This is a genomic window from Luteibacter rhizovicinus, assembly GCF_004342265.1.
GTDB lineage: Bacteria > Pseudomonadota > Gammaproteobacteria > Xanthomonadales > Rhodanobacteraceae > Luteibacter > Luteibacter rhizovicinus_B.
Genome location: NZ_SMCS01000004.1, coordinates 288,358 through 400,720, shown reverse-complemented (window position 1 = coordinate 400,720; position 112,363 = coordinate 288,358). Strand labels below are relative to the sequence as shown.

Here is a 112,363-nt window from a genome sequence, read left to right as displayed (position 1 = left end):
CGACCGCGGCCTGGCGACGAATCGCCTGGCGCAGATACTCGTCGTGCGGGACCATACCCATGAAATCCAACGAAACGTCGAGGAAACGGCCGGTAACGCGCGACAACTTCTCGAATAGCTGCCTTCCTTCCTGGGCGTGGCGGACCATGTTGGCCACGACCCGGAAGCGGCCCACGCCGAACTCGCGGCTCAGGACCTTGATCAAGGCGTAAGCATCGGTAAGCGACGCCGGCTCGTCGCAGACGACCACCACCACCTCATCGGAGGCCGCGGCGAACATCGACACGCTGTCGGAGATGCCCGCGGCGGTATCGACGATCAGGAACTCGGGGGGAACGGCATATTCGTCGAACGCGCGGATGACCGCCGCGTGTTCGATGTTCGGCAGCTGCGCCATGCGTCGCGCGCCGGACGTGGCGGGAATGACCTTCAGACCGTGCGGCGCCTGGAGTACCAGTTCCTCGATCGTGCACGCGCCATCGAGCATATGCCCGAGGTGGCGGGTCGGCTGCAGGCCAAGCAATACGTCGATATTGGCCATGCCGAGGTCGGCATCGAGCAATACGACATCGCGACCGCCCATGGACAGGGCCATCGCCAGATTGACGGCGACGGTTGTCTTGCCCACGCCACCCTTGCCACCCGCGACGGCAATGCTGCGGCACGGTTTGCGCTCGGCGAGCCAGTTGATACCGGCTGCCTGGCTAGTGTTCACGGGTGTGGTCATGAAAGGGCTCGCTACCGCCATTAGGGATTCGAGTCCAGATGCCTGGTTCACTTCGATGGACTCCGGGGTCAGACCGTCGCCGCCGGAACCGGAAAGCCAAAACGATCGGCTAGCACGGCGGCGTCGGGTTCGTCGTTACGATTCTTGAGGAGTTGCGCCGCGTGGCAGACCAGCTTGCGCGAGTCGGCTACGGCGATGTCCTCGGGTACGCGCTGACCATCCGTGGTGTAGTCAAGCGACAGACCATGCCGGATCAGCGCCGACAATGCACCACCTAATAGCGGGGCTTCGTCGAGCTTGGTCAGGATGGCAGTCTGTGGAGCAATGGGTGCATAGGCGCGAATGGCGCTGTCCAGCGACTGGGACTGGGCGTTCGCCGCCAGCACCAGACACACGCGCACGTCGGACGACGCGCGCAGCGTTTCGAACTGTTGCTGCAGTTTCGGGTCCGTCCCCGCCATTCCAGCGGTGTCGACCAGAACGGTGTGACGTCCGCGCAACTGGATGAGCACGTTGCGCAGGCTGGTAGCGTCGTGGGCATTGAACACGCGAACGCCGAGGAGGCGCCCGTAATGTTCGAGCTGCGCGCCGGCACCGATGCGGTACTGGTCCGCGCTGATCAGAGCGACGTTGGCCGCACCGTGGCGCAGGACGGCGCGTGCGGCGAGCTTCGCGATCGTGGTCGTCTTGCCGACGCCGGTCGTACCGACCAGCGCGGTAATGCCGCCGCCGACCGTATTCAGTTCGCGTCCGGTCGTGCGGATGCTGCGGCTCAGTACGCCCAGCGGCAGATAACGCGCCTGTTCGGGCGTCATGTCGTCCGGCAGCTCGGCGCACAGCGTGCGCGCCACGTCGCCGTCGATGCCCAGGCGGGTCATTTCGCGCAGCACGCGCGCGCGCAGCGGCTGTTCGCGCTCGGTCTGGTTCCAGCGCAGCGCGGACAGCTGCACTTCCAGCATCTCGCGCATATTGTTCAGTTCGGCGCGCATGGTGTTCATGGCTACATCGCTTGCCGGCGCCGCAACGGAAACGCGGAAAGCGTCGGCGACATCAGCGGCAAGCGCGGCGCTGGAATGAGCCTTCGGCGCATTGGGATTGGCGGTACGGGCAGCAGCGTTCGAATCGCGACGGACTCGCGGCGGATTGGCCAGTTCGGCGGCGAAGATCGCCTCGCGCTCGGTCTGCTGCTGCGGCAGCGTATCGGGACCCTTCCCGGCCGCTTCGCGTACCAGCGCTTCGTCGTAATCCAGCGCGGCGATGATCTCGATGCCCTCGTCCAGGCGACGCGTCGAGAGAATGACGGCGTCCGGACCCTGCTCATCGCGAACCTGGCGCATGGCCTGACGCATATCGGCGGCAACGAAACGTTTGATTTTCATGCGTGGAACCCTTCCGTTGCGTTGATCTGATCGCGGGAAAATGCGCAGGTGCCGACCGGTGCCATGGCGACGATCCGAAGAAATCCTGTCTTGCGCTTGTCCATCCTTAAGTCCTGTTCGTGTCTGGTCTTACCTTCCGAGCGCTGCCACCAATTTGACGCGGCGGTTGTCCGGAACCTCGTTGTAGGCGAGTACATGCAGGTTTTGGGCCACATGTCTGGTGAAGCGTGCCAGCCAAGGCCGAAGAGTCGGTGCGACAAGGAGTACAGCCGGCTCGCCGGCCGCTTCCTGACGCCTCGCCGCATCCGCGACGCTCTGCTGGAGACGATCGGCCAGACCCGGTTCGACGGCCGCACCCGCAACGCCCCCGCCCTGTAGCGACTGGAGCAAGATCTGTTCCAACTCGGGTGCCAGCGTAATGACGGGGATTTCCGATCCAAGGCCGGCGATTTCCTGCACGATCTGACGGCCCAGGGTGACGCGGACCGCAGCGGCGAGCACGCCGGGATCCTGACTCTGGCCGGCATGCTCCGCCAAAGATTCGACGATGCTGCGGATGTTCCGGATAGGCACGCGCTCGGCGAGCAGGTTCTGCAGCACCTTGACCACCACGCCCAGCGACAGGCGTTTCGGAATGAGGTCTTCGACCAGCTTCGGCGCCTGCGTGGTGAGGCGATCGAGCAACTGCTGCACGTCCTGATGACCCAGCAGTTCGTGGGCATGACTCTGCAGGATATGCGACAGGTGGGTGGCGATAACCGTTGCCGGATCGACCACCGTATAACCAAGCGTCTGCGCGTGTTCGCGCATCCCCGGCTCGATCCACACCGCATCGAGGCCGAACGCGGGATCGCGCGTCGCGATGCCGCTCACCGTACCGTGCACGCGGCCCGGATCGATCGCCAGCAAGCGTTCGGTATGGATCTCGGCCTCGCCCATCGGAACGCCCATAAGAGCGATGCGATATCCGTGCGGCGCCAGGTCGAGGTTGTCGCGGATGTGTACCGACGGAACCAGGAAGCCCAGTTCCTGCGATAGCTTCCGGCGTACGGACTTGATCCGCGCCATCAGCTCGCCACCCTGGTTGCGATCCACCAGCGGAATCAGGCGGTAACCGACTTCCAGACCCACCGTATCCACGGTCGCCACGTCTTCCCAGCTCAATTCCAGACGCTCAGGCGGCGTGGCCGTTTCGGTGTTGGTCACGGCCTTGGGCAGCTTGCCTTCGGCAATGTCGACCGAACGCTTGTGCAACATATACGCGCCACCGCCGCAGATCCCCGCGAGCAGCAGGAACGCGATGTTCGGCATGCCGGGAATCAATCCCATCACGGCGAGGACGACCGCGGCGACGCCCAGCGCTTTCGGCTGACCGAACAACTGCCCCATCACGTGCGAGCCCATGTTCTCGGACTTGGACACGCGGGTGACGATCACGGCGGCCGCGATCGACAGCATCAGCGCCGGAACCTGCGCGACCAGACCGTCGCCGATGGTCAGCAGCGTATAGGTGCGCGCGGCCTCCGAGGCGGACAGGCCGTGCTGCATCATGCCGATGAAGAAACCGCCGATGACATTGATGCCGAGAATCAGGATGCCGGCCGTGGCATCGCCACGGACGAATTTGCTCGCGCCGTCCATGGAGCCATAGAAATCGGCTTCTTCACGCACTTCCTGACGACGTTCGCGCGCCTGCTCCTGGGTCAGCAGACCGGCATTGAGGTCGGCATCGATCGCCATCTGTTTGCCGGGCATGGCATCGAGGGTGAATCGCGCCGTCACTTCGGATACGCGCGTGGCGCCCTTCGTCACGACGACGAAGTTGATGATGGTGAGGATCGCGAACACCACGAAACCGACGGCGAAGTTGCCGCCCACGACGAACTCGCCGAAGGCCTCGATGACCTTGCCCGCCGCGCCCGGCCCCATATGACCGTGCAGCAGCACCACGCGGGTGGAGGCGATATTCAACGCAAGACGCAACAGGGTCGCGAACAGCACCACCGTCGGAAAGGAGGCGAATTCCAGCGGCCTCATCACGTACATCACGGCCAGCAGGATCACCAGCGACAGCGCGATATTGAACGTGAACAACAGGTCCAGCATGAAAGGCGGCAGCGGCAGCATCATCATGCCGAGCATCAGCAGCATGGCGATAGGCGCACCGATACCGCGGCGGCCGACCCGCTTGAGCGTGCTCAGAAATGTCATCGGAACAGCCATCGTCAGGTATCCATACGGTAAGGGCCGAGCAGATCCGGATCGATCTCAGGCGTCGGTGGATCGGGCGGAAGGTCGCCGGTGGCGACCGCCTGCTGCAGGCGGTAGACGTAAGCAAGGATCTGGGCCACCGCGATATACAGCGCCGCCGGGATTTCCTTGCCTACCTGAGTTGTGTTGTAAAGCGCGCGCGCCAGCGGCGCGGCTTCGACAAGAGGTACCTTGTTCGCGCCGGCGACGTCGCGGATCTGCTGCGCGATCACATCGACGCCCTTGGCCACCACGCGAGGCGCACGCATCGCGCCGTCGTCGTAACGCAACGCCACGGCGAAATGGGTCGGGTTCACGACGATCACGTCGGCCGTGGGCACGTCCTGCATCATGCGGCGGCGGGAAACCTGAAGCTGCAGCCCACGAATGCGGGACTTGAGTTCGGGGTTGCCGTCGCTTTCCTTGTGTTCGTCTTTCTGTTCCTGCTTCGTCATCCGCATTTTCTTGGCGAAGGAGAACTTCTGCCACGGCGCATCGACCATCGCGATCACGCCGAGCATGGAGCCGAACAGAAGCGATGCGTGACCGAGCATGCTGAACGCATGCGCGATACCGTTGTTCACCGAGCCCGCGCCCACGGCGTACAGCTCATGCGTCGTACTGCGCAGGTACATCGCCAGCACGCCACCGATCAGAATGACCTTGAGCAGCGACTTCACCAGTTCGACCAGCCCGTTCATCGAGAACAGGCGACCGAAGCCCTTGATAGGGTCCAGGCGATTGAACTTGGGAACCAGCGCTTCGCCACTGAAATTGAGACCGCCAAGCAATGCCGGCGCCGCGACGGCCGCGACCAGCGTGGCCGTGAACACGGGACCCAGCAGCTTCAACGCCTCGAGGCCGGCGGTGCTCAGCGCGCGCGATGCGCCGTCGGCGGAAAAAAGATCGTCGCGGGAATAACGTAGCCCGACATGCATGATGTTGCTCGCATGCAGCGCAATCTGGTCGCGCGATGCGATCAGCGTCGATACGGCGGCCAGCACCACAATTGCGGCACTCAGATCGCGCGAACGCGGCAGATCGCCCTTTTCGCGCGCTTCGCGAAGGCGTTTCTCACTGGCCGGTTCGTTGCGTTCCTGGTCGTCCTGTTCGCTCATCGGCTTAACCTCCGATCAGCCGGCGCATGATGTCCCACGCGTCGGTTTGCAGCGAATCGAATGCGCTGGGCAAACCGCGCAATGCGAGCCATACGGCGATCATGCCGAGGCAGATGGTGATCGGGAAACCGACCGCGAAGAGATTCATCGACGGTGCCGCGCGGCTGATCGCGCCGAAACCGAGATTGACCACCAGCACGGCCGTCAGCGCGGGAAGCGCTACGCGCACCGCACCGCCGAACAGATGGGTGGCGAAAGAAAGAATGGCCCAGATACCGTTCGTGCCAAGACCGTCGATACCGATCGGCAAACTGTTGAAACTGCCCGCGAGGAGGCTGATGAGCTGGAGATGGCCATTCAACGTCAGGAACAGCAACGTCACCAGGATTGTATAGAACTGACTCAGCACCGGCACCGAACCGCCGGACTGGGGATTGACCACTTCGGCGAAGCCCAGGCTCATCGACTGCGCCACGAACTGGCCGCCGAAGGACACCGCCTCGAACACCAGCTTCATCACGAAACCCAGCCCCGCGCCCACCAGCATCTGCTGCGCCATCGTCGCGACGCCGGCCGCGCTCAGCGGACGGATGTCGACGGGCGCCAGGGGCGCCAGCACATAGGTCAGCATCACGCAGATACCCAGACGGATACGCATCGGGATCACCGGCGCGCCAAGGACGGGCGCTACCAGCATCAGTCCCGACACGCGGGCAAGCGCCCAGACGGCCCCACCGACCCAGCCTTCGATCTGGCTAAGGTCGAAGACCATCAGCGCACCGCCATCGGCAGGCTTTCGATCAGCTGCCGGGTGAACTGCACGAGGGTACGCAGCATCCACGGACCGGTCACGATCATGACGAGCGCCATGGCGATCAGCTTCGGGATGAAGCTCAGGGTGGTTTCGTTGATCTGTGTCGCCGCCTGAATCATGCCGACCAGCAGACCGACCGCCAGCGCCGTGAGCAGCAACGGCGCGCCGACCAGCATCGCGATATGCAATGCCTGCTGGCCGAAGGCGATGACCGACTCGGGCGTCATGTGTAGAAGCTCCCGGCCAGCGTACCGAGCAGCAGCGTCCACCCGTCGACCAATACGAAAAGCATGATCTTGAAGGGCAACGAGATGATCATCGGCGAGAGCATCATCATGCCCATCGACATCAGTACGCTGGCCACGACCAGATCGATGATTAGGAAGGGAATGAACAGCAGGAAGCCCATCTGGAACGCGGTTTTCAGCTCACTGGTCACGAATGCCGGCAGCGCGACGCGATAAGGAACCGCGTCCTTGCTTGCATACGGCTGCTCGTTTGCCAGTTTGGTGAACAGCTGCAGATCGGCTTCGCGCGTCTGGTCGAGCATGAAACGACGGAACGGTGCGGCAGCGGCGGGAATCGCCTGATCCACCGTCATCGCGCCATCCATATACGGTTTGATGCCATCGTCGTACGCGCGGTTGATCACCGGCGACATCACGAACAACGTCAGGAACAGCGACAGCCCGAGGATGACCTGGTTGGGCGGCGTGCTATTGGTGCCCAGTGCCTGGCGAAGAAAGCCGAGCACGATGACGATACGCGTGAACGACGTCATCATCAGCAGGATGGCCGGCAGCACGGTCAGCGCGGTCATCAGCGCCAGCATCTGGATCGACAGCGACCAGTTCTGGCCACCGCCCGGCGCGGTCTGCACGTTCACCAACGGAATACCCGGCGGCTCGATGGCGAAAGCCACGGCCGGCAGGAACATCAGGACGATCAGGGCAATCCAGCTCCAGCGCTTCATGGCGTACGCTTCCACTGGGCCAGCACGTCGCGGAAGCCGCGCAGCGAAGGCGTGGCCTGCGGTGTCTGGGTATCTTCCGCCACCGGAGTGGCAAGCACATGCAGGGTGCGTAAGCCGTTGGGCGACGCACCGACGAGCAACTGCGTGCCGCCCACTTCCAGCAACATCACTTTTTCCTTGATGCCTACGGGCATCGTTTCGATCACACGGATTTTCCGGCCGCCGGGACGGACGCGACCCTGTGCGCGACGGCTCAGCCATCCGACGATCAGGATCAGGGCGATAACGCCGGCAAGACTCAGCACGACACGAGCGAGCTCGGCGCCGGAATCGACAGCCGGCACCGGTGCCGGGGCCGCCGCGAAGACGCAGGAAACGAAGCCACCCGTGAGAGCGGCGGCAATGCGCACGGCATTTTTCATCGCAGTTTGCGGACCCGCTCGGCCGGGCTGATCACGTCGGTCAGCCGGATACCGAACTTTTCGTTGATGACGACGACTTCGCCATGGGCGACCAGCGTGCCGTTCACGAAGACGTCGAGCGGCTCGCCCGCGGCGCGGTCGAGTTCGACGACCGAGCCCTGGTTGAGCTGCAACAGGTTGCGAATGCTGATCTTGGTTCGCCCCACTTCCATGGCCATCGTCACCGGCACATCGAGGATGGTGTCGAGGTTGACCTCGCTGCCGAGCCCCGTGGTGGGGCCCATCGCCGACACGGCGGCTTCGGGGTTTTCGACAACATCGGGGTTCGAAAATGCGTCGTTGTTATTCATGCCGATTCACTGCGCGTAACGAGGGATAACCTCGTTGATGCAAACCGCATGCCATGGGTCGGACGGGATGTATCGGCGAAAGACGACTACCCGGATCAATGACTTAGAGAGGCCCAAGGAGCCCTCGTCGTACTATCCAGCGAAATGTGACGCTTCAAGAGCAAATAATTGACGCTCGACGGCAGTAAGTCACCGCGACGGTCAGTTGACGGTACCCCACAAGAGAACGGCCCACCTTCTGTGGGAGCGCGCCTGCGCGCTCCCACAGAAGGTGGGCCCCGAACGGGTACACGACACCAGGATGACTAGGCCAGCTCGGTCAACGGCTCTGGTGGCCGCTGCTCCCTGCGGCGGAGCAGGCTCTCGAACTGAACGGCCTTGTTGCCGCTCATGTTCGCCATCTTCCCCCGGAATACCGGCACGTCTTCGGCGAATACCGTCGCGAATTCCGGCAGATTGATAGGAATCACGTCGCCGCGGCGCAGGTGCAGGAAGTCGCCGATGCTCAACTGGGCTTCGGCGAGCAGCGAGGTCAATTCCACCTGCGCATCGAGGATTTCCTCGTGCAGGCTCTGTATCCAGCGATCGTCTCGCTCGGCCCGATCGCTTTGCACGCCCGCGTCCAGCAGCTCGCGAATCGGCTCGACCATCGAGTAAGGCAGCGTCAGGTGAACTTCGCCGCCACCGCCATCGAGCTCCACATGGAAGCGCGAAACGACCACGGTTTCGGTCGGACTGACGATGTTCGCGAACTGCGGATTGATCTCGGAATTCAGGAACTCGAACTTCATCTTCAGCACCGGCGCCCAGGCTTCGGCCATGGAGGTAAATGCCTCCTGCAGCACGATCTGGATCACGCGGTTCTCGGTCGGCGTGAAATCGCGACCTTCGATGCGCGCGTGATAACGCCCGTCGCCACCGAAGAAGTTGTCGATGACCGTGAATACCAGGCGCGGCTCGAACACCATCAGCGCCGTACCGCGCAGCGGTTTGATACGGATCAGGTTGAGATTGCTGGGTACCGCGAGCGAGTGCACGTACTCGTTGAACTTCGTCATCTTGACGCCGAGCACGGACACTTCGCACGACTTGCGCAGCACGTTGAACAGGTTCTGCCGGAAATAACGCGCGAAACGGTCGTTGACCATTTCCAGCGTCGGCAGGCGACCGCGAACGATGCGGTCCTGCTGCGTGAAATCGTAATCCTGGATGCCGCCGGGCGGTGGGAGCTCGATCTCGGTCTCGACATCGCCACCTTCCACACCGGCCAGCAGTGCGTCGATTTCTTCCTGGGTAAGGATGTCGCTCATGGGCCGGTTCGCTCTGTCACTGCATGATGAAACTGGTGAAAAACACGGCGTCGATACCCGGCCGGCCGATCTTGTCCTTCAGTACGCGTTGGATTTCGGCCAACGCGGCTGCCTGCAATTTCTGCTTGCCCTTCACATCCGACAACGACTTGAAGTCCTGTGCGGAGAACAGCATCAACAGCGCATTGCGGATTTCAGGATCGGCCTCTTTCGTGGCCTTGATCGCTTCGGCATCGTGCGACATGACATTGACGCCGACCTGAAGGAAACGCAGCGCGTTCTCGTCCTGGAAATTGACGACGAACGCGGGATCGAGCTGGAGATAGACCGCCGGAACATTCGACTTCGCCGCCGAGGCCTGACCGCCCGCGGCGCTGTGCTTCATCATCATCCAGCCGCCAATGCCACCGATAGCCAGCACGACAAGCGCACCCACGACGATGAACATGCCTTTGCCCTTCCTGGGCGGGGTGGTCGGATCCGGTGCTGCTGCCATGGTGAAGCCTCTTCTACTAAACGAAAACGGTGGGGATACGCGTCGTGGCGTTCGCTAAACCCCTAAAAGCAAGTCGTGTGCCACGACGGGGAGCCCTCATTATTGACGATGTGCGCTCAAGGAAAAGCGTGAGGCGGCGCACAGTTACAACATTCGGGACTCATCCGGCGGCAAATCGGCGCAATCTCATGACCGGCGCTTTTCTGACTCTCGTCAGTTTTACGTCACACCGGATACCCGCCATCACGCCACTTCGTCGACCAGACCGCGACTCACGCGCGTCGTGGACACAACGGTCGCCTCATCGCTACCGGCATCGCCCGATGCCGCGCCTGACGACCGAGCGGACGAACCGTCACCTTGCCCGGCATTTTGCTGGCTGACTTCGGTATTGCCCAGCGAAAGGCCGTGATGCGCAAGCATCGTGTCCAGTTGGGAAAGCGTCTGCTGCACGGCGATGACCGCTGCGGGATGCTCGGTCGCGAAAGCGACGTTGACCTTGCCATGCTCCACGCTGACTTTCACATCCATGGAACCGAGCTCTTCCGGATGCAGGCGGATACGCGCTTGATTGATATTCGAGTTGCCCATCCAGGCAATCTGCTCGCCCAGCTCCTGCGCAAACTGCGGCGAGGTCGCCGGCTGCGTCGACTGAAGCTGTACGTTCTGCGGGTCCTGCGTCGCCGCGTGCAGGTGCATCGCAGGCAATGCCAGAGACGTCGTCGCATCCGGCGCCGCCGTGTCTTCCTTCGGCGCGGTCGCGCCAATGGCGGTCAGAAGTCCTGCCTTATCGGCGGCCACGCTCGGCAGTCCGGCTGGCGTCGCCGCGGCAACGGCCGCTGCCGCGGCGGCAACCTGCGCCTGTGCCTGCTGAGCCAGCGCGGCGGCGGCCGCATCGCCGGCCTGTCCGGTAGCCGTAATTGCCGGGTCGCCCTTACCCGCGAGCGCGTCGGTCGCCGCGCCCAGCGCCTTGCCGGCCACCGTCGCGACCTTCGGCGGTACGCCGATCAACGCAAGGACGGCCGCGACGGCGGACGTATCGGTCGTGTCGGTCTGATCGTCTTTCTTGTCCGATGCTTTCGACTCGTCGGCGCCCTGGCTCTTCGTGCCGGCGGCTTTCGAGGGAGTCGAGGCAGCCGGGCTCGTGGATGTCTGCGTATTCGAGCTGGAATCGTTCGAATCCTTGCCCTTCGACTGCTTGTTCGCCGCGTCCAGCGCCGCATCGAAACGATGCGCCGACGACGAAGCGTCCGTCGCCGGCGTGGACGACGTGGCGGGAGCCGGAGGAGCGACATTGGCGATGGCTGGAGAAATCATACGGCGAGCTCTCTGATGACGTGGCGGGTGCGATGCATCGAAAGACACATTCCTATCCCCTGGGTGTGCGACGGTGCTGGGAACGTTCGTCGGCTTGCTCTTGTTCGCGCCGGGCTTCCTGCTTGCGCTCCTGCTCCCGATATTTCGTGGTGACAGCATCGAGCGCTTTAGCCCTGCCGCGTGCGTCGGCCCAGTCGTTCTGCGCACGCGTAAGCGCTATTTCGCGCCGCTGGACTTCGCCCATCTGCTGCACGATCGCGCTGTCGATACGAAGCAGGAACTGCTGACGATTCAGCAATGCGGCGACACCCAGGCCATCGGGCATCGTCGCGTATTCATTGCGGTAGCGACGCAGTTCCACGAGTTGCGCTTCCGCCGCCGCGACCTGTCGCTGATGCTCGGCAAGCGAACGCGTGGCTTCGTCCGCTTTGTCGGCGGCCAGGTCGACCACGGGCTGCAGACGATCGGCACGGGAACTCATGCGGCACCGCTACGCGCGACGTCGACAAGCCCTTCGGCTGCCTGTTCCAGCGACACCGGCTCGTCGGTTTCCTGCTGAAGGAAGGCCGACAGATGCGGATAGAGCGCGATGGCTTCGTCGGTGCGCGGATCGCTACCCTTCTGATAGGCGCCGACGCTGATGAGGTCGCGCTGCTGCCTGTAAGCCGAATAGACCTGACGAAAACGCTGCGCGGCCTTCATGTGATCCTTCGACACCACGGCCGGCATCACGCGACTGATGGACGCCTCGATATCTATCGCGGGGTAATGCCCGGCCTCGGCCAGGTCGCGTGAAAGAACGATATGGCCGTCGAGAATCGCTCGCGCCGAATCGGCGATCGGATCGTGACGGTAGTCGTCGCCTTCGGTAAGTACGGTATAGAACGCGGTGATCGACCCGCGCCCATCCTTATCGTTGCCGGCGCGCTCGACCAGCGCGGGCAACATGGCGAATACGGAAGGTGGATAACCCTTCGTGGCGGGAGGCTCGCCGATCGCCAGCGCGATTTCGCGCTGAGCCTGCGCGTAGCGGGTCAGCGAATCCATAAGCAGCAGTACGCGCTTACCCTGATCGCGAAAGTGCTCGGCGACCGCGGTAGCCAGCTGCGCGCCACGCAAGCGACTGAGCGGTGGCGCATCGGCCGGTGCGGCAACGACCACTGCCCGGCGGCGCCCTTCGACGCCCAGGGTGTGATCGACGAATTCCTTTACCTCGCGTCCGCGCTCGCCGATCAGACCGACGACCACGACGTCGGCATCGGTGAAGCGGGTCATCATGCCCAGCAGTGTCGACTTACCGACACCGGAGCCGGCGAACAGGCCGATGCGCTGGCCACGTCCGACCGTCAACAGCGAGTTGATGGCGCGCACACCGACATCCAGCGGCGTATCGATAGGCTGCCGCGCCATGGGATTGATCGGATCGCGGCGCAGCGGAACGCGCTCGCGCGCCAGCAAGGGCCCCTGCCCGTCCAGCGGCGCGCCATCGGAACCGATGACCCGTCCGAGCAAGGCATCGCCCACCGGTACGCCGGATACACCCGCGCAGGGTGTCACGCGCGCGTTGGGCAATACACCATGCATTTCGCCCGTAGGCATCAATAGCAGGCGGCCATCGGAGAAACCGACGACTTCGGTTTCCAGCTGGGCACCGTCCGCACCGGCGACCATGCAGCGTGCGCCAACAGGCGCCTCGCAGCCGACCGCTTCCAGCGTGAGACCGACCACACGCCGCAGCTTTCCTTCCGCCTGCAACGGCCGCACCTTCGCCGCGTTGGCGCTTTGCGCCGCCAGCGCATCGCGCCAGTGGGCATTACGTTCGGCAATGTGCGTTTCGGCGTTCATTCGGTATCCGCATGACCTTCGAGCACGGCATCGATAACGGCTGCCAGCCGCTTACGCACGGTTGCGTCGAGCCGCGAGGATTCGCTTTCGAGTCGGCAGTCGCCGCGCTCGAGGACATCGTCGTCGGCCACGACCCATCCGTGATCCGCCGCGATGCGGTGATCGCGAACGATCGCCGCGTCCGCGGGATGAAGATAAATTTTCAGATGACGCGACCCTACGGGCAGCGTGTCGACAGCCTGGCGAACGATATCGACGATACGCTCCGGCGCGATCGCGATCTCATAGCCAAGCACGCGCTCGGCAATGACCGTCGCGAGCTGCGCGATGTCCATGGCCACTTCGGCATCCAGGTTAGCCAGCGGCTGAGCAGCCGCGGCGAACAAAGCATCGAGCCGCGCGGTTTGCGCTACGAGTTCGCGTTGAGCCGTCGCGCGACCTTCCGCAAGCCCCGCATTGAAGCCTTCCTCGCGAGCCTGACGCTCGATCGCCTCGATCTCGGCGACGGTCGGACGGTGCGGGCCTTCGTCGGCTTCGGCCTTCGGATCGTTCGCCGGCACGGCACCGGGACCGTTCACGAGGGGAAGCTCCCAGCGCTGAAACTGGGGAATACCTTCGCGTGCGAGGATGGAGGTCAGGGTCATCAGACGAATTCTTCCCCGCCACCGGCGAGATTGATCTGACCTGCGTCAGCGAGCCGACGTGCCGTGGCCAGTACTTCTTTCTGAGCGGCGTCGACTTCGGAAAGCCGGACCGGACCCTTGATTTCGAGGTCGTCGCGCAACATGTCGGCCGCGCGCTTGGACATGTTGGCGAATATCTTTTCGCGAATCGCCGGCTCCGCACCCTTCAGCGCGGTAATCAGGCGAGCCGACGGCACTTCGCGCAGCAACGTCTGCATGCTGCGATCGTCCAGTTCGGCCAGGTCGTCGAAGACGAACATAAGCTCTTCGATCTTCTCGCCGAGCGTATTGTCCATGCCGCGGATCGAAGCCATCAGCTCCGCTTCGCGCGCCGTCTCCATCGCATTCAGGATATCGGCGGCGGCTTTCAGGCCACCGACGCTTGCCGATTTCAGCTTGTTGGAATTGCCGGAGAACTGACGCTCCATGATTTCGTCCAGCTCATTCAGCGCATGCGGCTGCACGCCATCGAGCGTCGCGATACGCATGACCACGTCGCTGCGCACGCGCGGCGCGAGGTAGCCGATGACTTCCGCCGCCTGATCGGATTCCAGGTGAGCCATCACCAGCGCGATGATCTGCGGATGCTCCTGCCCGATCATCTCGGCGATGGCCCGGCTTTCCATCCACTTCAGCGACTCCAGGCCCTTGCTGCTACGGCCGAGAAGGATACGGTCGATAAGGCCGCCCGCCTTGTTCTCGCCAAGCGCATTAACCAGGATCTTGCGGATGTATTCCTCGGTACCCACACCGATCGCGGTGTGCTGGCCGATGTCTTCTTGCAGGCGACTGAGAACGAAATCGACCTGCTCCCTGGACACGTTTTTAAGCGCGGCCATGGCGGTACCCACCGCCTGCACGTCCCGCGCGCCGAGGTGCTTGAGGACTGTCGCCGCATCTTCCTCACCCAGCGTGAGAAGAAGGATCGCCGCCCGCTGTGCGCCCGTCAGGGTCGCATTCTGTTCAACCGCCATCGTCGGACACCCAGCTCTTCACGACTTGCGCCACCTGTTTGGGATTTTCATTGGCCATGCGCTTGGCAAGACCGATTTTCTGTTCGTACGCGAGCATCGTCGGCGAGCCCAGCTTAGCGGCATGCGACGCTCTTACGTCGTCGGTAGCCAGGTCATCGTCGTCCACCATGACCGAAACGGTCGGGAGAGGACCTTCCAGCGCGACGCTATGCTGCGCATGCTGCGGCTTCAGCAAGCCACGCATCATCGGACGCAGGACGAAGAAGCCGACGATCAGCGCGACCATGACGCCGAGGGCCTGCTTGATCAGATCGAGCATGCCCGGCTTTTCCCAGAACGGCACGCTGACCGGCGCATCGTCCGTCGCCAGTGTACGGAACGGTTCGTTGATCACGCTGACGCTGTCGCCACGATCGGCACTGAAGCCAACCGCGTTCTTGGTAAGCGTGGTCAGACGCTCGAGTTCTTCCGGAGTAAACGGCACGCTCTTGAATTTGCCGTCCTTGTCGGGAACCTGCTTGTTGTCGACGATCACCGCGACGCTAAGGCGCGCGACTTTGCCTGCCGGATCGGTGACGTGGCTGACGGTGCGATCGAGTTCGTAGTTGCGCGTGGCGCTGCTGGACTGCTGCGACGGCGGCGCGGTCTGCGTGCTGGCCGTCTGGCCCGCCTTGCCGCCGGCGTTCGGCTTGGCCGCAGTCGGCTGGGCAACGGTATTCGGCGGCTGATTGCTGAGCGCGCCCGGCACGCCGCCTTCGGAGGCGTTGTCATGACGCGTGTCGCTATTGGTCTGTTCGCTGCGCAGCGCGGGATTGTCGTGATTGAAAACCTCGCTGGCCTTCTCCGTTTTGGCGAAGTCCAGATCCGCGAATACCTGGGCGCGCACCTTGCCCGCGCCGACCAGTGGCGTCAGCAGGTCTTCGACGCGCTGTGTGTATGTAGCTTCGATTCGGCTGGACAGACGCAGGCGGTTGTCGCCGATCGCGGCGGCGCTTTCCGGATCGCTGACCGTGAGCAGGTTGCCCTGCTGATCGATGACGGATACCTGCCGCGTATCGAGGTCGGGCACGCTGGCGGCGACAAGATGGACGATCGCCGCTACCTGTCCCTGATCGAGCTGGCGGCCGGGATACAGCGTAATGACGACCGATGCGCTGGCCGGCTTGTTGTCGCGAATGAAGGCCGAGGGCTTGGGCAAGGCCAGATGCACGCGTGCGGCGCGCACCGACTGCAGCCCGGCGATCGTGTTGGAAAGATCGGTTTCGAGCAGTTGCTGGTAGCGCGTGCGTTCGGCCATGTCGCTCATGCCGAAGGGCGAATCGGCCTGCGGCATGGAGTTCGCCGCACTGCCCTGCGGCAGGCCCTGTCCCGCGAGTTTCAGGCGGATGCCCGCGACATCGGCCGCCGGCACGAAGATCGAGCTGCCGTCGCTGCTGAGCTGATACGGGGTATTGCCCGTTTGCAGTGCCTGGGTCACGGCAGCGGCATCTTTCTGCTCGAGACCGCCATATAGCAGCCCGTAGTTCGGGGCGCGCGACCAGAGCACGGCGGCAATGCCGATCGCCACGGCGGCAGCGATGCCGGCGAGCAAGAAAATCTGCCGGGCCGCCGGCGTCTGCGCCAGCGACTTCAGCGAGCCCATGCGCGATGCGTCGTTCGATTGGGTTGTGGCGACGCCGTTATCTGCCATGGTTCAACTCGTGATCTCTTCCGGGAGTCAGTCGCGTCAGAGCGACATGTTCATGATTTCTTTGTACGCATCGACCATCTTGTTGCGCACTTCGGTCATCGCACGAAACGAAAGGTCGGCTTTCTGACCCTGGATCATTACCTGTGCAAGATCGACTCCCGGATCGCCCCGCTCGAAAGCGGTAGCAAGCTGGCCTGCCTTTTCCTGCGTCTTCGCTACCCCGTCGATGGACTGCCGGAGCAGACTGCCGAAGGAATCCTTCGAGGCGGGACTGATCTCGCCGATGCCACCCGGTGCCGGAAGATCGGCCTGGGAGCTGATGCGGCGCATCTGGGAAAGCAGGCTGCTTACATCGATCGTGGTCATGACGGAATTCCAACGCGTATCAGGTCTGATGACGCTTGAAGCACGACGCGTGCCAACTGAATGAAAGACTGCATGATCTCTGTGGGAGCGCGCCTGCGCGCGAAAACCAACAAGGGGAGGAAGCCTGATACTCACATCCGCGAGCCCGATCTTCTGGCTGCGGATGCCACCTACCGCATCGACGCTCCGTCGGCTATCGCACCGTCATTGATCTTTTGCTTTGCACAAGCGCGCAGGCGCGCTCCTACAGGTACGGCGCAACCCCCGATCAGCCTGCCTGCACCGTCTCGCTCAGCCCGTACTTGCGTAGCTTTTCGACCAGCGTCGTGCGCTGAACGCGCAGCAGCTTGGCCGCGTGGGCCACGACACCATTGGCGGAATTCAGGGCCTGGCGAATCAGACCGATTTCGATACCGGCCAGGTGATCCTTCAGATCGAGGCCTTCCAGCGGCAGGACCGACGGATCGCCCTCGCCGTACGCGAAGCTGTCCGCGATCATCGGCTGCTCTTCCATCATCGCGATAAGCGCGGCACCGGTGACTTCCTCGATCGGCAGCGCGCCGCGGTATTTCTCGGGCAGATCCATGCCGCGTACTTCGCCGTGCGGCATCAGGATGGCCATGCGCTCGACCAGGTTCGACAGTTCGCGGACATTGCCCGGCCAGCCGTGCTGGCGCAGCGCGTTCATCGCGCTGGGCGCGAAACGCACGCGGGACAGACCACGCTGGACCAGGCGCTGATTGAACTCGCCGATCAGAGCCGGCAGATCTTCCAGACGCTGGCGCAGCGACGGCATTTCCAGCGGGAACACGCTCAGGCGATAGAACAGGTCTTCGCGGAACGAGCCACGCTCGATGAATTCTTCCAGATTGCGATGCGTCGCGGCAATGATGCGCACGTCGCAGCGCTGCGCACGGTTACCACCGACGCGCTCGAATACGCGCTCCTGCAATACACGCAGCAGCTTGACCTGCATCGGCAGGCTCATGTCGCCGATTTCGTCCAGGAACAGCGTGCCGCCCTCGGCCATTTCGAAACGGCCCTTGCGAGTGCTGATCGCGCCCGTGAACGCGCCCTTCTCGTGTCCGAACAGCTCGCTTTCCAGAAGCTCGGCGGGGATGGCTCCGCAGTTGATCGCCACGAACGGCTTGTCGCGGCGCGGCGAACAGTCGTGAATGGTGCGCGCGACCAGTTCCTTGCCGCTACCGGATTCGCCAAGCACCAGGACACTGGAATCGAACGGCGCGACCTGCCGGATCAGCGCGTTTACACGCTGCATGGGACCGGACTGGCCGACAAAACGGCGGCTGGCGGCAATCGGCTCGACTCGCGTCTGCAAGCTGCGCATCGCCTCGGCCAGACGCTCGTAGCGCAGCGGCAGGTCGATCAGCTCGATCAACTGGCTGCGCGCATCGTCGGCGATGAGCGAAGTGGCAACCGGTGAGTCGGCGGCCACCAGCATCGGCAGGTTGCGCGCGTTACGACCCAGGCTGGCGAGGAACTGCTCGAGCTGGGCCTCGTCTTCCACGGTGCCGACGAAGGCGCCGCGCCATTGCTCACCCGTTTCGTCGGCATCGACACGATCCGCCAGTACCGGGCGATAACCGAGGAACGACAGCGCCGAAACGATAGCCTGAGCCCGTGAGGCGTCCGATTCGATCACGAGAAAGTTGGAAGACTTCACCTTAATACCCCACTGCAATGCGTTGGTCGAAGGATCCGGACAGCCGCTGCGCGACTTGTCAGGCTTCATTGCAAGGTATCAATCAAGTTCCATGCCAGCGGCGGAAAACCGGCGCCACACGGCGGAGTTTTACGTCATACGGCGGCGTTCCGACGCGTGAGTATTTCCTTTCCAACGCATGAGCACCGATGACAGCGGACGCCGGGTGTCAAATCTGACGACACGCGTCGCAAATGTGACGCTCATTGCCAGAGACGACAATTCGTCAGGTGACGCGATGGGTCACTTCGTGTCTCAGCCGCCTTCCATCGGGCGCCCGGCAAGGCGCGCCTCGGCGACCTGACGGCGATGGTGACGGAAGACCAGACGCTCGATGGCGTCACGCACATGCTCGCTAAGCCCTTGAAATCCAATGAACCCACGACCATCGGACGGACCCGCAAGACGCTGTCCGGGAAGCTCCAGCGGCAACGCGCGGCAAACATCGAAATGGATGCGCAATAGTACGGGCTGCCCGACAGCCGGTAGGCCATCCCAGGGAAGGACAGCGCCGGAGGCATTGAAACGCAAAGCGATCCGCGGCGGCAGGTCGGCCTGCGGCAGCAACAACCGGTTGACGATTTCCATCAGGACGTTGAGCTTCGCATCCAGTCGCGATAGCTCGTTCGTGACCGTCGTATCGTCCTCGGGTGTCTCGGCGCGCTTCTCGACCAGTGCAGCCACCGCCGTGAGCACGCTGACATTACGATCGTTCAGAAGCGCGAGCGCCGCACTATCCGGCAGGGGCGCGAATTCGCACGTGGCGTGGAATCGACCGTCATAAGTGACGCGCTCGGAAAACGAGCTCCAGATATCTTCGTTCATTGCCTCTGCCCCCAGTCAGCGGAACGCGTCAGACCTGACTATACGCGGCAACGGCGCGCTGCATGCGGCGAGACTCGTCCCAGAGAACAGCCACTTCGTCGCGGGCAGCAGACACAAGTTCGCGAATCAGGGAGTCGATCAGCATGATCGACTTCAGGGTTTCCAGGGTCTCGCTCGTCGAGCGCATGGTTCCGGCATGCAATACCGGGTCGCGCTCGGCTTCCAGCGTGGCCAGCTCGTCCCAGCGCGACTCGGTGGCCGCGGCGTGCATCGCTTCGGTAAGGCTCATGACCTTATCCAGGTCGCAGCACACCATGTCGTTCACGAGGTAGCCTCGGCAAGCTGGCGCGCATCGGCGGGAATCGCGACCCAGCTTTCGCGCAGTTGCCGAAGCAAACCGGCCACCTCGTCGAGGATGGCGACGTCATTTTTCACGTTCGCCAGCAGCAAACGGCGACTCATATAGTCGTATAGCGAATCCAGCTGACCGACCAGCGCCGTTTTCACGTCGTGATTCAGGCTTGCCTGCAGCGTGCCGACGATTTCGATCGCCCTGGAAATAGCCTCGCCTTTGCCGGCGATATTGCCGGTGGCGATGCAACCGGTAGCGAAACGAATGCGCTCCAGCCCTCCGTCCATCAGCATCGTAATAAGACCGTGCGCGTCCGCGGCTTCCACGCCACCGTGCGTCCGAACCTGCTGGTAAGCGCCAGCGCCGTTTGCATATCCGAGTGCCATATCTATGCTCCTGTGCCGATGCGGCGCTTAGTTCGACGACTTCGTCAGCGAGTTGAACTGCTGCGTGAGGAAGTCGGTGGTGCCAGCCAGCTTCGTCATCATCGCGTCGAGGGCGCTGTACTGTTTCGTCAGACGCGTCGCATAAGCGCTCATCTGCGAATCGAGATCCGTGGTCTGCTTGGTCAGATCCTTGAGCTTGGCATTCAGGTTCAGCGTACGCGTGGCGAAAATGCCCGATGAGCCGGTCCAGCTGGTAATGGACTTGTCGATCTTCGTCGCAATACCGTTATCGCCGGTAAACAGGTTCTGTACCTGGCGCGGATTCTTGTCGAGAGCCGTTTGCAGCTTGCTGCTGTCAAGCTTGAGGGTGCCGTCCACCTGCAGGGAAATACCCAGATCGCTGAGCGAACCGATACCGTCGACGGCCTGCGCCCCGGTGAGCGTGGTGCCCAGTATCCCGGACAGCTGCGACTTGACCGTGGTGATCGTGGCGTCGCCGAGCAGCGCGCCAGCCTGATTGTTTACCTGGTCGTACTTCGTCAGCGTTTTGTACATACCGATGAAGCTGTTGTACGAGGTGACGAGGTTATTGATCGCGGTCTTCGCGGCCGACAGATCCGTCGACACGGTGACGGTAACCGGCGAAGCGGCATCGGTCACCTTCGAAAGCGTCAACGAAATGCCGTCGATGGCGGAGGAAACCGTATTGGTGGGGCTGGTCGCCGCCAGGCCGTCGATCGCGAATTTCGCGTCCTGTGCCTTTGTGGTGGGGTTGCCGGTGGCCGGATCGAAGTTCAGGGCCGCCAGGCCACCGTCGCCGCCGCTGGAGGTAACCGAGAATTTGTTGGCGTCGCCCGTCAACGCCGAGGTCAGGACCAGGTGGGCGCCATCGGAACCCGTGACGATGGTCGCCGTGACACCGGGATTGGTAGATGATTTATTGATCGCGTCGCGAACGTTCTGGAGCGTATTGTTCGTCGAATCCAGCGTCAGATTCATCGACTTGTTGCCGACGGAGATCGTCAGCGAGCCGGTTCCCACGGCGGCCGTGCCGCTGGCGTAGGCGGCCGAGGTGGTTTTTTGCGCCGTGGCGAGCTGCGTGACAGCGATGCTGTACGAGCCGGAAACGGAAGTGGTGCTCGCGGTGGCCGACAGATACTTGTCGCCGTCGGTGCTGAGGCTGGTCGTCTGGGTCTTGAATGCGGTGCCGTCGGTAAGCGACTTGATCGCGCTCTGCAAAGCAGTGAGCTGCGAGGTGAAGTTACCGAGGGCGGAAACCTGGGTGTTGGTCGTCTGCGTGTCCGCAGCGATCTTCTTGTCCTGCGCCGCGCGCTTATTGTTGACAAGATTGGTGACGATCGAATTGACGTCGATGGAACTGGAACCGATCGTGGTAGCCATGAAGCTCTCCTTGAGGGCGCCTCTGGAACCGAGCGCCATTTTGTCGACAGCTGGCACCCATGACGGGTGCCAGCTGTGACATTCAAGCAATTACCCTGCCAACCCCGATGACGCTCGGGGCTGTCGAGGTCACCCCATCCGTTACTGGAGGAGCTTCAGGACGCTCTGCTGGCTGGAGTTCGCCTGGGCGAGCACCGAGACACCGGCCTGCTGCAGGATCTGCGCGCTGGACATGTTCGCCGTTTCCTGGGCGAAGTCGGCGTCCTGGATGGCGCTGCGCGACGACGACAGGTTCTGCGAGATGTTCTGCAGGTTCGAGATCGTCGACTCGAAACGGTTCTGCACGGCGCCGAGGTCCGAGCGGACATTGCTGACCGACTGCAGGGCGGCATCGATACGGTTGATGGTGTCGTTGGCGCCGTCGACCGTCTTCACGCTGGAGTCCGCAAGGGTCTTGGCGGTGTTGACGGCACTCGTGCCGACCGTGAAGCCATCGGCAGCTGCCTTGGTGCCACCCACGGTGATGTCCTGCGCCGAGGAGTACTTCAGCGAACCGTCCTGACCGACGTAAGCCTTGATGCCCTCGCCCGACTTTGCATTGATCGCGTCGGCGACGTCCTGCGTGCTCTTGAAGGTGCCAGTGATGCTGAATGAAGCGCCGCTACCTACCTTGAACGTCAGGTCGCCACCAGCCACTACCAGCTGCGACGGAACGGCATCGGTACCGGCGGTTGCGGTCTGTGCACCGAACAGTGCGGCACCGTCCGTGCCGCCAACCGTCGGGCTGCCCACGCCAGCGGCGTCGTTCGTGAAGGTGAAGGTGCCGCCCGTCTGGCTCGCCGTGACGCCCGAACCCGACAGCTGGCCGTTGATCGCCGTGGCGAGGCCGGCGGCATCGGTGTAGTTCTGGTTGAGGTTGACCGTCTTGCCGCCAACCGTGAAGGACTTCGACGCAGCGGAGAAATCGAAAGCGGCGACGGCGGTAGCACCGACCGTCTTGCCCTGGGTACCCGGTACGGCAGCTGCGAAGGCCGGCGTGGCCGAACCGTTGGCAAGCTCACCGACCTGGTTGGCCTTCATGCCCTGGCTCAGGCCGACCGTGATCACTTCGCCGACGTTCGCGCCGACCTGGAAGCTCAGGTTGTTGGAGCTGCCGTCGAGAACCTTCATGCCGTTGAAGTTGGTCTGCGTAGCGATACGCGTGACTTCCGCCAGGCGTTGCTGGACTTCGGCGTCGAGGGCGGCACGGTCGCTGGAGGAGTTCGACGCGTTGGTCGACTGCACGGCCAGCTCACGGATGCGCTGAAGGTTGTTGGTGACTTCGTCGAGGGCCGACTCGGTCGTCTGCGACAGCGAGATACCGTCGTTGGCGTTCTGCACGGCGCGGTTCAGGCCGTTGACCTGCGTGGTCATACGAGTGGCGATCGCCATGCCGGCGGCGTCGTCCTTGGCGCTGTTGATGCGCATACCGGAGGACAGACGCTCGATGGCCGAACTCAGCTTGGACTGGGACTTGCCCAGGTTGCGCTGGGCGTTCAGCGAGTTGATATTGGTGTTGATGGTCATTGCCATGATCTTGAATCCTTTGTAAGCGGAACCGAATGCCGACCTAGTGCGGCGAATTCCGGCGGGGTTCCAGATGGAAGCCTTCCGCCTCAAAGAGGTTTTCGGCGCGCCCCGGGGAAACTTGAGAGGAAATTCCACATGTCAAGCAACTTCGTTGACTTAAGGCTGTAAGCCATGCGGATCAGCCGTCGTCAGGGAATAGCTATCGGCCGCTATCGGCAGGAATTTAGCCTCGGATGACGTTTCTTCTCCCGGCACAACGAAGGAAGCGCCGGATGTTGGGTCCGGCGCTTCCAGTATTTCGCAAACGTGGTTGCGAGGAACGCGATTACTCGAGCAGCTTGAGTACCATCTGCTGACTCGCATTCGCCTGCGAGAGAATGGCGATGCCGGCCTGCTGAAGAACCATCGCATTCGTCTTATTGAACGACTCCTCGCCGAAGTCGGCATCGCGAATCGCGCCGCGCGAATCGGCCAGGTTCTGCGAGATGGTCTGGAGATTGCCGATGGTTGACTGGAAGCGCGCCTGTATGGCACCGAGATCGGAGCGCAATGCGCTCACCGCCTCCAGTGCGGCATTTACGCGGCTGATGGTTTCATTCGCGCCATCGCGGGTAAGCACGGAAGCATCGGCGAGCGTATCGGACGCGTTGACCGCATACGCTGCATTGAAGCCCAGTGCCGTCGCCTGCGCGCCTCCGACGGTTATATCCTGCCCCGACGAAATTCGCAGTTCCCCATTTGTACCGACGTACGCGGAGATACCGGACTGCGATTTGCTGTTGATCGCATCGGCGACATCCTGCGTGGACTTGAACGTACCAACGATGTCGAACGACGTGCCACCACCCACCGCGACGGACAAGTCGCCAGCGGCAAGAGCAATCTTCGCCGAGTTGCCAGCGGGCCGCCGGATGTCCAAGGTAGTGGTGTCAGCAGCATTGACCGATACCTGATAACCATTACCCAGTTTTCCCTGGAGAAAAATCTTCGCATCGTCGGCGGTCGCTCCTGTATACGTCGTCCAGTCGACATCCACGCCATCATATGTCTGCGTACCAAGACCCGCACCATTCGCAGCAGTCCAGTCGGTGGACACTGCCTGCGAGCCATTGAAGGCAGGCCGTGCGCCGAACACGGTGGAGAGATCCACCGCGCCCGTCGCAAGGGCGCCGACCTGATTGGCGCGCATACCCTGATTAATGCCTACGGTAATCACTTCACCTACGTTCGCACCAATCTGAAACGAAAGATTCTGTGCGCTTCCGTCGAGGACCTTCATGCCATTGAAGTTGGTCTGAGTTGCGATCCGGGTCACTTCCGCGAGCCGTTGTTTTACTTCTTCGTTGAGCGTCCTCCTGTCCGTATCGGAATAGTTTCCGTTACTTGCCTGCACAGCCAGCTCACGAATGCGCTGCAGGTTATTGGTCACCTCATCGAGCGCGGACTCGGCGGTCTGCGCGAGCGAGATGCCGTCATTCGCGTTACGCGTCGCTTGCGACAGACCCATGATCTGCGTCGTAAAACGCGTGGAAATGGCGAGGCCGGCCGCATCGTCCTTTGCGCTATTGATGCGAAAACCGGAGGTGAGGCGCGCGCTCGCCATATTGAGCTTACTCAGTGTCGAGTTGAGATTACGCTGCGCGTTGAGCGAGTTCACGTTGGTGTGGATGGTCAGTGCCATGCTTCAAGTCCTTTTCGTTCCGAGTCCGATACCGGTCGCTGCGGCGACGTCCGGCGGGCTCCAGGAGAATTCGTCTGCCGCCTAAGGGTTTCGGCGGAGGAACGAGGGAGCACGGTCGGTGGAAGCTGGAATTGACTAAAGCTGTCGATGATTTCTGCGTAGGCGTGACCGGACACCGCGTCAATGCTCCGTTGGCTTTCGCGCGCAGGCGCGCTCCCACAAAGAGCAGTACCGGTCGGGTGCTTTCTGTGGGAGCGCGTCTGCGTGCGAAAGCCAACGGAGCGACGACGCGGAGACCCATAACGAAAAACGGCGGCCCGGATATCCGGGCCGCCGCTAAGGCAACGCACTGCGAAACGGTTACTTCAGGTAATTGAACAGCGACAGGCTCTGCATTTTCACGAAAGTCTGCTGAGCTGCATTCAGCGCGGTTTGCTGCTGAGAATACTTGCTGATCGCACTCGCCATATCGACGTCCTGCAAGTCGGAAATACTGCTGGCGTACTGCAGCGCCACATCGTCTCCAACACTGGTCTGTTGATCGATGGTGTTCATGCGCGCACCGATCTTCGTGCGCGTATTGACGACGCTCCCCATGGCCTGGTCCAGATTCTGCAGTTGGGCATTGACGATATTGTTCATCGGTGCGCCCCCGCCGGGTTTTTCGATGGCGCTGATCATATTGCCGATCGTCGAGAACATGTCCTGCGACGACGAAGGTGCGACAGCGAAGGAGTCGCCCACCGCAGGCGTACCGGTAACCGGAATCTGCACGCCCTTGAACCCGATGCTGCCATTGTCGCCGGTGTAGGTACCGCTCGAAACGAGCGTGCCGTCCGTTGCCCTTACCTCGTAGTCTGTGCCGACGCCGCTCGCATTCGCCTGGGTAAAATTGATCTTGTAGCTTCCGCCGTCCCACTGCGACATGTCGGTAACCGACGTGGCGCCAACCACACCGGTACCGGTATTGGTCGTGGCGGCCGTCGTCGTAAACGTGCCATTTCCGCCGCGAATCGCCATGAAGACGTCGTCGCCGGAGTCGCCGGTGGCAATCTGAAGTCCCGCAGCGGCGGCAATCATTCGCTGGGACTGATCGCCGACGTAGCTGATCTTGCCAGCATTCGTCACGAAGGGTTGGGTCAACGTCTTACTGCCCGCGAAGATGTATTCGCCCTGCCCGTCTTTCGTATTGGCCAGAGCGACCAGCTGGTTGAGATTTTGCTGCATTTCCTTCGCGATCGAAGCACGCGACTCGTCGGTCTGCGTCCCGTTATTGGCCTGCAGGGCAAGCGTGCGGATGCGATCGAGAATATCCGCCGAAGACGACAACGTGCTCTCTTCAACGGAGAGCCGAGACGTGGCCGACTGCATGTTCACCTTGTACTGATCGTTCTGCGCACTGGCGTGCGACAGGTCGAGTACGCGTGCGGCGCCCGCGGGATTGTCCGCCGGCGTGAGAATAGCCTTGCCGGTGGTGATGGAAAGCTGCGTCTGCGACAACTGGTATTGATGGTCGAGCATCGAGTTGACGGACTGCTGCTGGCCCCAGGAGGTGGAAATACGCATGATCAGCCTCGCACCGCGGTAAGAAGGGCATTGAAAATCGTATTGGCCGCATTGATGACCTGCGCCGACGCCGAATAGGCCTGCTGGAAGCGGATCAGGTTCGCCGCCTCCTCGTCCAGATTCACGCCTGAAACGCTCTGCTGCGCGGAAGCTGCCTGGTTGTAGATGCTGGTCTGCGTATCCAGCGCGGTATTGGCGCGCTGACCCGCCGTGCCGGCCGCGGCGGTCAACTGGCTATAGGCCTTACCCACGGTGGTGATGCCGCCATCGAGGACGCCCTTGTTCGCTATGTCCGCCAGCGCGAGCGCATTGCCGTTGTCGCCGCTGCCGCTACCGGCCGGATTGACCGAGAAGCTGTCGTTCGCCGCAGGCGTGCCGTTCAGCGTCAGCGACCAGCCGTTATAAGTAATGGGCGTACCGCTGGCATAAGCCTGCGGTGCACCGCCGTTGATCGTATAGGTGTTGGCCGAAGTGAACACGATGGTCGCGGGCGTCTTGAGCCCCGGATTGGCGACATCGCTGATGGTCAGGCCACCGAGCTTCGCAGCCCCCGTATTCCCCGAGGTCGCCGTGGAGGTAAGCGGACCCGACGCAGCGATCTTGTTCGTATCGCTGATCAATACGGACATGCTCGCGGCGGCATTGCGCGTCGGCATGACCTCGAAACTGTCTCCGGCAGCGGCCGCACCGCCCACCGTGATCGAAAGACCGTCCGCCTTGAAGGGATCGGCTGCCGTACCCGTACCCGTCATAGGAACGGAACGGCCATCCGTGGTCGTCAACGCCCAGTTGGTACCGTCGTAACGCATGGTGTAGTCGGATGCGGTGAGCTTGGAAACGTCGCTCACCGTCGCACCCGCAGTGCCGGTGCCCGTATTTTTCGAGCTCGGCAGGACGGTGGGACCGCTCACCGAAAAGAAGTCGCCACCCGCGGCGCCATTCAGATCGATGCCCTGCGCACTCTGCGCATTGAATGCACTGGTCAGCGCGATAGCCGCGCGACCGAGCTGGTTACGCGCCGGGTCGAGCACGTTGGTACGGAAGTCGACCAGCGCGCCCAGCGTACCGTCGCCTATCTGGTTCGTCAGGTTGCCGCCACCAGGACCCAGAATTTCCAGGCGCGACGAGTCGTACTGGTTTTGCGCCGTGGAGAGTTTGAACGCGGAAGAACCGTTGACCAGTGTCTGGCCGCTGCCGATCGATACGTTGACCGTGTGATCGGACTGCTGGATGACACTGACGCCCGCATACCCGGATAGCTGCTCGATGGCGTTGTCGCGCGCGTCGAGCAGATCGTTGGGTACCGCACCGCCGTAGGATGCCTTCTGGATCTGCTGGTTCAGATCGGCAATGGACTGGGCCAGGCCATTGACGGCTTCCACCGAACTTTTGATCTGGTCGTTGACCGAGGTATTGAGCGAATTGAACTGCGTTGCCAGCGACTTATACGAAGACACCAGGGATGTCGCCTTGCCCAGCAGCGCCTGCCGGCTGGCGGTATCCGTCGGCGCATTGGCCACGCTGCTGACCGAGCTGAAGAAGCCATCGAGGGCGGTCTGCAGATTCGAGGAGCCACTGAGCTGGTTGTTGAGACTGCCGGTGAGCTGGGAGAACGTGGTGGCCCGGCTCTGCCCGGCCGTCGCATTCCATACCGAGGTCGTCAGATACTGGCTGTAAGAACGCTGGACGCTGACCGCATCCACGCCCTGGCCCACGTAGTACCTCCCCTCGTATGAGGAGTTCCGGGCGTTGAACGTCGTCGTCTGCCGGGTATAACCGACCGTGTTCTGGTTACTGATGTTGTGACCGATCGTGCTCAGGCCTACCTGAGAGGCGAGCAGTCCGGACACACCAGTTGAGAGCAGATCGGCCATGATCGGTTTCCTTATCTATTGCTGTTACGGAAGATTTGCCAGATTCTTTAGCGCGGCCAGCGCCTGCTTCATCACAGGGCCATTGGCGATATCGGCGACTTTCTGCGCGTAGCTGGGGTCGGTGGCATAACCGCCTTCGCTCAGCGCCTTTGCAAAACCTTTGACATCGTCGCCGCGTCCGACCGCCTTGGCGTAGCGGGGGCTGCTGGCGACCAGGTCGGCATAATCCTTGAAGGAGTCGGAGGGCGACCCATAGGCACGGAAGCTGTCCTTCTTACGGACCGCCACGCCATTTTCGTATTCCAGCGTCGGCACATTGACGCGCTTACCGTCCCAGCTGCTACCCGCCTTGATGCCGAACAGGTTGAAGCTGGTCGACCCGCCCTGCGCGGGCATGTGTTTGCCCCAGCCGGTTTCGAGCGCGGCCTGGGCGAGCAGTGCGCGAACGGACACACCGAGCTTCTTCGCCGCTTCGATGGCATGCGGCGCCAGTGCCTGGACGAATTCCTCGGGACTGGACGGAGCAAAACGGGTCACGGCCCCGGCCACGGACTGCGCACCGTCGGACGCGGCCTTCGCCGTTTTGCCGAGCAACCGCTGCAGGTCGCTCATCAGGCCGCTTTCCGCATCCGACGGCGACGAAATACCGCCGCTCTGGTCCGTCGATCCGGCGACGCCCGCCGAAGCAAGTACGCCAAGAGGATTGTCGCTGGATGTACCGTCCGTGGAAGTGGTCGAAGCGTTGCCGCCCAACTGCCGGATGAGCATATCGGCGATGCCCATGCCCTTGCCTTGCGACAGGGTGACGGACAACTGATGGTCGAACATATCGCGATAGGTATTGCTGGCCTGGCTGTCGAGCATGCCGTCGCCGAAACTGGCGTCGCGCATGGACTTCAGCATCATCTGGGTAAAGATCGACTCGAACTGTTTGGCGACAGCCGGCAACGCGGATTGCCGGTCCTTTTGCGCGGCCGAACGCAGGCCGGCGAACCCGGACATGTCCGTGTACGTGCCAAGTTTCTGCGAGTCGAGCATCGTCGCCATCAGATGACTACCAGCTCCGCGTGCAGCGCGCCCGATTCCTTCAGGGCCTGCAGAATGGAAACCAGATCGCTCGGCGATGCGCCCACCTGATTCACGGCGCGTACGATGGCATCGAGGCTGGCGCCGGGGCCGAACTTGAACATATGACCGCCGTCTTCGCTGACCGAAACATTGCTGCTCGGCACGATGGCCGTCTGACCGCCGCGACTGAATGCGCCCGGCTGACTCACCAGCGGCTGTTCGCTGATCGTGACCTGGATGGAACCGTGCGCCACCGCGGCAGCGCCGACCTTCACGTCCGAACCGATCACAACGGTACCCGTGCGCGAATTGACGACGACGCGCGCCGGCGCATCGCCGGGATTCACCTCAAGGCCCTGGATCGTCGACAGCCACGATACGCGCTGCGCCGGATCCATCGGTGCGCGCACGGCGACCGAACCCGAATCGATGGCATTGGCGGTGCCCGCGCCAAAGCTGCGGTTCACGGCTTCGGCGACGCGTGCCGCTGTCGTGAAGTCGGCGGTATTGAGATTGAGCATGAGATCGCCGCCTTTATCGAAAGACGTCGCGACACTGCGTTCGATACTTGCACCACCCGGAATACGGCCGCTGGCGGAAATATTCACTTGTACGCTGGAGCCGCTTTTGCCTTGTGCGCTCACGCCGCCGACGACGACGCTGCCCTGGGCGATGGCGTAGACATTGCCATCCGCTCCCTTCAGCGGCGAAAGCAGAAGTTCGCCACCACGAATGCTCTTGGCGTTGCCGATAGAGGCGACCGTGACATCGATACGCTGGCCCGGCTTGGCGAATGGCGGAATCTCCGCCGTGATGGTCACGGCGGCGGCGTTCTTCAACTGCGGTCGCACATTCGCGGGAACGGTGACGCCGAACTGCTGGAGCATGTTCTCCAGGCTCTGCGTGGTGAACGGCGCCTGGCTGGTCTGGTCGCCGCTGCCATCGAGGCCAACGACCAGTCCGTAACCGATCAACTGGTTGCTGCGGACGCCGCCCACCTGCGCGAGATCGCGGATGCGGTCGGCGTGCGCCGGAGCGAAAGCCCCGAGGGCGAACACAACGACCAGCGCCCGCAAGAACATAGCAAACCGCGCTTGCAGGATCGCGCTCAAGCGCGCTCCTGCAGAAAACGGCGAAACGTTATGGGGCATGTTCATCAGAAGGGCATCCACTTGGAATCGAAGAAACGCGAAAGCCAACCGCGCGTATTCGCGTCGGCGAGCGTGCCCTTGCCCATATAGTCGATACGCGCGTCGGCGACTCGCGTCGACGGTACGATGTTGTCGGAGGAAATATCCTGCGGGCGAACGATGCCGGAGATGCGAACCAGTTCCTGCCCCTGATTGATGGTCAGCCACTTCTCGCCCTGCACGACGAGCGCGCCGTTGGAAAGGCGCCGCGCGACCGTCACGGTGATCTGACCGGTCAGCTGATTGCTCTGGCTGCTGGAACCGTCGCCCGCGAACGAGTTATTGCTGGCCAGCGAGCTGTTGGCCGCCTTGCCGCCGAATTTCAGCGACTGGCCGAGGACCGTCGGCGACGTGATGTTGTTGCCGTTCTTCTTATTGGTACTGGTCGCGGCCTTCTTGCTTGCCTGCGTGCTTTCGACAAGCGTAATCGTGAGGATGTCGCCGACGCGGCGAGCGCGTGGATCGGCAAACAACTCCATGGAATTGGAATCGGCGTAGATCGAACCGGTCGCCTGCGCGGGTGCCACGGCATCGACCGGCATGGTCGGCGCATACATCGGCATCGGCGTCGGCGGAACCACGGCACAGCCGGCGAGCATCCCGAACGGGAGCGCGACTGCCAGGGCACGGAGGATAGTGCGGTTCATGACGTGTCTCAGGTCTTGTTGGTGATGGTCTGGAGCATCGCGTCGGACGCGGAAATCGCCTTCGAGTTCATTTCGTACGCGCGCTGCGTTTCGATCATGTTGACCATTTCCTCGACGACGTTGACGTTCGATGCTTCGAGGGTGTTCTGGTTGATCGTGCCCAGACCGTTCAGGCCTGCTGTGCCCGTTTGCGGCGCGCCGCTCGCGGCCGTTTCCAGGTAAAGGTTCTCGCCGCGCGGCTGAAGACCCGCGGGGTTGACGAAATCGGCGAGCTGGATCGTGCCGACCTGCTGGCTACCGGTCGTACCTGCCGCAACCACGCTGACCGTGCCGTCCGTTCCGATCGTGACGCTGGATGCATTGGTCGGAATGGTGACGGCCGGTTCCAGCGGATAGCCGTCCGACGTAACCAGCTGACCGTCCTGATCGCGCTTCAGCGAACCGTCGCGGGTATAACCGACGGTGCCGTCCGGCATCGTGACCTGCAGGAAGCCCCGGCCCTCAATGCGAACGTCCAGCGGATTGTCCGTCTGGGTGACGCCGCCCTGATTGAACATCTTCTGTGTACCGACGACACGCACACCGGTACCGAGCATGAGGCCGGTGGGCGAGAGATTCTGTTCGGTGGTCTGACCGCCGGCCTGCCCACGATTCTGGTAAGCCAGATCCTCGAACTCCGCGCGGGCGCGCTTGAAACCCGTGGTATTGGTATTGGCCAGGTTGTTCGAGACGACGTCCATGCGCGTCTGCTGCGCATCGAGGCCAGTCTTGGCGATCCAGAGTGACGTAAACATGGTTGGGTCTCCTGCGCTCTCGCGCGTCATATCTTTGGCGGTGTGGCGTCTTTTCCGCCGCTTACCCGATCTGTAGCAATTTGGATGCCGACTGAGCGTTTTCGTCGGCTGCCTTGATCGATCGCACCTGCATTTCGAATTCGCGCGACAGAGAAATCATTTTCACGAGCACATCGGAAGGATTGACGTTGCTCGACTCCAGCGTGCCCTGGACCACTCGCACGTCCGGATCGGCCTGCGCCTGGCTGCCGTCTTTCAGGTGCATAAGACCGTCGCCGCCCAACTGGAGCTGGTCGTTGCCGGGGTTGACCAGCTTGAGCCGGTCTATCGTCGTGACGGTATTCGGACCCTGCCCCTGCGGTACGACCGAAATCGTGCCGTCCGATCCGATCCTGACGTTGGCCGCCTGGGGAATCGTGATCGGTCCACCGCCGCCGAGAACGGTATTGCCGCGCGAGTCCGTCAACAATCCGTCGGCATCCATGCGCAGATTGCCTGCACGCGTATAACCTTCGGTGCCATCGGCGGACTGCACCGCGATCCAGCCCTGGCCCTGAACCGAAACATCCAGATCGTTGCCCGTGGTCTGCTGCTGGCCCGCGCTCATGTCCCAGCCGTTGCCATTGGCGACGCTGTTGATACGGGTCTGCGCGCCCTCGCCCTGGATCGGTATGCTCTTGAACGCCGAAAGCTCCGCCTTGAAACCGGTGGTGCTGGCATTGGCGAGATTGTGTGCCACTTCCGACTGCGCACGCATGATCTGCGTGGCGCCGGTCATCGCGACATATACGGAACGGTCCATGGCGATCTTCCTCGGGCTTGCGATGCGCGCGGGAAACGGCGAAGCCGTCACCCGCGCATGCGCCGACCTTAGTTACGGATATTGATGATGGTCTGGGTCAGCTTGTCGTCGGTCGAGATGACCTGGGCGTTTGCCTGGTAATTGCGCTGCGCCTTGATCATGTTCACCAGCTGGGCCGTGAGATCGGCCGTATTCGACGCTTCCAGCTGACCGGACTGCACGGCACCGACGTCGCCGCTGTTACCCACGCCACGAATCGGCTGACCGGAATCGGAGGACTCCGCCCAATCGGTGTTGTTGAGCTGACGCAGACCCTGATTGTTGGCGAACGTCGCCAACGCAATCTGACCGACAACCGTCGACTGGCCATTGTTGTACTGCGCCGACACGATGCCGTCCTTGCTCACATCGAACTGCGAGAACTTGCCGGCGGCATAGCCGTCGTTGGTGGTCGCCGACGTAGAGAACGTGCTGCCGTACTGCGTCATCTTCGTTACGTCGATCGAGATGTTCAGCGGATTCGCACCGGGATTGGGCGAGACCGCGCCAAAGTTCAGCTTGCCGTTGGCTGGCGTCGTCAGTGCGCCGCCCGTGGTGAAGGCCATCTGCTGGGGCGTGCCCGCTTCTGTGCCGTCGATCACCATGTGGGCATTCCACACGTTGCTGGCAGCGTCCTTGACGTAATAGACCATGCCGCTGTGCGTGGCGCCGAGCGAATCGTACGCAGTGAACGGCGTCGCGTTGTTGTAACTGTTCGCGTCGTCCTTGCTGAACGGAGTAACCGTCGGAACCTTGGCATCGCCCGGCAGATTAGCCAGCAGGCCGACGCTGGTCGTCGCCTTCGCCGGGCTCTGACCCGTCTGCAGCTTGAGATCGGTCAGCGTACTCATATCGAATGTGCCATTGGCCGCCGGTGGGTAGGCCTGAAGGCGCTGTCCCATCGCATTGACGATGTAGCCGTTGTCGTCCTGCTGAAATGCACCGGCACGCGTGTAGGTATAGCCGGCGCCGTCCTTCATCGTGAAGAAGCCGTTGCCCGCGATGCCGAAGTCGAGATTGTTACCCGTCTGATTGAGGTTGCCCGCGGTGAACTGCTGGGCGACATTGGTCAGGCGCACGCCGTTACCGATCGAGTTGGCCGACAGGTTCTGACCTGCGCTCGAATACACCTGCGAAAACTCGGCACGCGAGCCCTTGAAGCCGGTGGTATTGACGTTGGCGATGTTGTTGGCGGTGACTTCCAGATCGGAAGATGCCGCGCTGATGCCACTGAGTGCGATATTGAAAGGCATAGAAATTCCTCGGACGGATTACTGGACCATGGCGATCTGACTGAGCAGCGTGCCGCCGAAGCCCGCCACCTGTACGTACGTTCCGTCGGTGCCAGAAGCGCCGACGCCTTCGATCTTCCCGCGCACGAATGTGTCGATCGCCGTGCCGTTGGAAGTTGCCCCGAGCGTGTACACCCCGTCGGGAAGGGCTTTTCCGGAGTCGTCCTTACCGTCCCACGTGAATTGCTGCAGGCCAGCGTCGGGCTGATTGAGACTGATGGTGCGGACGACGTTCCCGTCCTTATCCTTGATCTGTACGTTGACGAAGGTGCCCGCCGTTCCGACGTTGACCGCGCCATCGAGCTTGCCATCCTTCAGCGTGCCGACCTTCGAAGGAACGATCGCTTCCTTGCCAACCATCGCCGACGCCCGGACGAACTGATCGCCCGTGAGGTTCTTGGACAGCGAATCGAACGAAGTCTGCAACTGCTGGGTTGCCGCCACTTGGCTGAACTGCGCCATCTGGGACACCATCTGCGTGGAGTCCATCGGCTTGGTCGGGTCCTGATTGGTCATCTGGGTGACCATCAGCTTCAGGAAATCGGACTGACTCAACGACTGATCGGAAACCGCGTTGCCGCCCGCCTGGTTGTTCGTCGAATTGTTATTGGAAACACCATTGACTGCCATGGGAGCGGTTCCTTACTTGCCGAGGTCGAGCGTCTTCTGCATGAGTTGCTTTGCGCTGTTCATGACTTCGACGTTGTTTTGGTAGGAACGCGACGCGGAGATCATGTTGACCAGTTCGTCGACGGGATTGACGTTGCTCGAGTACACATAGCCATTCGTATCGGCCATCGGATTGGCGGGCTCGTAATGCGATTCCACCGGCGCCTGGCTTTCGGAGATACCGAGCATCCGCACGCCACCGGGCGAACTGTCGCCACCTGCCGTGACCTGCTGCTGTACCGCCGAAAAAAGCGGCTGCTTCGCGCGATAAGCGGTCGCTTCGCTGCTGGCGAGGCTGTCGGCGTTGGCCATGTTGCTGGCCGTGGTGTTCAGACGCGCGGACTGTGCCGCCATGCCGGAACCGGCGACATCGAAGATCTTCAAGAGGCTCATGAGCTGCTTCCGGTGATGGCGATACGCATCGCGTGGATCTGCCCCGTGATGAAACTCAGGCTTGCCTGGTAGTGCACGGCATTGCCCGCGAATGCGGCCTGTTCGACCTGGGTATCGACGGTGTTGCCGTCCATCGACGGCTGTGTGGGAATGCGATATGCGAGTGCATCGCTGCCTCCCGGACCGGGGGCGTTGTTGCCCCCGATATGACCGGAGCTGGTCGCGGCCATAGGCAGCTGGCTTCCGTCCATCGCGTCGGTAGCGGCTGAAAGCGCCTTGCGGAAATCGACATCGCGCGCGAGGAAATCGGGCGTGTCCGCATTCGCGAGATTCGAGGACAATACTTCGGCACGCTTCTGCCACAGGGCCAGTGCCTGGGTATGCATGCCGAATAGCGGGTCGGGTTTATCGATCACGGGCTCGTGCCCTCTCGTTGCCTTAGCGAGAGGATTTGAGCAAGGAGCGTGCCACGAGGGGAAATGCGCCGGAAACGGCGCGGCTACGCGGTTTCCCGCAGCCGGCATCCGGGCGGGTGACGGAAAACCGACACCCGGCGACACTTACGAACGTCGAAGTACCGGCGTCAACGGCTGTCGCAGGAGCGCTCAGCCCGGCAGCAGTTCCAGTACGGCATTGGCCAGTACGTCGGGCTGGAATTTGGCGATGAAGCGGTCTGCGGAAACTCCTGCCACCATGGCCTCGTTGAAGACACCGCTGAGCGAGCTGTGCAGCAATACGCGCAGATGACGCAGGCTCGCGTCTTCACGAATGGCGCGGGTCAGCGCGTACCCGTCCATGCGTGGCATTTCGATATCGGAGATCACCAGATCCACGCGTTCGTCGACCGGGCCCTCGGCGAGAGCCCTCAGGCGATCCAGCCCTTCCTGACCATCGTGAGCCACGATGCATTCCAGGTCCATTTGCCGGAAAAGGTCGACCAACTGCTTGCGGGCCACCAGCGAGTCGTCCACCACCAGAAGACGGCGATGGCGATTAGGGCGCCCCTGAGCGGCCTGCTGAACGCGCTCGGACAAGGCCACGTTCTGCGGCTCGATGCTGGCCAGCACCTGCTCGACATCGACGATGGCCAGGAGGTCGCCGTCCAGCCGCGTGACCGCATTGACGCGTGGGCCATAGCCCAGTGCCCCCGGTGGCGCGGCCATATTGACGCCATCGACGTGGACGATCCGGTCTACCGTCGACACGAGGAAGCCCTGCACGGAACGACTGAATTCCGTCACGATCAGATGGGCTTCGGCGTCGGACGCCAGCGGCGGATAGCCCATCGCGGCGGCAAGATCGATGACGGGAATGGTCATACCCCGGTAGTCGAAGCTGCCGGCAACCAGCTGATGCATGCTGGGCATGCGCTCCAGCTTCGGCCGGCGCAACACCTCGCGCACCTTGAAGACATTGATACCGAAGGCCTGACCGTCGCCCAGGCGAAACAGCAGCATCGCCACGCGATTGTGGCCGGCGAGGCGGGTGAAGGTTTCCACGGTATCGAGAAGCGGGCGGGCCATGGGCGACACTGCACTTATAGAGGGATCGATGGCGTATCGGCTCAGCCCCCGTATTCTTGATAGCTCGTTGTGCAGGAGCGCGCTCCTGCACAACGGAAACCGGATGTCTCGTCGAGGATGGCATACGTCTTGCTTCGCTCAAGTCCTGAAGCCTCTGGACGATGTAGAGGCGTCCTTTATGAGCGATCGCCGAATCATGAGCCTTTTGTGGAGCCAGCACGTCCGCCTTCTCGCCGACGCCATCGCGTCCGGCGACGCCTCGCGCGTGCGAGCCATTTCGACCCGCTACCCCTCTGCCGCACTGGCGCTGGCGCCATTGCTGAAGCCTGTCGAGCCGCGTATCGCACCCGCCACGACGATCCAGGCCATCGAGCAGCAGGGCATGGTGCTTACCAATGCCCAGGCCCTCGGCGGCACATTGCAGGAGCTGACGGGTTCGGTGGAAAGCGCACGCGACACCGTCGGTAGATTGACGGATGCCGGCGCCAGGATTTCGACGGCGCTGGATCAAGCCCAGGCTGGCATCTCCGGCGTTGCGGAAAGTGGCAGTCAGGGTTCGGCATCCGCTGGCGATCTCGACGGACAGTTGCGCCTGCTTCGTAGTGCCCTGTCCGGCATGACCCGCAATCACGCCCAGTTTTCCGACTACTTCACGGAAATCCGCAAGCTCACCGCCGCGGTGCAGGACATTGCGCACCAGACCAACCTCGTCGCATTGAACGCGGCCATCGAAGCAGCGCGCGCCGGTGAAGCCGGACGCGGATTCGCGGTCGTCGCCGACGAGGTCAAACAGCTTGCCGAGAAGACCACGCAGGCTACCGCCGGGATCGACTCGGTGACGCAGGCCGTGGGCGAGTTCTCCGGCCAGCTCGACGACGCCGTCCAGAACAGCCTGCGCCGCCTCGAGCAGACGCAATCGGGCATTGCGGGTATGCAGACATCGCTCGGCAAGGTCGACGATGCCGTGCGCAACGCGCGCGGTAGCATCGATACCGCACGCGAAGGCATGGGCGCATTGCACGCGCGTATTGCCGCCATCCAGGCCACGCAGGCCGCGCTCGGCCGCATGACGAACGAGGCACGCCGCCAGGCGGACGCCACCTCGCGCGCCGCCGTGCTTGCCCACCGCCTGGGCATGTCCCGCCTCGAAACCGAAGGCGGCATGGATCCGGCCAGTCTCACCCAGATGATTCGCGAGGCCAGCCAGGGCATGCGTTACGCCCTCGACCTGGCCATTCGCGATCCGGCGGGCCTCGATCGCCGCTGGCTCGACACCACGCCGTTGATGCGCTGCATCGATCAATTGCGCCAGCGTCGTGGCGACGTCGTAGGCCACGCCCTCGTCGAAGCAGGCGAACGTTTCTCGGCTCAGAGCAGTCAGTTCGTCATGTTGCTCGCCGACGGAAAACACGCCGACGCCACACAGGCCGTGCCCGCGATGCATCGCGAACTCGACGCCATCGTGCAGAACCTGTCCGGTGCGCTGAGCGAAGCGGCCGCATGATCGTTTCCCGCCGCCTGCTCGCCCTGCCCTGCGCCGCGCTTCTCGCGCTGCCGGCGGCCGTGCGCGCCGAGCAGTCGGTGGATGGGGTCCGCGATGCCGCCGTGCAGTGGCTGCAGCAGAACCGGACCTTGCCCGGTGCCCGCATGGTCGCCGAGGCGGGCACGCTCGACAGCCGCCTGAAACTTGCGGACTGCCCCGCGCGCCCGGTCATCAACGTACCCGGCAACCGTACGCTCGGCGCGCGCGTCAGCGTCGTCGTCCAGTGCCCCGGCAGCTGGACGGTCCGCGTTCCGGTTCGCGTTCAGATGTTCACCCAGGTTCTCGTCACGACACGGCCGCTGGCTCGTGGCGACGGCGTGGGCCCGGACGATGTCCATTCCGAAGATCGCGATGTCGCGTCGATGGGCTACGGCTACGTCGACAAGCTCGACCAGATCGAGGGGCGCTCACTGGCGCGCGCCATCCGCGCCGGCACCGTGCTGACCCCCGGCATGCTGGCCGGCCGCCAGGCTGTTCGCATCGGCGATACCGTCAGCATGGTCGCCCGTATCGACGGCGTAGTCGTCCATGCCCAGGGCGTGGCGATGGGCGCCGGCGACACGGGAACGCGACTACGTGTACGCAATGCCGCCTCCGGCAAGGTGCTCGACGCCGTCGTCAGTGGCGAGGGCGTCGTGGCGGTACTTCCATGAACGAATTCCCAAACCGATCACACTTTAAGGCCTAGGGCCAGTTAAAGTTTCCCGACGGATGGTCGATAAATCACCTGAAGGGAACGAACCCTCAAGGGACAACCCATGAATACGACAATCAAACCCGGCCTTCAGCCACAGCAGCAGCCGGTACAGGTGCGTTCCAAGGATAGCGGCGCCTCCGGCGCGGCTTCCGTGCAGAACACCTCCCCGGTGCTGCCCAGCGACGACAGCGTCCAGCTGACCGATTCGGCCAAGGCACTGAGCGCCGCCAGCGTTGGCGACAGCATCGATACCAATCGTGTCGATCAGATCCGTGCGCGCGTCACCGACGGCACGTACAAACCCGACTCGCAGGCCATCGCAAGCAAGCTGCTGGCGATGGAGGGACAGATCGGCGGCCACGCATGAGCGATTCCCTGCAGCCTGAATTCCACGCGGCGCTCGGCGCCGTAATGGGCGATCTGGCGCGCGAGACGGATGCTCTGCACGAAAACCTGATCGAAGAACGCATGGCGCTCGACGCCGGCGATGCAACGGCGCTCGAAGCCGTTGGCAAAACCAAGGGCGCGTTACTCGACCGGATCGACAAACTCGACATCGAGCGTCGCCAGCTTTCCGACGCAGCGGGCATCGACGCCCTGGCCGACGAACGCTGGACGGCGACGATTGCTTCTCTCAACGAATGCCGACACCTCAACGAGGTGAACGGACGCATCGTCGCGCAGCGCATCGTGCATGTGCGCGACGCCCTTGCGTTGCTTACGGGCGGCAAAACGGGCGACGTCACCTACGGCCCCACGGGGCTCACCCGCAGCAGTCTTCGTTCGGCGCCGCTGGCGCAGGCCTGACCGGTACCCGCGCTTCCCCACACGACCACCCAACGGCGTCCGAAAGAAATGCCAGCCATACCCCTGCCGACCGCGGTGAATGACGACGGAATCCTGCCGATCGTCCGTGTTCCCATTCTCGACAAGAAGCAGTCGCTGTTCGCGTACGAGCTGCTGTTTCCGCGCCCGGCCGGCACGGATATCGAAGCGGCGTCGCTCGCGCATACGCAGGCCACGCTCAGCGCGATCGCCGATGGCAGCCTCAAGCGCCTGGTCCGCGACAATCGTGCATTCCTGCACATGTCGCGGGACCTGTTGCTCGAGCACACCGACATTCTTCGTCACAATGCGCGCCTGGGTGCCAGTGTCGGCGCGGAAGTGGGCATGGACGAGCAGTTGCTCGCCAAGCTGCGCGAACTGAAAGGCCACGGCTGCCTTTTCGTACTGGAAGACTTCAGCCTTTCTCCCGATCCCGAACACCGCGCCAGCGTGGATGCGCTATTGCGCATCGTCCAGTTCGCGAAGGTCGCCGTCGATCATCGTCACCCGGTCGCGGCCCGTGCTCACATGGACTATGTCCACGCGTTCGGCGTCAAGGTCATCGTGACCGGTGTCGACTCGCACGAAACCTATCTCGACTACGCCGATCAGGATGTCGACGGATTCCAGGGCAAGTATCTCCTGCGACCCGAGCGTGTCGACATGCCGCGCCTCGCTCCCAGCAAGCTCGGCGTGCTGCGCCTCATGGGCGCGCTGCAGGACCCGGACAACGGTCCGATCGAACTCGGCAAGATCATCCGCGACGACGCGATCCTCAGTTACAAACTGCTCGGCTGCGTCAATTCCGCCTACTTCGCCCTGCCCCGCCAGCTGAAATCGGTGGAACAGGCCGCGGTGTTCTTCGGCGTGAATCGTATGCGCAACTGGATTTTCACCATGGCCGTCGCGGGTATGGACGAACGGCCGCCCGAACTGCTTCGTCTTGCGCTTATCCGCGCGCATATGTGCGAGCAGCTGGCGCGCGGCATCAAACCCGAACTCCAGGAAATGGCTTTCACGGCCGGGCTGTTCTCGCTGCTCGATACGTTGATGAACGTATCCATGGCCTATGTGATGGAACACCTGCCGCTGGCCATCGAAATTCGCGAGGCCCTGCTGGAAGGCGTCGGCCCGTTCGCACCGCTGCTCGATCAGATTCGCCACTGGGAACAGGGCGAACTGGAAAGCGATACGGCGCTACGCGACCAGCATCTTCAGACCATGGCTGCGATGTACGTCGATGCCGCCAACTGGGCGGACCACGTCTATGCGTTCGCGGACGGCACGGTTACCGCCGAAGCCTGATTCACCCATATCCGCGCAAGAAAAAAAGCCCGGCAACGCCGGGCTTTTCTTCAATCGTTCACTCATTCGCGGGAATGAGAAGGGAAGCGAAGGCGTAGACCAAACATGCCGCCTTCTGTCGAATCTACGCACCCTGAAGACGCTGTACCCGCCAAATGGCAAGACCCGCCGCAAGTACGGCGACCAGCAACCATACGCTGGCGGTCATGCTGTCTCCGCCGAGCCACATGACGCCGGCAATGGCTGAAACCACGACGCCGCCAACGCCAAGTGCGAAGAGCGCGTCCCGCTGCAAACGACTGCGATGTGCGAGAAGCAGGCCGCCGAAGGCAGCCAGCAGGATGGCGAGGATGCGCAGCGGAAGAACGGCCTGCGGGGGCTCGGGCAGGCTCGGCAACACATCGAGCAGACTGCGTTCACCCACCTGCACATCGAAACCCGCACCGCCAACGCTGCCATTCGTCGCCGGCACCAGCGTGTCGCCATCGATCCGGGCGAGCACGGTCAACGACTGCAGTGGCACGGCTTCCCAGCTGACCCGCAGGTCGCCCAGGCGAGGCTGTCCCGGCTTGGCGCTGGTGACCAGCGTGTCGTCCAGCTTCTGGAAAGTGGCCGCCAGATTCGCCGGCAGATGCTCGACCTCCGGAGGCACGCGCACGCTATCGGGAAAAGCGCGCAGCAACGGGGTCGACAGACGGAAGTGACCCATCCTGACCTCGCCCGCATCGAACTGGCGCCCCTGCACCGGGAAGGCGCCGGGATTCACATGGCCCTGCGGATGTGCGAACTCCGACGCGTCGATCGGATGGTCGACCCAATCCAGTTCGTAGTGCGTGCTGCCGCCCACGCTGAGCTCGCGCCACTGGAACATCTCCACGTGCCGGATCAATACCGGAGACTCGGCGCGCACATTGAATTCAGGGTCGCGGGGAGCATCCACGATCTGCGGCGTGCCGCTTACCCGGGTCATCGAACCGTACTGGCCGGCCTCGGGGCGACCGGCCGCACCCAGATCGAGTACGGGCGCGCCATGGCGCTCCGACGCAGCGGCATAGTCCATGACGCGGCGCTCGTTATAGGCCACCAACCCCAGACTCGCTACCAGCAGCAGCGCGCCGACGATACGGACGATCCAGCCGCCATCCTGCTGATTTACCTTGACCTTCGACCTCATCCCGCCCCCGTTCCTTCAACTTATGCGTTCACGCCAGCCAGCCGATCCACGGGATCGACCGCCGTATAACGCCCCTTCGAATCCTGCACGACCGCCGCCAGCGCGCACGCGTGATCGTGGGTAAAGAACAGTCGCACATCGCGAGCGATCTTGTCGTCCAGAAACCGCTTCTTCTCGTCGATCAGCTTTTCCGGCCACCGGTCGTAGCCCATGGTAACGGGCAGATGGACCCACGCCCGGCCGGGAATCAGATCGGCACAGAAAACGACGCCACCGACCTCCGCCAGCATAAGCCCCGGCGTATGCCCTTCCGAAAATTCGAAGCGGACGCTCTCGCCAAGCGATGTCGGGCGGCCTGCCTCGACCAGTTCGAGCCTGCCGCTCTCCTGAAGCAGGGTGGTCAGCTCGGGAATAAACGACGCGCGATCGCGCGGATGTGGCTCCAACGCACGACGCCAGTGATCCGCGCCGACCAGATAGGTGGCTCGCGGAAACAGCAGTCGCGCGGGTTCACCCTCCTTCCATGCCGCCAACAGGCCGCCTGCGTGATCGAAGTGCAGGTGCGACAGAACGACGACATCGATGTCCTCATGCGTAAGGCCTGCTTCCGCCAGGGAATCGAGCAGCACATGACGGTCCTCGACCACGCCATAACGCTCGCGCATGGCGGGATCGAAAAATGCACCGATACCCGTTTCGAACAATACGTTGCGACCATCTAGGCCGGTGACGAGAAGACAGCGGCACGCCAGCGGAATGCGATTCTGCTCGTCGGCCTCGATCCAGCGCGACCACAGCGCCTTCGGCGCGTTGCCGAACATGGCGCCGCCATCCAGTTGCTGGGAATTGCCGGTAAGTGACCAGAGTTTCATGATTTCAAACCTCCAGCGAACAGGCTTTCTTATAGGAGCGCGGTAAGTCTGCGCTCACTGGACTTTACCCAGACCCGACGGCCGGCGCGGGTCGCTTGCCGCGTCGAGCTTGTTGGTCGCGTGATCCCACGTCACCACGTTCATGAAGCCCCATGGCGAACGCTCCTTCAGCACATGGCCCATGTCCGTCAGCGACTTTGCCGTCGCGTCGTCGAACACGCCCGCCTCAACGTCCACGCGATCGGGCAGGTACTGATGGTGGAAGCGCTTCTGTGCAGCGATATCGGCCGCGCTCTTGCCATCGACGAACGCGAGAATGCCTTCCAGCACCTGAGTAATGATGGTGGAACCGCCCGGCGAACCGATCACGGCGGTGCGGTCCTTGCCGAACACGAAGGTCGGCGACATGGACGAAAGCATCCGCTTACCGGCCTCCGGCGCATTCGCATACGCACCACGCAAACCGAACGCATTCGGTTGTCCCGGCACCAAGGCGAAGTCATCCATTTCATCGTTCAGCAGGACACCCGTTCCCTTCGCAACGAAGGCCGAGCCGAATTCGAGATTCACCGTCAAGGTGGAGGCCACCATATTTCCGTCGGTATCGATGACCGAGAAATGCGTCGTATGCATACCCGGTTCGCTGGCCATCGCAGCGGGAAGCAGATCGGAAGGCGTGGCTTTGTCCGGCGAGATTGTCGCGCGCAGACCGTCGGCGTAATAGCGCGACAGCAACATGTCCAGCGGCATCTTCACGAAATCGGGATCGCCGAGATATTCGTTGTGATCGCGGAACGCGCGACGCATCGACTCGATGATCAGATGCGTGGCATGCGCCTTGTCCAGCTTCGACAGATCGAAACCCGCGAGGATGTTGAGTATCTCGGCAATGGCGACACCGCCGGAGGACGGTGGCGGCGCGGTGACGATGCGATAGCCGCGGTAGTCCACGGTAAGCGGCTCGCGTTCCTTCACGCGATAAGCCGCCAGATCCGCTGCGGTCCAGTTGCCGCCTGCGGCACGTGTCGCGGAAACCAGCATCTTCGCGGTCTCGCCCGCGTAGAAACCCTCGACACCCTTGTCGGCAAGACGCTCCAGCGTACGGGCGAGGTCGGGCTGGCGCAGGGTCCAACCCTTGTCGGGCACCTTACCGCCGGGCAGTAGCAACTCGGAGGAAGCCGGCCAATGACTCAGTACGTCTTTACGATCGGCAATGGCCGAGAGGAAGCGCGCATCCGGCTGGAAGCCTTCTTTTGCGATACGGATCGCCGGTGCCAGCGATTCGCGCAACGGGAGCTTGCCGTAATGTTCGGCCATCCAGACGAGACCGGCCGGTTCGCCGGGAATGCCCGCCGAGAGCGGTCCGTTGATCGACGAATCCCGGTTCGGTTTACCGTCCTTCCCGACGTAAGCCTTCATGTCGACCGCCTTGGGCGCGGTCTCGCGCGCGTCGACGAAGATGTCGCGGTTGTCCGATGCACGGTGCAGCATTGCCATGAAACCGCCGCCGATACCGGAGCTCTGCGGTTCGACGACAGCGAGCGTCGACGACACGGCGACGGCGGCATCGAATGCGTTACCGCCCTTTGCCAGCACTTCGAAACCCGCATTCGTCGCGTGAAAATTCGCGCTGGCGATAGCGGCATGGCCTGGACCCTTCGAGGGTCCGGCGGGGGGCGCGGACTGCGCGGCGGCGACGTTGACGACGAACAGCAGGCTCGCGGCAAGCGCGCGCCACGGATGGGCATGAACCATGGAAACGCATCTCCTCAAAACGAAAGAACGCGTAGGAGAGGTTAACGCATGGCCGCCGGAACCGGGACCTTGAGGAGACTCAGGAAGCCTTCGCCATCAGGTGTTCGTACTTCAGCGTGAGCTGATCGTTCGATTCGGTGTGCTCGGGGTCGACCAGAATGCATTCGACCGGGCATACCTCGATGCATTGAGGAACGTCGTAATGACCCACGCACTCCGTACAGAGAGCCGGGTCGATCACGTAATACTCCTCGCCCAGCGAGATCGCCTTGTTCGGGCAGACCGGTTCGCAGACGTCGCAGTTGACGCAGGTATCGAGAATCTTGAGGGACATGTTCCGGCCATTTTACTCCAGCCGGCCCCCAAACGACGAAAGGGCGCCGCAAACCGCGGCGCCCTTTCGCTTTGCGCCCCTGGAGGCGCCGATTACATCGCAACGAAACGGAAAATCGCACCGCTGGGAGCGACGGCGTCCGACACGCGCTGCTGGTCGGCCTGCTCACCGATGAACAGCACGATGACGTTCTTGAACGAGCCCGGCTGGGCGTCCTTGAAGGCATCGACCATCAGCTCGGCCGTCTTGGACGACTCGGGACCGCCGAAGACGAGCATATTGCCCGGCGTGACGCCGCGGGCAACGGTGCCCTTCACGTTGTCGAGCTGACGCGCGCGACCGTCCTTGCCCGCATCGTCGTCGCCTGCCGGCACGAAGTACGGGAACGGACGATCGGCCGTCATGCCCTGCATGTTCTTACGCACGATCTGGCCGAAATACTGGCTCCACGCCTTGGTATCGGTCGCGTTGGTCGGCTTGGCGATTGCAACCTCCTGCACCGGAGCGGCCTTGTCGGCGTCTTCGGACTTATTGCAGGCGGTCAGCGCCAGGGCGGCGGTCAGGGCCACGGATGCGGCAAGGACAAACTTACGCATGATTTTCACCTTTCGATGGATTTTATGAGGGACTACGCCAGCGCTGGCGCATGGCCTGCTGCACCGCCGGATGCACGAAGCCGGAGATATCGCCACCGAGGCGACCGATTTCACGCACAAGCGAAGAAGAGATAAAGCTGTATTGCTCGGCCGGCGTCAGGAACAGCGTCTCGGCCTGGGGAATCAGGTGACGGTTCATGCTGGCCAGCTGGAATTCGTACTCGAAGTCCGACACGGCCCGCAGGCCGCGCAGGATGACGCCCGCGCCGATATCCATCACGAAGTGGGCAAGCAGGCTGTCGAAGCCCCGTACCTCGACGTTCGGCAGATCGGCAAGAGCCAGCCGGGCCAGCGCAATGCGCTCGCCCAGACTGAATCCCGGCCCCTTGTTCGGGCTCTCGGCCACGGCGACCACGATGCGATCGAACAGCGGAGCGGCACGCGACACAAGGTCGGTGTGCCCGTTGGTGATCGGGTCGAACGTGCCGGGATAAACGGCAAGACGCGGATTGGCCGGAGAGGTCATTGAGTAGGGCGGTTGAAGAAACTGACTTAGCTTAGCGGATCGACCGGATGGCGGCGATAGAGCGTGTAGGCGACTTCCCCGGCGGCTCCTTCCCTGTGCGGCAACCAGTTCGCGGGGACTTCGATGGAGGCATGCCGGGGCTTCTCCACATAGATCCAGGCGTGCGCCGTCAGCCAGCCGCCCCGCTCCAGCTGTCCGGCAATCGGAGCCCATGCCTCGAGCGCGAACGGGGGATCGAGAAAGACCACATCGAAGGGCTGCGCGGGCGCGCCCGAAACCAGCCGGGAGGCATCGTCGACCGCGACGTCGGGATTTACGACCTTCAGCCGGGCGAGGTTGGCCTTGAGCGAGGCAGCCAGACGCGGGTCCCTCTCGACGAAGCGGACGGCCGAGGCGCCACGCGACAGGGCTTCGATACCCAGGGCACCGGTGCCCGCGTACAAGTCGAGACAATGCGCGCCGTCGATAATGGGATGCAACCAGTTGAACAGCGTCTCGCGGACGCGCTCTGGCGTAGGCCGCAGGCCCGGAACGTCGGGTACCTCCAACCGCGAATTGCGCAGATTGCCGCCGATGATGCGAATGCGCCCGAGGGCGGCCCGGCCGGTCATGCGCGGCCTCGCCGCTCAGCGGCTAGTTGGAACGGGAGTGATAGCATGCGCGCATTGTCTTTGAATCCTTCGCGCAATGCTCAAGTTCTGGAAAAAGAAGCCCGCCGAACCCTCCGCGACGCCGTCGCCGGACGCCGCCGCGACGGATGAGCACGCCGCTCCGGCCGCGCCGCCAGCCGCCGATTCCGGTTCGCTGGACAGCGCTCTTCCGCTGGCAGAAGTGCTGGCCGAAACGCCCAGCGCCGAGCCGGAGGCACCGGCTGTGGAAGCCGAATTCGAGGTAACCGAAATCGTCGAAGCCGCGCAGCCCGCCCGGCGCAGCTGGCGCGAACGCCTCTCCGGCAGCGGCTTCGCCAAAAGCCTCTCGTCCCTGTTCGTACGCCATCCCAAACTGGACGACGACCTGCTCGACGAGCTGGAGACCGCGCTGATTACCGCCGATGTCGGCGTCGAAGCGAGTACCAGCTTGGTTGAAGGTCTGCGCCAGCGCATGCACAAACGCGAGTTCGCCGACTCGGCGGCATTACTCGCCTCCCTTCGCGCGGAACTGATCGCCTTGCTGAAACCCGTCGAGCGTCCGCTCGACGTCGGCACGCATGCGCCGTTCGTCGTCCTGACGGTAGGCATCAACGGCGTGGGCAAGACCACGACCATCGGCAAGCTGGCACGCCGTTACACCGATGAAGGCCGCTCGGTCGTCCTTGCCGCCGGCGACACCTTCCGCGCCGCCGCCGTCGAACAGCTGAAAACGTGGGGCGATCGCAACAAGGTCGCCGTCATATCGCAGGGCCAGGACGCCGACTCGGCCAGCGTCATCTTCGACGCGCTTCAGACCGCACGCGCCCGCGGAGTCCAGGTGATGATCGCCGACACCGCCGGCCGCTTGCATACGCAGGGTGGACTCATGGACGAACTGGGCAAAATCGCCCGCGTCATGAAGAAGCTCGACCCCGCCGCGCCTCATGAAGTGCTGATGGTGATCGACGGCACCACCGGGCAGAACGCCATCAATCAGGTGCGGCAGTTCCTCCAGATCGTCGGCGTTACGGGACTCGTGGTCACCAAGCTCGACGGCACGGCCAAGGGCGGCGTCGTATTCGCCCTGGCACGCGAATTCGGGCTGCCCATCCGGTACGTGGGACTGGGCGAAACCGCCACCGACCTGCGCACGTTCGACGCCGAAGCATTCGTCGATGGGCTGCTCCCGCCCGCGCTGGGAAGTTAAGAGATGTATGGCGCTCCTTTGCATTCCGTGGGGGCGCGCCTGCGCACTTGTGCCAAGCAAAAGATCAGTTGCGGTGCGATAGCCAACGAAACGAAGAAGCGGAACGCCTGAATGAACCGCCGTCTCCGATTCGTTCTGCTCACCATCGCCGGCCTCGCGGCCGCTACGCTGCTCGCCGCGTTCATCGCCATGTACGTCGTGCTGCAACCGGAACGTTTCACCGCCCTGCTCCAGTCGCAGGCGCGCCAGGCAGGTCTGGAACTGACACTCGCCAACCCCGCCAGCCCGACCCTCTGGCCCACGCCGGCACTTGAACTGAACGGCTTATCCCTCAGCGCGCGCGGCAACAGCACGCCGATGATCGCCGCGTCGCACGGGCGACTCGTTCTGCCATGGCATACGCTTCTGGGCGGCGACACCGTCGTCTCGCGCCTCGAGCTTGAAGGCGCGCGCATCGACCTCGACGCGATCAATGCGTACATCGATACGCTGCCGTCGCGTTCGTCCATGGCCAGCGCTTTTCTTCCCACCATCGACGCGGGCTTTTCGATTACCCGCGGCACGCTTCTGCGCGGCAATCGTCTCCTGCTGAGCAATGTCCAGGTCGACGCGGGGCGACTCGCCAACGGTCAGCGTTTCCCCCTGACGCTGGCCGCGCGTACCGGTGACGGCACACCCTACTCCGTCGATCTGAAAACGACACCGCAGCTGACGGAGGGCGTCCTGACGTTGGGCGACGTTGCCCTCGCAATCGCCAGCGAACCCCGATTCAAAGCGGCGCTTGCCGGCGAAGCACTATGGCGCGGCGGGGCGGACATCGGCGCGCAACTGGCTGGCAAGATTACCCGGGCCGATGCTGAAACCTACGACGTCGTCGCGAACGTGACGCCCGCCAATCAGAGCGACCCGCTGTCCATCGCCCTGCGTCTCGACGGCAAGAACGATCACGCTGACGTGCGCCTGCCGCCGCTGGAACTCGCGCAATGGTGGTCGACGTTCGGAACAGGCGGCTCGCTGACGCTGCCACCGGTACGCGGCAGCATCGCAGCGGATGTCATCGACGCCGGCGGCATCCACATCGAAGGCCTGCGCATCCAGGCCGGCGACGCTCCCGCAAGCACGAGTTCCACCGCGGACACTCCGAAAGCAAAGACCCCGTAACGTGAATCCCTTCGCCACCGAACTCCTGCGCTGGTTCGATCACCACGGCCGCAAAGACCTCCCCTGGCAGCATCCGCGCGACGCTTATCGCGTCTGGCTGTCGGAGATCATGCTGCAGCAGACACAGGTCGTGACGGTCGCCGGTTATTTCCAGCGCTTCGTCGAACGCCTGCCCACGCTGCGCTCGCTTGCCGAGGCCCATGAGGATGACGTTCTCGCCCTGTGGTCCGGCCTGGGTTATTACCGTCGCGCGCGCTTCCTGCATCGCGCCGCGCAACTTTGCGTCGAACAGCATCATGGCGAATTGCCACGCGACCTCGACGCACTGGTAGCACTGCCCGGCATCGGCCGTTCCACCGCCGGGGCGATTCTTGCGCAGGCGTACGGAATGCGCTTTCCCATTCTGGACGGCAACGTCAAACGCGTGTTGACGCGATACCACGGTATCGCCGGCGACCCGGGAACAAGCGCGATCGAAAAACAGCTATGGCTGCGCGCGGACGAACACACACCAGCCGAACGCACCGCCGACTACACGCAGGCCATCATGGATCTCGGTGCCACCGTCTGCGTGCGCTCGAGACCCCTGTGCCCGCTTTGCCCCCAGGCCACGCGCTGCGTCGCCCACCGTGACGGGCTCACGGCTGTCCTGCCCACCGCGAAACCGGGCAAGAAAATCCCGACACGCACGACCGCCATGCTCGTTATGCGAGACGGCAAAGGCCGCGTCCTGCTGGAGCGGCGGGGCCCTCAGGGCGTGTGGTCGGGCCTGTGGAGTCTCCCGGAAGCGGAAGACGCCGGGACCGCCGCCGAACGCGCGCGGCAACTGGCGAACGTGAACGAGACCATCGCCCTGCCCGCGTTCACCCACGTTTTCAGCCATTACCGGCTGGACGTTTCGCCCATCCTGTTCGACCATGCGAGCCCGCTGCGCGCGCTGGGCGACAAACCCGATCTGCGCTGGTGCGACGCCACCGCGATCGCCGGCATGGGCCTGCCCGCTCCCGTACGCACCCTGTTAGCCCAACTTCTGGAGATACCCGCATGACGCGCATCGTTACCTGCGCAAAACTCGGCCGCGACGCCGAAGGCCTCGATTTCGCACCGTGGCCGGGCGATCTCGGCCGGCGCATCTACGAAGGCGTATCGAAGGAAGCATGGACCCAGTGGCTCGCCCACCAGACCATGCTTATCAACGAAATGCGCCTGAGTCCGCTAGACCCGAAGACCCGCGCGTTCCTGAGCGGCGAAATGGAAAAATTCTTCTTCGGCGGCGACGTAGCCCAGCCCACCGGCTACGTCCCGCCCGAAGATCAGACTTGACGATCCGCCCGTCAGCCGCTTTAATACGCGGCTCCACCCAGCACGCAACGCCTGTTGCGGGCACCCGTGGCTGAGTAGCTCAGTTGGTAGAGCAGGGGATTGAAAATCCCCGTGTCGGCGGTTCGATTCCGTCCTCAGCCACCATTTGATGAGGCTTGCAGCGATGCAGGCCTTTTTCTTTTGTATCTTGCGCCGCCCCTCATTGGCCGCCCTATAAAGACCCGCCCTCACGCCCTCTATAAGTGATTCGGTAGTGGTAATCCTCGTGGTGGTTCGGCATGCCTGCGATTCTCAAGGGCTGGGCCGATCCACAACAACCTATTTCGTTATCACGGCTTCGACGTGCTGCCGCTTTCTACAGCGTTCATGCCCAGCGTCGAAACGCGCTCGACGTTCCAGTGCAATCCGCAACATTAAGCCTGCGCCATCCGCCGGGCGCCCGATTCCGGCGCTGTGGTTGCAGGCACCCTCGACCACGAGTGTGGCTATGATGACTGCCTGTCGATTGCAGGGGCGTGGACGTGATGTCATTGCGCGTAAAAGTCGCATGGGGTTTGTCCGTCGCACTAGTTACCGCTGCATTGGCGGCTGAAGATATACGGCCTATATCGGGCGAACCGGCTCGACTATTCATGCCCGACATCGTGTCGACGGCCTATTCCGAAGTTCGCGCCGCGGTAAGTCCGGATGGCAATACGGTGTTATGGGGCAGCACGGACCGGCCCGGCGGCCCCGGTGGATGGGATATCTGGATGGTTCGTCGTGCGCATGGCGTATGGAGTTCGCCCGCACCGGTTCCGTTCGATACCACGTACAAGGAGTTCGATCCTGCATTCAGTGCAGACGGCCGATCGGTGTGGTTCTTCTCGAACAGGCCTGGCGGTTTCGGCGGCGACGATATCTATCGCGTGGATTTCGATCCACATAGCGGACGTTTTGGCAAAATCGAACATCCAGACGACGCCATCAATTCCGCGGGCGACGAATGGGCACCTTCGCCTTCGCCGGACGGCCGCCACCTGTTATTCGCCACGAATGGCCGGGGTGGCTCCGGCCGCCACGACTTGTTCGTCAGCGAATGGCGGGACGGTGCCTGGCAATCTGCTGCCGCATTGCCCGGCGAGGTGAATAGCGCGGACGACGATTTCGATGCAACTTATATCGATAGTGGCCGCGCGTTGGTATTCGCGCGCTCAGCCGATGTCGACAATCAGCCGATCGAACTATGGATGGCTACACGAGACAGCGATGGCACGTACCGTCATGCCAAGCCGCTGGATCGGCGCGTCAACGTAGCCGGGAGCTGGACACTGGGGCCGGCGGAAGACTTATCCCGCCCAGGCACGCTACTGTTCTCCGCACGTCGCCCCGAAGCCCAGCGAGGAAAGTCGGATATCTACGCGATTCGCCTTAACGTGCAGGCACAACGACAACCGTAAACGCGACGTGGAAGCGCATAAAAACATCTTCACTGGCACTCCGACTCCGCAAAGATCTACGATCGGACTCTCGGGGGCGAGCCATGGATCATCAAGGGAATAGCCCATGCGGTACACCGTCGCCTTAACCGGCTTGATGTTCTTGTCGATCGACGCAAGTGGATTCGCGACTCCTCCCGATATCGGAAGCACGGTCGACCGTCTCGTGGAAGACACCACGAAGTCTTCGGAAGCGGAGCGGCACGCCTTCGCACAGCTGATCGATCTTGGTAGCCCGGCTGTTCCCTACATCATCGGCCACCTGGGCGATGGCCGTCCGTTGGCCGAGCAAATCATCCAGCGCGATCAGTGGCATCAGGAACATGTCTGGTATGTGCACGACGGCCTGCTGGCCGTGTTGCGCCAGACGGTGGGTCACGGCATGGGGGCGACGGACGGGCACGCCAGCGCCAGCCAGCGCGCGGCGATCAAGCGCAAGTGGGAGAACTGGTGCGTAGAGAAGTATCCGGATCAAAGCCATGTCTGCCGCGGCGGACACGACGGCTAGATCCGCCGGACCCACCGACCTGGCGCACCTATCCAACGGCTCGCCGCAACGGAGGCGTTGCGGCGTAGCGTCCCGGTCGTCCACGCGATTGAATGCTTCGGACCTGGAATGCCGCCAGCGACGGAAGTCCGCCATGCACTCGTTCATGCCGATGGCTAAACGCCCGGTCGACAAGGTGGCGCGTGTGGAAGCCAACGTTCAATCCAGTCGCGCTTCCGATTCCCTCCCTTGCATGCGCTGGCACGCATTCCGGATCCAAAACACTTCGTCCGGGTCCATCGTTCGGCGATCGTCCGCCTCGATCGCGTCGTCGAACTGAAAGCGCTGGCAAACCGCGATGCACTGATTCGGCTACGCAACGGCATCCCGTTGCGGGCCAGCCGGACTTATATGGATGCACTTTCGGCAGCGCTGGGGGTTTGACCGGCATTTCATCGTGACAGATGGCCTCGTTCTCCGTGAGAATGTCGACCGCGTCACAATATCGGCCAGCCGGTCGCCTTGTGTCGACTCGACTCCAGGGGAGGAGCGGACATGTCAGAGCAGCATGACGAAGTCATATCGCATACGGAAAGTGTGTCCAGGGATAGGTTTTCCACGGATATCGCCGGCAATGAGCGGGCACGCCTTGCCGCGCTCGAGGCAAAAGCCAGCGTCGGCAACATCGCCGCGGCCTATGCGCTTGGCACCGCCTATATGCTGGGCCGGGGCGTGCGCCCGGACCGCGAGCTCGCCCTTCACTGGTATGAGGTCGCCAGGATATATGGCCATACGTCCGCCGAGGCGCGCATCGCTGCGCTCAAAGGCGAACCTCCGGCACCCGCAGCCGTTGTCGACGTGCCCTCACCCCCCGATGCCGACGCGCTGTTCCGTAACGCACAGCAACTCGAAGTGGGTTACCAGGGTGAGCAGGATATCGGCCAAGCGCTGGCGCTGTATGCGCAAGCGGCCGAGCAAGGTCACGGACAGGCGCAGTACGCGCTGGGCATGCTGACGCTGGGTTCGCGCACCGATCCCCGGGGTGTCGCCGACGCGTTTCGGCTGCTTCGTGCGGCCGCGAATCAGAATGTCCCGGAAGCGCAGTTCGAACTCGGCAGGCTTTATTCGATCGGTAAAGGCACGCCGCGCAATCCGTCCGTAGCCAAAGCCTGGTACCGCAAGGCAGCCGCGCAGGGATACATCCCGGCCAAACGCAGCCTCGAGTCGAAGAAATGGTGGAACTTCAAGTAGCGCGCACGTGCCGGCATCGTTCGTAACAGCTGAGTGGAATTCGCCCGACGAACGGCACAAGTACCGGAAATGCGCACACCGCCTCGATAATCGATAGAGTCCGGGTTTTCCGGCCCGGAGATTCGCATGCGCTCGACACTGTCACGTTGCCTCGTTATCTGTGCGCTGATGTGCGCGGCACCCGTCATAGCCGCCGATGGCGTCACCGCGAAAGTCGCCGCGCCCGCGGCGAATCGCACCATCGCGCTCGACGCTGCCGCACTGGCCGGCCTGCCTCGCACCAAGGTCTCGGGTTCGACGCATGGCGACGCCCCCAGCGAATTCGAAGGCGTCGTGCTGATCGAGGTGCTGCACAGGAATGGTCTGCCCCTCGATGAAAAACTACGCGGCCGCGCGATGGCGACCGCCGTTCGTGTAACCGCCAGCGATGGCTATGTCGTGGTTTTTTCGCTCGGCGAACTGGCACCGGATTTTGGCGCTACGACCGTCCTGATCGCCGATCGACAGAACGGCAAACCGATCGATGCGAAGGACGGTCCGCTCCGGCTGGTCGTCCCCACCGACAAACGCGCGGCACGCTGGGTGCGCAACGTCACGCGCATCGAAGTGCTGAACGTCGATGGCGACGAGCCGAAGCACTGACCTGCCAGTGGTCGCGACTTGCCGGACGGGCAAGCCAGCGAAACTACACCTTGGTCAGCGAAACGATGCCTGCATCGCCCGGCCCCTTCCGACTGCCGGCCGCCCTGGGTTCCGATGGGGATACCCGGCCCAGCGTGATGTTCTTCGAGGCGCGGACCTCGCGATTCGAGAACGTCCATATTTCGCCCGTCTCGGTAATGAATACCGTCCAGTAAAGGTCCGACTCAGGGCCGTAGTCCAGCAGAAAATGGGCGAAACCTTCGCCCTTGGGCGTATTCATTGGTAATGGCGGATTGAGCTGAAGCATGGCGTTCCTCCTTGAGCGGATTTATGGACATGCGACGTCGTACCCGGGTGAATGCACCGTGGCGATGCGAATCACTCACGGCGGGGGCGGTTATTCGTAGGTCTTCCCGTTAAAATGCGCTACATATACATCGACGCAATTCAGGGGAAACGCAGGCGTGCAAGCAAGGAACTTCGCGGTATCGGTAGTCCAGCCCGGCGGCAAGGTCGCCGTCGAGATCGAGTTCAACGAGAAAATACACGGGTTGGGCGGCGACACGCTCTGGCTGTCGCTTAACGACGACACCACCCCGGGGGAAGCCGAACAGCTCCGCGAGCTGCTCGAAAAGATCGGTCATCGCATTACCGTGACCAACGTGCGCTCCTGATCGGCGCTACCGTCTGTGCCGGGTCGGTAGCCGCGACCCGCACGGGCACGGGCGCCACCGCAGCCGGACTCAGGCGATGATTCACGCCGTGCGCCTTTCCGCAACCCAGGCATTTGCGATACAGGCCAAGGCCGCGTCGTCCGACCTGCGCGGCGCCCAGCAGGCATCCGCATACATAGCAACCCGGTATCCGGCCTCGCTCCCATAGCTTCACGCGGAAAGTCTGGGCAACGCCGATCGTGACCGCCAGGACCAGGCCCACGAAGAAAAGGTATGCGGGCAGGTTCGAATACGTGGCAAGGCCGCCGAAGTCGCCGGGAAGTTCCTGCGCAGCCTTGGCGGACGCGGCTGCTCCGAGCCCGCAGCCAAGCACCAGAAGACTGGGCAGATAGAGCCTGAAGTACATACGGCCAGCGTACGACATGGTTTCCCCCTCCCTAGATCGGCCGGAACCACCCGCCGTCAGGATGCAGAGTTACTGCAACGGGGTCTAGCTATCGTGAAAGCCCGGATCGCCCATCGGGCGATCCGGGTCTGAGACATCAGCGTTTTTTAGGCGCGCGGGCAGAAGCACCCGTCTTTCGGGCAGGCGCCCGCTTCGCCGCCGTAGCCGTTCTCGCAGCCGCGGCTTTCTTCGTCGCCGCCTTACGCGGAGAGGAAACCGGTTTTACCGGAGCCTTTTTTGCAGCCGGTTTTTTCGCTGGCGATTTTCCTGCCGCGACTTTCTTCACAGCCGTCTTCTTGACGGTCGCTTTCGCAACCCGCTTCGCCGGGGCACGCTTTACCGGCGCCGTAGCTTCCGGCTCCGCGGCCTTGCGCGCCCCCGTGCGACGGCCGACCGGTTCGACGTTGGCATTCAACGGACGCCACGAACGTCCCCCCATGGCCAGCAGTGTATCGGCCGATGCGGGACCCGCGCTGCCCGAGGAGTAATTCGGGAAATCCGCCGGACTATGCTGCGCCCAGTCGTCCAGCACGGGCTGCACCGCGCGCCAGCAGGCCTCGACCATATCGGCGCGCTGGAACAGCGTGGCATCGCCGGTCATGCAGTCGTACAGCAGCGTTTCGTAGCCGACGTTCGGTTCGGCGCGGAACCAGTCGGCGTATTTGAAATCCATGCGCACGGGGGCGAGTTCCACGCGCGGACCGGGACGCTTTACATCGAACTGCAGCGAGATGCCTTCATCGGGCTGGATCTGCAGTACGAGCCAATCCGGCCCGAACGCATCCATGCCCGTACCGCGGAACGGCGCGAACGGCGCGGACTTGAAACGGATGGCGATTTCGGTGGTGCGCCTCGTCATGTGCTTGCCGGTGCGCAGGTAAAACGGAACGCCCGACCAGCGCCAGGTGTCGATGGCGAGCTTCATCGCCACGAAGGTTTCCGTCACGGAGTCGGCCGCGACGTCCGGCTCTTCGCGATAGGCGCGTGCGAGCACGCCAGCCACGGCACCGGGGCCGTACTGACCGCGCACGGCATCCTCGGGGCCAATCGGCCGGATCGCCTCGATGGCTTCCGCCTTGCGGGTACGCACGGCTTCGGCACCGAACGACGTGGGCGGCTCCATCGCCACCATGGCGAGAAGCTGAAACAGATGATTGGGCACCATGTCGCGCAACGCACCGGTCTGTTCGTAGAACGAACCGCGGCGTTCGACGCCGACGGTTTCGGCGACGGTAATCTGCACGTGATCGATGCGGTCGCGATTCCAGATCGGCTCGAACAACCCGTTGGCAAAACGGAACGACAGAATGTTCTGCACCGTTTCCTTGCCGAGGAAGTGATCGATGCGATAGATCTGATCCTCGCGCAGCACCTTGCCGATACGCTCGTTGAGCGCCTGGGCGGAAGCGAGATCGTGACCGAACGGTTTCTCGATGATGACGCGGCGCCAGAACCCGCCTTCGCTGTCGCCGGTGAGTCCCGCTTCTTTCAACTTTTCGACGATGTCGCCAAAAAAGCGCTCGGGGGTGGCGAGATAGAAAAGAACATTGCCTTCCGTACCCCGGCGACGCTCGATGATCTTGAGTTTCTCCGCCAGACTGGAGAACGTGGTCGAGTCGTCGAAGTCGCCGGCATGGTAGGTCATGCGATCGGCCAGCCAGTCCCAGGCATCGTTATCGAGCTTGCCCGTCCCTGCACCGGCATTGCCGACGTAACGTTCGAGCGCACCGCGCAAATTGCGCTTCCACGTCGCATCGGCGAGCTTGCCGTGGTTGACGCCGACGATAGCGAAGTCGTCCGACAGCAGACCGGTGCGGCGCATGTTGTACAACGCGGGTACCACGAGCCGGCTGGTGAGATCGCCACTGGCACCGAAGATCACCACGGTACAGGGATCGGCCGGATGCGAACGCGACATCGCGCGCTTCGGTTGGGCGTTGCTCATGCACGAACTCCTTCAAACGATGAGAGATAAGATTACGCGCCTTGCGCGGCGTGCGTTCCGCTCTGAACGTCGGCGGTCGCGCTTTTCGCATGCGCAATACTGAAAGCGGCATTTACCAGAGCCACGTGCGAGAAGGCTTGTGGAAAATTCCCCAGCAAGCGGCCACTGCGCGGATCGTACTCCTCGGAGAGCAAACCGACATCGTTGCACAGCGCCACGAGGCGTTTGAAAAGCTCCCGCGCGTCGTCGAAACGACCGAGGGCCACGTAGTTTTCAACCAGCCAGAAACTGCACGGAAGAAACTCGCCCTCCCCCGGAGGGAGCCCGTCGATACCCGAAAGCGTGTCGTAGCGGCGTACGAATCCTTCGACCATCAGGTGCTGTTCGATCGCCTCTACTGTCTTCCGGATGCGCGGATCGTCCGGGGGCAGAAAGTCGGTCAGCGTCGCCAGCAACAGGCTCGCGTCCAGATGCTCCGATCCGTAAGCCTGTACGAAATAGCCGTGCTCCGGATGCACGCCATTGGCGCAGATGTCGGCGTGAATCTCATTGGCGATTTCGGTCCATTTCCGGATCAGCGCCGGGTCCCGGCCTTCGCGTTTCTGATCGGCCGCGCGACGGAAGGCCAGCCATGCCATCACCTTCGAATGGACGAAATGCTGCGGCTCGCCCCGTATTTCCCAGATGCCTTCGTCGGGGTTGCGCCAGATGCCGGCAAGATGATCGAGGAACAGGGCCTGGACGCTGTCGTCTTCCGGTTTCATATCGACGCCGTTGCGCAGCGCGTGGTCGAACGCGCCGACCAGTTCGCCGAAGATATCCAGCTGGAACTGCTCGGCGGCCGCGTTGCCGATGCGGACTGGCAAGGAGCCTTCATAACCCGGCAGCCAGTCGAGCTCGTGTTCATGCAGACGCCGTTCGCCGGCCAGACCGTACAGCACCTGCAACTGATCGGGCGTACCGGCGATCGCGCGGCGTACCCAGTCGCGCCAGGCGCTGGCCTCGTCGTGATAACCCGCATTGACCAGTGCGGTCAGCATGTAGGTCGCATCCCGCGCCCAGCAGAATCGATAGTCCCAGTTGCGCGCCCCGCCGATATGCTCGGGCAACGATGTCGTGGGCGCCGCGACCAGGCCTCCCGTGGGCAGATAGCTGAGGCCTTTGAGCGTCACCAGCGAACGGCGCACGATATCCGACCATTCCCCGGTACCGTTGCAGCGCGACGACCAGGCCTCCCAGAACGACTCCGTTTTTTCGAGTGCGTCATAGGGGTCCAGCGCGGGAGGCGCCTCCAGATGCGATTGGCCGTAACCGAGGACGAAAGGAATCGATTCTCCGTGAGCCACGGTGAAATCGGCGACGCTGTGAAAGTCTTTTCCTTCGAGTCCGACGGGACTGCGCAGGATGAGGAGGTCGGGGCCGGCCACGGCACGCGTGGAACCGTCATCCTGCTTCACCACCCAGGGAATGCTGCATCCGTAGTCGAAACGAATGACGAGATCGGTAGCGAAATCCACGCTGCCTTCCAGCCCCTCGACGATACGTACGATGCCGACCGCTTCGCCATCGATCGGCATGAAATCGACGACGCGCGCCCTGCCCGTCGTCGTGACCCATTCGGTTTCCAGCACCAGTCCGCCATCGCGATAGCGGCGCGTCGATTTCGCCTGTACGTCGGCGGGAGCGATCAGCCAGCGCCCGTGCTCCTCGGTGCCCAGCAGCGCCGCGAAACACGCCGCCGAATCGAAACGCGGAACGCACATCCAGTCGATCGAGCCATCCCGGCATACCAGCGCGGCGCTTCGGCAGTTGCCGATCATCGCGTAGTCTTCGATGCGTCCCGCCATGTCGCACTCCCGATCGAATTATTGATCGGCACAAAGGTAACGGCCCGTTCGTTAGTGCGACGTGTGCTTGGCGATCCTTCAGAAAACGGGCGGTGCCGAGGGACGCTCGCAGGATGCTTCGAACAGGCTGCGCGCGAGCTCCTGCTCGCCGTAGATGACACGGCTGGCACCCAGGCTGGCCAGATGCTCGACGCATTCCTCCGAATGCGCGCGTGCGACGATGTCCAGATCCGGTCGTTCCGCCCGCGCCGAGCGCACGATCTGCCCCGCTTCGAACGGATTGGGCACGGCCACGATCAGCGAGGCGGCCTGCGCCAGGTTCGCCGCCGCGAGTACCGCGCCCGATGCCGCATTTCCCACTACGACTTCGGCGCCGCCGTGTTCGCGCAGCGGACGGACGGCATCCTCGTCGGTTTCGATGACCAGGATCGGCTGACCGGTCTTGCGCAATTTCTCGAAGACGCGGCGCCCGACCCGGCCGAAGCCGACCAGTACGGCATGTCCCTTCAGCGCGCTCACCGGCTGCGGCTCCAGCTCGTCCGGGATAGCCTCCACGACCGGTATTTCCGCCGCTTCGGCCCGGCGAACCCACCGATCGAGCGCGACGAACAGCAGGGGATTGACGAGGATCGACACGATCGCCGCGGCGAGCAGGACATCGCGCGCTTCGGCACTGAGCAGACCCAGCGACACACCAAGCCCGGCCAGGATGAACGAGAACTCGCCGATCTGGGCAAGGCTGACCGAAATCGTCAGAGCAGTCTTCAGCGGACGGCCGAACGCGCGCACAATGACGAACGCCGCCACGAATTTGCCGACGATGATAATCAGGCACGCCGCCAGCACGATCCACGGACTTTCCAGAAGGATGCCGGGATTGAACAGCATGCCGATCGACACGAAAAACAGGACGGCGAACGCATCGCGCAGCGGCAACGTTTCTTCCGCGGCCTGCTGCGACAGCTTCGATTCGCCCATCATCATGCCGGCGAAGAACGCGCCTAGTTCGAACGACACGTCGAACAGCCGCGCCGCGCCGAAGGCCACGCCGAGGGCAATCGCCAGCACGGCCAGCCGGAAGAGTTCGCGCGAACCGCTCTGAGCCACGGACTGAAGCACCCAGGGGATGAGCCGTTTGCCGACGACGAGCATCAGGGCGATGAACAGCGCGACCTTGCCGAAGGTAAACGCGACGACCTTCGCCAGCTCGCCCATCGACTGCTGCGGAGCACCCTGTTCCGCGCCGAGGAAACCGGCGATAGCGGGCAGCAGCACCAGCGCGAGAACCATCGCAAGGTCTTCGACAATCAGCCAGCCGACCGCGATGCGGCCACGGTCGGTGTCGAGCAACCGGCGTTCTTCGATAGCGCGCAAAAGTACGACCGTACTGGCAACCGACAACGCAAGACCGAACACGAACCCTTGCGCCAGCGGCCACCCAAGCGCCCAGCCCAGCAACATGCCCAGCGCCGTGGCCACCGCCATCTGCACGGCCGCGCCTGGGATCGATATGGCTTTGACCGCCATCAGGTCTTTCACGGAGAAGTGCAGACCCACGCCGAACATCAGCAGGATGACACCGAGGTCCGCCAGCTCCTGCGCGATATGCGCGTCGGCGACATAGCCCGGCGTGAACGGCCCCGCCACGACACCCGCCAGCAGATAGCCGGCCAGGATGGGCAGGCGCAGCCGATGGGCGATAGCGCCAAAGAAGAAGGCAAGTACGAGGCCACCGACAATGGTGGCAATGAGAGGCGTTGCGTCGTGCATGGCGGCTCCTTGAGTCGTCGTTTACTGGCGCCACGCCGTGGCAACAGCTGGGTACCCCCGATACCGGACTTCGATCTGCGTCCGGAATGAAGATGTATGGGCGGGGAAAGGCTGACGCAAGATTTCGCGATGCACGGATTGACTACGATTTTTCTCAAATCCGGGAAGGGAGCTGGCTGCCGCGATCCTGCAGTGTTTGTGCAAGCACCCTTCGCGCGCAGGCGCGCTCCCACAGGAGATAGGCGACCTCGGCTTTCTGTGGGGGCGCGCCTGCGCGCGAAAACCTACACAGCGAGGAAACGGCGACCTCTCTACGAAACCGCCGTTAACACCGCCAGAAAATCCTTCCCATAGCGCTTGAGCTTGTGCTCGCCCACGCCACTGATCGAGGCCAGTTCCTCCTCGTCGCCCGGCAGCGCGCGCAACATGGCGAGCAGCGTGGCGTCGTGGAAGATGACGTAGGCCGGCACGCCGTGCTGTTTCGCCAGTTCGGCGCGCACGCGACGCAGTTCGTCCCATAACGGCTGTTCGTAAGCCTCGATGCCGAGGCTGCCGCCGGGCGCCGTGCTGCGCTCCTTGCGGCGGCGCGTGCCCTTCTCTACCCGGGCATCCTCACGGAGCCAGACTTTCTGTTCGCTCTTCAGCACGGCACGGCTGGAAGCGGCAAGGCGCAGTGTCCCGAAACCCTCCGGATCGGCTTCGAGCAAGCCAGCCGCCAGCAACTGGCGAAATACCGAACGCCATTGCGCCTCGTCCATGTCGGCGCCCACACCGAACGTCGTGAGCTGGTCGTGCCCGAGCTGGCGCACGCGCTCGCTGCTCTCGCCACGCAGGATGTCGATCACGTGACCGGCGCCGAAACGCTGTCCGCTGCGATAGACGCACGACATGGCTTTCTGCGCGGCTACCGTTGCATCCCACGTTTTCGGCGGCGCAAGACAGTTATCGCAATTACCGCAGGCACCCGCATGGTCTTCGGCGAATGCATGCAGCAACAGCTGACGGCGGCAGCGCGTGGTCTCGGCGTAGCCAAGCAGCGCTTCCAATTTGGAGCGCTCCACCCGCTTGCGATCGTCTCCCGCTTCCGACGAGGCGATCATCTGACTCATCGTGACTACGTCCGCCAGGCCGTAAACCATCCACGCCTCGGCCGGCAGGCTGTCGCGGCCCGCGCGGCCGGTTTCCTGGTAGTAGCCTTCCATGCTGCGTGGCAGGTCCAGATGCGCGACGAAACGCACGTCCGGTTTATCGATGCCCATGCCGAAGGCAACGGTCGCGACCATGACGACGCCATCTTCGCGAAGAAAACGTTTTTGGTGACGCGTGCGCGTTTCGGCATCCAGGCCCGCGTGATACGGCAGGGCCGTCACGCCCGATTCGGCGAGCCAGGCGGCCGTATCGTCGACCTTGCGACGGCTGAGGCAATACACGATGCCGGCTTCGTCGCGATGGCCATCGAGAAAATCCAGCAACTGACGCCGCGCGTTCTGACGTGGCGCCACCCGATAACGGATGTTCGGCCGGTCGAAGCTGGCCACGAACTGGCGGGCGTCGTCGAGTGCGAGACGCTCCACGATTTCATCGCGCGTGCGCTGATCGGCGGTGGCCGTGAGCGCGATACGGGGGATATCGGGAAAGCGCTGGTGCAGCAGCGCCAGCTCACGATATTCGGGACGGAAATCGTGCCCCCACTGGGACACGCAATGCGCTTCGTCGATCGCGAACAGCGCGACCGGCGTGCGTTCGAGCAGACCGAGGAACCGCCCGGTCAGCAGACGCTCCGGCGCGACGTAGAGCATGTCGAGTTCGCCGGCCAGCAACTGCCCTTCGACCTCGCGCTGCGTTTCGGCGTCCAGACTGGAATTGAGATACCTGGCTCTCACCCCCGCTTCGCGCAGCGCATCGACCTGGTCCTGCATCAATGCGATCAACGGCGAGACGACAATGCCCGTGCCCTCGCGCATAAGCGCGGGGATCTGATAGCAAAGAGACTTGCCGCCGCCCGTGGGCATGAGCACCAGCGCGTCGCCGCCCTGCGCTACCTGCTCGACGATGGCCTGTTGCTGGCCGCGGAACTCGGAGTAGCCGAAAACACTGTGGAGAAGGTCGAGAGCTTGAGACTGCATCCACACATGCTAACAAACGGCGCGCTCATCCCGTGTGCGTCTTTCGTCCGGAGGAATGGTCAGCCGCCCCAGATGGCCCGGTCCAGATCATGGTCCAGACCGAAGTGCCTCATCGCCACACGACCGTCGGTGACGGCCACGCCTTCCGCGCGCAGGCGTTTGCATTGTTCGCGATAGCTCTTCGTGCCTTCCGGTATGCCGATACGCCCGTCGGCCCGCAGCACCCGGTGCCAGGGCAGCGAGAGGCGATCCGGTGCGTCGCCCAGCACCCGGCCGATCAGACGGGCACGTCCGGGATAGCCGGCCCGGGCCGCAATGGCGCCATAGCTGGCCACGCGACCGCGCGGGATAGCGGCCACGGCCGCCAGAATGCGTTTGGCGCGCAGGGCTCGTGCCTTGTCGCCGATCTCGTCGGTTGCCATGCTTTCCGTTGCCATCCGAAGTGCGCCGGCCGTCTCACCTGTGCCGTCGCAGAGGTTACCATCGGTCACACCTTATCGATGGACCGCGGCCATGCGTCACTTCGAGGCGATCCGTTCGCACATCGGCGGCATCCACAAGCTCCGCCATAACGAGCCCTACCTGATCAGCTTCGATCTGAAACTGAGAGATGGCCGCCATCAGGGCATTTATCTGGCCGAACTGGAAGACGACGCGGGACAGCGCTACCTGCGCATTTCCACGCCCGTCGGGCCGCTGGCGGGCACGGACGCAAAGCGCTGCCTGCGCTTCAACTGGGAACAGCGAACGGGCTTCCTGGCCACGGCCGACCTCGATGGGTCGCCCTATCTGCACTTGTGCGAGAACCGCCCCTACGAATATCTGGATGACCGCGAACTGGCGCGCCTGATCGATGAACTGGGGGCACTCGGCGACACGCTGGAACAGTCGATCAACGGAGAGTCGGACGCGCTGTAAGGCCCCCGCTTCATCAGAACAACCACTGCCCCAGCCGGACCAGGCCATAGGCCACGGCCGCCGTGACCGGCAGCGTGAGAATCCACGCCCAGACCATCCGCTCGACCACCGACCAGCGGATGGCATTGAAACGCTTGGCCGCGCCCACGCCCATGATCGACGCGGAGACGTTGTGTGTCGTGGACACCGGCACGCCCATCAGCGAGGCCGACAGGATCACCGCCGCCGAACTGGCCTCCGCCGCGAACCCGTTGATCGGATGCAGCTTGACCATCTTGTGGCCCAGCGTCTTGATGATGCGCCAGCCGCCACCGGCCGTACCCGCCGCCATCGTCAGCGCGCAGACGACCTTCACCCAGATCGGGATAGGAAAGCCACCGGCGGCCGTGCTGTCGTGCTGGATCCGCAGGAAATGCAGGAAGGTCGGCAGGTGGTCGAACTGGCCGGCCGCCGTGGCGCCAGCAAGCGCGAGGGCAATGATGCCCATGCTTTTCTGGGCGTCGTTCATGCCGTGGGACACACCCATGGCACTGGCCGAAACGATCTGGGCCTTGCCAAAGAAGCTATTGACGAATGGCGTACGGCCGAAGCGGTGCAACGTCCCCTTCTGGCTGGAGAACCACCCCAGCATCGCGTAAAGCCCGCCCATCACGGCGAAACCGATGCTGAAACCGAGAAGGGGCGAAATCACCATGGGCACGATGACCTTCGGGATGATGCCCTTGCCCAGCCACCAGTGGACGCCGCTCTCGAACCAGATGATCGAGTGGACGTTGTCGCCCGACGCCGCCATGGCTGCGCCGCACAGGGCGCCCACCAGCGCGTGGCTGGAACTCGAGGGCAGGCCGAGCCACCAGGTGATGAGGTTCCAGATCGTTGCGCCAAGCAGCGCGCTGATCAGCAATTGCGAGCCAACCTCCACGACGCCCGCATCGATCAGGCCCGAGGCGATGGTGGCCGCGACAGCCGTGCCCCACAGGGCACCGACGAGATTGGTGACCGCGGCCAGCAGCACCGCCTGACCGGGAGTAAGTACTTTCGTGGCCACCACGGTGGCGATGGAGTTCGCCGTGTCGTGGAAACCGTTGATATACGTAAAGGCGAGAGCGATCAGGACGACCGCGAGGACCATGCTCATGGGTCGCCAGCCGTCAGGAGTTCTTGAGTACGATGGTATAGACGACGTTGCCGACATCGCGGCATTTGTCGACCGCTTTCTCGATCAGTTCGAACAGGTCCTTGGCCAGAATGGCGCGCAGCGGATCGGAGCCTTCGGCGTACAGCGTGCGATAAGGGTCGAGCAGCAGACGGTCGGCCTCGGATTCCAGCGCGTGCAACTGGTCGCGCAGCTTCTTCACCGGGTCGATACGCAGACCGCGACGCAGCTCGCCGATCATCTCGACGACGACCTTGGCCGAACTCTCCAGCAGAGCGGCACGCTGGCTGAAATCGATGCCCGCCAGACGATCGGCGACGATGACATAGCGTTCGGCGAATTTCTCGATCGTCTTGGGAATCTTGTACAGCGCGGAATTCAGCGCCTCGATATCGTCGCGGTCCAGCGCGGTAACGAACGTATTGACGAGTTCCTCGCCGATCTGGGCGTGCAATGCCTTCTCGCGGGCACGGGCGGTGCTGAAAGCCGCCATGACCGGGGAGCGATCCGGGCGGACGACCAACTCGTGCATGGCGGTCGCGCTTTCACGGGCAGCGTCCGCGCTGGCTTCGAGCAGCCCGTAAAACTTGTCGCCCTTACCGAAGATCGTCTGGAGTGAAAACATGCACGCTGCCTGGAACAAGAGGGATATATGACGATAATGTTACTAGGACGCTTCGCGAATCGGTAACTTTTCGCCTCCGAACAGAGACGTACGGGACCGGACGCGTCGGTTTTGCTATAAGAGCCGCAATGCTCACCGAACTCCTGCTGGTCCTTTTCCTGTCCCTGGCCAACGCCTTCTTCGCGCTCTCGGAGATGTCGGTCGTCGCCTCCCGCAAGAGCCGGCTCAAGCAAATGGCCCGCACCAGCCGCCGGGCCCGCACGGCCCTGCACCTGGCCGAATCGCCCGAGCGCTTCCTGTCTACCGTCCAGGTAGGCATGACCCTGATCATCCTGATTACCGGCGCCGTGGCCGGCGACAGCCTGGGCGAATACTTCACCGCCCTGCTCCACCGAGGCGAACCCGCCTGGATGGAGCCCTACGCCCGGATCGTCGGCTGGCTGCTGGGCTTCGTCTTCATGTCGCTGGTTCAGATCGTCATCGGCGAACTGGTGCCGAAACGGGCGGCCCTGACCGCACCCGAACGCATCGCCTGCCAGATCGCCCTGCCGATGATGGTGATTTCCCGCATGACCCTGCCCCTGGTCTGGCTGCTGAACCTGCTCAGCACCTCGATCCTCAGGCTCCTCCGGCTGCACCGGAAGGGCTCCAGCGCGGCCACCGAAGATGAGATCCGCCTGCTGGTGGCCGAAAGCGCCGAGCAGGGCATCCTCGATCCGGACGAGCGCAACATGGTCAACCGGGTGCTGCGCCTGGGCGACCGCACGGTGGACTCGGTCATGACGCCCCGAAAGCGGATCGCATGGCTGAACATCGCCGGGACCCGCGAGGACAACGTGCAGGTACTGCGCGAAACGCCCTATTCGCGCTACCCGGTCTACCGGCACGACGAAAGCGATGTGGTGGGCGTGGTCGAGGTCAAGCGGCTGCTCACGCAGCTCACAGAAGGCACGCCCGACCTCTTCGAGCACGTCGCCAAGGCATTGTTCGTCCCCGTGACCGCACGCGCGCTCGACCTGCTCGAAGCCTTCCGCGACGCCGACACCCAGCTCGCCCTCGCCGTCGACGAATACGGCGACATCGAGGGCCTGATCACACTGAACGACCTGCTCACCGCGGTGGTGGGCGCGACCGCCCCCGCGACCGACGACACGTCGACGGACGGACCGATCGTGCGCCGGACCGATGGCAGTTATCTCGTCGACGGCTCGCTGCCCGCCGACGATCTGCGCGAACTGCTGCAGATCGATAGCCTGCCAAATGAAGACGAACACGATTTCCGCACAGCCGCTGGCATGGTTACGGCGCAATTCGGTCACATTCCGCGAGCGGGCGAATCGTTCACCTGGCAGGGAATTACGTTCGAAGTGCTGGACATGGACGGAGCGCGCATCGACAAGCTGCTGGTTTCCAGCGCCATCGAGGGTCGGGCCGAGTTCACGACCTGACGCCATTTCAAAAAAATCCCCCTCGCCCGTCTTAGCTTGTAATCCAGCTGAACGCGATGGAATCGGGGCGGGAATGAAAGCTCTCAGTACGTGGAACGATGGCGACAACGGCGCGGGCGCGCACGCTGCGGTGCCGATGGCCCGGGACGGCTACCGTTTGATGGCGGCCGCCTGTCGCGATCACTGGAATCTGCGCAGTGCCTCGACCGCGCGACGCGTCGCGGGACTGGCGAAATACACCTTGCGCAGCATGCTCATGCTGCGCCGGCAGACCGACTGGCTTCGCTTCCTGCACGGCAACGACGCGATGCGGCAAGCGGTCAGAACCGATCCCCGGCTTTATGCACGCTGGCATTCGCACTACATATCGGCGAGGTTCTCGCGCGAGGCCCGCCATCGCATGGTCGATGCGCACTATCGATTCCTGCTGCAACGCTTCCCGAAAAAGCTGCGGGAAAAACTCCTGAGGGGACACGGCGCGCGCATGGCGACGCTGGTGCTCGACCAGGGTGCCCTGGCGCATCTTTATCTCCGGCAATCCACGACGGGTACGGCCGGCGAGCTCGATCTGTTCGTGGTCAATAGCGACAAGGAGGTTCTCTCGTCCTGCACGATCACCTTCGCGGGACATGAAGGCATTCTCGTCGGCGCCATGCACGGATCGTGGGCATACATGGGGGCCGGCCCCGTTCGCCGGTTCATTCAGGGCAGCAACGGCCTGGGCCCGCGGAATCTGCTCCTGTCGCTGGTCCGGTCGCTTGCTGCGATGTACGGCTTCAGGCGTATTCGCGCGGTCTCCCACGCGGCGCTTCCGGTCACGCAACGAACCCGCACGACCGAAGACAGTTACGACCGGTTCTGGATCGAACATGGCGGACTGCTGGGCAACGATGGCTGCTACGAACTTCCCTGTGCCGAGCCGGTGGAAGATCCGGGCGTGGCGAACGGGAAACGCAGCGCCGCGCGGCGGCGCCGCGAGCAGTTCCGCGAGGACGCCTGCGAGTTGTTACTGAGAGCGCTGCGATGGGACGCTCAGAAGTCGTAAACGCCGCTCAGCATCACCACGCGACCTTCGCGTATGGGCACGAATGCCGCGTCGAAATTTACCGCGTACAACGTGCGCGCGAAGAGGTTCTTCACGCCGAGCGTCGCCCGCCAGTTGCTGCCGTAGTACGACACATTGGTTTCGACACTCGCCTGCCCCGGAATACCGAAATACTCGCCGTCGATGCTCGTGCGCCCCAGACTATGACTGCGAGCTATTACGCCGGCACCGATGCCCCACGCCTGTAGAGGCGCGTGCTGGAACCGGTAGCTGACCCAAGTACTGAACTGCTGACGCGGCGCTCCCGTTGTCGGCGTGCCGTCGTGATTGCGGATATGTGCATTGGTATAACTGGCCAGCAACGCCAGCCCCGGAGCGATCTGTCCGGCGAACTCCAGTTCCAGCCCACGGTTCGTCTGGCCGGGGCCCGGTGTCGCGAAATATGGCGGCTCCGGCGATACGAGATCGACGCTGTGATCGAGATGAATGCGATACACCGCGGCCGTCAGGCGGGCATTCCGGTCGAACAGATCGAATTTGACACCCGCCTCGACCTGCCGGGATTTTGCGGGCGGCAACGGCTGTCCATTCTCGCCGAGCAACGCGTCCGCCTGAAACCCGCTGACCGTGTTCGCATATATCGATATGTCGGGTGTCGCCTTGTAAACCACGCCCGCCTTCGGAATCCACTGCGCCTCGCGCGTCGTGCGCTGCCCTGCGTAGGGAGTGCTCTGCGTTTCAAGTTCGTACGTCGTGCGCCGGATCGCCAGCAAGACGTCCCAGCGCTCGCCGATCGTTATCTGGTCCTGCAGAAAGATACCTGTGCTGGTCGACCAGGAGCCACCAAGCGGCTGCACGTCGTCGACCGCTAGCGAGGATGTCGTTTGCGTGCGCGCGGACGGCAGCATGGCGCTGGAGAAAACATCGTACGGAAGCACGCGAGTGCGCACGACGGCATTCGTGTCGCTGCCGCTGCCCGCATGTGTCCGCGAGAAATCGAAACCAAGCACGACGGTATGCTTCAGAAATCCCTGATCGAAGCAGCCCATGATGTCGTTCTGCAGCGTGTAGTACGCATCCGAATAACGATAGCTGCGGGCAACCGCGCCGACCGCGCCCGGTCCGTCGCTGTTGCCGACGAGCGACCAGCCCTGGCCGCTGTTCTTCTGTCGTACGTACTGGCCCTGGCTGCGGAACGTCCAGTTCGGAGCGATCGCCTGGTCCAGCGAATAAAAGAGCCGGGTCGTCCTGAATATCGCGTGGTCGGTGGGACTGCCCAGCCGGACACTCTCCGGCGATGCCGTCGCGAGGGTATTGCCAAGCAATACCGTGTGATCCGGACTGGGCACGCGGTTGTCCACCCGCTCGGCACCCACCATGACGCGGGTGGACGCGCCCTGCCAGGCGATCGACGGCGCGAGATAACCACCGCGCTGGCCCTGATAACCCTGAGGCGAATGATCGGCGTAATTGCCAGCCGCAATCAGGCGATAGGTGACCGAGTCCGAGCCATTTACTGTTCCCGCGAGATCGATGCCCACGCGCGCGCCGTCGTAGCGACTCATGGAAAACGTGAGTTCGTGCACAGGGTCGCGCTGCGGTTTCTTCATCACCACATTGAGCGACCCGCCGAAGTTGTTGCTGACGGACGCATCGCCGAGGATGGCCTCCGGCCCCTTAAGTACCTCGATCCGATCGATGGCGATCAAAGGCGGCAGGTCTTCCGTTCTGGCCACGCCGTTGGGCATACCGTCGGTCATGCCGTTACCGGCATTGAATCCGCGAATGCGAAATAGCGGCGGTCCTACCAGACCATCGACGTACTGCACGCCCGCCACCTGGCGAACGACATCGCCCACGGAAATGGCCTGCTGCGTACTCATCGCATCGCGCGTCACGACGGAAACCGACTGCGGCACGTCGACCAGTCGCGAATCGGTGCGTGTCGCGCCGCGCGTTGCGTCGATCTTGTATCCGTTGTCGTTCGCGGCGTTCTGAACGCTGATGGGCGCGAGCGGCGTCACCGTGGGTGCCAGCGGTTCGATCGTCTGCCGTCCGTGGCCGGACGACGGAACGTCCGGCGCCTCGCGCTGCTTCACCACCACCGTACCCGCGTCGTACGCGGCAAAGTCCAGATCGGTGCCGCGCAACAGCGAGGTCATGGCCTCGTCGACGGTAAGTTGTCCCTTGACGCCGGCACTGCGGAGATCGGCAACTTCGTCGCCAGCCGTCAGGACCTGCACGTTCGCCTGCTGCCCAAGCGCGATCAGCGCCGTGGAGAGTGCCTGTGCCGGGATGGCGATGCTCACTTTCGCCGGCGCGTTCAGACTTCCGGTCGAGCCCGTCGCGGGAACGGCCCATGCGCCGGCTGCCGCCAGCGAGAGCAAAAGACATCCTCCCGTCGCGTACAGCGCGAGCCTTACCATGCGAGGAGAGCCCCTTCGTCCCATGCCGATTTAAAACGGAAAGCTTGGCATGAGCCCTGGAAAAACCATAGTGCCGTCCTGAGCGCAGCGCCCTCCGCCGCATCCGGGCACTATTTGCGCTCCGCCCTGGACAAGACGATCCGGTCGGCGAACGAACTTACGCGCACCGGGAACACCTGCGGCAATGCGTCGAGCCAGCTGTCGATGGAATCGATCTTGACCGTCCCGGTGAACGTCATGGCGCCCAGGCGCGCATCGGCGATCTGCACCGGCCGCCGGCTATACCGGTTGATATTGGCCACGACCACCGAAACCAGCTCGTTATCGAACTCCAGGCGATTGCTCCGCCACGCCACGGCGTGCTCGGGCTCGACGTTGCTTACGGTCATCGCAGCCGTCACGGGGTCGTACGACACCTGCTGACCGGCCACGGCTTCCAGAGCACTCTGGACAGTCCCGTCGTTCGTCGTCGAACGGCCGGCCGGTGCGATGCGCACGCGCCCCTCGGTAACCGCGACGATCACACGCTGATCGGTACGGCGGACATTGAATGCGGTACCGAGATCGCGGATCGCCAGCGGCCCCGCCGTGACAACGAAGGGCCTTTTCTCATCGTGGGCCACATGAAAGAAGGCCTCTCCGGTATCCAACTCGATCAGACGATGACCGTTGTCGTAGCGCGTCGTCAGCGCCGAGGCACCGCCCAGCGCGATGCTCGATCCGTCGGGCAGCGAAATATCCTCGTTCTGCCCCACGGAACTTGCATAACGCTGGCCAGCCGACACGTTGTCGCGTGCCTGACGATCGAGAAGGCGGCCGGCGAAAACCGCCACGACCAGGGACGCGGCAATGGCAGCGACATAAACCGGCCAGCGCGCGCGCCGGGCACGCGGCTCGACCTTCGGGGCAACTGGCGCCACAAAGGGGGCGGCAGGCGCCGCGAGCACGGCGATGAGCCGCATGCGCGTCGCCTCGTCCGCTGTCGCGAACTGCTCGGTGAGTTCGCCGATCTGGTCGAAAGCACGGGGATGGCACTCGTCGGAGTCCATCCAGGTCAACCACTGTCCGACCGATTCCTCCGGCACGTGGGTTTCCCGCAGGCGCAACCACCAGGTCGCGGCCTCGCGCAGGACGAGTTCGTCGGGTTGCATGGAAATTGCGGCCATCATGGCGTCTCCGCTCGGTTGCATCGTGCCCGGCAATGGGCCAGCGCATTGCTGACGTGATAGCGCACCATGCGCTCGGAAAGATTCATGACCTGGGCGACGGTGCCGAATTCGCGCCCTTCGATCATGTGCATCACGAAAGCGCGGCGTGTTTTTGGGGGTAGCTCGCGCAAGGCTTCCTCGATGACGCCCCACTGCTGGATGGCGTCGGTGTGCCGCTCGGGTATGGGGGGACGGTGCCAGTCGTCGGTATCCGGGTCCACCGGCGCATTGTTCCGGACGGCATGTTTGCGGATACCGTCCACGGCCAGATTGGAGGCGATCCGGAACATCAGCGCCTTCGGGGAATCGACCCGGACGTTCTCGTCCAGCGAAAGCATCCGCACGTAGACCTCTTGCGCCACTTCCTGTGCGTCCGCCCGCGAATTGAGCCGGCACTGCAGGAATGCGACCAGCGAACGGTTGTGCTCGTCGAACAATTTCGCGACCCGCGCGGCACGGTCCGTCGGCGCTTGCGCATCGATGGGCACGTCGTCGCTCACGTGTCGGTTATCCATACTTTCCGGGTTGAGCATCTGGGTGACTGGCCATGCGTCTGGGACGTTCCAGAGCTATGACGTTCGCGGGGCCGAAAATTGAAATGCCGCTCGCCCGATACCGACGATTGGTTCAAAGGGCGTTCAAGGCGAGATCGCATTATGGGGCCATGGACAACCCCGAACCGCTACAGATGAAGACGACCGGCCTGCTCCGGCGCGCCCTGGCGGCGGAGCAGGCCGATCGCATCAGCGTCGATGCGCTCCTAGCCCCCTTACAGCGCCGGGCCTTCGGATTCCTGCTCCTGCTGCTGGCCATCCCCAACTTTCTTCCCGTCCCGCTGGGCATCGGCGGCGTGATGGGGGTATTGGTGATCGCCCTGGGACTGGAGCTCCTGTTCGGCCTTCGGCACCCCTGGATACCCGGCTTCCTGCGCCGGCGAACGCTTTCGCGACAGGGACTGCTGCGATTCCTCGACCGGATCGAACCAGCCACGCGCCGGCTGGAAGCGCTATGCAAACCACGTCTGCGGGCGCTGACCCGGCGACCGATGACACTCGTCTCCGGGGCGGTCATGGTGCTGATCGGCATCCTGCTGGCGTTGCCGATTCCCTTCACCAACTATGTATTCGGCGGCATGCTGATCGCGTTCGCGTTCGCGCTGGTGGAGCGGGACGGTGCCCTGCTGCTTGCCGTATGGGCCGCCGTGGTGACGATCATCGTCGCATCCGCCACCTTCAGCCGCGCTCTGACCGACTACGTCCGCGATTTGTTCTGATCCTGTCCGGCCAGCTGGGCCATGCGCTGCGCGTCGGCAAGAATGCCGTGCAGGATGCGCAGCTCGCGCAGATCGGGCCGCGCCCGCAGGAACAGCTTGCGCAGGCGAAGCATGATCGTCACCGGCGAACGGCCCTTGTGGAAGTCGATGTCGTCCAGTGTCCGGGCCAGGTGCTCGAAGAAGCGTTCGACCTGCTCGGCATCGGCCGGCACGTCCTCCTCGGGTACCTGGATATCGGCGGCGGTCGATTCCTCGGCCAGCATGACCGTGCGTAGCTCGTAGGCAACGACCTGAACGGCCTGCGAGAGATTCAGCGAGCTGAAATCGTCCACGCTGGGAATGCGCACCATGGCATGGCAGCGCGAGAGCTCGTCGTTCTCCAGCCCCGTACGTTCGTTGCCGAAAACCAGCGCCACCTTTTCGCCCCGCCGTGCCGCCGCCAGGGCCTGGCGGGCCCCCTCGCGGGGATCCAGTTCGGGCAACGTCACGCCCCGGCGCCGGGCGCTGAGTCCCAGGGCAAAGGTCGTGCCCGCCAGCGCCTCCACCAGATCGCCGTGGATTTCGGCCTGTCCCAGGACGTCGTCCGCACCCGCCGCCAGGGCCGTGGCCTCGGGGTCGGGAAAGCGGTTGGGTGCCACCAGGCTCAGGCCATCGAAGCCCATGGTGCGCATCGCGCGGGCGGCGGAGCCGATATTCCCCGAGTGCGAGGTACGCACCAGAATGAAGCGGAAACGGTCGCTGAGCTCGGATAAGGCCATGGGGGACACGCATGAAAGGCGGAAAGCGGGAAAGTCTACAACGGGTCCGACTTGGGGCGCGGCGCCCGGGATGCTAAACTCGCCCACCGCCGCGGCACGACCGCGGCCTTTGCTCTCGACCAAGTCAAGCCCATGCCAAGACCCGCAGTCAACGTAGCGGCGCGCGCTGCGCGCTCCGCAGGAAATATCATCCTGCGTTACATGAACCGCATCGAAGGCCTTGCCGTCGTCGAGAAGCAGCGGATGGATTTCGCATCCGAAGTCGATCGACTGGCGGAAGCCGAGATCGTCAAGGAGTTGCGTCGCGCCTATCCGACCCACGCCATTCTCGGCGAGGAATCGGGCGCTATCGGCAAGGGTCCGCTGGTGTGGGTCATCGACCCGCTCGACGGCACGCACAACTATCTTCGCGGCATCCCCCACTTCTCCGTCTCCATCGCCCTTCTCGACAAGGGTGAGCCGGTCTACGGCGTGGTGTTCGATCCGCTTCGCGACGAACTGTTCACCGCCAGCAAGGGCGATGGCGCGTACCTCAACGACCGCCGCATCCGCGTCAGCAAGCGCGAAGGTCTTGCCGGCTCGCTGCTCGGCACGGGCTACCCGTATCGCGCCCGCAATCATATCGAGTCCCAACTGGCGATGACCCAGGCCCTGCTCACCGAGGCCGAAGACATCCGTCGCATGGGTTCGGCGGCACTCGACCTCGCCTATGTGGCGGCCGGTCGTCTCGACGGCTATTTCGAGCCGGGCTTGCAGCCGTGGGACATGGCCGCTGGTGGCCTGCTCGTTCGCGAGGCCGGTGGCGTGTATTGCGATTTCGCCGGCCGCGAAGGCCTGCCGACCAACGGCAATATCATCGCGGCGAATCACAAGATCGCTGCCGCCATGACCACGGTCATCGGCGCCCACGCGACGCCGCGACTGCTTCAGGCCTGATAACACAGCGCGGCGCCCTGCCGCGCTTGTAGGCATTCGCCTGGCAAGCGTGGCAGCGAGGCCCGCGGCACCTCGTGCGGCCATGCTTATGCGCCACAAGAGTGTGACGAAGTTCCGTTTTCGATGTAATGGGGTTTGCACAATCCATTCCGCCGCCCGTCCCCACGGCCGGCGCTTTCACATCGATAAGGACTTCCCCAATGAATCGCAAAACCCTACGTCGCGCCGTTTTCGGCGCGCTGGCTTTGCTCGGCCTCGTATCGGCCGCCCATGCCCAGACTCTCGACGAAATCCCGCGAACGATGATCGTGACCTCGGATCCCCAGTATCCGTGGACTGACAAAATGGATCAGGGCAATAGCGACGAGAGCGACAGCAAGAAGGAGCGCCGCTCCGAAGAACTGATCCGCGAACAGTACAACAGCATCGCCGGGTATCGGCGAGCGCGTCCGGGCATGAATATTCCCGTAGTGATCAATGGCGATCTCACCGCCTACGGTCATGGCTGGCAGCGAAGCAAGATGTCCAGCCTGTACCGGATTCTCGGCGACAACTACTATCTCGGCCTGGGCAACCACGACTACGACAACAATATCCGCCAGTCGAATGGCTCCGGATGCGCCAACAACGGATGCGCACGCGACAGCCTTGACGGATTGCGCGACCACGTAAAGTCCCGGAACGTGCTGGCCTTCGATTTCACCGACCACACGGGCGCGTTTGGCGGCGAGTTCGACGGTAGCTATGCGTATGCCTTCGAGGCAAAGGGCTTCGAGCGCGTAGCGAATATCCAGCTCAATAACTACCCCACCTACGAGGTCTCGTTCACTACGAACAAGACATTCAACTATAAGTTCAACGTCACCTCATCGTTGCCATGGCTTCACGAACTGATGCCGCGACTGAATGCCAGCACCCGCGACTTCGACTTTATGCTGATCCATGTGCATCAGCCCGAATGGGACGCGGGGAGCGGCAATGCATTCACCGAACTGGTAAGGGCAAACAAAGTGCCCGTGGTCTTCGCGGGGCATTTGCACGGCCGGATGGGCCGCTACTACTCGCGAAATTTCGGCAATGTACCGGTCTTTCTGAGCGGATCGGCCTCGCAGCGCACCTACCTGATCGTCGAGCACTACCCGAAAGCAAAAGTGCTGCGCGTCTACGGGGTGCGCAATAACGATCCGGAGAACAAGCAGTTGATCGAGGAAATCCAGGTGCCCGGCCAGGGCTGAGCAAGCCGCGCGTCGTCATCGCCAGATGGCGACGCGCAACTTCAATCCTTGCGCAGGAGGTTGCGCAGGAATGGCACCGTGACGCGTCGCTGCGCGGCGAGCGAGGCACGATCGAGCTGGTCGAGCAGGTCGAGCAGTGCGCCAAGGTCGCGCGCGTGGTGCGCGAATAGCCAGTCGAGCACGTTCTCGTCCAACTCGATACCACGCACCTTCGCCTGCTCGCGCATGATCGTGCGGCGCTCCACATCGGCCAATGGCTTCAACACGAACTGCGTGCATGAACCCAGGCGCGAGCGCAGGTCGGGCAGCACGATATCGATCGCGATGGACGGCACATCCGCGGCGAACAGCAACGTCGCCCCTTCGGCGCGATAACGGTTGAAGGCGTCGAAAAGTGCATGCTCCGCAAGGTCGTCGCCAGCTATGGCGTCGACATCGTCCAGGGCAAGAACGTCGCTACCCGCCATACCGCGAATGGCTTCCGCACGAGATCCGCGCATCCCACCCAGCGGCAGATACTGCGCGGTGCGGCCGGCATCGATCGCGGCCTGGCAAGCGGCGATCAACAGATGCGTGCGACCGCTACCGGCCGGTCCCGCCACGAATACCCAGGGTGCTTCAGGCGAAACGGCCGCCAGACGCACCGCTTCGATCGCAGCCGCGTTCTCGCCGGCGTAGGTGTGCTCGAAACGCTGACGACGCGGCCAACGAAGTGCGAGGGGAAGCTGTGTCGTCATGGACTTCCGTCGTCGACCGTTCGGGATACGTGCGACGTCACCGAGACGTCCACGTCGACTTCGATCTCATCGGGAACATCCGTCGCCGGCTCGGTATACAGCTCGCTCTCGCGATAACGGGCGAACACGTAACGCAGCAGCACTACCACGACCGATGCGGCCGGCAGCGCCAGCAGTACGCCGAGGAAGCCGAACAGATGGCCGCCCGCCAGCACGGCGAAGATCACCGCGACAGGGTGCAGACCGATCTTGCCGCCCACCAGTCGCGGAACCAGCACATAACCCTCGAGCAACTGACCGACGGTAAACACACCGGCGATCATCAGCACGTGGGTCCAGTCGCCGTACTGCACGAGCGCGGCGATCAGCGCGGCAACGAAGCCGATCATGAAGCCGAGATAGGGAACGAAGCTGAGGAGACCCGCGATCATGCCGATCAACGGACCGATGGAGATGCCGACCAGCGTGAGGCCAAGGCCATAGAACACGCCGAGCGCGAGCATCACCAGCAGCTGGCCGCGAACGAAGGCGCCCAGCACCTGGTCCGACTCCTTCGAAAGATGTACCACCACCGGCTCGATCGAGCGCGGCAGCAGGCGACGGATGGTCGCGATCATCGTGTCCCAGTCGCGCAGCAGATAGAACGCAACAACCGGAATCAGCACAAGATTCGTCAGCCACATGACGATGCCCATGCCCGATGCGGACACCTTCGCGATGGTGGCGGCAACCACGGAGCCGACCGAACCGATGTGCTCCTTCACCGTAGCGATCAGCTTGTCGGTATCGAATGTGTCCGGCTCCAGATGCAACCGCTGCTGCACCCAGGGCAGAGCCGTTCCGCGCACCCATTCGATGTATCGCGGCAGGTTCTCCGACAGGTTCTCGAACTGGTGCTGGATCAGCGGCACGAGCAGCAGCAGCGCGCCGATGACCACGATGACCAGCACGGTGAACACGATGCTGACGGCCAGTGTCCGCCCCATGCCAAGGCGCTGCAGACGATCCGCGAGCGGGTCGCCGAGATAGGCGAGCATCGCGGCGATCGCGAAAGGCATCAGCACAGGCGCCAGCAGCCAGATCACGAAGATGATGACCGCGGCAATAGCCAGCAGCTGCCAGCGGCGCGAGGTGTCGTGAGTCATGCGTGTCCCGATCGACTAAAGGAAGGAATCCGCGACTTTCCCGAAGCGGATGTGATGCGAGTGTGCCCGAAGACGCCGCGCGAAGCGGGGCTGGCTGGCCTGACGCGGACTGTCAAGGAACCCAGCGTGTGCTGATATCGGCACCTTCATGGCCATCGGCGGCCAGGATATGGCCCTCCGCGGCATAGCCGGCGACCAGACGGGCAAGGGGCGCCGACGCGCTTACCGAAAGCAGGACGCCGTCGTTCTGCGCGGAAAGCGTAGCGACCGAACGCACTGCCGGATCGTTCTGGAAGGTAGCCAGCAAAGCGGCATAGTCCGCCGCCGAACGCAGGCCCGATACCCAGACCTTGCCGCTGGAGCTGCCGCTGGCGGAGCTGACGAACTGACGGTCGAGACGATCGGCCATGGCATTGGCGCCATTGGCCAGCAGTGCCGGCAAGGCCTCGCCACTGTCCTTCCAGCTCTGCGAACGGCCTGCGGACACCAGTGTCCAGTCCGTGTCGCCACCGGTATCGACCGTGCCCTGCAGGATGACCGCGGTGTTGTATTGCCGGGCGATGCTCGCCAGCGTCGTAGCGTCGGCGCCGGCGATGGCGGCCGGATCGGGGACGTTGTCGGTCTTGGGCGACACGACGGGATAGCCGCGCGTGTCCGCCATCTGCGTCAGCGGGATCAGGGATTCGGGCGCGAGCACCTTGCCGGTGGCATCGCGGACGATGACCAGCACCGGCGCCTTGGGAGCCGCTGCGGCACTGTCGCCGACACTGAGGACACGGCGGATCGCGCCGGGATCGAACGTGACCTCGAGGCTCATCGGCGAACCCGCGCCACCGGTGGCGCGGGCGTACTGGTATTGCTGGACCAGGCCGCCGGGTTGCTTCATGGCTTCGGCATAACCGGGCTTGGTCCGGGGATCGGCCCCGCCGTTGGCGCGCGCCAGCACCTGGGTCAGGGCCGAGGCGAAGGCCTGATCGCGGACCGGCTGGGTGGTATCGGCCACGGGCACGGTCACCGAATACACGGTGGTCTGGGCCATGACAGGCGACAGCACGGCCAGGGCGAGCAGCAGCAGAACGGCGAGAAGGCGGCTTGGGCGCATGGCGGGGAGATATCGCTTATATAGAGACAGGAAGTCTGCCCAATCCGGGCGATAACGTCCATCGCGGATAGGCTAGCCCGCGCTGGCATGCTGCTATCATTGCGCGTTTCGTCAGTGCCGGAATCGTCTTATGTCCTCCGACCAGGGCTCCCTTACCTACCGTGCCGCGGGCGTCGACATCGACGCCGGCAATGCCGTCGTCGAACGTATCAAGCCACTGGTGAAGCGTACCTTCCGCCCTGAGGTCATGGGCGGACTCGGCGGCTTCGGCGGCCTGTTCGACCTCTCCGGCCGCTACCGGGAGCCGGTGCTCGTCTCCGGCACCGATGGCGTGGGCACCAAGCTCAAGCTCGCCCAACAATTGGGTCGCCACGACACGATCGGCATTGACCTGGTCGGCATGTGCGTCAACGACGTCCTGGTCCAGGGCGCCGAGCCGCTGTTCTTCCTCGATTATTTCGCCACCGGCAAGCTGGACGTCGACACGACGGTTTCGGTCGTCGGCGGCATCGCACGGGGCTGCGAACTGGCCGGTTGCGCGCTCATCGGCGGCGAAACCGCCGAAATGCCCGATATGTACCCGCCTGGCGAATACGACCTGGCCGGCTTCACCGTCGGCGCGGTCGAGAAGTCGGACCTGCTCGACGGCAGCGCCATCGCCGCTGGCGACATCGTCCTGGGCGTTGCCTCGTCGGGTCCGCATTCGAACGGCTATTCCCTGGTTCGTCGCATCCTCGAGCGCGCCGGCAGCCCGCTGGACCTCGACCTGGGCGGCGTGTCGCTCGGCGATGCCCTCATGGCGCCGACCACGATCTACGTGAAGCCCATCCTCGACGTGGTGAAGAAAGTGCCGGTGCACGGCATGGCCCACATCACCGGCGGCGGTCTCAAGGAAAACATCATCCGCGTAGTACCCGAGGGTCTGGGCATCGAACTCGACAGCACGTCCTGGACGCTCCCGCCCGTGTTCCAGTGGCTGCAGCGCGAAGGCAAGGTCGAGCGCGAGGAAATGTGGCGCACGTTCAACTGCGGCATCGGCTTTACCCTGCTGATCGCCGCCGGGGACGTCGATGCCGCCAAAACGGCGCTCGCCGCCCACGGCCTGGCATCGTGGGCCATCGGCAAGATCGTTCCCGCCACGGGCGAAGAACGCGTCCACATCGCCTGACGTCGATGGCTGCCGCACCGCTGCGTATCGCCGCACTCGCTTCCGGGCGCGGCAGCAATCTTGGCGCCCTGATCGCCGCCCGCGACGACGGGCGGCTTCCCGTCGAATTCGTCCTGGTCGGTAGCGACAAGGCGAGCGCGGGCGCACTCCAGATCGCCTCGGCGGCGGGCATACCGACGCTCGCATTGAATCCCCGCGACTACGCGGACCGCCGCGATTTCGACCTCGACCTGTTCGGTCGCATCGCCGCCAGTGGCGCCGACCTGCTGGTGCTCGCCGGCTTCATGCGTATCGTCGATGCCGAGGCCATCGCACCCTGGGCGGGTCGCGCCATCAACGTCCATCCCTCGCTGCTGCCAAAGTACCGTGGGCTGCACACCCATCGCCGCTGTCTCGAAGCCGGCGATGCCGAACATGGCGCCAGCGTGCATTTCGTCACGGCCGAACTCGACGGCGGTCCGGTCATCGCGCAGGCGCGGATCGCCGTACACCCGGACGATACCGAGCAGACGCTTGCCGAGCGCCTGTTGATCGAGGAACACCGGTTGCTACCGGCGACCGTGATGGCCATCGCGAACGGGCGACTGACGTGGGAGGGCGCACCGGTTTTTGATGGCGCCCCCGTCGAGAAACCGCTCCGGCTGACCGCAAACGGCAACCTGGAACGCTCTCTGTAGGAGCCCGCTTGCGGGCGAAAGCCAACAGGGCGAGGAAAACGGATGCTCACCTTCGCGAGCCCGATCTACGGGCTGCGGATGCAAACCACATCGTCACCGCTTCGTTGGCTTTCGCCCGCAAGCGGGCTCCTACAGAGAGCGCTCCTGCGCCACGCCCTACGCCATCGTTCAGCATCGCGGGCTAAACTCGGGCCCATGACTATCTCATCCCGCCTCCTCCGCAGTACCGCCCTCGCCCTCGCTCTTGTCGCCGGTTCGGCCATGGCCGCCGACACTGTACCGAAGGCGTTCACCGCCACCTACCAGGTCCTGAAGGACGGCGAGCCGCTCGGCGAAGCCACGGTCACCCTGAAGGCCACCAGCGGCGGTCAGTTCGAATACGCCAACAGCACGAAGGGCACCTCGGGCCTGGCCGCCATGCTCGGCGCCAATGTCGACGAGGTTTCGCATTTCCGCTGGTCCAGCCTGGTGCCCGAAGCCGTCAGCTACGACTACAGCATGACCGCGTCGATCAAGTCGAAGCAGCGTCATCTCAAGGTCGACTGGAACAGCAAGCAGGTCAGCGTGGACGACAACGGCAAGAGCTTCGGCTATGCCGCCACGCCCGGTATGGTCGAGCGCAATACCCTGCCCCTCGCCCTGGGCGTCGCGCTACGCGCCGGCCATCAGCAGATCGCGCTTCCGGTCGCCGTGAAGCAGGAAGTCGAGAACCAACAATTCAAGGTATCGGGCAAGGAAAAAGTGCAGGTGCCCGCGGGTTCGTTCGATGCGGTGCGCATCGACCGCGTCGATGCCGATCGCGGCTTCAACGCCTGGTACGTGCCGGCGAAATTTCCCGTACCGGTAAAGCTGGCGCAGAAAGACGGCGGTAACCTGACGATGCAGCTGGTCAGTTATTCGGGCAAGTAGCGCGACGCGCTACTGCTGTAGGAGCCCGCTTGCGGGCGAAAGCCAACGGAGCGAGGAAGACGGATGCTCACATCCGCGAGCCAGATCTATGGGCTGCGGATGTCACGCACAGCATCGCTGCTACGTTGGCTTTCGCCCGCAAGCGGGCTCCTACAATTTTACGACGGCAGACGGCGGATCTTCGCGCCGAGTACGCCGAGCTTTTCCTCGATGTTTTCGTAGCCGCGATCGATGTGATAAACGCGATCGACCGTGGTGTCGCCTTCCGCGACCAGTCCGGCCAGCACGAGACACGCGGATGCGCGCAGGTCGGTTGCCATGATCGGCGCACCGCTCATCTGCGGCACGCCGGTGATGATCGCCGTATTGCCTTCCAGACGGATATCGGCGCCCAGGCGCTGAAGTTCGTGCGCGTGCATGAAGCGGTTTTCGAACACCGTTTCCGTGATGACGCCGACGCCTTCGGCCACGCAGTTCAGCGCGGTGAACTGCGCCTGCATGTCGGTCGGGAATGCCGGATACGGCGCGGTGGTGATGTTGACGGCCTTCGGACGCTTGCCGCGCATATCGAGCTCGATCCAGTCGTCGCCCGTGTTGATGTGCGCGCCGGCTTCCTCGAGCTTCGCCAGCACCGCATCCATCGTGCCGGCACGCGCATTGCGGGCGCGGACCTTGCCGCCCGTCATGGCGGCACCGACGAGGAACGTGCCGGTTTCGATACGGTCCGGCAGCACTTCGTATTCGGCGCCGTGCAGACGCTCCACGCCATGGATGATGAGCGTGGACGTGCCCACGCCTTCGATCTGCGCACCCATTGCGATGAGGCAGTTGGCCAGGTCGACGACCTCGGGCTCCTGCGCCGCGTTTTCGATGATCGTCGTACCCGAGGCGAGGGTGGCGGCCATCAGGATGTTCTCGGTACCGGTGACGGTGACCATGTCCATGACGATGCGGGCGCCCTTCAGACGCTTCGCGGTGGCCTTGATGTTGCCGTTTTCGACCGTGACCTCGGCGCCAAGCGCCTGCAGGCCGCGGATGTGCTGGTCGACGGGGCGAGAGCCGATCGCGCAGCCGCCGGGCAGCGAAACCTCTGCCTTGCCGTAGCGAGCGACGAGCGGGCCGAGCACCAGGATCGACGCGCGCATGGTGCGCACCAGTTCATACGGGGCGACGCAGTTGTTTTCCGGACGCGGATCGATGTGCATCTTCATGCGATCGTCGAGAATCAGTTGCACGCCCATACGGCCGAGCAGCTCGATGAAGGTGGTGACGTCGTGCAGATGTGGCACGTTGCCGATGCTGACCGGTTCGTCGGCGAGCAGGCAGGAAGCGAGGATGGGAAGAACGGCGTTTTTCGCACCGGAAATACCGACTTCGCCGTTGAGCGGCGTGCCGCCACTGATCACGATCTTGGCCATGAGAACCTTAAGCTTGGGAGGAAGGGGGGCGTAGCGGCGCCGTCAGCGGCGCGCGGCAGCCTCTTCCGGAGTGAGTGTTTTCAGGCCGAGCGCGTGGATCGCGCCGCCCATGAGGTCGCCAAGAGTGGCGTAAACCAGACGATGACGCGCCAGCGGCAGCTTGCCGGCGAACTGTTCGGCGACCACATCGGCCTCGAAATGAACGCCATCTTCGCCGCGTACGTCCGCCCGGGCGCCGGGCAGGCCGCTTTCGATCAATGCCTGGATACGGGCAGCGTCCATGAAATCTCCGGAATGGGGGTCGGCCTTTTTGCCGGGGGGATTCGAAACGAACCCTGAACCACCGGTCGATGGCAGCGACGATAAAATGAGAATATGTAATGGTAATGGAAATCCGGTGTCGCAGAAATGGACGCCTTAAGGCAACGAGACCGCATGAACGCCCGTATCGCAACGCCCGTTAAACCCACAGTCGTCAACGCCGATGCCGTGGTGCGTAGCGCACGCACGGTAATCGCCACCGAAGCCGCCGCCATCCGGGCTCTGGAATCGCGTATCGACGCTTCGTTCGTCGAAGCCTGCCACCTCATCCTGGGGTGCAAGGGCCGCATCGTCGTGTCCGGCATGGGGAAATCGGGTCATATCGCCCGGAAAATCGCCGCCACGCTGGCCTCCACGGGTACGCCGGCTTTCTTCGTCCACCCGGGCGAGGCCAGTCATGGCGATCTGGGCATGATCATGCCCGACGACATCCTGCTCGCCATCTCCTATTCGGGCGAAACGGACGAGCTGCTCTTCATCCTGCCCGCGATCAAGCGCCAGGGCATTCCGATGATCTCGATCACGGGCAGTCCGAAATCCTCATTGGCCAGCCAGGCCAACGTGAATCTGGACGCGGGCATCCCCTCGGAAGCCTGCCCGCTAGGACTGGCCCCAACCGCCAGCACCACGGCCGCGCTGGTCGTAGGCGACGCGCTGGCGATCGCCCTGCTGGAAGCGCGCGGCTTCACGGCCGACGATTTCGCGCGGTCGCACCCCGCCGGTAGCCTCGGGCGCCGCCTGTTGCTGCATATCGCCGACGTCATGCACTCGGGCGAAGACGTGCCGAGGGTCGGTCCGGATGCCAGCCTGACCCAGGCCCTGGTCGAAATGACCCGTAAACACCTCGGCATGACCGCCGTGGTCGACGCCGAAGGGCACCTGCTGGGCGTCTTCACCGATGGCGATCTGCGACGCGCCCTCGACGACGATGGCGTCGATCTGCGCGGTGCGACCGTGGCGGAACTGATGACCCGCGGTCCCAAGACCATCGGCTCGGACAAGCTGGCTGTCGAAGCGGCGCAGCTGATGGAACAACACCAGATCCACGCGCTGCTCGTGGTCGACGCGGAACAGCGTGTCGTCGGCGCCCTCAATATTCACGACCTGCTCCGCGCCCGCGTAGTCTGAATCGGCCATCGGTTATGCCCGCGGCGGCTCTCGCGCCGCGGCGGCACCGTACCTTCGAGCAACCTGCCCCATGTCATATAAGCACTACATCGATGTTCCCGCCGACGTGACCGCACGTGCGGCGCAGGTGCGCCTGGTGGTTTTCGACGTCGATGGCACGCTTACCGATGGCCGGCTCTGGTACGCCGAGGATGGTCGCGAAACCAAGGTGTTCCATGTCCACGACGGGCTGGGCCTCAAGCGCCTGCAGGCCAACGGCGTGCACGTGGCGATCATCACCGCCCGCATCAGCCATCCGGTGGCGCTGCGTGCCGAGGAACTCGATATCGCGCATGTCTATCAGGGCCAGAAGGACAAGCGCGGCTGTCTCCGGCAGCTGATCGAGGCCCTGGGACTGACACCCGAACAAGTGGCCTTTGTCGGCGACGACCTGCCCGACCTGCCCGCCATGGGCATCTCCGGCCTGGCCATCGCCGTCGCCAATGCGCACCCCTGGGTGGCCGAGCGGGCCCACTGGCGCACCAATCTCTCGGGCGGCTACGGCGCGGCCCGCGAAGTCTGCGACATGATTCTCGCGGCCCAGGGCAAGGCTGCCGCCGAGCTGGAACGCTGGCTGTGAGCGTTCTCAACCTCCTGCGCGACCGCAGCAGCACCACGATCGGGCTCGTCCTTGCCGGGGCGCTCGGCGTAAGCGTGCTGCTCTATTACTGGGTCGCGCCGGAACCCAAGAAAAACGACTTCGTCGGCCCCCCGCGTTCGGGCTATACGCTGAAGAATTTCACGCTCGACTCGTATAACGAGCTTGGCAAGCCCAGTTTTCAGCTGATTGCACCTCATCTGGAGCGCCGCGAAGGCGACGAATCGCTGTACATCAACGCGCCCGATTTCGTGCTGCCGTCGACCAAACCCGATGCGCCCCATACGCCGCCCTGGAAAGGCAACTCCCAGTACGGCTGGGTGAACAAGGACGGCAGCCTGCTGAAGCTGCAAGGCAAGGTGTTCATGGCGCGGCCAGCCTTCGAAAACACCCAGGCCGCGCATATCACCACGTCCGAGGTCACCGCATGGCCGAAGGAGAACCGCCTGGAAACCGACGAGGCGGCGCAGATCGTGCAGGGAACATCTACAATGAGCGGCATTGGCATGCGCGCCAATCTCGACACCAAGCACCTGGAGCTACTCGATGACGTCCACAGCACGTTCCAGCCGCGCAAGCGCTAACGTCCTGCTCGCCCTGCTCGGCATCGGACTGCTCGCTTCCATGCCAGCGGCCGCCAAGAAGAGCGATCGCGAGCAGGCAGCCAACGTCACGTCGAAGTCCTTCGACGGATCGCAGCAGCCCAACGGCATCCAGATATTCACGACCAACGTCGTGATGACCCAGGGCACGCTGAAGGTCACCGGATCCAAAGCCACCGTTTATACGGATGCCGACAACTCGATCACGCGCGTCGTGATCGACGGTAACCCTGCGACCATCCATCAGCTCGACGACACCGACCAGCCGATGGATGGCCACGCCAACAACATCGACTACAAGCCCGGCACCGACGCCACGAAGACCGCGCCGGCCACGTCGGGCGTTGCCATCCTCACGGGCAACGCCAGCGTGAAGCAACCCAACAAGGGCGATGCCGCAGGTGACAAACTCACTTACAACACCGACGACAGCACGATGAAGGGCGAAAGCAACGGCGAAGGCGTCGTCGTCATGAACTTCCAGCCCAAGCCCAAACCCGGAGCGGCTCCCGCCAAGCCCGCCGCGACTCCCGCCACACCCGCCACTCCCCCGAAGAAACCCTGACGATGCTTTCAGCCCAAGGCCTGCAGAAGCGCTTTCGTTCGCGCCAGGTAGTACGCGATTTCGGCTTCTCCATCCGCGAGGGCGAGGTAGTGGGCCTGCTCGGCCCGAACGGCGCCGGCAAAACCACCTGTTTTTACATGGTGGTGGGCCTGATCCAGGCCGATGCCGGCGTGATCAAGCTCGACCAGCAGGACATCACGGGACTGCCCATGCATTCCCGCGCCAAGCTGGGCATCGGTTACCTGCCGCAGGAAGCCTCGGTGTTCCGTCGCCTGAGCGTGTCGGACAACATCCTCGCGGTGCTGGAACTGCGCGACGGCCTGAGCCAGAAACAGCGCAACGACGAGCTGGAAAGCCTGCTCGACGAGTTGAAAATCAGTCACATCGCCGATCAGAAGGGCATCAGTCTCTCCGGTGGCGAGCGCCGTCGCGTCGAGATCGCCCGCGCCCTGGCTGCACGTCCCCGTTACATGCTGCTCGACGAGCCGTTCGCGGGCGTCGACCCGATTTCCGTCGGCGAAATCCAGCGCATCGTGCGACACCTGAAGGAACGCGGCATCGGTGTGCTGATTACCGACCATAACGTTCGCGAAACACTTGGTATCTGCGATCGCGCGTACATCCTGAACGACGGCGAGGTGCTGTCCCGGGGCACGCCCCAGCACATCCTCTCCGACGAAAAGGTCCGCGAGGTTTACCTCGGCCGCGAGTTCAAGATCTGATCCCGGTCAGCACCCGCGCGCCTTCCGGTGCGCGCGCGGATCGCCCTACCCATGTCGGACGCGCCCGCATCCAGGCAGCGTCGACTTCCCGCTGGTCCGGGCCTTCGCGAGGGGTTAGGATGCCTTTGACGACTCACGTACGGCAGGTATGAAACCCGGACTCCAGTTTCGCCTTCACCAGCAGCTCACCCTGACGCCACAGCTGCAACAAGCCATCCGGCTACTGCAACTGTCGCAGTTGGAGCTGGAGGCTGAACTGCGCCAGATCGCCGAAAGCAATCCGTTGCTGGAATTCGCGGAAGACGCCGAAGCGGAAGAAGCGGACGACACCGAGTTCGAGGCGCCCGAATTCGTGGCGCGCGATGAACCGACGGCCAAGGCGAAGAAAGACGAAGAACCCGCCAGTGCGTCCAGCGAAGACGTCGCACCGGAATGGGACGACGAACGCACGCACAGCGATTCCGGCGATTATGCCGGCGCACCGTCGCGCAACGGATCAACCGACGACGACGGATTCGAACCCCAGAACGCCGCTCCCGAAAACCTCCAGCAACACCTGGAATGGCAACTCAATCTGTCGCAGTTCAATCCGCGCGATGCCGCGATCGCCACGGCGATCATTCACGCGCTCGACGAAGACGGTTACCTGCATGAAGGTATCGAAGCCGTCGCAGCCGCGCTGCCCGCAGGACTGAATGCGAGCAACGACGAAATCGACGCCGTGCGTCAACGCGTGCAGCGGTTCGATCCCACCGGTGTCGCCAGCCTCAACCTCAAGGACTGCCTGCTGGCCCAGCTGTTGCAATTCGCACCGGACGTACCTCAACGCGACCTGGCGATCCGCATCGTCGGGGAAGACCTCGAACTGCTCGCACGCAACGATATCGCCAAGATTGCACGTCGCATGCGCGCTGGCGAAGACGAAACCGCCACCGCGGCAGCGCTCATCCGCAGCCTTGATCCACGCCCCGGCGCGGCGCTGGACGCCACGCCCGTGGAATATGTCGCACCCGACGTATACGCGCGGCGCGACAACGGCCGTTGGCACGTCAGTCTGAATGCCGACGCACAGCCGCGCCTTGGCCTGAACCAGCACTATTGCAACCTCATCGCACGCGCACGCGGCGACGACGCCACATGGATGAAGGGCCAGCTCCAGGAAGCCCGTTGGCTGCTGAAAAGCCTCCAGTCGCGTGCCGAAACATTGCAGAAGGTCGCGGAAGTCATCGTCCGCAGGCAGAGCGCCTTCCTCGATTACGGCCCCGAGGCCATGCACCCGCTGGTGCTGCGCGAGGTCGCCGAAGAAGTCGGCATGCACGAATCCACCATCTCGCGCGTCACCACGCGGAAATACCTGCACACGCCGCGCGGCACGTTCGAGCTGAAACACTTCTTCTCCAGCGGCGTGGCCACCGAAGACGGCGGCAGCGCCTCGGCCACGGCCATCCAGGCCATGCTGCGCAAACTCATTACCGCGGAAGATCCGCGGCGCCCGTTATCCGATCAGGCACTCGCGGAGGAATTGCATCGACGCGGCATTCAGGTCGCACGACGTACGGTAGCGAAGTACCGCGAGGCGCTTCGCATTCCAAGCTCTAGCGAACGAACGCGCGCCGGTTGAATCGCGGCTGCGGGAACCCCACTGCGAATAGTGTGTCTTCATAAGTTCAGGCTCGAGGAGCAGGCCAAGGCCGCTCCGTCCTCGTCGCCGAAACGGCGACAACCTCAGCAACAAGGAGGCGTCATGAAAGTACAGCTCAGCGGCAAGCACATTGACATCACCCCGGCTCTGCGCGAACGAGTCGAGTCACAAATCAGCCGCTTCGAACGCCTTTTCGAGAATATAAAAATTCTGACCGTGGTCCTCTCCGTCGACGCCGAGAAAAAGGCCGCGGGAACTCTCGCCTGCGCTGGCGACAACCTGCACGCGGAGGCTACCGGCACCGACATGTACGTCGCCATCGATGCGATGATGGCCAAGCTGGTCGACCAGTTGCGCAAGCACAAAGAAAAACTCACCGATCACCACAATCAGGAAGTCCGCAACGCCCGCGCCGCGGGTTGATGCGCTCTCCCAAGGCCGCCCCATACGGGGCGGCCCGCCGGCTCCGAGGCCCTTGCCGGGCCAGCCGAACCCTCTTGATGGCACAATACGGTTCACGACGACGCCGCAGGTGGCGTCGCAACCTGCCGTCAAAGGATCCCAAGTGGACCGGCTTACCGCCAGACAACTGTTCGACGGAGTGCACGAGCGCATGGCGCTGCGCTGGGCCGCCGGCATGCGTGGCGAAGCCCGCGTCCTGGAGCCCAATGCGAAGCAGAGCCGCCGGCCCTCGCTGGTTGGCTATCTCAACGTCATCTATCCCAACAAGATCCAGATCGTCGGCACCGAGGAGCTCATCTACCTCGATGGCCTCGATTCGCGCCAGCGCTGGGAAACGATCCACAAGATCGCCGCCTATCAGCCAGCCGCGCTGATCGTCACGAAAGATCAGTCGATCCCTTCCGACCTGCGCGAAGTGGCGGAAGAAACCGACACACCGCTCTGGCAGAGCACCAAGCGCGGACACGAACTGCTGACGTACCTGCAATACCACCTCGCGCGCACCCTTGCGCCGCGGGTCACCTTGCACGGCGTTTTCCTCGAAGTCTTCTCCATCGGGGTCCTGATCACCGGTGGGCCGGGCTCGGGCAAGAGCGAACTGGCGCTGGAACTGATCAGCCGCGGCCATCGTCTGGTGGCCGACGATGCGACCGAGTTCACCCTGATCGCACCGGACGTTATCGACGGAGCCTGCCCCGAGCTGTTGCAGGACCTGCTGGAAGTGCGCGGCCTGGGCGTGCTGAATATCCGTGAAATGTTCGGTCATACGGCGGTCAAGCCCTCCAAGTACCTTCGTCTCGTGATTCACCTGAAGCCGATGCGCGACGGCGAGGAAACCGACGCCATGACCCGCCTCACCGGCGACGTCAGCCGGCGCAACGTCCTCGATGTCGACGTGCCGATGATCACCATTCCCGTGGCCCCCGGCCGCAACCTGTCGGTGCTGGTCGAGGCCGCTGTGCGAAACCACGTACTGAAGAGCAAGGGCATCGATCCGGCCCAGACATTCATCGACCGTCAGGCACATCAGATGCGTCGGCTTCCTCCCTGGTAGAGACACGATGACCGAGAGCCCGTTCACCCCCATCGTCGACGCCGACGCCATCCACCTCGTCGTCCTGACCGGCATGTCCGGCGGCGGCAAGACGGTCGCCCTGCGCGCGCTCGAGGATCTCGAGTTCTATTGCGTGGACAACCTGCCGGCCGCGCTGATGCCGCAACTGGTTGCGGCGGTCAGCCACGGCGAACACGGTCCGCGCAAGCGGATCGCGGTAGGTGTCGACGTGCGTAATCGCGTCGCCGACCTCCAGCGCATGCCCCAGGTGCTTTCCGAACTGGCGACGTCCGGTGTCCAGGTCCACCTGATCTTCCTGGACAGCCGCGACGAAGTGCTCATCAAGCGCTATTCGGAAACCCGCCGCCGGCACCCTCTGGCGATCGAGCGCCTGTCGCTGGCCGATTCCATCGCCCAGGAACGCAAGCTGCTGCGTCCGCTGGTGAACATCGCCGACAAGGTGATCGATTCCAGCGACCTCAACGTCCATCAGCTACGCCGGCTGTTCGCCACGGGCTACGCCGAGGCGTCGGACGGCACCACCCTGCTTTTCGAATCGTTTGCCTACCGCCGCGGCCTGCCTCCCGACGCCGATTTCGTCTTCGACGCCCGGTGTCTGCCGAACCCGCACTGGGAGGCCGCCCTGCGCCCCTTGTCGGGCAAGGACCTGCCCGTGCGCGAGTATCTGGAGGCGCAGCCCATGGCAGGCGAGTACTATGGCGATGTGGTGCGCTGGCTGGAAACCTGGTTACCCCGTTTCGAGGGTGCCGACCGCAGCTATGTCACCGTCTCGATCGGTTGTACCGGGGGCCGTCATCGATCCGTCTACCTGGTCGAGAAACTCGCCCAGCATTTTCGCGCGGAGCGCGGCAACGTCCTCACCTTCCACCGCGAACTCGAATGACGCCATGACGAAACTTTTCACAACACGCGATCCACAGACATGAGCGTCGGCGTTCTGCTCATGACGCACGAGGCGGTCGGCAAAGCGCTGATCTCCGCCGCGCGCCATGTCATACCGTCGCTTCCGCTGACCGTGGATGCCGTCGAGGTACCGGCCAACTCCGACCCCGACATCATGCGTACGCTCACGGCGAAACACGCCCGCGACCTGGACCAGGGCGACGGCGTGCTGGTGCTGGCCGACCTGTATGGCGCCACGCCCTGCAATATCGGCCTGTCGCTTGGCGAACTCGGCGTCCATCTGCGCTGCGTCTCCGGCCTCAATCTGCCGATGCTGCTGCGCGTTCTCAACTACTCGGAAAAAACGCTACCCGAACTGGCGGAAATCGCCGCCACAGGCGGTCGCGGGGGAATTTTCATCGACCATGCTTGAACAGGACATCGTGGTATCCAACCGGCTCGGCCTGCACGCGCGAGCCTCGGCCAAGCTGGTACAGCTGGTCTCGCGTTTCAAATCCGGCGTGTGGCTTCTCAATAAGGGACGCGAAGTGAATGCGCAAAGCATCATGGGCGTCATGATGCTCGCGGCGGGAATGGGCACTTCCCTTACTGTGCGCGCGGACGGCCCGGACGAGGTCGACGCGCTCGCGGCCGTCATCGACCTGTTCAACCGCAAGTTCGACGAAGGCGCTTAACGCATGTCCGAAGGCAGTACGACGAGGTTCGAATGAGATACGTGCTGACCGGCACACCCGCGGCCAGGGGTATGGCCCTCGGACGCGCGCGTCTTGTTCAGCCCAGCATTTACACCGTCGACACGCGTCTGCTCGAGAACGAAGAAATCGGTCCGGAAATCGAACGCCTGCACAAGGCGATCGACACGGCACGGCAGGAATTGCGCGAGCTGCGCAGCAAACTGCATGGCGCCCTTGCCCGCGAGGTCGGCGATTTCATCGACGCGCACAGTCTGCTGCTGGACGACGACGAATTGCTGCGCGGACTGGACGAACTCATCTCGGTAGGCCACTACACGGCCAGCGCGGCTCTGAAGATGCAGCGCGACCGGCTCGCCGCCGTGTTCGACGCGATGAACGACCCTTACCTCAAGAGCCGAGGCGAAGACATCGACCAGGTTATCGGCCGCGTAATGTCGGTACTGCAGCAGCAGTCCAGTCGCGAAGAACGCAAGCTTGCGGCACGTGTCGGCGAAATCGTCGTCAGCGATACCGTCGCCCCCGCCGACATGGCGTCCATGGCGGGGCAAGGCATGCTCGGCGTCGTCGCCAGCGCGGGCAGCGTGTATTCGCACAGCGCCATCCTGGCACGCAGTTTCAACCTGCCCATGCTGGTCGGCACGCGCGACGCGCTGGCCACCATCAACGACGACGATCTCGTTCTGATCGACGCCGAGAACGGCGATGTCATCGTCCATCCCACCGCCCAGGATCTCGCGCGCTACCGTCAGTGGCAGCGTCAGGCGGCCCAGGAAGGCCGTCGCCTCGCAGCTCTTGCCTCCGCGCCCACGCTTACCCGCGATGGCGCGCATATGCGTCTTTTCGCGAATGCGGAAATCGCAAGCGATGTCGCCCAGGCGCGTGCGCGCGGTGCCGACGGTATCGGTCTTTATCGTTCCGAATTCCTTTTCCTGCGCCAGCGCGGATTGCCTTCCGAAGACGAACAGTTCGTGGCCTACCGCGACCTGGTTCTCGGCATGGGCGGCCTGCCCGTCACCATCCGTACGCTGGATCTCGGCGCGGACAAAGCCGACGCCGCCGGACTGACCATTCGCGGCGAAGAAAATCCCGCGCTCGGCGTGCGCGGCGTGCGGCTGTCCCTGCGTTACCCGGACGTTTTCAGCGTGCAGTTGCGCGCCATCCTGCGCGCCGCGTGTTACGGCCCGATCCGTATCCTCGTGCCCATGGTCACGCACATGGGCGAAATGGTCGCCGTACGCGCGCTGATCAAGAAAGCCCGCGAAGCGTTGAGCCGCGAAGGCCATGAGTTGCCCGAGCGTCTCGATATCGGCGCGATGATCGAAGTACCCGCCGCCGCCATCGGTGTCACCAGCATTCTGCAGAAAGCCGATTTCCTTTCCATCGGAACGAACGATCTGGCCCAGTACGTATTGGCGGCCGATCGCAACAACGATGCACTGGAAGGGATTTACGATCCATTGCAACCGGCGTTCCTGCGTCTTATCGCACACGTCATCGCCGCGGCTCGACGGGCACGCAAGCCGGTCAGTCTCTGCGGCGAAATCGCGGGCGATACCGCATTCACGCCGCTCCTCGTCGCCATGGGCCTCGAGGAATTCAGCATGCATCCGGGACAGTTGCTACAGGTGCGCGACAAGCTGACCGTGCTCGATTGCAAGGCATTGCGGCAGGCGGCGCCGAAGCTGTTCCGCGCGCATACCCGCGACGAGGTCGAGGCGCACCTGCTCACGGTGCTCGCGCACGGCGTCATCGGCGAATGCGATACCGATGAGGTTGGGGCGCTGTAACCCGCCATCCCTGTGTAGGAGCCCGCTTGCGGGCGAAAGCCAACGGGGCGAGGAAGACGGATGCTTACATCCGCGAGCCCGATCTGCGGGCTGCGGATGTCACGCATGGCATCGCCGCTCCGTTGGCTTTCGCCCGCAAGCGGGCTCCTACAAGGGATGGAAAGCACTCCGGTTACAGCATCCCCAGAAACGCATCCAGCAGCGCCCCGCGATAACGCGACCGGTGCACCACCACCGACAGTACCCGGCGCATATCCAGAAACGGCGTTTTGAGTACAGCTAACCGCCCTGCCGCAACGGCATCGCCGATCGCCACAGCGGGAAGACAGGCGATGCCCAATCCCGCGATCACCGCCTGCTTGATCGCCTCGGACTGATCGAGCTCCAGGACCGTCGTGCCGGCGGGCAGTTCCGCCAGTGCGCGTTCGCTCATGGCACGGGTCGCCGAACCGCGTTCGCGCAGCACCCAGCGTTCGCCTGCGAAGTCTTCGCGGCGCAGCCGCGGTTTTCCCGCAAGACGATGGTCCGGACGCACGCATACCGCCAGCCAGTCTTCGCGCCAGGGTCGTACGTCCAGCGAAGGGTGCGTGACCGGGCCTTCGACGCAACCGACGTCGTAAGCATGATCCAGCACGCCTTCGGCAATGCGCGCCGTATTGGCGACGCCAAGCCGTAATGACACCCCCGGATGCGCCGACGCAAACGGACCGAGCAGATCGCCGACCAGATAGTTGCCGACCGTATTGCTCGCACCGACGCGAAGTTCGCCACTCAACGCCGCACTGGCATCGCCGGCGCGACGCTCCAGTTCCGCGAAGCGTTCGATCAGCTCCTGCGCCAACGGCAACAGTTCACGGCCGCGTGCGTTGAGCCGCAGCCGGCCCTTCTCGCGAGCGAACAAGGGTGAACCCAACTGACGCTCCAGCTCCGCCAGCGCCATGCTGGCGGCCGGCTGACTGAGATACAGACGCTCGGCCGCCGCACGAACGCTGCCATCCAGGGCAATGGCCACGAAGACTTCGAGCTGGCGGGGGCTGATTCCTATCATCAGTCATTCTTATACACTGAATAAGACATACTCAATATGCTTATGGATTTCAGGAGCGGAAAATAGCGCCATCGCTCTGGAACCACCCTCATGTCCGCCATCGAAACCGTCACCATCCCTCCCGCTCAGAACAAGCTTCCCGGCCTGGCCCTGGCTTTCGCCGTCGCCGCCGTCGCTTTCGGGCTGGGGAAACTGCTGCCGCTGGTGGGCGGCGCCGTGTTCGGCATCGTTCTCGGGCTGGTCGTGCGCCATTTCGCCCCGCCCGCCGCATCGTTCCAGCCGGGCATCCGTTTCGCGTCGAAGCAGATCCTCCAGTGGTCGATCATCGCGCTTGGCTTCGGCCTGAGCCTGACCCAGGTGGCGCATACCGGGCTCGAATCGCTGTCGGTCACGGTGACCACGGTGGCCGCTGCCGGCATCTCCGCGTTCGTCCTGGGCAAGGTCCTGCGCGTGCACGACAAGCTGCGCCTGTTGATCGGCGTGGGCACCGCCATCTGCGGCGGTTCGGCTATCGCCGCCGTGGTGCCCATCCTCAAGCCCGACGAGCACGACACCGCGTTCGCGATCTCGACCATCTTCCTTTTCAACCTGGTAGCGGTACTGCTGTTTCCCGCGCTCGGCCATCTGCTGCATCTGTCCGACCTCGGCTTCGGCCTGTGGGCAGGCACCGCGATCAACGACACCTCGTCGGTCGTCGCGGCGGGCTACAGTTTCAGTCATGCCGCCGGCGACTACGCCACCATCGTCAAGCTCACGCGCGCCACGCTGATCATCCCCATCTGTCTCGTTCTCGCACTGATCGTCGGCTGGAAGGAAAAGCGCAGCGGCCGCAGCGACTTCAGCCTGCGCAGCATCTTTCCCTGGTTCATCCTCTGGTTCCTGGTCGCTTCGGCCGTGCGCACAGCAGGCCTGGTTCCCGAGGTCGCACTACCCTGGGTTCACTTCGCGGCCGAGTGCCTGATCATCGTGGCGCTGACCTCGATCGGCCTGTCGGCCGACCTGCGGCGCATGGCGTCGACCGGCCCGCGCCCGATCCTGCTGGGACTGGGCGTATGGGCATCGGTAGCGGTGACGAGCCTGATCGTGCAGTACCTGATCGGACGGCTGTAACGCTACGCTTTTTTTTGTAGGAGCCCGCTTGCGGGCGAAAGCCAACGAAGCGGTGAAGATGCGGTTTGCATCCGCAGCCCGTAGATCGGGCTCGCGGATATGCGCATCCGTCTTCCTCGCCCTGCTGGCTTTCACCCGCAAGCGGGCTCCTACAACACGGAGCTGGCGGTATTGCGGGCGATGGCTAGCAGCAGGCGTTCGTTGAGTGCGTGCTGCTGCGCCTGCCATGCCGCGAGGCTTTCCTCGGCGACTTCTTCCTGACCGTCCATCGCGCTCAGACGTCGTTTCCACCATGACTTATAGCGATAACGCGATATCTCGCCAGTCACGTCGCTACCCACGATGCGTCCGCGCAATGCGTCGATCATCGCCTCGCCGCCCGCCTCGTCCAGCGTGCCCTGGTCCCAGTTCGTCATCGCAACGGATGCGTCGTAAACGTCCTTGTCGATCGACAGATAAGTCGCATCGCTACGACCCTTCTGCTCGTCGACGAAAGCGGCCACCAGGTCGGCGGACGTGGCGAAGCTGCGGAATCCGTGGCCAAGTCCCACGCGCTGCGCCCAACCGGTGTCCACACCGGACGACCAGTACGTGAGTTTGCGCGCACGCAACGGGGCCAGATAGTTCTCCCATGCGTGCTTGCGCCCGATATCGCCCGAAGTAATGCCGACGACATGGACGTGCGTGACGCGCGGAAACATCGCAACGCGGCGCACCCACGATCCGCAATGCACGCCGAACGGAAAGCGCATGTTGTCCGGATGGTTGTCGAATACCACGACCTGGAACGGCTCGCGGCCGGGGACTCGCTCGATCAGCGGCCAGGTAAGATGGTGGAAGTCTCCGCTGCCCGTGAATACGGTGCCGAAATCGGCAGGCAACGTGGCATCCAGCGTTTCGCGAAAACGACGCAGCGCCCCTAGCGAACAGGCGAAGCGCAGCGACTCCTGCCACTCTTCCAGCGGCAGCACGATCCGGCGGGCCAGCGGCCCGACCGAACCATCGATATCAAGGACGACGGGACGCATTGTGCTTTTCCTGCCACTGGCGGTCGCTCTCGAAGTGCTTCGCCAGGCGGCGGAGCACGAAACGGAGCAGAGGGTTGCGTATGTATACCGCGTGACGCGTCATATGAAAGCTCGCGCCCAGCGATGCCTTTACTTCCGGATCGGTCCACCCTGCCACATAGTGCGTAAGACCTCGTTGCCTGGCGTACTCGAGGTTATGCATCCAGCTCACGAAGTACAGGTTGTAGTCGCGTGCACGGGGATAGGAGAAGCCGATGTACTTATCCAGCAGCCGGCCTTGGTGTTCGTAGCAGAGATTCCATCCGATCGTCTCGCCGTCCTTGCGGTAAACGAACACCACGCCGCCACCGTTCGCATCCTGAAATGCGTCCCGGAAAAAATCGAGCGTCAGCAGATCGAAATGCGTTTCGCTTTGCGCGTAAACCTCGCAATACAACGCATAGAAACGCTCGACGAGACCTTCATCGGCGAAAGCGGTACCCGTGGGTATCGCCTCGATCTCCAGTTCGTCGCGGGAACGAAGCTTGCGACGCAGATTCTTCCGCCGGCTCGCCGACATCCGGCTCAGATAGTCGTCCGCCGAAGCGAAATCGATCGGCAGCCACGCAAGCGCCTGCCCTTCGACGGTGATGAAGCCCTCCGCCCCGGCGGCATCGACGAACCGTTGCGACCAGTCGCTGGACGACGCATCGAGCAACGGCGATCCGAGCGGAATGTCCTTGACCACCAGCAGCGTATGCGCCCGTCCGACAGTCGATCGAAGCTCCGCGGCCAGCGCGGCGGGGTCGGCTCCGGCGGGGAACACCGCGTACTCGGTCACGGTCGTTCCGGCGAAGCACGTACGCGGCCGGAGCAGGCGCGACCAGAAGCGATACAACGGCAAACCCTGGACGCGATGGCGCAACGCATCATCGGCCGTCGTCAGCAGATCGAACGGAGCCGCGAACAGGGGCATGCCGTCTTTCGAACGCAGGGTATCGAAGCCGACGGGAGGGTGTCGGTCGAAGTGCCCGAGCAGGCTGTCCGGTTCGAGTTGATTGAGGAAAGGCATGCGTAAGCTTTTTACGTTTAGACTCGGGGTGCCACGCCAGCCGGATGCCGTTTTGGCTCCGGGGTTCGCGGCAACGGGGAGGTCGGGACTATGAGCGATCCGATTGAAAGCAAGGTATTCGATATCATCGCCAACGACGCGAAGATAGACCGGTCCACCATCACGCTCGAATCAACGTTGAAGGATCTGGGCGTGACATCCCTCGACGCTATCGAGGTGATTTTCGACATCGAGGAAGAGTTCAAGGTGACCTTTCCCGAGCGCGATCCCAACTTCGACGGCGACACGGTCGCAGGACTGATCGGTGCGCTGCGGGAAGCGCTGGCACGCAAGGATGCCGCTCCCCCCGCCTGATCATCCGGTTCACTCCGCGCCGCAAGGCGAAACGAAACCAGCCGGGGAGTCAGGCGATGCGAGCAATCCAGGAAGGCCGTGTGGCGATCACGGGCATGGGCGCGGTAAGCGCCTTCGGTATCGGAGCGGATCGATTGTGGAGTGGACTGGTGGCAGGCCAGTCCGCCATCCGCCCGCTGGTCCATCCCCGCTCGGCGGAACTTCGCGCGCGTATCGCGGCGCAGGTTCCCGACTTCACGCCCGAGTCGCACTTCGACCCTCACGTACTTCCCCTGCTCGACCGGATATCCCAGTTCGCCCTGCTCGCATCGCGCGAAGCGGTCGCCCAGTCGGGCATCGCGTTCGACGACGGGCTGCGCACCCGCACAGCGGTGATCATCGGCACGGGCGCCGGCGGCGAGACCTCGCACGACGATACGAGTCGCCACCTGTACGGCGAGGGCAACGGACAGCGCGTCCATCCCCTGAGCATCGTGCGCATCATGGCCAGTGCTCCAGCGAGCCACATCGGCATCGAATTCGGCCTGTCCGGCCCCGCCTTCGTGGTGACCAGCGCGTGCGCATCGGCCAATCACGCGATCGCCCAGGCCGTCGGCATGATCCGCAGCGGCATGGTCGACGTCGCCGTGACTGGCGGCACGGAGGCCTGCCTCTCGTTCGGAGTCATTCGTGCGTGGGAAGCGATGCGTATCCTCGCGGACGATACCTGCCGCCCCTTCTGCAAGCAGCGGCGCGGGCTGGTGCTTGGCGAAGGCGCCGGCATGTTCGTACTCGAATCCATCGAGCATGCGCGTCGACGCGGTGCGACGGTGCTTGCCGAGATCGCGGGCGTAGGCATGAGTTCGGATGCCGGCGACATCGTGGCTCCCTCCGCCAACGGCGCCGCGCAAGCCATCCACGCGGCGCTTGCCGATGCGGGCATGGAACCCTCCGCGATCGACTACGTCAACGCGCACGGCACGGGCACGCAGGCGAACGACGTCACGGAAACCCGCGCACTCCACATGGCGCTGGGTGCGCACGCGCGGAACATATGTGTTTCCTCGACCAAATCGATGCATGGCCATGCGCTTGGTGCCTCCGGTGCACTCGAACTCATCGCGACGATCGGGGCGATCAAGGAAGGCATCGTACCGCCCACGGCCAACTTCATCGACAGCGATCCGGACTGCGATCTGGATATCGTTCGCAACGATGCCCGCGTGATGCACGTGCGGGCGGCGCTGTCCGACTCATTCGCATTCGGCGGCCTGAATGCCGTCCTTGCGGTGTGCGAGCCTCGTTGAGGCCCACGGCAACGGGTGGGCCGGGCGTGAACGCCCGACCCACCCGTCCGGTCCATCAGGCGCGCTTGGCCTTGGTCAGCAGCTGATCGAGCAGCGAGATGGCCAGGTCGATCTCTTCGTGGCTGATGTCGAGCGACGGCGCGAACGTGATGACGTTCTTGTACCAGCCGCCCACGTCCAGCACGAGACCGATCTTCTTGCCGTTGTGCTCCAGGCCGCCGGCAAGGCCGATGTCGACCATGCGGTCGAGCAGTTCCTTGTTCGGCGTGAAGCCGTCGTCGGTGCAGATTTCGGCACGCAGCGCGAGACCGAGGCCGTCGACGTCGCCGATTTCCTTGTGACGCTTCTGCAGGTCTTTCAGGCCATCGAGGAAGTGCTTGCCCTTCTCCACGACCTTCGTGCCGTAGTCCAGCTCGTAGCCCATCTTGATGACTTCGAGACCGAGCGCCGTACCGAGCGGATTGGAGTTGAACGTCGAATGCGTCGAACCCGGCGGGAAGATCGTCGGATTGATCAGCTCTTCGCGCGCCCACAGACCGGACAGCGGATTGAGGCCGTTGGTCAGCGCCTTGCCGAAGACGATGATGTCCGGATTCACGCCGAAGTTCTCGATCGACCAGAGCTTGCCCGTGCGCCAGAAACCCATCTGGATTTCGTCGCAGACCATCAGGATGCCGTATTTGTCGAGCACCTTCTTCAGATCGATGAAGAAGTTCTTCGGCGGGATGACGTAGCCACCGGTGCCCTGGATCGGTTCGACGTAGAACGCGGCGTATTCGGCCTGCCCCGCTTTCGGATCCCACACGCCGTTGTATTCGGTCTCGAACAGACGCTCGAACTGGCGTACGCAGGCGTCGGAGTATTCTTCCGGCGTCATACCCTTCGGGCGACGGAACGGATACGGGAACGGGACAAACATCGCGCGCTCGCCGAAGTGGCCGAAGCGGCGGCGATAGCGGTAGCTGGACGTGATGGACGACGCCCCCAGCGTACGGCCGTGGTAGCCGCCTTCGAACGCGAACATCAGGCTCTTGCCGTTACGCGCATTACGCACGATCTTCAGCGAGTCTTCCACCGCCTGCGCACCGCCGACGTTGAAATGCACGCGGCCGTCCAGACCGAACTTCGACTTCGCGTCGACCGCGATCGTCTTGGCAAGCTCGATCTTTGTCTGGTGCAGGTACTGGCTGGCTACCTGGGGAAGCAGGTCGATCTGGTCTTTCAGGCAATCATTAAGACGCTTGTTGCCGTAACCGAAGTTCACGGCCGAGTACCACATCTGCAGGTCGAGGAAGGGGATGTCCTCGCTGTCGTAGATGTAGCTGCCTTCCGCATGACGGAAGATCTTCGGCGGATCGACATAGTGCACGGTGTCGCCGAACGAACAGTATTTCGCCTCGTCGACGAGCAGCTGGGCGTCGTCGATGACGACCTTGGGGTTCTTGGTCAGAACGTTCATGGGAGGGAAATCCTGTTACGTCGTAAGTGCGGAAATCGGGTGGACGACGATCTCGGGCGGGAGACGTCCGTCAGCAAGCGCGGGCAGAAGCTCGAGCGCTTCGTCGAAGCTGGCGATGGGCACGTAGGGAATACCCGCGGCGCGGCAGTGTTCGATCAGACGGTTCTTGGCGAACACGAAATCGACGGTGTCGGCGGCGCAGAAATCCGATGCGCCGTCGCCGATCAACAGCGTCTTGCGGCCATCGCTGCGCGCTTCGGCAACGCAGGCGCACTTGCAGGTACCGCTACGGCAGTCCGGCTTGCGGAACGGCGACGTCAGACGCCACTCGCGCTCGCCCGCCATGTTCAGGTGATTGGCGGCAACCGGCAGCGTATCGAGGCCATGACGGCTCAGGATCGAATCGATGGCGTAATCGAGCCCGTCGCTGACGACACGGATGGGCATGCCAAGACGCTTCGCCTGACCGACGAACGCCGGAAAGCCATGGTCGATATGCAGTCCGTCGAGATGCGCGTCCATTTCCTCGCGGCTGACGTCGAGAAGACCGACCTGCCCGGCCATGCACTCAGCCGAACCGATGCGGCCCGCGCGCCAGTCGCGCTCGAGCACTTCCCAACCGGGACGGCCGAAGCGGTCGAGCAGCGAATCGATCACGTCCTCGACGGTAATCGTGCCGTCGAAGTCGCAGAGAATGTTCCAGGAAACCGAATGATTCACGTAGGAAGTCCACCATCAGGGTTGACGGCAGGTTAGGGACGGTACCTTTCGCACCCCTTTCCCAGTGGCCGAAGGTTCCCCTAAGGAGGCTCCCGTTCACTTTGTCCGACTATGATTTCCGCCCGATCACCCCCCATATCCGTGCCCATGCCGCTTCGCTCCCTCCTCGCCGGAATCCCGATGGCCCTGCTAGTCGTATCGGGCATCGCTTCCGCCAGCGAGGCGCCCAGCTACGCGTTCGGGGCCGGCGTGCAGCACATTCCGTCCTGGATCGGCGCCAGCACCCATCGCAACCAGCTCCTGCCCTATGTGGACATCGACCTGCCGGAGATTGGCGAGCTTTCGACGGTCGACGGCCTGACCGTCGATCTGATCCACGGCACGCACTGGCATGGCGGTCCGTACGGAAATTATATGTGGGGCCGCAGCCACGAAGACCTGGGTACGCTCGGCGGCAAGGTCACGTCGCTTTCGCCGCGGCTGCAGGGCGGCGGATACATCGAATATGCGTTCGACGAGCAATGGAGCGTGGGCTCGCGTGTTAGCCACGACACCGACGGAGCGGGGGCGTACCTGGATGTCTACGGCGATCTGAAGCTACCCGATATCGGCTATATCGAGCAGTCCTTCGAGCTGCAATGGCAAGCGATGAACGGTCCGGCGATGCGGCGCTTCTTCGGCCTGAGTGCCGACGAGGCCACGAGCATCGGAACCGCGCCATGGCGACCGGGCGCCGGGGCACAGATGGCCTATATCGAATACGACGCCTTCCTGCCCACCAGCGAGCATACGGGCTTCGCACTGTCGATCAATATTGGCCGCCTGCTGGGGGCCGCGGCAAACAGCCCGCTGGTCCGCTCGTATGGATCGCGGACCCAGATTTCGCAGACGCTGGCCTTCGTCTACCACTTCTGAGCCAGCGCTTCGCCGTGCGTCAGGGCTTCGCGCCCTGCTTCGTGAAACGCACCAGCACGCGTTGCCCGATGCGAAGGTCTTGTGGCGTATCGAACGACAACACGCATTCCACCGTGCGCGAATTCGCCCGTGCCTGCGCGTCGTCGTCCAGAACGCCGGGGCCGATCACGGAACCGACACGCACGACGGTCGCCTGCCGCGGCGTCGCTTTCGCATCGCCGTCGGCCGTGACTTCCGCATGCATGCCCGGCTGCACGTTATTGGCAAAGGTTTCGCTGAGTTCGGCGCGAACGAGACGCGGTGTATCGGGCAACAGAACGATGAGCGGATTCTCCGTCCCCACGGATGCGCCGGGACGGGCCAGCACCCGGGTGACCAGTCCGTTGGAGGGCGCGCGTAGCGTGCGCTGGGCAAGCTCGTAGTTTGCGGAGCTGACTTTCTGGGCGAGTACGGCGACCTGCGCCGTGGCGGCATCCTGTTCCGCGCCGAGCTGGACCAGTGCGTCCGCCGCATCGTCCGCGCTCTGCCCGTCTCCGGCGCCGCTGGCTTCCGCCTGGGCAAGCCGTTGCGCACGCTGCTTCGCAGCCGCGATACGCTTGCCCAGCGAGGCGATCTGCGCGTTCGCCTGGGCACGTTCCGCTTCGGCCGCGGCGACGGCAAGCTTCGCCGGCGTGTCGTCGAGGGCGGCCAGGACCTGCCCCGCCTTCACGGTGTCGCCCTCGTGCACATCCATCCGTACGAGTACGCCGTCGCGCGGCATCGAAAGCGAAAGCAGTCCGCCTTCGACGTCGACGCGGCCACGCGCGGCCGCAGCGTAGTTCGATTCGGGCGCGCTTGCGGTCGCGGGTGCATTCCCATGCCCCGAACAAGCCGCGAGGGCCAGCGAAAGCAGGATCAGGCACGCCTTCCGGTGCGTTGCAATCGCGTTCATAACGAAGATATCTCCTGGTTCGAGCGACCCGGCGCCAGTTCGGGCGTGTGGCGCTGATCGCTTAGTATCCGCCCGTCTTCCATGGCGAGCACGCGATCCGCGTGACCCAGAAGACGAGGATCGTGACTGACGCACAGGACCGTGGTGCCATGGGTACGCGCTATACGATGAAGCAGATCGATCACCATCTGCCCGTTCGCGGCATCCAGTGCGCTGGTCGGCTCGTCGGCGAAGAGCAGCTCGGGCTCTTTCGCCATGGCGCGGGCCACCGCGACGCGCTGCTTTTCGCCACCCGAAAGTTCGGTCGGACGCAGGGAAGCGCGATGAGCGACGCCCACTTCGTCCAGCGAACGAAGCGCCCGCTCGCGAACTTCGCGCGAAGGCAGCCCCAGGTAATGCAGCGGAAGTTCCACCTGCTCCAGCGCCGTCAGCGCGGGGAATAGGTTGAAACCCTGAAAAACGAAACCGGTGTGGGCCAGGCGAAACCGTTCGAGCTCGCGTTGCCCGAGGTCGTCCAGCTTGTCGCCCAGGGCGAATACCTCGCCGGAGTCGACCTTCTGCAGACCGCTCAATATCGCGAGCAACGTGCTCTTGCCGCAACCGGACGGCCCGGAAATCAGCGTCAGTTCGCCCGCATGAAGTTCCAGCGACACTTCGTGAAGGACGCTCGTGCGAACGCGTCCCGTGACGAACGACTTCGTGACCCGTTCGGCCCTCAGGCTGGGTCCGGCATAACGCTTATTGTCGAGAGGTGAATTCATGGCATCACCTCAGCAACGTGGCGGGATCGGCGCGACGCAGGCTGCGCATGGCGGCAAGACCCGACACCGCGGCCAGCGCCATCACGAGCAGTGCGCATATCAACGTGACAGGTATGCTGAGGTACACGGGCACGTCGCGGCTTCGGGCGATCGCCATCAACAGCGCCCCGACGAACGATGCGCCGAATAATCCCAGCGCGCCCACCCAGAACGCCTGCTCCAGCACTACCCGGCGCAGTGCGGGCAAGCCTACGCCTAGCGCGTTGAGCGTCGCGTATTCGCGAACGGAACCGGCTACCGCCGCGACCAGCGTCTGGCTGGTGATGACGGCACCGACCAGAAAGACGATACCCGCCAGGAACAGCACGCCCGCGCCGGCACCTGTATCCAGCATCCAGTAGAGAACCGTTCGCCGCGCGAAATCGCGCGCCGCCCAGACATCGTAGGGACCGAAGCCGGTGGCATGCCGTAGCCGTGCGGCGACCGATTTCGTATCGGCGTTCGCGTCGAGCTTCGCTACCAGATACGTCGGGCGACCGGCATCCTGTGGATCGGGGTTCAGCCGGCGCGCCGTTTCCAGCGACGTCACGACGTTCACCCCGCCCAGCGCGCGCAAGCCCGAACTCACACCGACAATGCGCACCGTATGCCCGTTGATCGCGGCCTGCTTGCCTACGCCGACACCGAGCTTCTCCAGGTCCGCGCGGTCGACGACGACAGCGTCCGGCTCTTCCAGACGGGCGCGCATGTCCTTGTCCAGCACGCGGGCGAACATCAGTCCTTCGGGACGGGGATCGATTCCCGACACGTAAACCGATACGCCACCCGTGGTGCGGTCGCCCCGCCAGTCGCCATCCAGCCAGATGAACGGCTCGACCTGCGTTACGTGGGGGTCCATCCGCATATGCATTTCGACGTTGGGATCGAGCGAGCGCCCCTGGTCAACGCTTTGCGTGCCCGGATAACCCACCCATATATCGGCGGTCGATCCGGTGATGTAAACACTGGCGCTGCTGAAAATGCCAAGGACGAGCGCCGCCTGCAGCACCTGCAGCAGGCCGGCGAAGCCGACGGCGAGAATCGCCGGCAGAAAACGGCGCCACTCGTAGATAAGTGTTTTGCGGGCGAGAGGAACCATCAGCGCGCCGCCTCGGCGTCGCTATCTTCATCCGCGACTACCGGAGCGCCTCCCAGCGCCTTGAACAGCGCGACATAAGCAAGATCGCGGGTTGCCCGTGCATCCACCATGTCGACGCCGGCTTCCGCCACCGCGACGCGGGTATCCGCACGATCCAGTTCGCTCGCGAGTTTCAGACGCGTCCGGGTAGCCATGGCGTTGTCGGCCACCGTGGATGCCTGCCAGGCATCCAGACTGTGACGCTCCCGCTCGCGCTGCGCCTGCAGATTGTCGAGTGCGGTCTGCACTTCGGCGACACCTTGCAGGACGCTTTGCCGATAGGCCAGCACCGTCGCCTGGAACTGATGGCGGCTGGCGTGCGCCGCGGCGGCGCGCATGCCCCAGTCGAACAACGGAATATCCAGAACGGGGCCGACGGACGCGATGCCGTGCGTATGCGTGCGGCGATAGCTGACGATATTGGTCGACCAGATCATCGAAGCGCCCAGTCCGATGCTGGGATACATCTCGGCGCGAGCGAGCCCGAGCTCGCCCGCCGCACGCACGACGTCCGCTTCCGCCTTCGCGATTTCCGGCCGGGTGCGCAGCAGCTCGGCCGGTGCGCCATCGAGTTTCCAGTCGCCCAACTGGGGGACGTCGGCAACTGTCTCCCATGCGGCATCCGGGGCGTTCATGCCGAGCAGCACCGCAAGCTGCCGGGATGCCGTGTCGTATGCCTGTTTGGGATCCATGAGCGCGGATTCGGCACGGGCAAGTTCGCCGTGCGCCTTCGCGACGTCGACGGGCGAGGCCATGCGCAGCTTCGCGCGGGTCTCGACCAGATCGACACGCCTGGCTCGTTCGTCGCGCAGATCCGTCAGCAGCCGGACCCGCTGCTGCGCGGCGCGCATTTCGACCCAGTTGCGAACCACCTCGGCAATGACCGTAACGCGTGCGGCTTTCACCTCGGCCACGCTCGACTGGAGTTGTCCGCGCGCGGCGCGCTCCGCACCGGTGGCACGGCCGAAGAAACCGAATTCCCAAACCGAATCGAACCCGGCGACGAAGAACGACGCACTGGCGTCCGGATCGAACAGGTCGTCCGTCTTCCCCTTCAGCGAGGGAAGAAAACGATCGCCGGAATGATGATCGAGACCGCGTGCGGCCTGCAGACGCTCGACCGCTTGCGCGACATCGAGGTTGTCTTTGAGCGCGCGCTCGACGACGGCGTCGAGCGCGGGGTCGCCGAATGCCTTCCACCATCCGTGCAGATCCGGCGCGGTAGCCGCTGGCGGAGGCGGCAACGCACTCCATTGCGCCGGCAGTTCGGGCGGCGTCGGCGGATACTTCACGCCAAGCCCCGCGCAGCCAGCCGCCATAGCGGCGAAAGACGCGAGGGCGCAGGCAAGGAAGTGTCTAGTCATCACGGCCCATGATCGTATACGGCCAGTCAGAAGGTAAGCCCGTGCGAGTAGACGACACTGTCCACTCCCGCCATCCGATCACTGGAATTTTAACGTGCCGGCACATGGGCTTCGTTCGTCTTGTGGGACGAGCGGATAGTGCGCGGCAAACCTTAGACTTATCTTTCGACATTGTAGCGTAGGGACTTCGAAAGACATGCCCATGACGCACATCGATTGCCGCCTCAGACAACACATCTACGTGTTGGTTCCCCGACAAGTCTAAGGCCTTGACCGGTAGCTGCCTACGTGCCGTTGGTCAGCGGTTGTCCTGGGTCCAGATGGCGCCTTCGTCTTCGCGCACGGGGAACGTCGCCACGGGTTCGTAGGCAGGCGGGCAGGTCACCGCGCCGGTGCGCACGTCGAACCGGGCGCCATGCCGGATGCATTCGACCTCGAAGCCGATAAGCGGTCCGTCCGCCAGCTCGCCGCCGTCGTGGGTACACACGTCCTCGATGGCATAAAGGTCGCCGTCGATGTTGTAGACGGCGATCGCCGTGTCGCCGTCCCACACGATGCGGTGCTCTCCGGGAAGCAGCTCGCTGCGCGTGCCGACCCGGACCCAGCCGTTCATGCCTCGCCTCCCAACGGCTTGACCACGTACTCGAAACGAAGGTCGTCGCGCAGGGGAATACCGAAGCGTTCGTCGCCATAAGGAAACGGACTGAATCTGCCGGTGCGCGCGTAACCGCGCCGGCCGTACCAGGCCATCAGTTCGTCGCGCACGTCGATCACGGCCATTTCGACGCTCGAACATGCCCAGTCCTGTCGGGCGAGACGTTCTACCTCGGCGACCACACGGCGGCCGATGCCGCCGCCCTGGCGCAACGGGCGTACGGAGAACATGCCGAAATAGCAGGCATCGCCTTTCTTCTCGATATAGCAGGAGGCGAGCAACTCCCCGCCCTCTTCCAGGAGCACGAAGCGCCCCTCGGAACCGGCCAGCAGCTGGCCGATTTCCTCGGCGTCCGTACGCCTGCCGGCGAGCAGGTCGGCCTCGGTCGTCCAGCCGGCCCGGCTGGCGGCGCCCCGGTAGGCGGACTCGACAAGCCCGACGATCGCCGACACGTCGGCCGACGTCGCGTAACGGAACCCTGGGGAGAGTGTTTTCGAGGTGGGAGCGTTCGTCATGCGGAGATGATATCCCCGCCAGGGACGTTCTGTCAGAGCAGCAGCTTGCGCACCTTCTCTATCGCCCGGATGAACCCATCCACTTCCGCGCGGGTGTTGTAGAACGCAAGCGAGGCACGCAGGGTGGCCGGCACGCCAAAGAACTGCATCAGGGGATGCGCGCAGTGGTGACCCGAGCGCACGGCGACGCCTTCCAGGTCCAGCAGCGTCGCCATATCGTTCGCATGCGCGCCTTCGATCAGGAACGAAATGACCGGCTCCTTTTCAGCCGCGCGGCCGAAGATACGCACACCGGGCACGCTCTCCAGCGCATCGGTGGCATAGGCCAGCAGACCCTGCTCGTAAGTCTCCAGCCGATCGAAGCCGATGCCGTTCAGATAATCGATAGCGGCGGTCATGCCGGCGAACCCCGCGATGTTCGGCGTACCCGCTTCGAAACGATGCGGAGGATCGGCGAACACCGTGCCGTCGAAACGCACCTCGCGGATCATCTCGCCGCCACCGAAGAACGGCGGCATCGACTCCAGGTGTTCGCGCTTCGCCCACAGGGCGCCGGTACCCGTCGGTGCCAGCATCTTGTGCCCGGTCACCGCGTAGAAATCGCAGCCCAGCGCCTGCACGTCGATCGGACGATGCGGCGCCGCCTGCGAACCGTCCACCAGCAACGGAATGCCGCGCTTGCGGCACTCGCGCGCCAGTTCGCGTACCGGGTTTACCGTACCGAGCACGTTGGACACGTGGGCGACACAGGCAAGCTTCACGTCCGGCGTCAGCATCTCGACGAATTTCTCGACAATGAGTTCGCCGTTCGTATCGATGGGAGCCGCCTTGACCACGGCACCCGTGCGCTCGGCCACGATCTGCCAGGGCACGATGTTCGCGTGGTGCTCCATCACGGTCGTCAGGATGGCGTCGCCCGGCTTAAGACGCGGAAGCGCCCAGCTATACGCGACGAGATTGATCGACTGTGTCGTGCCGGAGGTAAGGATGACTTCGTTACGCGACGACGCATTGAGGAAACGCGCAAGACTGTCGCGCGCGCCTTCGTACGAGGCCGTGGCTTCCTCGCCCAGCTGGTGCACGGCGCGGGCGACATTGGCATTGTGTTCGCGATAATGCCGATCCACGGCGTCGATTACCGATACCGGTTTCTGGCTGGTATTCGCGTTGTCGAAATAGATCAGCGGCTTCCCGTGGACGGTGCGCGCCAGCAGCGGAAAGTCGGCGCGGATGCGCTCGACATCGAGCGGCAGCGCATGGGATTCGGGCTTGGCAGTCATAACGATTCCGTCATTGATCCGGGAGGTCACGCCTCGGCGGGGCCGGTCGGCAGGTGCGCCACCAGCAGTGCGCCGAGGTGCTCGCGAAGCGCTTCGTTCGGCAGCGATCCGAGCGCCGCGCGACAGAAGGCCAGCGTCAGCAGGCTGCGCGCCTGGACCTGCGGGATACCGCGCGAGCGCAGATAGAACATCGAACGCTCGTCGAGCTGACCGATGGTGGCGCCATGTGCCGCCTTGACCTCATCCGCGTAAATTTCGAGTTCGGGTTTGGTATCGATTTCCGCTTGTGCGGAAAGCAGCAGATTCTTGTTGCTCAGTGCGGCATCGCTACCGTCGGCTCCCTCGGCCACGACAATCGCACCGCGGAAAACGCCGCGCGAACGACCGTCGGCCACGCCGCGCCACAATGCGTCGGACGTGGTGTCGCGGGCCTGATGGCGAACATCCATCTGCGTATCGATATGTTGGCGAGCCTTCAGCGCGAAAACGCCGCGAGAATCGAAGCGCGCACCTTCGCCGACCAGTTCCGCCGTCAGTTCGTGACGCACCAGCGCGCCACCGAGTTCCACGGCATGAACGGTGGCCGCGGCACGCGCGCCGACGCGCGCATGGCTGCGACGAACGAGCGTCGCGGCCGCCGAGGCATCCTGTATCAGCACGAGTTCGAGCACGGCGTCGTCGCGCAGCACGAAATCGGAAACGACCGTGCCCAGCGCATTCGCATCGCCGATCGCGACGTGGTGCTCGACGACATTCAGATGACCGCCCTGCCCGACCTCGACCAGCGCACGCGCGTGCCACGCGACGTCATTCTGCGTGGCGACGTACACCACGTGAACGGGCGATTCGATCGTGCAGCCTTCGGCGACATTCACCACCACGCCATCGCGCGCCAGCGCCGCATTGAGATGCAGGAACGCGTCGGCGGCATCCCGGCGATGCCGTGCCGCCAGGGCGAAACGCAGCGGTTCGGGCGCCAACGTCAAAGCAACCGAAAGCGGTTCTACGCGAAGGCCGGAAGGCAACGTGTCGAGCACGGAAAGATCCGCGCGGAACACTCCGTCGACGAGGACGATGCGCGGACCGGTGACGCCGGGCAGAGCGAATACCGCGGCATCTACGTTCGCGGCGCGTGCCGCGTCGGCGTCGGCCGGCGCGAACGCCCGCTGGGCCAGCGCGCGAAGCGGCGTGTATTTCCACGCTTCGCTCCTTCCCTCCGGCAAGCCGGTGGCAAGGAACGCATCGAGATTCTCGCGGCGCGCCGTGTCGAGCCAGACAATGCCCGTACCTTCGGAAGCCTCAGCTCCCTCGGCATCCAGCACCGCCTGCACGAACGGCGTGCGGCTGGCCTGGACTTCGGTCATGCGCGGTCTCCCGCGAGCTCCGCCTTCGCAAGCTCCGGATGGGTGTCAGCGAGCCACGCATAACCCTGTTCTTCGAGCTTCAACGCCAGGCTCTTGTCGCCGCTTTCGACGATACGGCCGCCCGCAAGCACGTGCACGAAGTCCGGTTCGATGTAATCGAGGAGCCGCTGGTAATGCGTGACGACGACAAACGAACGATCCGGCGAACGCAGCGCGTTCACGCCTTCGGCCACCTGTTTCAGGGCATCGATATCCAGGCCCGAATCGGTCTCGTCGAGGATGGCCAGCTTCGGTTCGAGCACGGCCATCTGGAAAATTTCGTTCCGCTTCTTCTCGCCGCCGGAGAAGCCTTCGTTGACCGCGCGATGCAGCAGCTCGTCGGAGATCTGCATGATCTTCAGCTTCTCGCGCACCAGCTTCAGGAAGCGCATCGAATCCAGCTCTTCTTCGCCGCGATACTTCCGCTGCGCATTGAGCGCCGCGCGCAGGAAATAGGTGTTGTTCACTCCGGGAATTTCGACCGGATACTGGAAAGCGAGGAACACGCCTTCGGCGGCACGCTCTTCGGGCTCCAGCGCCAGCAGGTCGCGACCGTTGAACAGCACGCTGCCCTCGGTGACTTCGTAACCTTCGCGTCCGGACAACACGTTGGCCAGCGTCGACTTGCCGGCACCGTTCGGTCCCATGATCGCGTGGACTTCGCCGGGATTCACTTCCAGCGAAAGGCCTTTCAGGATTTCCTTGCCTTCGACGCGGGCATGGAGGTTGTGAATTTTGAGCATGTGCATGGTGCTATCCATCAGAACGTGAGTGCGTCAGTCGCTTCGTCGGCTCAGCCGACGGCGCCTTCGAGCGATACTTCGAGCAGCTTCTTCGCCTCGACGGCGAATTCCATCGGCAGCTCGCGGAATACCTGCTTGCAGAAACCGTCGACGATCATCGACACCGCGTCTTCCTCGCCGATACCGCGGGACAGGCAATAGAAAAGCTGGTCGTCGGAAATTTTCGACGTGGTCGCCTCGTGTTCCACGATGGCGGTGGGGTTCTTCACTTCCATGTACGGGAAGGTGTGCGCGCCGCATTTCTTGCCGATCAGCAGCGAATCGCATTGCGTGTAATTGCGCGCGCCGTCGGCGCCCTTCTCGATTTTCACGAGGCCGCGGTAGCTGTTTTGTCCACGCCCGGCGCTGATGCCCTTGGCCACGATCTTCGACTTCGTGCCCTTGCCGATGTGGATCATCTTCGTACCGGTATCGGCCTGCTGACGGTGATGGGTCAGCGCCACGGAATAGAACTCGCCCACCGACCGGTCGCCGCGCAATACGCAGCTGGGATACTTCCAGGTGATGGCCGAGCCGGTCTCTACCTGCGTCCAGGAAATCTTGGAATCCGCGCCGCGGCAATCGCCACGCTTCGTCACGAAGTTGTAGATACCGCCGACGCCGTTCTCGTCGCCCGGATACCAGTTCTGCACCGTGGAGTATTTGATCTGCGCGCGTTCC

Annotated in this window: 117 protein-coding genes and 1 tRNA gene (2 of these 118 running past the window's edge); 41 read left to right on the top strand and 77 right to left on the bottom strand. The window is 63.6% G+C overall.

The annotated features are described in order from the left end of the window. From EC912_RS12715 to EC912_RS12535, 37 genes are all read right to left on the bottom strand, one after another. Positions 1-727 carry the 5' portion of a MinD/ParA family ATP-binding protein gene (locus tag EC912_RS12715; protein ID WP_207906833.1) on the bottom strand. Its footprint begins 149 nt before the window's first position, so 727 of the gene's 876 nt are visible here — the first part of the coding sequence; the start codon lies at positions 725-727; its stop codon lies off the left edge, out of view. A gap of 68 nt (positions 728-795) precedes the next feature. Next, positions 796-2,106, bottom strand: a complete 1,311-nt coding sequence (flhF, locus tag EC912_RS12710; RefSeq protein ID WP_132144563.1) for a flagellar biosynthesis protein FlhF — start codon at positions 2,104-2,106, stop codon at positions 796-798. Between the two features lie 129 nt (positions 2,107-2,235). After that, on the bottom strand, positions 2,236-4,329 hold the full coding sequence (flhA, locus tag EC912_RS12705) for a flagellar biosynthesis protein FlhA (RefSeq protein WP_207906832.1): 2,094 nt from the start codon (positions 4,327-4,329) through the stop codon (positions 2,236-2,238). A 2-nt stretch (positions 4,330-4,331) separates the two neighbouring features. After that, the gene (gene flhB, locus EC912_RS12700) at positions 4,332-5,474 is read right to left on the bottom strand and encodes a flagellar biosynthesis protein FlhB (protein ID WP_132144559.1); all 1,143 of its coding nucleotides are present in this window, start codon (positions 5,472-5,474) and stop codon (positions 4,332-4,334) included. 4 nt (positions 5,475-5,478) lie between these two features. Next, positions 5,479-6,246 (bottom strand): flagellar biosynthetic protein FliR, encoded by a 768-nt coding sequence (fliR, locus tag EC912_RS12695; protein ID WP_243649257.1) that lies wholly within the window; start codon positions 6,244-6,246, stop codon positions 5,479-5,481. After that, positions 6,246-6,515 (bottom strand): flagellar biosynthesis protein FliQ, encoded by a 270-nt coding sequence (gene fliQ, locus EC912_RS12690; protein WP_132144557.1) that lies wholly within the window; start codon positions 6,513-6,515, stop codon positions 6,246-6,248. Before fliQ ends, fliR begins: the two co-directional genes overlap by 1 nt. Then, positions 6,512-7,261, bottom strand: coding sequence for a flagellar type III secretion system pore protein FliP (fliP, locus tag EC912_RS12685; RefSeq protein WP_132144555.1), 750 nt, complete (start codon positions 7,259-7,261; stop codon positions 6,512-6,514). Before fliP ends, fliQ begins: the two co-directional genes overlap by 4 nt. Then, positions 7,258-7,683, bottom strand: a complete 426-nt coding sequence (gene fliO / locus EC912_RS12680; protein WP_132144553.1) for a flagellar biosynthetic protein FliO — start codon at positions 7,681-7,683, stop codon at positions 7,258-7,260. The genes fliP and fliO overlap by 4 nt, the downstream gene beginning before the upstream one ends. Next, positions 7,680-7,967: a flagellar motor switch protein FliN gene (gene fliN / locus EC912_RS12675; RefSeq protein ID WP_207906838.1), complete on the bottom strand. Its 288-nt coding sequence runs from the start codon at positions 7,965-7,967 to the stop codon at positions 7,680-7,682. The genes fliO and fliN overlap by 4 nt, the downstream gene beginning before the upstream one ends. 371 nt (positions 7,968-8,338) lie before the next feature. After that, positions 8,339-9,343 carry a flagellar motor switch protein FliM gene (fliM, locus tag EC912_RS12670; RefSeq protein WP_132144551.1) on the bottom strand — a complete coding sequence of 335 codons (1,005 nt, stop codon included), beginning with the start codon at positions 9,341-9,343 and terminating at the stop codon, positions 8,339-8,341. A 16-nt stretch (positions 9,344-9,359) separates the two neighbouring features. Beyond that, positions 9,360-9,839: a flagellar basal body-associated FliL family protein gene (locus tag EC912_RS12665; protein WP_243649256.1), complete on the bottom strand. Its 480-nt coding sequence runs from the start codon at positions 9,837-9,839 to the stop codon at positions 9,360-9,362. Between the two features lie 243 nt (positions 9,840-10,082). Then, a complete protein-coding gene (locus EC912_RS12660) occupies positions 10,083-11,156 on the bottom strand; it encodes a flagellar hook-length control protein FliK (protein ID WP_165973588.1) in 1,074 nt (357 codons plus the stop codon). A 52-nt stretch (positions 11,157-11,208) separates the two neighbouring features. Next, positions 11,209-11,637, bottom strand: coding sequence for a flagellar export protein FliJ (fliJ, locus tag EC912_RS12655; protein ID WP_132144547.1), 429 nt, complete (start codon positions 11,635-11,637; stop codon positions 11,209-11,211). After that, entirely contained in the window at positions 11,634-13,001 is a 1,368-nt protein-coding gene (fliI, locus tag EC912_RS12650) for a flagellar protein export ATPase FliI (RefSeq protein ID WP_132144545.1), read from the bottom strand. Before fliI ends, fliJ begins: the two co-directional genes overlap by 4 nt. Beyond that, on the bottom strand, positions 12,998-13,645 hold the full coding sequence (locus EC912_RS12645; protein ID WP_132144543.1) for a flagellar assembly protein FliH: 648 nt from the start codon (positions 13,643-13,645) through the stop codon (positions 12,998-13,000). The genes fliI and EC912_RS12645 overlap by 4 nt, the downstream gene beginning before the upstream one ends. Then, positions 13,645-14,634: a flagellar motor switch protein FliG gene (gene fliG / locus EC912_RS12640; protein WP_243649265.1), complete on the bottom strand. Its 990-nt coding sequence runs from the start codon at positions 14,632-14,634 to the stop codon at positions 13,645-13,647. Before fliG ends, EC912_RS12645 begins: the two co-directional genes overlap by 1 nt. Before the next feature lie 13 nt (positions 14,635-14,647). Continuing rightward, positions 14,648-16,348, bottom strand: coding sequence for a flagellar basal-body MS-ring/collar protein FliF (gene fliF / locus EC912_RS12635; RefSeq protein ID WP_132144539.1), 1,701 nt, complete (start codon positions 16,346-16,348; stop codon positions 14,648-14,650). A gap of 36 nt (positions 16,349-16,384) precedes the next feature. Continuing rightward, positions 16,385-16,714 (bottom strand): flagellar hook-basal body complex protein FliE, encoded by a 330-nt coding sequence (gene fliE, locus EC912_RS12630; RefSeq protein ID WP_132144537.1) that lies wholly within the window; start codon positions 16,712-16,714, stop codon positions 16,385-16,387. A gap of 268 nt (positions 16,715-16,982) precedes the next feature. Beyond that, positions 16,983-18,398: a sigma-54 dependent transcriptional regulator gene (locus tag EC912_RS12625; protein ID WP_132144535.1), complete on the bottom strand. Its 1,416-nt coding sequence runs from the start codon at positions 18,396-18,398 to the stop codon at positions 16,983-16,985. Between the two features lie 294 nt (positions 18,399-18,692). After that, the gene (locus tag EC912_RS12620; RefSeq protein WP_132144533.1) at positions 18,693-19,262 is read right to left on the bottom strand and encodes a PilZ domain-containing protein; all 570 of its coding nucleotides are present in this window, start codon (positions 19,260-19,262) and stop codon (positions 18,693-18,695) included. Between the two features lie 28 nt (positions 19,263-19,290). Beyond that, positions 19,291-19,551, bottom strand: a complete 261-nt coding sequence (locus tag EC912_RS12615) for a flagellar protein FliT (RefSeq protein WP_165973587.1) — start codon at positions 19,549-19,551, stop codon at positions 19,291-19,293. A gap of 32 nt (positions 19,552-19,583) precedes the next feature. After that, the gene (fliS, locus tag EC912_RS12610) at positions 19,584-20,000 is read right to left on the bottom strand and encodes a flagellar export chaperone FliS (RefSeq protein ID WP_132144529.1); all 417 of its coding nucleotides are present in this window, start codon (positions 19,998-20,000) and stop codon (positions 19,584-19,586) included. A gap of 27 nt (positions 20,001-20,027) precedes the next feature. Continuing rightward, positions 20,028-21,401 carry a flagellar filament capping protein FliD gene (fliD, locus tag EC912_RS12605; RefSeq protein WP_243649255.1) on the bottom strand — a complete coding sequence of 458 codons (1,374 nt, stop codon included), beginning with the start codon at positions 21,399-21,401 and terminating at the stop codon, positions 20,028-20,030. A 141-nt stretch (positions 21,402-21,542) separates the two neighbouring features. Further along, positions 21,543-22,973 carry a flagellin gene (locus EC912_RS12600; protein WP_132144527.1) on the bottom strand — a complete coding sequence of 477 codons (1,431 nt, stop codon included), beginning with the start codon at positions 22,971-22,973 and terminating at the stop codon, positions 21,543-21,545. Positions 22,974-23,295: 322 nt separating this feature from the next. Further along, on the bottom strand, positions 23,296-24,651 hold the full coding sequence (locus EC912_RS19805; protein WP_132144525.1) for a flagellin: 1,356 nt from the start codon (positions 24,649-24,651) through the stop codon (positions 23,296-23,298). A 360-nt stretch (positions 24,652-25,011) separates the two neighbouring features. After that, positions 25,012-26,217, bottom strand: coding sequence for a flagellar hook-associated protein FlgL (flgL, locus tag EC912_RS12590; protein ID WP_132144523.1), 1,206 nt, complete (start codon positions 26,215-26,217; stop codon positions 25,012-25,014). A 2-nt stretch (positions 26,218-26,219) separates the two neighbouring features. Next, on the bottom strand, positions 26,220-28,091 hold the full coding sequence (flgK, locus tag EC912_RS12585; protein WP_132144521.1) for a flagellar hook-associated protein FlgK: 1,872 nt from the start codon (positions 28,089-28,091) through the stop codon (positions 26,220-26,222). Positions 28,092-28,115: 24 nt separating this feature from the next. Beyond that, complete coding sequence (gene flgJ, locus EC912_RS12580) at positions 28,116-29,138, bottom strand: flagellar assembly peptidoglycan hydrolase FlgJ (protein ID WP_132144519.1); 1,023 nt, start codon at positions 29,136-29,138, stop codon at positions 28,116-28,118. Beyond that, positions 29,138-30,241: a flagellar basal body P-ring protein FlgI gene (locus EC912_RS12575; RefSeq protein WP_207906837.1), complete on the bottom strand. Its 1,104-nt coding sequence runs from the start codon at positions 30,239-30,241 to the stop codon at positions 29,138-29,140. Before EC912_RS12575 ends, flgJ begins: the two co-directional genes overlap by 1 nt. 74 nt (positions 30,242-30,315) lie before the next feature. Further along, positions 30,316-30,996, bottom strand: a complete 681-nt coding sequence (gene flgH / locus EC912_RS12570) for a flagellar basal body L-ring protein FlgH (protein ID WP_132144517.1) — start codon at positions 30,994-30,996, stop codon at positions 30,316-30,318. Positions 30,997-31,004: 8 nt separating this feature from the next. Continuing rightward, complete coding sequence (gene flgG / locus EC912_RS12565; protein ID WP_132144515.1) at positions 31,005-31,790, bottom strand: flagellar basal-body rod protein FlgG; 786 nt, start codon at positions 31,788-31,790, stop codon at positions 31,005-31,007. Between the two features lie 61 nt (positions 31,791-31,851). Continuing rightward, on the bottom strand, positions 31,852-32,592 hold the full coding sequence (flgF, locus tag EC912_RS12560; protein ID WP_132144513.1) for a flagellar basal-body rod protein FlgF: 741 nt from the start codon (positions 32,590-32,592) through the stop codon (positions 31,852-31,854). Between the two features lie 68 nt (positions 32,593-32,660). Continuing rightward, positions 32,661-33,884, bottom strand: coding sequence for a flagellar hook protein FlgE (flgE, locus tag EC912_RS12555; RefSeq protein ID WP_132144511.1), 1,224 nt, complete (start codon positions 33,882-33,884; stop codon positions 32,661-32,663). Between the two features lie 18 nt (positions 33,885-33,902). Continuing rightward, the gene (locus tag EC912_RS12550) at positions 33,903-34,553 is read right to left on the bottom strand and encodes a flagellar hook assembly protein FlgD (protein WP_132144509.1); all 651 of its coding nucleotides are present in this window, start codon (positions 34,551-34,553) and stop codon (positions 33,903-33,905) included. 12 nt (positions 34,554-34,565) lie between these two features. Beyond that, positions 34,566-34,985: a flagellar basal body rod protein FlgC gene (gene flgC / locus EC912_RS12545; protein ID WP_132144507.1), complete on the bottom strand. Its 420-nt coding sequence runs from the start codon at positions 34,983-34,985 to the stop codon at positions 34,566-34,568. Further along, entirely contained in the window at positions 34,982-35,371 is a 390-nt protein-coding gene (flgB, locus tag EC912_RS12540) for a flagellar basal body rod protein FlgB (protein ID WP_165973591.1), read from the bottom strand. Before flgB ends, flgC begins: the two co-directional genes overlap by 4 nt. A 219-nt stretch (positions 35,372-35,590) precedes the next feature. Next, on the bottom strand, positions 35,591-36,508 hold the full coding sequence (locus tag EC912_RS12535; protein WP_132144503.1) for a chemotaxis protein: 918 nt from the start codon (positions 36,506-36,508) through the stop codon (positions 35,591-35,593). A gap of 178 nt (positions 36,509-36,686) precedes the next feature. Between EC912_RS12535 and EC912_RS19660 the strand changes: the two genes are divergently transcribed. From EC912_RS19660 to EC912_RS12510, 5 genes are all read left to right on the top strand, one after another. Next, a complete protein-coding gene (locus tag EC912_RS19660; protein WP_279389030.1) occupies positions 36,687-38,012 on the top strand; it encodes a methyl-accepting chemotaxis protein in 1,326 nt (441 codons plus the stop codon). After that, positions 38,009-38,704: a flagellar basal body P-ring formation chaperone FlgA gene (gene flgA / locus EC912_RS12525; RefSeq protein ID WP_132144499.1), complete on the top strand. Its 696-nt coding sequence runs from the start codon at positions 38,009-38,011 to the stop codon at positions 38,702-38,704. The genes EC912_RS19660 and flgA overlap by 4 nt, the downstream gene beginning before the upstream one ends. A gap of 105 nt (positions 38,705-38,809) precedes the next feature. After that, entirely contained in the window at positions 38,810-39,115 is a 306-nt protein-coding gene (flgM, locus tag EC912_RS12520) for a flagellar biosynthesis anti-sigma factor FlgM (protein WP_132144497.1), read from the top strand. Next, positions 39,112-39,555: a flagella synthesis protein FlgN gene (locus EC912_RS12515; RefSeq protein WP_132144495.1), complete on the top strand. Its 444-nt coding sequence runs from the start codon at positions 39,112-39,114 to the stop codon at positions 39,553-39,555. Before flgM ends, EC912_RS12515 begins: the two co-directional genes overlap by 4 nt. A 48-nt stretch (positions 39,556-39,603) precedes the next feature. Beyond that, positions 39,604-40,878, top strand: a complete 1,275-nt coding sequence (locus EC912_RS12510; RefSeq protein WP_132144493.1) for an EAL and HDOD domain-containing protein — start codon at positions 39,604-39,606, stop codon at positions 40,876-40,878. A 124-nt stretch (positions 40,879-41,002) separates the two neighbouring features. Here EC912_RS12510 and EC912_RS12505 read toward each other — a convergent pair whose 3' ends face one another. From EC912_RS12505 to rsmD, 7 genes are all read right to left on the bottom strand, one after another. Next, entirely contained in the window at positions 41,003-42,052 is a 1,050-nt protein-coding gene (locus EC912_RS12505; RefSeq protein WP_132144491.1) for a TMEM43 family protein, read from the bottom strand. A 20-nt stretch (positions 42,053-42,072) separates the two neighbouring features. Beyond that, a complete protein-coding gene (locus EC912_RS12500) occupies positions 42,073-42,924 on the bottom strand; it encodes an MBL fold metallo-hydrolase (protein ID WP_132144489.1) in 852 nt (283 codons plus the stop codon). 54 nt (positions 42,925-42,978) lie between these two features. Beyond that, positions 42,979-44,679: a gamma-glutamyltransferase gene (gene ggt / locus EC912_RS12495; protein WP_132144487.1), complete on the bottom strand. Its 1,701-nt coding sequence runs from the start codon at positions 44,677-44,679 to the stop codon at positions 42,979-42,981. A gap of 79 nt (positions 44,680-44,758) precedes the next feature. Further along, entirely contained in the window at positions 44,759-45,013 is a 255-nt protein-coding gene (locus EC912_RS12490; protein WP_132144485.1) for a YfhL family 4Fe-4S dicluster ferredoxin, read from the bottom strand. 92 nt (positions 45,014-45,105) lie between these two features. Beyond that, positions 45,106-45,609: a hypothetical protein gene (locus EC912_RS12485; RefSeq protein WP_132144483.1), complete on the bottom strand. Its 504-nt coding sequence runs from the start codon at positions 45,607-45,609 to the stop codon at positions 45,106-45,108. 22 nt (positions 45,610-45,631) lie between these two features. Next, entirely contained in the window at positions 45,632-46,135 is a 504-nt protein-coding gene (gene coaD / locus EC912_RS12480) for a pantetheine-phosphate adenylyltransferase (RefSeq protein WP_132144481.1), read from the bottom strand. Between the two features lie 26 nt (positions 46,136-46,161). Next, positions 46,162-46,746 carry a 16S rRNA (guanine(966)-N(2))-methyltransferase RsmD gene (rsmD, locus tag EC912_RS12475; protein ID WP_132144479.1) on the bottom strand — a complete coding sequence of 195 codons (585 nt, stop codon included), beginning with the start codon at positions 46,744-46,746 and terminating at the stop codon, positions 46,162-46,164. Between the two features lie 76 nt (positions 46,747-46,822). Here rsmD and ftsY point away from each other — a divergent pair, with 76 nt between their 5' ends. The 10 genes from ftsY to EC912_RS12425 all read left to right on the top strand — a co-directional run bounded on the left by ftsY (position 46,823) and on the right by EC912_RS12425 (position 54,313). Beyond that, on the top strand, positions 46,823-47,971 hold the full coding sequence (gene ftsY / locus EC912_RS12470) for a signal recognition particle-docking protein FtsY (protein WP_132144477.1): 1,149 nt from the start codon (positions 46,823-46,825) through the stop codon (positions 47,969-47,971). A 111-nt stretch (positions 47,972-48,082) separates the two neighbouring features. Beyond that, positions 48,083-49,132 (top strand): membrane assembly protein AsmA, encoded by a 1,050-nt coding sequence (locus EC912_RS12465; RefSeq protein ID WP_132144475.1) that lies wholly within the window; start codon positions 48,083-48,085, stop codon positions 49,130-49,132. Between the two features lies 1 nt (position 49,133). Further along, entirely contained in the window at positions 49,134-50,180 is a 1,047-nt protein-coding gene (gene mutY / locus EC912_RS12460; RefSeq protein WP_243649254.1) for an A/G-specific adenine glycosylase, read from the top strand. Beyond that, a complete protein-coding gene (locus tag EC912_RS12455) occupies positions 50,177-50,455 on the top strand; it encodes an oxidative damage protection protein (protein WP_132144471.1) in 279 nt (92 codons plus the stop codon). The genes mutY and EC912_RS12455 overlap by 4 nt, the downstream gene beginning before the upstream one ends. Positions 50,456-50,523: 68 nt before the next feature. Then, positions 50,524-50,599 (top strand) — tRNA-Phe (locus tag EC912_RS12450). 488 nt (positions 50,600-51,087) lie between these two features. Continuing rightward, a complete protein-coding gene (locus EC912_RS12445; protein WP_165973585.1) occupies positions 51,088-51,894 on the top strand; it encodes a TolB family protein in 807 nt (268 codons plus the stop codon). A gap of 106 nt (positions 51,895-52,000) precedes the next feature. Then, entirely contained in the window at positions 52,001-52,441 is a 441-nt protein-coding gene (locus EC912_RS12440; protein WP_132144466.1) for a hypothetical protein, read from the top strand. 228 nt (positions 52,442-52,669) lie between these two features. Next, on the top strand, positions 52,670-52,864 hold the full coding sequence (locus EC912_RS12435) for a LytTR family DNA-binding domain-containing protein (protein WP_243649253.1): 195 nt from the start codon (positions 52,670-52,672) through the stop codon (positions 52,862-52,864). 111 nt (positions 52,865-52,975) lie between these two features. Then, positions 52,976-53,671, top strand: coding sequence for a tetratricopeptide repeat protein (locus EC912_RS12430; protein ID WP_132144462.1), 696 nt, complete (start codon positions 52,976-52,978; stop codon positions 53,669-53,671). Positions 53,672-53,797: 126 nt separating this feature from the next. Then, positions 53,798-54,313, top strand: a complete 516-nt coding sequence (locus EC912_RS12425; RefSeq protein ID WP_132144460.1) for a molybdopterin-dependent oxidoreductase — start codon at positions 53,798-53,800, stop codon at positions 54,311-54,313. A 43-nt stretch (positions 54,314-54,356) separates the two neighbouring features. On the opposite strand, the gene EC912_RS12420 is transcribed toward EC912_RS12425, so the two are convergent. Beyond that, positions 54,357-54,620 (bottom strand): hypothetical protein, encoded by a 264-nt coding sequence (locus EC912_RS12420; protein ID WP_132144458.1) that lies wholly within the window; start codon positions 54,618-54,620, stop codon positions 54,357-54,359. A gap of 157 nt (positions 54,621-54,777) precedes the next feature. Here EC912_RS12420 and EC912_RS12415 point away from each other — a divergent pair, with 157 nt between their 5' ends. Continuing rightward, the gene (locus tag EC912_RS12415; protein ID WP_132144456.1) at positions 54,778-54,987 is read left to right on the top strand and encodes a hypothetical protein; all 210 of its coding nucleotides are present in this window, start codon (positions 54,778-54,780) and stop codon (positions 54,985-54,987) included. Here EC912_RS12415 and EC912_RS12410 read toward each other — a convergent pair. From EC912_RS12410 to EC912_RS12385, 6 genes are all read right to left on the bottom strand, one after another. Further along, entirely contained in the window at positions 54,962-55,411 is a 450-nt protein-coding gene (locus EC912_RS12410) for a hypothetical protein (RefSeq protein ID WP_132144454.1), read from the bottom strand. The two genes, EC912_RS12415 and EC912_RS12410, sit on opposite strands and share 26 nt — an antisense overlap. A 118-nt stretch (positions 55,412-55,529) precedes the next feature. Beyond that, positions 55,530-57,350: a glucose-6-phosphate dehydrogenase gene (gene zwf, locus EC912_RS12405; protein WP_132144692.1), complete on the bottom strand. Its 1,821-nt coding sequence runs from the start codon at positions 57,348-57,350 to the stop codon at positions 55,530-55,532. A 59-nt stretch (positions 57,351-57,409) separates the two neighbouring features. Next, entirely contained in the window at positions 57,410-59,224 is a 1,815-nt protein-coding gene (locus EC912_RS12400) for a glycoside hydrolase family 15 protein (RefSeq protein ID WP_132144452.1), read from the bottom strand. 78 nt (positions 59,225-59,302) lie between these two features. After that, positions 59,303-60,994 (bottom strand): YbaL family putative K(+) efflux transporter, encoded by a 1,692-nt coding sequence (ybaL, locus tag EC912_RS12395; RefSeq protein ID WP_132144450.1) that lies wholly within the window; start codon positions 60,992-60,994, stop codon positions 59,303-59,305. 311 nt (positions 60,995-61,305) lie between these two features. After that, on the bottom strand, positions 61,306-63,120 hold the full coding sequence (gene recQ / locus EC912_RS12390; protein WP_132144448.1) for a DNA helicase RecQ: 1,815 nt from the start codon (positions 63,118-63,120) through the stop codon (positions 61,306-61,308). A 59-nt stretch (positions 63,121-63,179) separates the two neighbouring features. Next, positions 63,180-63,542, bottom strand: coding sequence for an MGMT family protein (locus EC912_RS12385; protein ID WP_132144446.1), 363 nt, complete (start codon positions 63,540-63,542; stop codon positions 63,180-63,182). A gap of 91 nt (positions 63,543-63,633) precedes the next feature. On the opposite strand from EC912_RS12385, the gene EC912_RS12380 reads away from it, so the two are divergent. Continuing rightward, the gene (locus EC912_RS12380) at positions 63,634-64,038 is read left to right on the top strand and encodes a hypothetical protein (protein ID WP_132144444.1); all 405 of its coding nucleotides are present in this window, start codon (positions 63,634-63,636) and stop codon (positions 64,036-64,038) included. Positions 64,039-64,051: 13 nt separating this feature from the next. Here EC912_RS12380 and EC912_RS12375 read toward each other — a convergent pair whose 3' ends face one another. Together EC912_RS12375 and EC912_RS12370 are read right to left on the bottom strand one after the other, a co-directional pair. Further along, on the bottom strand, positions 64,052-65,176 hold the full coding sequence (locus EC912_RS12375) for an inorganic phosphate transporter (RefSeq protein WP_132144442.1): 1,125 nt from the start codon (positions 65,174-65,176) through the stop codon (positions 64,052-64,054). Positions 65,177-65,189: 13 nt separating this feature from the next. Then, entirely contained in the window at positions 65,190-65,819 is a 630-nt protein-coding gene (locus EC912_RS12370; protein WP_132144440.1) for a DUF47 domain-containing protein, read from the bottom strand. A gap of 128 nt (positions 65,820-65,947) precedes the next feature. On the opposite strand from EC912_RS12370, the gene EC912_RS12365 reads away from it, so the two are divergent. Together EC912_RS12365 and EC912_RS12360 are read left to right on the top strand one after the other, a co-directional pair. Beyond that, the gene (locus EC912_RS12365) at positions 65,948-67,267 is read left to right on the top strand and encodes a hemolysin family protein (protein WP_132144438.1); all 1,320 of its coding nucleotides are present in this window, start codon (positions 65,948-65,950) and stop codon (positions 67,265-67,267) included. A 73-nt stretch (positions 67,268-67,340) separates the two neighbouring features. Further along, the gene (locus EC912_RS12360; protein ID WP_132144436.1) at positions 67,341-68,312 is read left to right on the top strand and encodes a DUF535 family protein; all 972 of its coding nucleotides are present in this window, start codon (positions 67,341-67,343) and stop codon (positions 68,310-68,312) included. Here the strand turns inward: EC912_RS12360 and EC912_RS12355 are convergent. The 3 genes from EC912_RS12355 to EC912_RS12345 form a co-directional block, all read right to left on the bottom strand. Beyond that, entirely contained in the window at positions 68,300-70,738 is a 2,439-nt protein-coding gene (locus EC912_RS12355; protein WP_165973583.1) for a TonB-dependent siderophore receptor, read from the bottom strand. The two genes, EC912_RS12360 and EC912_RS12355, sit on opposite strands and share 13 nt — an antisense overlap. A 110-nt stretch (positions 70,739-70,848) precedes the next feature. Continuing rightward, positions 70,849-71,907 (bottom strand): FecR family protein, encoded by a 1,059-nt coding sequence (locus EC912_RS12350; RefSeq protein ID WP_243649252.1) that lies wholly within the window; start codon positions 71,905-71,907, stop codon positions 70,849-70,851. Beyond that, entirely contained in the window at positions 71,904-72,446 is a 543-nt protein-coding gene (locus EC912_RS12345) for an RNA polymerase sigma factor (RefSeq protein ID WP_243649251.1), read from the bottom strand. Before EC912_RS12345 ends, EC912_RS12350 begins: the two co-directional genes overlap by 4 nt. Positions 72,447-72,610: 164 nt before the next feature. Between EC912_RS12345 and EC912_RS12340 the strand changes: the two genes are divergently transcribed. After that, entirely contained in the window at positions 72,611-73,219 is a 609-nt protein-coding gene (locus EC912_RS12340) for an exopolysaccharide biosynthesis protein (RefSeq protein ID WP_165973582.1), read from the top strand. On the opposite strand, the gene EC912_RS12335 is transcribed toward EC912_RS12340, so the two are convergent. After that, positions 73,198-73,977, bottom strand: coding sequence for an RNA methyltransferase (locus EC912_RS12335; protein ID WP_132144428.1), 780 nt, complete (start codon positions 73,975-73,977; stop codon positions 73,198-73,200). The two genes, EC912_RS12340 and EC912_RS12335, sit on opposite strands and share 22 nt — an antisense overlap. A 132-nt stretch (positions 73,978-74,109) precedes the next feature. Between EC912_RS12335 and EC912_RS12330 the strand changes: the two genes are divergently transcribed. Further along, the gene (locus EC912_RS12330) at positions 74,110-74,913 is read left to right on the top strand and encodes an inositol monophosphatase family protein (RefSeq protein WP_132144426.1); all 804 of its coding nucleotides are present in this window, start codon (positions 74,110-74,112) and stop codon (positions 74,911-74,913) included. A 200-nt stretch (positions 74,914-75,113) separates the two neighbouring features. Then, the gene (locus EC912_RS12325) at positions 75,114-76,148 is read left to right on the top strand and encodes a metallophosphoesterase (RefSeq protein ID WP_165973581.1); all 1,035 of its coding nucleotides are present in this window, start codon (positions 75,114-75,116) and stop codon (positions 76,146-76,148) included. 41 nt (positions 76,149-76,189) lie between these two features. Here EC912_RS12325 and hda read toward each other — a convergent pair whose 3' ends face one another. The 3 genes from hda to EC912_RS12310 form a co-directional block, all read right to left on the bottom strand. Beyond that, entirely contained in the window at positions 76,190-76,885 is a 696-nt protein-coding gene (gene hda / locus EC912_RS12320; protein ID WP_132144422.1) for a DnaA regulatory inactivator Hda, read from the bottom strand. Continuing rightward, on the bottom strand, positions 76,882-78,030 hold the full coding sequence (locus EC912_RS12315; protein WP_132144420.1) for an AI-2E family transporter: 1,149 nt from the start codon (positions 78,028-78,030) through the stop codon (positions 76,882-76,884). Before EC912_RS12315 ends, hda begins: the two co-directional genes overlap by 4 nt. 112 nt (positions 78,031-78,142) lie before the next feature. After that, entirely contained in the window at positions 78,143-79,132 is a 990-nt protein-coding gene (locus tag EC912_RS12310) for a DUF2066 domain-containing protein (protein ID WP_132144418.1), read from the bottom strand. Positions 79,133-79,262: 130 nt separating this feature from the next. On the opposite strand from EC912_RS12310, the gene purM reads away from it, so the two are divergent. From purM to EC912_RS12295, 3 genes are all read left to right on the top strand, one after another. Beyond that, a complete protein-coding gene (gene purM / locus EC912_RS12305; RefSeq protein ID WP_132144416.1) occupies positions 79,263-80,300 on the top strand; it encodes a phosphoribosylformylglycinamidine cyclo-ligase in 1,038 nt (345 codons plus the stop codon). 5 nt (positions 80,301-80,305) lie between these two features. Next, a complete protein-coding gene (gene purN / locus EC912_RS12300; protein ID WP_132144413.1) occupies positions 80,306-80,977 on the top strand; it encodes a phosphoribosylglycinamide formyltransferase in 672 nt (223 codons plus the stop codon). A gap of 195 nt (positions 80,978-81,172) precedes the next feature. Beyond that, the gene (locus tag EC912_RS12295) at positions 81,173-81,886 is read left to right on the top strand and encodes a DUF3108 domain-containing protein (protein ID WP_132144411.1); all 714 of its coding nucleotides are present in this window, start codon (positions 81,173-81,175) and stop codon (positions 81,884-81,886) included. A gap of 158 nt (positions 81,887-82,044) precedes the next feature. Here EC912_RS12295 and murA read toward each other — a convergent pair whose 3' ends face one another. Together murA and EC912_RS12285 are read right to left on the bottom strand one after the other, a co-directional pair. After that, on the bottom strand, positions 82,045-83,304 hold the full coding sequence (gene murA / locus EC912_RS12290; RefSeq protein ID WP_132144409.1) for a UDP-N-acetylglucosamine 1-carboxyvinyltransferase: 1,260 nt from the start codon (positions 83,302-83,304) through the stop codon (positions 82,045-82,047). 42 nt (positions 83,305-83,346) lie between these two features. Continuing rightward, positions 83,347-83,586: a BolA family protein gene (locus tag EC912_RS12285; RefSeq protein WP_132144407.1), complete on the bottom strand. Its 240-nt coding sequence runs from the start codon at positions 83,584-83,586 to the stop codon at positions 83,347-83,349. Between the two features lie 165 nt (positions 83,587-83,751). On the opposite strand from EC912_RS12285, the gene EC912_RS12280 reads away from it, so the two are divergent. The 12 genes from EC912_RS12280 (at position 83,752) to ptsP (ending at position 93,843) form a co-directional block, all read left to right on the top strand. Beyond that, positions 83,752-84,753, top strand: coding sequence for a KpsF/GutQ family sugar-phosphate isomerase (locus tag EC912_RS12280; RefSeq protein WP_428993101.1), 1,002 nt, complete (start codon positions 83,752-83,754; stop codon positions 84,751-84,753). Positions 84,754-84,823: 70 nt separating this feature from the next. Continuing rightward, a complete protein-coding gene (locus EC912_RS12275) occupies positions 84,824-85,372 on the top strand; it encodes a KdsC family phosphatase (protein ID WP_132144403.1) in 549 nt (182 codons plus the stop codon). Further along, positions 85,369-85,974, top strand: coding sequence for an LPS export ABC transporter periplasmic protein LptC (lptC, locus tag EC912_RS12270; RefSeq protein ID WP_132144401.1), 606 nt, complete (start codon positions 85,369-85,371; stop codon positions 85,972-85,974). Before EC912_RS12275 ends, lptC begins: the two co-directional genes overlap by 4 nt. Next, the gene (lptA, locus tag EC912_RS12265) at positions 85,937-86,557 is read left to right on the top strand and encodes a lipopolysaccharide transport periplasmic protein LptA (RefSeq protein WP_132144399.1); all 621 of its coding nucleotides are present in this window, start codon (positions 85,937-85,939) and stop codon (positions 86,555-86,557) included. Before lptC ends, lptA begins: the two co-directional genes overlap by 38 nt. Positions 86,558-86,559: 2 nt before the next feature. Then, positions 86,560-87,279: an LPS export ABC transporter ATP-binding protein gene (lptB, locus tag EC912_RS12260; RefSeq protein WP_132144397.1), complete on the top strand. Its 720-nt coding sequence runs from the start codon at positions 86,560-86,562 to the stop codon at positions 87,277-87,279. Positions 87,280-87,427: 148 nt separating this feature from the next. After that, positions 87,428-88,900, top strand: a complete 1,473-nt coding sequence (locus tag EC912_RS12255) for an RNA polymerase factor sigma-54 (RefSeq protein WP_132144395.1) — start codon at positions 87,428-87,430, stop codon at positions 88,898-88,900. A gap of 123 nt (positions 88,901-89,023) precedes the next feature. Next, positions 89,024-89,344: a ribosome hibernation-promoting factor, HPF/YfiA family gene (gene hpf, locus EC912_RS12250; protein ID WP_132144393.1), complete on the top strand. Its 321-nt coding sequence runs from the start codon at positions 89,024-89,026 to the stop codon at positions 89,342-89,344. Positions 89,345-89,486: 142 nt separating this feature from the next. Further along, a complete protein-coding gene (gene hprK / locus EC912_RS12245; protein ID WP_132144391.1) occupies positions 89,487-90,437 on the top strand; it encodes an HPr(Ser) kinase/phosphatase in 951 nt (316 codons plus the stop codon). Positions 90,438-90,444: 7 nt separating this feature from the next. Beyond that, positions 90,445-91,341 carry an RNase adapter RapZ gene (gene rapZ / locus EC912_RS12240; protein ID WP_132144389.1) on the top strand — a complete coding sequence of 299 codons (897 nt, stop codon included), beginning with the start codon at positions 90,445-90,447 and terminating at the stop codon, positions 91,339-91,341. A gap of 39 nt (positions 91,342-91,380) precedes the next feature. Then, positions 91,381-91,773, top strand: a complete 393-nt coding sequence (locus EC912_RS12235) for a PTS sugar transporter subunit IIA (RefSeq protein ID WP_132144387.1) — start codon at positions 91,381-91,383, stop codon at positions 91,771-91,773. Beyond that, complete coding sequence (locus EC912_RS12230) at positions 91,766-92,035, top strand: HPr family phosphocarrier protein (RefSeq protein WP_132144385.1); 270 nt, start codon at positions 91,766-91,768, stop codon at positions 92,033-92,035. The genes EC912_RS12235 and EC912_RS12230 overlap by 8 nt, the downstream gene beginning before the upstream one ends. Positions 92,036-92,067: 32 nt before the next feature. Further along, a complete protein-coding gene (gene ptsP, locus EC912_RS12225; protein ID WP_132144383.1) occupies positions 92,068-93,843 on the top strand; it encodes a phosphoenolpyruvate--protein phosphotransferase in 1,776 nt (591 codons plus the stop codon). 172 nt (positions 93,844-94,015) lie between these two features. On the opposite strand, the gene EC912_RS12220 is transcribed toward ptsP, so the two are convergent. Next, positions 94,016-94,891 carry a LysR family transcriptional regulator gene (locus EC912_RS12220; protein ID WP_132144381.1) on the bottom strand — a complete coding sequence of 292 codons (876 nt, stop codon included), beginning with the start codon at positions 94,889-94,891 and terminating at the stop codon, positions 94,016-94,018. Between the two features lie 90 nt (positions 94,892-94,981). Between EC912_RS12220 and EC912_RS12215 the strand changes: the two genes are divergently transcribed. After that, positions 94,982-96,001: a YeiH family protein gene (locus tag EC912_RS12215; RefSeq protein WP_132144379.1), complete on the top strand. Its 1,020-nt coding sequence runs from the start codon at positions 94,982-94,984 to the stop codon at positions 95,999-96,001. 149 nt (positions 96,002-96,150) lie between these two features. On the opposite strand, the gene EC912_RS12210 is transcribed toward EC912_RS12215, so the two are convergent. Both EC912_RS12210 and EC912_RS12205 read right to left on the bottom strand, forming a co-directional pair. Continuing rightward, complete coding sequence (locus EC912_RS12210; protein WP_132144377.1) at positions 96,151-97,029, bottom strand: hypothetical protein; 879 nt, start codon at positions 97,027-97,029, stop codon at positions 96,151-96,153. Further along, a complete protein-coding gene (locus tag EC912_RS12205) occupies positions 97,010-98,080 on the bottom strand; it encodes a GNAT family N-acetyltransferase (RefSeq protein ID WP_132144375.1) in 1,071 nt (356 codons plus the stop codon). The genes EC912_RS12210 and EC912_RS12205 overlap by 20 nt, the downstream gene beginning before the upstream one ends. A gap of 90 nt (positions 98,081-98,170) precedes the next feature. Between EC912_RS12205 and EC912_RS12200 the strand changes: the two genes are divergently transcribed. Together EC912_RS12200 and EC912_RS12195 are read left to right on the top strand one after the other, a co-directional pair. Beyond that, positions 98,171-98,434, top strand: coding sequence for an acyl carrier protein (locus EC912_RS12200; RefSeq protein ID WP_132144373.1), 264 nt, complete (start codon positions 98,171-98,173; stop codon positions 98,432-98,434). Positions 98,435-98,490: 56 nt separating this feature from the next. Further along, the gene (locus tag EC912_RS12195; RefSeq protein WP_132144371.1) at positions 98,491-99,720 is read left to right on the top strand and encodes a beta-ketoacyl-[acyl-carrier-protein] synthase family protein; all 1,230 of its coding nucleotides are present in this window, start codon (positions 98,491-98,493) and stop codon (positions 99,718-99,720) included. Between the two features lie 55 nt (positions 99,721-99,775). Here the strand turns inward: EC912_RS12195 and EC912_RS12190 are convergent, their stop codons facing one another. After that, positions 99,776-101,179 (bottom strand): aspartate aminotransferase family protein, encoded by a 1,404-nt coding sequence (locus EC912_RS12190; RefSeq protein WP_132144369.1) that lies wholly within the window; start codon positions 101,177-101,179, stop codon positions 99,776-99,778. Positions 101,180-101,194: 15 nt separating this feature from the next. After that, positions 101,195-101,899: an MtnX-like HAD-IB family phosphatase gene (locus EC912_RS12185; protein WP_132144367.1), complete on the bottom strand. Its 705-nt coding sequence runs from the start codon at positions 101,897-101,899 to the stop codon at positions 101,195-101,197. A gap of 180 nt (positions 101,900-102,079) precedes the next feature. Here EC912_RS12185 and EC912_RS12180 point away from each other — a divergent pair, with 180 nt between their 5' ends. Continuing rightward, on the top strand, positions 102,080-102,814 hold the full coding sequence (locus EC912_RS12180; RefSeq protein ID WP_243649250.1) for a MipA/OmpV family protein: 735 nt from the start codon (positions 102,080-102,082) through the stop codon (positions 102,812-102,814). Between the two features lie 19 nt (positions 102,815-102,833). Here EC912_RS12180 and EC912_RS12175 read toward each other — a convergent pair whose 3' ends face one another. The 10 genes from EC912_RS12175 to sufB all read right to left on the bottom strand — a co-directional run. After that, positions 102,834-103,745 (bottom strand): HlyD family secretion protein, encoded by a 912-nt coding sequence (locus EC912_RS12175; RefSeq protein WP_132144363.1) that lies wholly within the window; start codon positions 103,743-103,745, stop codon positions 102,834-102,836. After that, positions 103,742-104,506 carry an ABC transporter ATP-binding protein gene (locus EC912_RS12170; RefSeq protein ID WP_132144361.1) on the bottom strand — a complete coding sequence of 255 codons (765 nt, stop codon included), beginning with the start codon at positions 104,504-104,506 and terminating at the stop codon, positions 103,742-103,744. The genes EC912_RS12175 and EC912_RS12170 overlap by 4 nt, the downstream gene beginning before the upstream one ends. Before the next feature lie 4 nt (positions 104,507-104,510). Further along, on the bottom strand, positions 104,511-105,644 hold the full coding sequence (locus tag EC912_RS12165) for an ABC transporter permease (RefSeq protein ID WP_132144359.1): 1,134 nt from the start codon (positions 105,642-105,644) through the stop codon (positions 104,511-104,513). Continuing rightward, the gene (locus EC912_RS12160; protein WP_243649249.1) at positions 105,644-107,047 is read right to left on the bottom strand and encodes a TolC family protein; all 1,404 of its coding nucleotides are present in this window, start codon (positions 107,045-107,047) and stop codon (positions 105,644-105,646) included. Before EC912_RS12160 ends, EC912_RS12165 begins: the two co-directional genes overlap by 1 nt. 298 nt (positions 107,048-107,345) lie before the next feature. Beyond that, positions 107,346-107,660, bottom strand: coding sequence for a non-heme iron oxygenase ferredoxin subunit (locus EC912_RS12155; RefSeq protein WP_132144357.1), 315 nt, complete (start codon positions 107,658-107,660; stop codon positions 107,346-107,348). Next, entirely contained in the window at positions 107,657-108,217 is a 561-nt protein-coding gene (locus EC912_RS12150; protein WP_132144355.1) for a GNAT family N-acetyltransferase, read from the bottom strand. The genes EC912_RS12155 and EC912_RS12150 overlap by 4 nt, the downstream gene beginning before the upstream one ends. Before the next feature lie 32 nt (positions 108,218-108,249). Beyond that, positions 108,250-109,497 (bottom strand): aminotransferase class V-fold PLP-dependent enzyme, encoded by a 1,248-nt coding sequence (locus tag EC912_RS12145; RefSeq protein WP_132144353.1) that lies wholly within the window; start codon positions 109,495-109,497, stop codon positions 108,250-108,252. 26 nt (positions 109,498-109,523) lie between these two features. Beyond that, positions 109,524-110,861, bottom strand: a complete 1,338-nt coding sequence (gene sufD, locus EC912_RS12140) for a Fe-S cluster assembly protein SufD (protein WP_132144351.1) — start codon at positions 110,859-110,861, stop codon at positions 109,524-109,526. Beyond that, positions 110,858-111,643, bottom strand: coding sequence for a Fe-S cluster assembly ATPase SufC (sufC, locus tag EC912_RS12135; RefSeq protein WP_132144686.1), 786 nt, complete (start codon positions 111,641-111,643; stop codon positions 110,858-110,860). The genes sufD and sufC overlap by 4 nt, the downstream gene beginning before the upstream one ends. A gap of 50 nt (positions 111,644-111,693) precedes the next feature. Continuing rightward, positions 111,694-112,363: the 3' end of a Fe-S cluster assembly protein SufB gene (gene sufB, locus EC912_RS12130; protein WP_132144684.1), read on the bottom strand. Its footprint extends 791 nt past the window's final position; 670 of the gene's 1,461 nt are visible here — the last part of the coding sequence; the start codon falls outside the window, past its right edge; its stop codon occupies positions 111,694-111,696.

Bases quoted from the DNA above. Each gene is read 5' to 3' on its own strand.
- flhF (WP_132144563.1), bottom strand. From the start codon at position 2,106: ATGAAAATCAAACGTTTCGTTGCCGCCGATATGCGTCAGGCCATGCGC.
- flhA (WP_207906832.1), bottom strand. From the start codon at position 4,329: ATGGCTGTTCCGATGACATTTCTGAGCACGCTCAAGCGGGTCGGCCGC.
- flhB (WP_132144559.1), bottom strand. From the start codon at position 5,474: ATGAGCGAACAGGACGACCAGGAACGCAACGAACCGGCCAGTGAGAAA.
- fliR (WP_243649257.1), bottom strand. From the start codon at position 6,246: ATGGTCTTCGACCTTAGCCAGATCGAAGGCTGGGTCGGTGGGGCCGTC.
- fliQ (WP_132144557.1), bottom strand. From the start codon at position 6,515: ATGACGCCCGAGTCGGTCATCGCCTTCGGCCAGCAGGCATTGCATATC.
- fliP (WP_132144555.1), bottom strand. From the start codon at position 7,261: ATGAAGCGCTGGAGCTGGATTGCCCTGATCGTCCTGATGTTCCTGCCG.
- fliO (WP_132144553.1), bottom strand. From the start codon at position 7,683: ATGAAAAATGCCGTGCGCATTGCCGCCGCTCTCACGGGTGGCTTCGTT.
- fliN (WP_207906838.1), bottom strand. From the start codon at position 7,967: ATGGGCCCCACCACGGGGCTCGGCAGCGAGGTCAACCTCGACACCATC.
- fliM (WP_132144551.1), bottom strand. From the start codon at position 9,343: ATGAGCGACATCCTTACCCAGGAAGAAATCGACGCACTGCTGGCCGGT.
- EC912_RS12665 (WP_243649256.1), bottom strand. From the start codon at position 9,839: ATGGCAGCAGCACCGGATCCGACCACCCCGCCCAGGAAGGGCAAAGGC.
- EC912_RS12660 (WP_165973588.1), bottom strand. From the start codon at position 11,156: ATGATTTCTCCAGCCATCGCCAATGTCGCTCCTCCGGCTCCCGCCACG.
- fliJ (WP_132144547.1), bottom strand. From the start codon at position 11,637: ATGAGTTCCCGTGCCGATCGTCTGCAGCCCGTGGTCGACCTGGCCGCC.
- fliI (WP_132144545.1), bottom strand. From the start codon at position 13,001: ATGAACGCCGAAACGCACATTGCCGAACGTAATGCCCACTGGCGCGAT.
- EC912_RS12645 (WP_132144543.1), bottom strand. From the start codon at position 13,645: ATGACCCTGACCTCCATCCTCGCACGCGAAGGTATTCCCCAGTTTCAG.
- fliF (WP_132144539.1), bottom strand. From the start codon at position 16,348: ATGGCAGATAACGGCGTCGCCACAACCCAATCGAACGACGCATCGCGC.
- fliE (WP_132144537.1), bottom strand. From the start codon at position 16,714: ATGACCACGATCGATGTAAGCAGCCTGCTTTCCCAGATGCGCCGCATC.
- EC912_RS12620 (WP_132144533.1), bottom strand. From the start codon at position 19,262: ATGAACGAAGATATCTGGAGCTCGTTTTCCGAGCGCGTCACTTATGAC.
- EC912_RS12615 (WP_165973587.1), bottom strand. From the start codon at position 19,551: ATGAGCCTTACCGAAGCGATGCACGCCGCGGCCACCGAGTCGCGCTGG.
- fliS (WP_132144529.1), bottom strand. From the start codon at position 20,000: ATGGCACTCGGATATGCAAACGGCGCTGGCGCTTACCAGCAGGTTCGG.
- fliD (WP_243649255.1), bottom strand. From the start codon at position 21,401: ATGGCTACCACGATCGGTTCCAGTTCCATCGACGTCAATTCGATCGTC.
- EC912_RS12600 (WP_132144527.1), bottom strand. From the start codon at position 22,973: ATGGCAATGACCATCAACACCAATATCAACTCGCTGAACGCCCAGCGC.
- EC912_RS19805 (WP_132144525.1), bottom strand. From the start codon at position 24,651: ATGGCACTGACCATCCACACCAACGTGAACTCGCTCAACGCGCAGCGT.
- flgL (WP_132144523.1), bottom strand. From the start codon at position 26,217: ATGCGTATTTCCACCTCCTGGGGCCAGCAGCAGTCCGTCAACTCGATG.
- flgK (WP_132144521.1), bottom strand. From the start codon at position 28,091: ATGGCCGATCTGCTCTCAACTGGTGTGTCCGGACTGCTCGCCTCTCAG.
- flgJ (WP_132144519.1), bottom strand. From the start codon at position 29,138: ATGGCGACGATGCTCGACTCGCAGAAACTTGGCACGTACACGGACATG.
- EC912_RS12575 (WP_207906837.1), bottom strand. From the start codon at position 30,241: ATGTTCTTGCGGGCGCTGGTCGTTGTGTTCGCCCTCGGGGCTTTCGCT.
- flgH (WP_132144517.1), bottom strand. From the start codon at position 30,996: ATGAACCGCACTATCCTCCGTGCCCTGGCAGTCGCGCTCCCGTTCGGG.
- flgG (WP_132144515.1), bottom strand. From the start codon at position 31,790: ATGTTTACGTCACTCTGGATCGCCAAGACTGGCCTCGATGCGCAGCAG.
- flgF (WP_132144513.1), bottom strand. From the start codon at position 32,592: ATGGACCGTTCCGTATATGTCGCGATGACCGGCGCCACGCAGATCATG.
- flgE (WP_132144511.1), bottom strand. From the start codon at position 33,884: ATGCCTTTCAATATCGCACTCAGTGGCATCAGCGCGGCATCTTCCGAT.
- EC912_RS12550 (WP_132144509.1), bottom strand. From the start codon at position 34,553: ATGGCAGTCAATGGTGTTTCCAATAACAATTCGACGAACAACCAGGCG.
- flgC (WP_132144507.1), bottom strand. From the start codon at position 34,985: ATGAGCCTCTTGAAGATCTTCGATGTCGCCGGTTCCGGCATGGCGGCA.
- flgB (WP_165973591.1), bottom strand. From the start codon at position 35,371: ATGCATACCCAGGCACTGGCCCTGTGGCAGAAGCGTGCCGAAGTATTG.
- EC912_RS12535 (WP_132144503.1), bottom strand. From the start codon at position 36,508: ATGGCCCGCCCGCTTCTCGATACCGTGGAAACCTTCACCCGCCTCGCC.
- EC912_RS19660 (WP_279389030.1), top strand. From the start codon at position 36,687: ATGAGCGATCGCCGAATCATGAGCCTTTTGTGGAGCCAGCACGTCCGC.
- flgA (WP_132144499.1), top strand. From the start codon at position 38,009: ATGATCGTTTCCCGCCGCCTGCTCGCCCTGCCCTGCGCCGCGCTTCTC.
- flgM (WP_132144497.1), top strand. From the start codon at position 38,810: ATGAATACGACAATCAAACCCGGCCTTCAGCCACAGCAGCAGCCGGTA.
- EC912_RS12515 (WP_132144495.1), top strand. From the start codon at position 39,112: ATGAGCGATTCCCTGCAGCCTGAATTCCACGCGGCGCTCGGCGCCGTA.
- EC912_RS12510 (WP_132144493.1), top strand. From the start codon at position 39,604: ATGCCAGCCATACCCCTGCCGACCGCGGTGAATGACGACGGAATCCTG.
- EC912_RS12505 (WP_132144491.1), bottom strand. From the start codon at position 42,052: ATGAGGTCGAAGGTCAAGGTAAATCAGCAGGATGGCGGCTGGATCGTC.
- EC912_RS12500 (WP_132144489.1), bottom strand. From the start codon at position 42,924: ATGAAACTCTGGTCACTTACCGGCAATTCCCAGCAACTGGATGGCGGC.
- ggt (WP_132144487.1), bottom strand. From the start codon at position 44,679: ATGGTTCATGCCCATCCGTGGCGCGCGCTTGCCGCGAGCCTGCTGTTC.
- EC912_RS12490 (WP_132144485.1), bottom strand. From the start codon at position 45,013: ATGTCCCTCAAGATTCTCGATACCTGCGTCAACTGCGACGTCTGCGAA.
- EC912_RS12485 (WP_132144483.1), bottom strand. From the start codon at position 45,609: ATGCGTAAGTTTGTCCTTGCCGCATCCGTGGCCCTGACCGCCGCCCTG.
- coaD (WP_132144481.1), bottom strand. From the start codon at position 46,135: ATGACCTCTCCGGCCAATCCGCGTCTTGCCGTTTATCCCGGCACGTTC.
- rsmD (WP_132144479.1), bottom strand. From the start codon at position 46,746: ATGACCGGCCGGGCCGCCCTCGGGCGCATTCGCATCATCGGCGGCAAT.
- ftsY (WP_132144477.1), top strand. From the start codon at position 46,823: ATGCTCAAGTTCTGGAAAAAGAAGCCCGCCGAACCCTCCGCGACGCCG.
- EC912_RS12465 (WP_132144475.1), top strand. From the start codon at position 48,083: ATGAACCGCCGTCTCCGATTCGTTCTGCTCACCATCGCCGGCCTCGCG.
- EC912_RS12455 (WP_132144471.1), top strand. From the start codon at position 50,177: ATGACGCGCATCGTTACCTGCGCAAAACTCGGCCGCGACGCCGAAGGC.
- EC912_RS12445 (WP_165973585.1), top strand. From the start codon at position 51,088: ATGCCCGACATCGTGTCGACGGCCTATTCCGAAGTTCGCGCCGCGGTA.
- EC912_RS12440 (WP_132144466.1), top strand. From the start codon at position 52,001: ATGCGGTACACCGTCGCCTTAACCGGCTTGATGTTCTTGTCGATCGAC.
- EC912_RS12430 (WP_132144462.1), top strand. From the start codon at position 52,976: ATGTCAGAGCAGCATGACGAAGTCATATCGCATACGGAAAGTGTGTCC.
- EC912_RS12425 (WP_132144460.1), top strand. From the start codon at position 53,798: ATGCGCTCGACACTGTCACGTTGCCTCGTTATCTGTGCGCTGATGTGC.
- EC912_RS12420 (WP_132144458.1), bottom strand. From the start codon at position 54,620: ATGCTTCAGCTCAATCCGCCATTACCAATGAATACGCCCAAGGGCGAA.
- EC912_RS12410 (WP_132144454.1), bottom strand. From the start codon at position 55,411: ATGTCGTACGCTGGCCGTATGTACTTCAGGCTCTATCTGCCCAGTCTT.
- zwf (WP_132144692.1), bottom strand. From the start codon at position 57,350: ATGTCGCGTTCGCATCCGGCCGATCCCTGTACCGTGGTGATCTTCGGT.
- EC912_RS12400 (WP_132144452.1), bottom strand. From the start codon at position 59,224: ATGGCGGGACGCATCGAAGACTACGCGATGATCGGCAACTGCCGAAGC.
- ybaL (WP_132144450.1), bottom strand. From the start codon at position 60,994: ATGCACGACGCAACGCCTCTCATTGCCACCATTGTCGGTGGCCTCGTA.
- recQ (WP_132144448.1), bottom strand. From the start codon at position 63,120: ATGCAGTCTCAAGCTCTCGACCTTCTCCACAGTGTTTTCGGCTACTCC.
- EC912_RS12385 (WP_132144446.1), bottom strand. From the start codon at position 63,542: ATGGCAACCGACGAGATCGGCGACAAGGCACGAGCCCTGCGCGCCAAA.
- EC912_RS12380 (WP_132144444.1), top strand. From the start codon at position 63,634: ATGCGTCACTTCGAGGCGATCCGTTCGCACATCGGCGGCATCCACAAG.
- EC912_RS12375 (WP_132144442.1), bottom strand. From the start codon at position 65,176: ATGAGCATGGTCCTCGCGGTCGTCCTGATCGCTCTCGCCTTTACGTAT.
- EC912_RS12370 (WP_132144440.1), bottom strand. From the start codon at position 65,819: ATGTTTTCACTCCAGACGATCTTCGGTAAGGGCGACAAGTTTTACGGG.
- EC912_RS12365 (WP_132144438.1), top strand. From the start codon at position 65,948: ATGCTCACCGAACTCCTGCTGGTCCTTTTCCTGTCCCTGGCCAACGCC.
- EC912_RS12360 (WP_132144436.1), top strand. From the start codon at position 67,341: ATGAAAGCTCTCAGTACGTGGAACGATGGCGACAACGGCGCGGGCGCG.
- EC912_RS12355 (WP_165973583.1), bottom strand. From the start codon at position 70,738: ATGGTAAGGCTCGCGCTGTACGCGACGGGAGGATGTCTTTTGCTCTCG.
- EC912_RS12350 (WP_243649252.1), bottom strand. From the start codon at position 71,907: ATGATGGCCGCAATTTCCATGCAACCCGACGAACTCGTCCTGCGCGAG.
- EC912_RS12340 (WP_165973582.1), top strand. From the start codon at position 72,611: ATGGACAACCCCGAACCGCTACAGATGAAGACGACCGGCCTGCTCCGG.
- EC912_RS12335 (WP_132144428.1), bottom strand. From the start codon at position 73,977: ATGGCCTTATCCGAGCTCAGCGACCGTTTCCGCTTCATTCTGGTGCGT.
- EC912_RS12330 (WP_132144426.1), top strand. From the start codon at position 74,110: ATGCCAAGACCCGCAGTCAACGTAGCGGCGCGCGCTGCGCGCTCCGCA.
- EC912_RS12325 (WP_165973581.1), top strand. From the start codon at position 75,114: ATGAATCGCAAAACCCTACGTCGCGCCGTTTTCGGCGCGCTGGCTTTG.
- hda (WP_132144422.1), bottom strand. From the start codon at position 76,885: ATGACGACACAGCTTCCCCTCGCACTTCGTTGGCCGCGTCGTCAGCGT.
- EC912_RS12315 (WP_132144420.1), bottom strand. From the start codon at position 78,030: ATGACTCACGACACCTCGCGCCGCTGGCAGCTGCTGGCTATTGCCGCG.
- EC912_RS12310 (WP_132144418.1), bottom strand. From the start codon at position 79,132: ATGCGCCCAAGCCGCCTTCTCGCCGTTCTGCTGCTGCTCGCCCTGGCC.
- purM (WP_132144416.1), top strand. From the start codon at position 79,263: ATGTCCTCCGACCAGGGCTCCCTTACCTACCGTGCCGCGGGCGTCGAC.
- purN (WP_132144413.1), top strand. From the start codon at position 80,306: ATGGCTGCCGCACCGCTGCGTATCGCCGCACTCGCTTCCGGGCGCGGC.
- EC912_RS12295 (WP_132144411.1), top strand. From the start codon at position 81,173: ATGACTATCTCATCCCGCCTCCTCCGCAGTACCGCCCTCGCCCTCGCT.
- murA (WP_132144409.1), bottom strand. From the start codon at position 83,304: ATGGCCAAGATCGTGATCAGTGGCGGCACGCCGCTCAACGGCGAAGTC.
- EC912_RS12285 (WP_132144407.1), bottom strand. From the start codon at position 83,586: ATGGACGCTGCCCGTATCCAGGCATTGATCGAAAGCGGCCTGCCCGGC.
- EC912_RS12275 (WP_132144403.1), top strand. From the start codon at position 84,824: ATGTCATATAAGCACTACATCGATGTTCCCGCCGACGTGACCGCACGT.
- lptA (WP_132144399.1), top strand. From the start codon at position 85,937: ATGACGTCCACAGCACGTTCCAGCCGCGCAAGCGCTAACGTCCTGCTC.
- lptB (WP_132144397.1), top strand. From the start codon at position 86,560: ATGCTTTCAGCCCAAGGCCTGCAGAAGCGCTTTCGTTCGCGCCAGGTA.
- EC912_RS12255 (WP_132144395.1), top strand. From the start codon at position 87,428: ATGAAACCCGGACTCCAGTTTCGCCTTCACCAGCAGCTCACCCTGACG.
- hpf (WP_132144393.1), top strand. From the start codon at position 89,024: ATGAAAGTACAGCTCAGCGGCAAGCACATTGACATCACCCCGGCTCTG.
- rapZ (WP_132144389.1), top strand. From the start codon at position 90,445: ATGACCGAGAGCCCGTTCACCCCCATCGTCGACGCCGACGCCATCCAC.
- EC912_RS12235 (WP_132144387.1), top strand. From the start codon at position 91,381: ATGAGCGTCGGCGTTCTGCTCATGACGCACGAGGCGGTCGGCAAAGCG.
- EC912_RS12230 (WP_132144385.1), top strand. From the start codon at position 91,766: ATGCTTGAACAGGACATCGTGGTATCCAACCGGCTCGGCCTGCACGCG.
- ptsP (WP_132144383.1), top strand. From the start codon at position 92,068: ATGAGATACGTGCTGACCGGCACACCCGCGGCCAGGGGTATGGCCCTC.
- EC912_RS12220 (WP_132144381.1), bottom strand. From the start codon at position 94,891: ATGATAGGAATCAGCCCCCGCCAGCTCGAAGTCTTCGTGGCCATTGCC.
- EC912_RS12215 (WP_132144379.1), top strand. From the start codon at position 94,982: ATGTCCGCCATCGAAACCGTCACCATCCCTCCCGCTCAGAACAAGCTT.
- EC912_RS12210 (WP_132144377.1), bottom strand. From the start codon at position 97,029: ATGCGTCCCGTCGTCCTTGATATCGATGGTTCGGTCGGGCCGCTGGCC.
- EC912_RS12205 (WP_132144375.1), bottom strand. From the start codon at position 98,080: ATGCCTTTCCTCAATCAACTCGAACCGGACAGCCTGCTCGGGCACTTC.
- EC912_RS12200 (WP_132144373.1), top strand. From the start codon at position 98,171: ATGAGCGATCCGATTGAAAGCAAGGTATTCGATATCATCGCCAACGAC.
- EC912_RS12195 (WP_132144371.1), top strand. From the start codon at position 98,491: ATGCGAGCAATCCAGGAAGGCCGTGTGGCGATCACGGGCATGGGCGCG.
- EC912_RS12190 (WP_132144369.1), bottom strand. From the start codon at position 101,179: ATGAACGTTCTGACCAAGAACCCCAAGGTCGTCATCGACGACGCCCAG.
- EC912_RS12180 (WP_243649250.1), top strand. From the start codon at position 102,080: ATGGCCCTGCTAGTCGTATCGGGCATCGCTTCCGCCAGCGAGGCGCCC.
- EC912_RS12175 (WP_132144363.1), bottom strand. From the start codon at position 103,745: ATGAACGCGATTGCAACGCACCGGAAGGCGTGCCTGATCCTGCTTTCG.
- EC912_RS12170 (WP_132144361.1), bottom strand. From the start codon at position 104,506: ATGAATTCACCTCTCGACAATAAGCGTTATGCCGGACCCAGCCTGAGG.
- EC912_RS12165 (WP_132144359.1), bottom strand. From the start codon at position 105,644: ATGGTTCCTCTCGCCCGCAAAACACTTATCTACGAGTGGCGCCGTTTT.
- EC912_RS12160 (WP_243649249.1), bottom strand. From the start codon at position 107,047: ATGACTAGACACTTCCTTGCCTGCGCCCTCGCGTCTTTCGCCGCTATG.
- EC912_RS12155 (WP_132144357.1), bottom strand. From the start codon at position 107,660: ATGAACGGCTGGGTCCGGGTCGGCACGCGCAGCGAGCTGCTTCCCGGA.
- EC912_RS12150 (WP_132144355.1), bottom strand. From the start codon at position 108,217: ATGACGAACGCTCCCACCTCGAAAACACTCTCCCCAGGGTTCCGTTAC.
- EC912_RS12145 (WP_132144353.1), bottom strand. From the start codon at position 109,497: ATGACTGCCAAGCCCGAATCCCATGCGCTGCCGCTCGATGTCGAGCGC.
- sufD (WP_132144351.1), bottom strand. From the start codon at position 110,861: ATGACCGAAGTCCAGGCCAGCCGCACGCCGTTCGTGCAGGCGGTGCTG.
- sufC (WP_132144686.1), bottom strand. From the start codon at position 111,643: ATGCTCAAAATTCACAACCTCCATGCCCGCGTCGAAGGCAAGGAAATC.